The following is a 113,815-nucleotide window of genomic DNA, read 5'->3' on the forward strand; positions in this document are numbered from 1 at the left end:
CTTGAACTGCTGATTGCAGCTTATCTTTCAGCGCGCGATGGAAATACCGTATCGCTGCCATTGGAGTATTAATAATGAAATATTCCATTCACGCGAGTGCAATTGTAGATGAGGGTGCCGTCATTGGTGATGGATCCCGTGTTTGGCATTTTGCCCATGTCTGTGCTGGCGCACGGATCGGCAAGAATTGTTCACTGGGGCAGAATGTTTTTGTCGGCAACAAAGTCACAATTGGCGATAACTGCAAAATCCAGAACAATGTCTCAGTCTACGACAATGTCTACTTGGAAGACGGTGTGTTCTGTGGTCCCAGTATGGTATTTACCAATGTCTACAATCCTCGGTCACTGATTGAAAGAAAGGATGAGTACCGTGACACAGTGGTCAAAAAAGGCGCGACGCTGGGTGCAAATTGCACGATTGTGTGTGGGGTGATCATCGGATCTTATGCCTTTATTGGCGCGGGCGCAGTTGTAAACAAAGATGTTCCTGCTTATGCCTTGATGGTGGGCGTTCCTGCACGACAAGTCGGTTGGATGAGTGAATTTGGTGAACAGATTAACCTGCCCTTAGAAGGTGTTGGTGATTATACCTGTCCGCACAGTGGGCAACGCTATACTCTTAACGGCAAAAATCTGGAGCAAGTGAGCTGATGAGCATTCCTTTTATTGATCTTAAAACCCAGTATCAAGCTCTCAAGCCGCAGATACAGGAGCGCATTAATCGGGTGCTCGAGCATGGGCAGTACATCATGGGGCCAGAGGTGGCTGAACTTGAGGAAAAGCTTGCGGATTATGTGGGTGTAAAACACTGCATTGCGGTAAGCAGTGGTACGGATTCCCTGCTTATTGCCATGATGGCGCTAGGCATTGGCCGGGGCGATGAAGTGATCACCACACCGTTTACCTTTATCGCCACCGGGGAAATGATCGCATTGTTGGGAGCCACTCCAGTGTTTGTGGATATCGATCCCAGAACTTATAACATTGATCCGGAAAAAATCGAAGCAGCGATTACAACAAAGACGCGAGCGATTATGCCAGTGAGTCTGTACGGGCAATGTGCGGATATGAATGCGATCAATATCATTGCCGATAAACACGGCCTGCCGGTCATCGAAGACGGAGCTCAGTCCTTTGGTGCCACCTACAAGGGTCGTAAGTCCTGTGGCCTGAGTACGATCGGTTCGACCAGTTTCTTCCCAAGCAAACCACTCGGTGGCTATGGGGATGGCGGAGCGCTTTTTACCGATGACGATGAACTGGCCAAGGCAATGCGCGAGATACGCGTCCATGGACAGGATCGGCGATATCACCATCCACAGATAGGGATCAATGGCCGGCTTGATACATTGCAGGCGGCGATCCTGCTGGTAAAACTTGAGCGGTTTGACTGGGAGGTGGAGAGGCGACAGGTTATAGGTCAGCGATATACCGATTTGATAACTTCTCAAGCGCAATCAAAATGTGGTGAGGGGGGGGCTGGTGTATCTGAATGCAAGCAAGATATTACTGAGACCAAAATAATAACGCCATATATTGCGTCCGGTAATACCGTTGTCTTTGCCCAGTACACGATACAGGTAGATAATCGTGATGCAGTGATTCGCCAAATGAAAGAGGCGGGGATTCCCACTGCAGTGCATTATCCCGTTCCGCTTCATCTACAACCGGCATTTGGGCGTGGAGAAAATTCAAGCCGGGGACTGTGCCCAACTGCGGAGTTTGTATCAAGCCGTGTCGTCAGTCTTCCGATGCACCCTGAGCTTGACAGTAAGGTTCAGGAACAAATCACAGGGGTTCTCCTGCGAAGGCGGCCATGAAGATTTCTGAAATGACGTGTCTTGGAAAATGAAAATACTCACTATTCTTGGAGCACGACCGCAGTTTATTAAGGCCTCGGCGCTCAGTCGGATAATTGCCCAGTACAACCAGTCGAATCAGCATGAGATGATTAATGAGGTCATTGTGCATTCCGGGCAACATTTTGATTCAAATATGTCGGATGTTTTTTTTGAACAGCTCGGTATTCCAAAACCAAACCACCATCTTGGTGTGTCAGGAGTTGGTCATGGGGTTATGACGGGCCGGATGCTGGAAAAGCTAGAGTCTGTCACGCAAATGGAGATGCCCGACTGGGTCCTCGTTTATGGAGACACAAATACAACATTAGCGGGGGCGCTCGTTGCCGCAAAATTGCACATACCTCTTATTCATGTCGAGGCGGGGTTACGATCGAACAACCTGGCCATGCCTGAGGAAGTAAATCGTGTTTTAACAGATCGAATTTCGACAGTGCTGTTTTGCCCTACACAGGGAGCTATCAATAACCTGAAGGCTGAGGGTTATCCGTTTTTTTGTACCGGCAGGGAATTGCAAAACATACACAATGTTGGCGATGTGATGCTGGATGTAATTCAGCATTATTCTGATGAGGTTCATGACAAGATAGACTTGTCCAGATGGAAAGTGTCTGAGCGTGAGTATGTACTCTGTACGCTTCACCGGGCAGAGAATACCAATGATGAATCTCGTATGAGAGGCATATTGTCTGCCTTACAGCAAATAAGCAAAAAATGGCGCGTTATCATGCCCCTGCATCCACGCACAAGAAAGGTAATTGATAAAACGATAGGGGGCGATTTTCTGAAAGGCTTGAATATTGTCGATCCGGTTCCCTATCTTGAAATGCAACGCCTGGAAATGAGTGCGCACACAATTCTTACAGACTCTGGCGGCATGCAAAAGGAGGCTTTTTTTCATGATGTTCCATGCATTACCTTGAGAGACGAAACTGAATGGGTTGAGACAGTAGAGTTGGGGTGGAATGTTTTGGCTGGCGCCGATTCAGAGAGGATCCTTGCAGCCCTCGACTCAGTCAAATGTCCGGATACCAAAGCAGATTATCCATACGGTCGCGGTGATGCGGCAGAAAAAATAATTCAACAGATATTGGACCTAAAATGATTCTGGTTTTACTGCCCGCCTATAACGAAGAAGAGTCGTTACCGAGATTGATGCCAAAATTAAAGGTTGTTCTCGAAAAAATGGACGAAGATTATAAAATAATCGTGTGCAACGATGGGAGTAATGACAGTACACAGGCGCTGTTAGAGAAGTATTCACATGAAATGCCTGTTCATATTATTACTCACAAAATCAACCGTGGTCTTGGGGAATCTTCCAGGGATCTGTTTGAAATGGCATCGGAGCTTGTGCGGGGTGATGATGTAATTGTAAGGCTTGATTGTGATGACACTCATGAGCCCGAATTTATACCGTCCATTGTTGAAAAAGTTCGTAGCGGATGCGATGTCGTAATTGCTTCGCGCTTTGTGCCGGGTGGAGGCCAGTTGGGTGTGAGTCGCTATCGTAGTTTTATTAGTCGTAGCGCTAACCTGTTTATGAAAGTATTTTTCCCCATCCCGAATCTGCGGGAATATTCATGCGGATTCCGCGGTTATCGTGCCGAGACAATAAAAGAGGCCATATCCTTTTATGGGAATAATTTTATTCAGTTAAAGGGTCTGGGATTTACCTGTACGCTAGAAAAACTCGTAAAGCTTAAGCTGATAGGCGCAAAATTTGGAGAGGTTCCATTTCTGCTCCGGTATGATCAAAAGCAGAGTGCGAGCAAGATGGTGAGTAGTATTACGACATTAGGCTATATGGTAATGACGTTGCTTTATCATTGGCCTTGGGGAGGATGGCGTCAGAGTATCAGGAATAGACACCGCAGCTGGAGCGTGGCCAATGACAGACCTTGAGCAGGTACGGAGTTTCTGGAGTGAGAATCCCTTGTGGACCGGGGAGTCGGATTACGCTGCGGGCAGTAAAGAGTTTTTTGAGGAGCATCGTAACGTTTATATCCATGACTGCTTCGCGGGTGAATTTGACCTGCGTTTCCTGCCACCACCGAGATCGAATGGGCAGAATATGCGCGTTCTTGATCTAGGTTGTGGCATCGGATTCTGGACGGCGGAGTTTGCGATGCGTGGCCTTTCACATGTTGTTGCAGCCGACCTAACGCCAGCGGCGTTGGAGAATACGCAAAAACGGCTGAATACCTATGGAATCGACGCGGATTTGAGGGAGGAAAATGCCGAGAGACTATCGTTTCCGGACGCCAGTTTTGATCATGTGAACTGTCAGGGAGTTATTCATCACACACCGGATACCGAACAGGCCGTTGCCGAGATTTCACGCATACTGAAACCGGGAGGAACAGCCAGCATTTCGGTTTACTATCGAAATCCTATACTCAAACTATGGCCATATATCAGGTGGATTGGATATCCGCTGGCTGCGATTGGTGGCGGACTCAAGGGGCGAGGTCGGGAGAATATCTTCCTTGAAAAAGACGTTAACGAAATTGTTCGTCTTTATGATGGTGACAAAAACCCACTTGGAAAGTGTTATTCCCGCGGTGAATTTGCTGCGATGCTGGAAAAACATTTTGACGTTAAAGAAACCTACCTCCATTTTTTTCCGGCAAGAGCTTTACCGTTTAAAATTCCCCATTGTTTGCATAAATGGCTGGATGGCCATATTGGGTTCATGGTCTACGCGTCGGTGGTTAAGCCATGTGTGGAATAGCAGGTATATTGACCTGCGATCGTCCCCTGGATGATCGGCAGGCTGTACTTGATACGATGCTCGACAGGATTGCTCATCGCGGACCAGATGGTAAAGGTCGCCTCCATATTCAAACACAAGCTTTGTTTGGGCACCGACGACTCGCCATTATCGACATTGAGCATGGTCAACAACCAATGTGTTCACCTGACCAACGTTACACACTGGTTTTCAATGGCGAGATCTATAACTATCTTGAGTTAAGGCAATCCCTAATCCAGAGAGGGACCCACTTTGAGACTTTTTCAGATACTGAGGTTTTGCTTCAGTTGCTTATAAAGGAGGGAAGCAATGCCCTGTCGCAGTTAAATGGAATGTTTGCATTTGTATTCCATGACCGCGAGAAAAATACTTGGATAGCGGCAAGAGATCCTTTTGGAATTAAGCCGTTTTACTACTCAAGCACTGAAAGAGAATGGGTGTTCGCGTCGGAAATAAAAGCGATTCTTGCTCACCCGGGAATAAACGCGCAACGAAGCGATGAGGGCCTGCAACAATATCTGACATTCCAGTTTTGCCTGGAAGAAAAGACACTGTTTAAAGGTATTTACAAACTTAAACCGGGTTTCTTTCTTTACGGCGTTGGTAATAAGGTTCGTGAGGAAAAATGTTATTGGGATACCAACTACCATATAGATCAATACCACACGGAGGAATACTTTGTAGATCGGCTGCGATCCTTGCTTGAGGATAGCATCAGGCTCCAGTTGCGCTCAGATGTGGCGCTTGGCAGTTATCTTTCCGGTGGAATAGATTCAAGCATTGTCAGTACTCTGGCCGCTCAACACCTTGGAGAAAACGTACCCATGTTCCATGGACGTTTTGCGGAAGGGATAGAATACGATGAATCGTCCTATGCGAAACTGGTGGCGAAAGAGGTGAATGGTCAATACCATGAGGTAGTTCCCACTGCAGATGAATTCGTGTCCGACCTGCCCAGACTTATTTATGCTTTGGATGAACCCTTGGCTGGACCCGGCCTGTTTCCCCAGTACCGTGTCAGTAAACTTGCCGCGGAACACGTAAAAGTGGTGCTCGGTGGGCAGGGTGGTGATGAAATATTTGGTGGTTATGCACGCTACCTCGTGGGATATCTGGAACAGGCGCTTAAAGGGGCTATTTTTGAAACCAACGAAGAGGGTAAACACCTGGTTACCCTTGAGTCGATTATTCCGCAGCTTCCGATGTTGAAGCAATACCATCCGCTACTGTCCCAGTTTCTAAGTCGCGGGCTTTTCGAAGATATGGATGCGCGCTATTTCCACATGATCGACCGCAGTCAGGGACTACAGGGGTATCTTACCCCTGAGCTATTATCAAGTTTTGACCGTGATGAGCTTTTTGCGACATTTCAGGGGGTATTTAATCATCCCGATACACTTTCCTATATCAACAAGATGACCCACTTCGACCAGAAAACGCTGCTACCCGCGCTTCTTCAAGTGGAAGACCGGGTAAGTATGGCTGTATCTCTCGAGTCCAGGGTTCCGTTGCTGGATACCAGAATAGTCGACTTGGTCACTTCTATGCCCCCGCCCTTGAAGTTTCAGGGCGGCCGTCCCAAACACATTCTCAAGAAAGCTACCCACGCTTTGCTTTCTTCCAGAATAATGAAACGCAAGGACAAGATGGGTTTTCCGGTCCCTCTTGGGGAATGGATGAAAATGGGACCTGTCCGTGATTATTTTGGAGACATCTTACTTAGCCAGTCAAGCAAAGAGCGAGGAATCTATACCCGGGAAGCACTAGAAGGCATGTTATCTAATCAAGGCGTGGGTGGTAGGATATCGTGGGGAGCAATTTCATTAGAGTTGTGGCATCGTGAGTTTGGAGTATAGGCAACGTTCTAAAATGCAATCAGTTACCAAAAATGTCGGACGATAAGTTTGAAAGCACCATAAAGAGTGTTGCTAGGAAACTCCTGGTTATCCAGAACAGAGATCCATACAGTTCAACTTATGGATGCTTTGACAGGCGATATTGGGCATGGAAGTTGGTTGACTATCCAGAGGCAACCTACCAAAGAAATGTATATACGCTCGCATGGCTATTAAAACATGACGAAAGTCTTTCCAAACCAGTCCAGTGTACTTTGCTTGATTCGGTCTGCGCCGGTATAGATTTCGCATTAAAAATTCAACATAAAGATGGATCTTTTGATCAAGCCTTTCCGTACGAAAGAAGTTTCGGAGCTACCGCATTTCTTATTTCACCCTTATTAGAAAGTATTTCAATAGTCGGCGATTATGTTCCAAGTAACTGGAAAAATCAGAAGATAGAGAAAATCTATAAAGCCGCCAATTTTTTGGTGAACAACATTGAAGCACACGGCTTTATTTCAAACCACCTGGCCGGAGCGGCACTGTCACTCATGCTCGCGTATCGATATTTCGGAGACGTTCGGTTTCTCAAAAGATCGGAAGAAATTGTTTCTCAGGTACTTGGTAAACAATCCAGAGAAGGTTGGTTTTTGGAATACGATGGGGCAGATCCGGGATACCAATCTCTTTGTATGTATTACCTGTCACGATATCAATGCTTGAATCCCACGGAGAAGCTTGCTACCGCCCTAGACAATAGCGTTGAATTTCTTGCCTGGTTTTCACATCCTGATGGTACTCTAGGTGGTGAGTACGGCAGTCGGAGGACCAATATATTTTATCCCGGCGGGCTATCCATTCTCGGGCAGAGTAATTCGCAAGCTTCGGGAATTGTGCTGAATGCATCGAGAGGAGGAGAAAGTGGATTGGCTGTTTCTTTGTCTGATGTAGATATGGGGAATCTTGCGCCTTTGTCGGAAAATCAGATTGCGTTGTCGGAAAATCTACAGAATATGCTGCCGCCAGCACCATTGCCGTTCAGTCGAAAAAGATCATTTAGGGTGTTTTTAGAAGCGGGAATGGTAGCTGTTGGCTACAGTAAATATTACGCTATAGTCGGCTTGAGAAATGGGGGCGTTTTAAAGGTATTTAGCAAGGACATGCAAAAAGTTGTAGTGGATAACTGCGGGTATGTTGGTGTTACAGGAAGAAACAAAAAAATTACCACACAAATATCTCAAGATTATTCTATTTTAGTGAATTCAGAAAATAGAATAGTCTTTAAGATCCAATTTTATGAACTATTAGATGCTGTACCAACACCGTTTCGCATGATCCTGTTGCGAGTTCTCAATTTGACGGTAATGCGCAATGTTCGTATGGGCAACTTCATTAAGAAAATTCTTGTAAGATTATTAATTAGCAAAAAAAAGCCTTTTCCGGCTACTCTCACTAGGGATATACAGTTTTCTGAACAGGAAATTTCAATCACAGACGTTGTTGAGACAGACGCAAAGTCCAAATCAAAAGGGTTTAGAAGCCTGTTTTTTGGGCATCGTTTTGTAGGGTTGCATATGGCTTCTTCGCGGTACTACCCTGGACTTTCAGCTAAAAATACTCCAGAAGTAACCATAGATGGAAATGAGCTAGACAGATCTGTTAAAGAATTATCAACTGCTGGTGAAACCACACTAAAATGGAACGTGGATTTTAGGCATTATATAGCCAACGAAAATACCCACGATAAATAGTTGTGAATTACGTCTTATATCACTTTATCTTGTTTATTAACGATGCTCGATAATTATATCCCTCTATGAGAATGCGTAAACTTATGCCCGGTTTTGTTAGAAGGCGACTTTGGGGTGATCGTGAAAAATATGGTTTAGAAATAGATTATGATGATGCCTGCTGGAAACAATGGCAAAAAATTGCCACCAAAGCCTATAACGAAACACAAAAAAAGGGTATTGGGCGATGGATAAATGATGCTGGCTATAAAATAATGTCGGAAGCCAATCTAAATAACAGTACTGTATTGGAAATAGGGGCTGGGGATATTAATCACTCGATATACTGGGGTGATAATCCTTCATACTACTATCTGGCAGATGTGCATGAGGACATGCTGGAGAAACCCAAAAAGGTGCTCGAAAAGCTTGATATCGAATACTGCCCTATACTTATTAAAAGGCAGGAGGTTTGGCCAATAGCTGATGAAACGGTTGATGTTGTTATAAGCTTCTACTCCTTGGAACATTTATATCCACTTGATTTCTATATTGAGCAAATAAAGCGGGTTCTGAAGCCCGGCGGTGTATTGGTTGGAGCAGTTCCTACAGAGGGAGGAATATTATGGGGAGTCGGCCGCTATTTAACAACTCGGAGGTGGTTTACCAAAAATACTGAAATAAACTATGACAAAATCATTTGCTGGGAACACCCAAACTATGCCGACAAAATTATCCACCAGCTAGACCAAAGTTTGACCAGACAGTCCATTAGCTTCTGGCCACTTGGCCTTTTCAAATGGATGGATATTAACTTAATCGCTCGCTTCGTTTATAAAAAATAACCGGGATACACTTAGGGCATCTCTCGCGAATTTTAACGAACACGAGGAATGTAAGATTGCTGAGTTCCTATCTCGCGAATTCAAAAGCAGTAATTTTGAAGGTGTACGAGATTATTGGTAAAGCATTTACTGTCTTGATATCACCTTTGGTAGAATAATGTCACGCCTCATACAACTTGGCAAAGACTCACTTGTCTACGGCCTTGGCGGCATCCTGGCAAAAGGGTTGTCGTTTTTATTGCTGCCCGTCTATACGCGTATCTTCACACCTGCCGACTACGGCACCATCGAGATGCTCACTGTCCTCAGCAGTTTTTTTGCCTCTTTGCTGGTCATGGGCATGGACTCGGCGCAGTCAATGTACTTCTTTAAGGTAAAAGAGGAAGGTCGTGTGGCGCAGGCTCGCATAGTTTCGGCCATCCTGCAATGGCGCTTGATCTGGGGTGGCTGTATTACCTTGTTGTCAACTCTGATGGCCCCCTTGCTGAATGCCTGGTTCTTTGAGGGGCAGTTGAGCTGGGGATATTTCGCCATTGCCTTTGTGGGCGCGTTGTTCACCCAAGTGATGAGCCAGAGCGCTGAAGTCATGCGGCTGCTCTATCGCCCGTGGGGCTACATTGGCATCATCTTGGCACAGAGCGTACTGGCAGCTAGCTTAGTGTTAGCCTTTGTGTTGCTCCTTAATCAGGGCATTCTGGGGTTCTTTCTGGGTGCAGCGATTGCCTCATTTATCGTGGCGATCATCGGTTGGTTCCATATCCGCGCTTTTTGGAAATTTGATCAGATTCATTGGGATCTTTGGCCTCAACTGATACGCTTCGGCGTGCCGCTGGTACCAGCGGGTGTAGCTATTTACTTTATGAGCACCGCCGACCGATGGTTTGTCCAGTACTACCACGGCGCTGAGGCACTCGGTCTGTTTGCCGTCGGTGCAAAGTTTTCACTGTTACTGTTACTCGCGGTAGATACCTTCCGTAAAGCTTGGTGGCCTATCGCCATGCATGCAATGCACTCTAGTGATGGTCCAGAAACATTTCGTATGATTAGCCGGCTCTATATGGGACTTGCCTGTGCTGGAATTGTGGTACTGACATATCTATCCCCGTGGCTAGTGCAATGGTTGACTGGTCCAGATTACCATGGCGCCTGGCCCATCGTGGGAATACTCGCCTGGCAGGCGGTGTTTTATGGGTTTTTCCTGATCGCAAGCGCAGGTATCTGGAAAGTGGAAAAGACGTATCTGAATCTTCCATTGATGGCTGGTGCCGCTGTATTAGGCTTAGTATTGAATTGGTTTCTAGTACCTGACTATGGCGGTATGGGGGCGGCACTTGCGACAGCACTTACCTATCTAGTATGGGTTACTGCGGCCCTGATTATTAGTGAGAGATTATGGAATGTTGGTTTTCAATTCAGTGTGATGTCCATGCAAATCAGTTCGACAATTGGCTTTGTCATTGGATTCATTTTCTTTGGGCGTGGAGATATGAGCGGGATGACTTTTATTGTTGCGACAATATTAGTTGTTAATCTCATATTTTTCTCAGTGGCAAAAAAAGACAGAATAACTATTCGCCAAAGAATTTGGCCGATCCACAGCGCTTGATGTTGTTAAAACCAAGATGGTAATAGTTTTTTCGAGAAATAGCTGAATGAGTATGATAAAGAAGCTATACGCGAAGCAAGACAAGTTTGTGCTATTAAGAATTGTTTTGTATCCATTTATTCTCGCGGTATGGTCCCCCTACAGATTTCTAGCAACTCTTTATAACTCGAAGGTGCTAGCGAATGGACAGTGGTCAAAATTCAACCGCTATAGGACCAGAAACGGAATAAATTCGCTGTTTTATTGGACGCAGGCCAATAATATAGAACGATATGGGATGAATGGCATTTCACCGGCACTAGGGCTCGGCGGGTATCAGCTGTCAAGATTGTTTCATATAACACTTCCCAGTATGTATGCATATCGATATGCTTCAGCTATTCTGCCGCTCTCTTCGATGTTGAGTTGGTATTTAATGCATGTGATTGCAGTTGAAACGGCTTCATCGAACAGCGTTCTGACACTGCTTGCATTTACGGCAATCTTATTTAGTACGACGTTTTTTGCAGGGTCGTTCGTGTTTCTGAATTATAATGCTCTTGGATGGGCATTATTTCCACTGGGTATTTGGAGCCTTGAGCAAGAAAATTACTGGGTCGCAGCACTGTCGTGGTTAGGCGTTAGCTTTACAAGTACAACTGTTCTATTCATCTCTGGTTTATTTATAGCAGTTTATTCGATTTACCATGGAGATTTAGTGCCAGCAGTTTCGCTCCTTCCTGCAGTGCTAAAAACACTTAGCCATTTCAACTTGACATCAACAACAAAAGATGAAAAAGCATCGATTACTGGCAATATATACAACATGGCACGTGCAATAGGTATCCTTGGCTCGAGGGCAAAGTATAAAAGGGCCACATTTGCGAAAAAATTAGATATATACTTTTTTTACTTCATATTTCTATACTTGCAGTTTTTAGTGGTATGTCTCTATTTCTCAGTCGAGAATACACATATTTGGGTCATTGGAATACTCATTTTCTTAACAAATAAATTCGTCTCCAGGTTCGCAGATGAACAAAGCATCTACATGCTTATGTTTACATTGGCGACAATTCTACTTCTTCAACATGTTTCGGTAGTTATGTTAGTTTCATACTGGATTGTCGCGTCCCCGTTGCCAATAATGCTTGGTGATGGATCGATAAATGAACCAATTGGAACCTCTCCTCCGTTAGCACCTTTTAAAGTTCAAGGAATTGTGGATCGAGTCTCTGATTTTTTAAGCCAAGTGAGGCCAGGAAACCGGGTATTTGCCGCATTCGATGATCCAGACGAATCTTTTGACAAAGTGTTCAATGGTTACAGGGTGATCCATGAAGTGCCTCTTTATGTGGCAAGTGAAAGATCGTTTCATTGTCTACCAGACTGGTACGCTGTATTTGATACCAATTACGTGGGTGCTCCAAGTTTATGGGGGCGAACGCCAGAGCAAGTAATTGAGCGGGTTAAGCAATGGAAAGCTGACTATGTGCTGATTTATCAGGAGTCAGGATCAGAATTGGATATTGAATGGGAGCGAAGGGGCTTCGTTCCCGTGGGGATGCTTGATTGGGGTGAGGTGGTAGATCAGGAATTGGAAGGAGAGCGCTGCTGGAGTAAGCATTGTGCCGACCCGGTATGGTGGTTGCTTAGTGTTCCGAAATAAAAATAATGAATAAATGGTTTGATTGGCATCGGTATGCTGCACGTGGCTTTTCAATGGGCAATCGCTATTTTGGTGGCGTGGCTGAACGTTTGTTTTTCACTCAATCTGAATCTCAGCTACGCTATGCGCCAATCTTCGTGCTCGGCGCGCCTCGCTCTGGAAGTACGCTTGCTATTCAAGTAATTACCGATGCATTTGATGTTGGCTACATCAGTAATCGGCACTGTACTTGGTTCGGGGCGCCAGCTATAGTCGAGCACTGGTTGCGTCCCCTAGCTAAGAAACCTGATTCGGATTATAAATCTGAGCACGGAGAAACGCGTGGAGACTATGCGCCAGCGGAGTGTGGTGACTGGTGGTACCGGTTTTTTCGCAGTCGGCCACCCTACGTTACGCTGAAAGAAACTGATCCAAAAAGAATGCGCGAATTTCGACATTCTGTGGGGACTTTGGCTAAAGCATTTGGTAAGCCAGTGCTGTTCAAGAACCTCTATGCTTCGCTTCGTATCCAGGCCATAGCACATTATATTCCGGAGAGCCTGTTTATTATTGTGCATCGGGATGAAGTGGATAATGCGCATTCGCTTCTAGAAGCGCGAATGAAGGTGCATGGGAAATATGACACATGGTGGTCAATGGAACCACCGCAGGCTGAGAAACTAAAAGCGCTGCCTGTGCACGAACAGGTCATCGAACAGATTCGACATATCCACACTACCATTTCCCAAGATCTTAAAAACGCAAGCGTCTCCACTGAGCGAGTATTCAATCTACACTACGAGGCGTTTTGCGAAGACACCCATGCCATACTTGATGCGCTGGGCACCTTCTTCGATGCCAACAATTGCCAGGTTAATAGAATTGGAACCCCCCCTCGGCAGTTTGTGCGTCGTACAGATATTCGTATCGATCAGGAACTCTACGAAAAAATGCGGAACTATGCCGGCGACATTTGACACAGTCGAAGAGTACTGGAATTGGTCAGACATAGAAGAAGCGGCAAAACGGGCCAGTAGTGATTCCACGCAGGTATTTCGGACGTCGTTGGCGTCCTACTTAGGCGTTGATGATCATGCGGCACTTACACTTATGCCTTCCGCCCGTTCTGGATTGGAACGGTTACTGCGGCAACACCTTGGACAACGGCGATCTGTGCTTCTACCTGAGTTTAATTGCAGCGCTGTTCAGGATGCGATTGAAGCGGCCGGAGGAAAGTTACGTTTTTATGATTTTGCATCTTCTCCTGGATTATTCGACTGGTCGGCTGTGCTTCGAATGGCAGATTCAACGACAGGTGCCATTATTGTTACCCATTATTCTGGTGTGCCGGTCGACTTTCGGTCGATCATCGACTTTTGCCAAGAAAATAAAGTTCTTCTAATAGAGGACTGCGCGCATACGTTAGGCGGGTGCATTGGATCGGCCACTGCGGGGACTTTGGGAGACGCTGCGTTATTTAGTTTTAATTATGACAAGCCGATCTCCCTCGGATGGGGCGGGGCAGTGTTAGTCAATAATCCGACCTATTACCTTTCAGACTCTATAAGAGGTATTGTTATCCCGTCGATAGCTGAGGAGATAGGGTTGCTTAGAAATTTCATTCGAGCCATGGGTGAACGAAGGAAAGCTATCCCTCGGCAGGGCCGATTGTTGGAAAAATTTATTCAGCGCCTAGGGTTGCATAGGGTATACCCATTCACCAAGGCGGAGGATATTGGTATAGGCGCTGTCCAGGCCGAATTAGGTCTGCAGTGCTTGTCGAGATACGACGAGATAAAAGGCATCCGAAGCCTACGGGCTGAAAGGTTCGCTATTGAAGTTCCCGGTCGTACTTGGCCTGTGAATGGAGATATCACGCCGGCTTGGCTCAAGCAAAAGGTACATTTCTCAGACTGTGTGGCGTTGCGGCGTTGCGCGCGGAGATTGCAGAGGCAGGGGGTACGCGCTGGTAATTTTAACTGGCCAGACCTGTTATCCAGCGAGGGGGCGACACCATGCAAGAATGCGACTGAAGCGGCGACGTGTTGGATGGATGTCCCGATTCATCAAGGCCTTACCGAGTCAGTCCTAGATGCCTGTATCCGTGAGCTAAGCCGGAATCCTTGAATGCCAAACAGATAGCTGCGATTTGTGCGAACCTCAATAACCTGCCGATGAAGTCTTCTAAAGAGACATATAGGCGCCTCTGCTTGGAGGAGTCTTCAATTCCAATTTTTAGCCGTGATTGGTGGTTAGATGCCACAGCGGGTAACGACAATTGGGATGTGGCGGTGGTTGAAAAGGGAGGCGGAGTTGTCGCCACGCTGCCTTTTGTGCTCCGCCGAAATTACGGTTTTCTGTCCGTTACCCAGCCGCCATTGACACAAACGCTTGGACCTTGGATAAGACCAAGTTGTGCAAAATATGCTAAACGCCTAGCGCAGGAAAAGGATTTAATGCAGGCGCTAATTGAGCAATTACCGCCCTTTCGTCGCTATGCACAAAATTGGCATCGCGATCAAACCAACTGGCTGCCGTTTTATTGGCAGGGATTTCGGCAGACAACTCGGTATAGCTATGTCATAACCGAACTCGGTGACAGGGATGTGCTGTGGCAAAATTTACAACCTGGAATACGTACAGATATAAAAAAGGCTACTGCGAGATTTGGGCTTAGGGTTCGTGAAGCCAAATCCATAGAGGAGTTCTATAAGATCAACAAAATGACTTTTTTGAGGCAAGGGCAGGTAATTCCGTATTCATTGGATTTTGTTAAGCGCATTGACCAGGCTTGTAACCTACGGAACGCCAGACGAACCTTCTTGGCTGAAGACGGAGAGGGGCGGGTGCACGCAGCAGTGTACCTGATCTGGGACGAAAATAGCGCCTACTACCTTATGGGCGGGGGAGATCCAAAGCTCCGAAACAGCGGAGCCACCAGCCTGTGCATGTGGGAGGCCATACGTTTCGCTGGAACTGTGACAAAAAGTTTCGATTTTGAGGGATCTATGCTTGAGCCTGTCGAGCGGTTCTTTCGTTCTTTTGGTGCTAAGCAGATCCCTTATTTTTCGGTCACAAAGAATAACTCGAAGTTGATCGAGCTAAGGGATTGCGTGGCTACCCTATGGCGGAGATAAGTTCAAAGTTACATTCCAAATTGTTGAAAATACGGGTAGGACAACTTGAGTTCTGATGATGTTATTGTCAGGGAATTTGTATGGTAGCCAGATTAGGCGACACCTCAATGCCTTTGACTAAGGCATATATGCAACTGAGCGATGCGGCTTTATGCTGGCTCGAGACTATTCTGTTGGAGCGCTATGGCTATCCATTTGTACTTAAATGGGATGGCGATAGAATCAGAATGACTCTCTCTGGTGCATCTGGTGAAATTTGCTTCGATACTTTGCAGTCAGTTTTTAGCAAGCCCAACTCCGATTTTTCGTGCGGGTTTTGGGATGGAACTGCGGAAAATTGGCAGATGGCCTCAGAGGAGTTCCTGCCAACACCTGCTGTTACAGAACCGCCAGTACCGTTGATTCGAAAAATCGATGCCGGATATGTTGTTCATTACGATATTCTTGGACTGACTTACTGGATGCTTTCTCGTCAAGAAGAAGTGGGCCGAACGGATCTAGACAAGCATGGTCGTTTCCCGGCCATCGCATCTAACGCATATCGAAATGGTTATCTAGGGCGTCCTATTGTAGATGAGTGGCTGAATCTACTTGGACAAGTTATCCAGCGGCAATGGCCGGCTCTAGAGTTAAAGCGACATCGCTTTTCAATGAAAGTGTCTCACGATGTAGATGTGCCATCTCGTTACGGCTTTGATGGCACTTATCGGCTCCTGCGTGGTATGGCCGGTGATCTTCTCAAGAGGCGCGACTGGAGAAATATGTATTTTCGTGTTATGTCTCGGGTTAACACTAGATCGCGGTTGTATCCAGCAGACCCTGTGAACTCCTTCAATTGGATTATGGATATTTCTGAGCAGCACGAGCTCACTAGTGCTTTCTACTTTATTAGCGGTCGCACTAACCCGAGAATGGATGCCACGTACGAGATCGAATACCCTTCCATCCGTCGACTGATGCGCGATGTTCACGCCCGTGGGCACGAGATCGGTCTCCATCCAAGCTACAATACTTATAGAAATCCAGTGAAGATTGTTGCCGAAGCGGATCGCCTGCGTCGAGTTTGCGGAGAGGAGGGAATTCTGCAACATGAATGGGGTGGTCGCATGCACTACTTGCGCTGGAAACATCCCGTAACCTTACGTGGCTGGGAGGCGGCCGGGATGACATACGATTCTACCCTCGGCTATGCTGATCGACCCGGTTTTCGTTGTGGAACATGCTTCGAATATCCTGCATTTGATCCAGTCGAATGCAAGGCATTGAAGCTACGCATCCGCCCGTTAGTGGCTATGGAGTGTTCCATAATAGGTGAGCATTATATGAATTCGAGTCTTGGTCAGGGGGCTAGGCAAGAGTTTCTGCGACTCAAGGCTGCTTGTCGAGCGGTTGATGGTTGCTTCACTTTACTTTGGCATAACTCGCAATTGTGCAGCGCTGAAGAGAGGAAACTATATCTTGATGTGCTTTCCCAATGAAACCAAAGTTAATAGAGTCTAGCTTAAGAATTATTGGGGCATAAGCAGTTATGAATAGAGCATTATCCGATGCAGATATCTCTGCGGTACTATTTTGTTTTAACGAGGCCCGATATATCGAGAAGGCAATTAGGTCGCTACAAAATCAAAGTGTCGCGGTTGATGAAATTATAGTGGTTGATGATTATTCAACCGATGGGACGGTCGATATTGTAAGAAAAATGGCGAGTGTCGATAAGCGAATATCGTGTCTCAATAATGCATATGAAAAGGGCAAGGTTGGAGCCTATCAGACTGGCTTGGAGGCAGTTAGAACTGAATTCTTCTTTGTAATGGGGGCGGATGATGAAGCGAATCCTGACCTGGTAAATATTTCACTGAAGTACTTTGAGAACATCAAAACGCCGTTTTTTTTTCATTCCGCGGAGTTAATAGATGAAAACTCTTCTCCGCTTGGTAGGACATTTGTTTCTAGTTTTGACCTGGAGACGTGCTTCTATTACAACAAAACGGGCGGTTTGATTTTCGCTCGGCGTGAAGCTATTCGGAACTTTATTCCATTCCCAGAGCAGTTGGAGTTTGAAGATTGGTACACCGTGCTGACCCTCTATCAGCACTATGGCGTTATTGAAACATGTTCAGTCCCGCTGGTTAGATACAGAATTCACTCTGAGTCGGATAGTCAGGCATCACGATGGAATTGGCATCGACGCCTGGGGCTGTTGGAAAGAGATCTTAGATTTCTGCGATTGATGCAGCAGCGGGTAACAAACGATTCATTCAAAAGTAAACTACAACATTCCATTCTATTTAGGGAGAGACTGATTCGGGGTCTTCCGACTTTGGATAAGGGGGTCAGGATATCCATGGCTCTTTTAAAAACCTATTTCAGTTTGGCTCTTTCCAGGTTTAGAACCAGCATGGTTGATAAGCGCGTTAGACTAGAGAAGTAATGTTGTTTGGTAACTCATTTGTTTGGATATATACATTTTTTCCGTTTCTGGAAGTATTGTTTTGAGGATATTATTTGTTAACCATTTGCTAGATCCCGTTTCAGGCGGAGGGACAGCAGAACGTACATTTCAACTTGCGCGATTTATGACAAAAGAGCTGGTTGAATGCGGAATCCTCACCTTTGATATTGGCGATGTACAAGCCTACGAAAATAAGCTTTCAGGGGCTCAGGTATACAAGCTACCATGTGTTTTTACTCGGTATTTCATTCCCGGACCTTTGCGCCGAGGGGTTGCCCGACTGATATCCGAGTATGATGTTGTGCACCTGATGGGCCATTGGACGTTACTTAATGCGATAGTGGCGGTTATCTGCCTATTTCAGAACAAGCCGTATGTCGTATGTCCCGCGGGCGCACTTAAAAGTTTCGGGCGTTCGCAATGGCTGAAGCGGATATATGATTTCGTTATTGGTAAACGCATTGTCCGTTCTGCCAGTGCCTGGGTGGCAATTACCGAGGATGAGAAACCTGATTTTGTGCATTATGGCGTTACGCCCGAATCAGTTGTGGTGATCCCCAACGGAGTTGACCCTGATGATTATGAATATCAAATCTTGGGTGAATATGAAAAACAGTCCACCTTGGACAAACGATTTTCGTTGAATGGTCATCCGTATATTCTCTTCCTTGGGCGTCTGGATAAAATCAAAGGACCGGATTTGTTGCTTGAAGCATTCGCAGCTGTTACCGAGACATTTCCCAATTTGCATTTGATATTTGCCGGTCCGGATTCTGGCCTGATGGAAACCTTGAAGGCAGATGCTTTAACGATGGGTGTTGATAATCGTGTGCATTTTGCCGGCTATGTGACCGGTGATAATAAAATCAACGCCCTGCGACATGCAAAGTGCCTGGTCATCCCGTCTCGTGAGGAGGCTATGTCAATTGTTGTGCTTGAAGCGGGAATATGTGGCACCCCAGTGATTTTTTCTGATCGATGCGGGTTGGATGAATTTGCCCGGAATGGAGCGGGTATAGAGATTCAGGCAAATGCTCACTCGATCGGGCAAGCACTGATACAAGCGTTGACCTCACCTGAGCGAATGCGAGAGAGCGGAAAGGTTCTCAAGGAGATGGTGCATAAAAGCTTTTTGTGGCGTACCCAAGCCCAGCGTTATCGGGCATTACTTAAAAAAATGGCAGATTAACGGAGTGAATCTGGTTTTTCCAATGGCTGTCATGGCGAATACATTCGCCATGACAGCTTTATTGATAGCCTTGGGGGTAAGCGGCAATTCGAGTCTGGCTGCAGACATAGGTATTGTTCACGGCGCATCCTTGGCATTATTTTTCGCTTTTTCCGCTAACGCCCGCAGTCTTATCCTAAGCAAATCGTCTCCTGTATCTGCGAAGTCAATCATGCTTGCACGCTTGATTTTGCTCATGCCGCTTTCGGTTGTATCTTATTTTCTCAGTGTTGGTGCCGGCGTCGAGTCTCACCTTGCGATTGTGTTGATCTTGAGACGCGCTGTGGAGTGGCTGGGCGAGGTGCAGCTCAGTGAGATGGAACGGCTTGGGCGCAACAAAGAAGCTGAATTTTACCTTGTGGTTCAGTCTCTGCTACTTGCAGTTGGGTTTGGCTGGTTGATGTTTAACATGCCTGACCCGTACCTGGGGTTGTGGTTGTGGGCCATTTTTCCTTTACTGTTAAACTTGAGTGCTATTGTCAATGCATTTTCTGCTGTCTCAAAGTCATTGGGCGGGCTATACATTAGTCTATTTCCGCACCTGGGTTCTTCGGCGGTTATTGGCATCACTATTTACACATTTCGGCTTCTGTTGTTGTATACCGCGGGGAAAGAAACCGCAGGTGATTTATTTGCTGCCTTTGCGATAGGCGGGCTGACCGGATCTATTTTCGCCAATGCCTTAGGCGCCAGCATCACATTCCATGAACAACAGAGCGGTAAACGTCATTCTCCCTGGTTTTTGCGTACTGCCTTAAATAGCTCACTTATGGGTGGCGTAGTCATATTCATTGCCGCTGTAGTTCGGTGGCCCGTCCTTGAGATGGCTGGTAAGTCGTATTTATTCTGGCAGGCTGTGGGACTGTCCCTCATTGGCGGTGTAGTAATGGTTTACGCGCAACGAATACGGTTCAGGTTATTACAGAATGACGAAGAACATGACGTTTTTGGCCCGGATGTCATGATGAATATTCTATTGCTGGCGACTGTTCCATTTGCTTATTATCTGCTCGGCAGGGAGTCTATGGCGGGGCTATATCTATTGAGTGCAGTGCTAGCCTATATTTTCTATATAAGTTACCTGCAAGGTGAAGTGACGCGTCAACTGTCGGAGTATATGCGCAGGAGAATTAAGCTGGTCATCGCAATAGCTTTGTTATTCCCCCTGTTCTTCCAGGCTAGCCATGGAATATTTCATGATCCCTCCTATGAGTTCAATTCTGATGGAAAATTGCTTAACCTTCCCGTTCCTCTCTCTGTGTTTGCTTGCTATGCAGGTATTGTATTGTTGGGCGGGTACAGATGCGCTTACTTCTCCTTCTTGACAATATTTCTGACCTGTATACTGATGCTATTATCGACTATTTTTTCAACCATGGGAGATCCTGTGCGGCAAGAGGCGAAGTTGGTGTTACTAGTACAGTTTGTTTTACCCATGTTCGCCCTGGTATTGGGGCAGATGTATCAATCGAACAGCAAGGTGAATGTTGGCATTGGAGTCGGGAAGATGTTTCTCTGGGTGCTGGTGGTTATCGTTCCATTGCAGCTTGTCTCCAGCTGGTATCAAGGGTCACCCTATCTGGTGCCCTCCGTGGGAGGGGTATTCAGCATCTATCAACTCACAAAATATGTACCGGTGATATTTGTTAGCGGGTATCTGATTGCACTTTTTGCGCTATGGCATTTACCGACCTATCGACGTGCTGTATTGGTATTAGCGCCTTTTATGACATTTTATGTTGCAGCTTCGCTTTCCGTGTTAGCGATAGGTTTGATATTGTTCGGCTTTTTTGTACTGGCTGTATATTACTGGCGATCAAAAAAAGAGAAAATGCCTGTAGTGGTTTTTATGCTGGCGGTGATTTTGTCCTGGAGCTATTTGCAATGGGCTAACTATTCTGATGTTGCTGATGAAGAATTAAGCTTTGTGGATACTATTGCTTTGCAATCGCCAACCCAGGAAAAGCCAAGCCAAGAAGAGAATCAAATAGCAGAAAATATGCAGGCAGTTGGATCAGAAAAACCAGGGCGTGTCGTGTCGAGCATTCAACAGCGCGTTTTGTCCTGGAGCTATTTTCTAAATGGGGTGATGAGCAGCCCTGAAACGTTTATGTTCGGTCATGATAGTCGTCCAGATCGAAATAAATATCCAAGCGCACGCAATTATTATCTGGATTTTATATATAATTACGGCCTGCTTGCCTTGTTCCCCATATTGGCTTTGTTAGCTTATACCTGCGCCCTGATTTATCGACTCCAAAGGCAGATTTATCTTTTACCCTGGTTAACAGGACTATCCGTAGTTGTATTGATTTTGTTATTTGTGGATAACTCTTTGGGGGTAGGTCTACGACAGCCATATCCTGGCATTTTTACTTTTTTCTTGTGGGGGCTTTTGTTAAATCACCTGCTTAGCTTGAACGCGGAGAGAAAATCTTCATGAGTCCAAATTTGGAAGAAATTCTTAGCAGAAATATTATAAATATGCTCCTGTTAATATTCTGGGGAGCGGTTCTGATTCTATCTGTTCTGGCGTTTGCTAGCTATCCCGGTCAGGGCTACATATATATATTATTCACAATAATCTCAAACCTGCTGCTTTACTTTGGGTTCAGAAATAACGCTATATTCTTTGACACATTTATAGGCATATTCTTGTGGTTGGGTTTCTGGTTCAAGCTTTCTGTTAGAGTTGTTTTTGCTGATGGCGTTTTTCATGAGGCCGTCGGATTTTTCGGTGGCACAGGTACTGCCTTTGATCATGCATTGTTGGTGGCAAGTTGTGGCTTGTCAGGCTTTCTGTTAGCCAGCTATGTGAGAGAAAAGTTGTCTTTCAATTATTCTTCGAAGACAGAGGGCGTCACTCAGAAAGGCTTGTTTGGATTCTACAAGAACTATCGCAAGATTATTTGGATCGGGTTTGCGGCTTTGTTTCTTGTTGTTGCTGTCACCAATGCCTATCTGGGAATTTATCAGCGGGGTAGCATTACCCGAACGATATTGCCTTTCGGCCTGAATGGCGTTTACAAATGGTTATTATTGTTTGGCTTGGCTTCGGTTTCAGCCTTGATTCTCCGGTTTGAATTCGCGATCAAAAAACAAACCTATCTTCCTGCTATGATTTTGGTATTCCTGGAGAGCTTGATTTCCAATGTTTCCATGCTGAGCAGAGGCATGATCTTGAACAGCGGCGCGCTTATCTATGGGGTTTTAGCAGCATTAAAACCACATGCAATAAAATCCAGTATTCGATTCTTTTTAGTTTCAGGAGTTATTTTTGCGGCACTCTTTCTCGGATCGGTTTTTGGAGTCAACTATTTACGTTCTGGGAGTTATGTGGATGATCAGCATGCTAATCAATTACAGACAGCTAAGAAATTGCAAACAGCTCAGAATATGACCAACCCTTTATTTATTGATCGCTGGGTCGGGATGGAAGGGGTGATGGCGGTGTCCAGTTACCCTTATCTGGGATGGGATTTATGGAAGAATGCTCTTGAGGAATCCTACAATGAAAATGAAACCAGTTTTTATGATAATAACTTAATAGAATCGCCTTATATTGATACAGATAAGTCTGCGCATCATTTTATTTCGTTACCTGGGATCATCGCTTTTTTCTTTTATCCCGGATCATTCATATTTCTTTTTGTCAGCATGTTTTCGCTTGGAGCGGCAGCCGCCTTGTTTGAAGCATTTGTGTTTCGCCTAGGGGGGAGAAATCTGATCTTGTGTGCATTGATTGCGCAAGTCATTGCCTTTCGGTTTGCCAGTTTTGGTTATGTACCCAAGCAATCCTATCTGTTGTTTGGGACGATTTTACTTAATGTAATAATCATTTTTATTGGAGATAAATTCCTGTCGCGCTTTTATAAAAATACAGATACAGATCAGACTCTATAAGGGTAACGCAGAATCACTCCCCGCTTTATGAAAATCTTTGTTGTCACCCAATACTTCTGGCCGGAAACATTCATTATTAACGACCTGGTTATGCACCTTAACAATCAGGGCCACGACGTTACCGTCTTGACGGGAAAGCCAAATTATCCAGATGGTGTAGTGTTTGATGGCTACTCCGAAGAAGGCGTTCTACATGAAAAGTATGGAGGTGTAATTGATATTTTCAGAGTGCCATTGAGAACCCGGAAAACAGGCTGTTCTCGTGATCTGATTTTGAATTATTTTTCTTTTGTCTGGTCTGGGCTACGTTATTTTTCAAAGCTCGTTAAAGGGCGAGAAGCTGATGCAATTCTTGTATTCGCACCATCGCCGATTACATCTGCGATAGCAGCCGTTCCGCTAAAGTGGATGAAAAATGCACACCTCGCAATCTGGGTTCAGGATTTGTGGCCACAGAGCCTGGCTGCAACGGGACACGTAAACAACCCTTTGTTGCTCAGTATGATGGGATGCTTGGTAAGAGCGATTTACTATTTTGCGGATAGTTTGCTTGTTCAATCTCGCGCCTTTTACGAGCCAGTTGCTCGTCTGGCCAGTGACGATAAAATTGTCTACTACCCTAATTCTATTGACGACCCATCTAGAGTGGAGCGTAAAACGGGAGCGCTGCCAACAGAACTGAGCAGCCTGCTGCATAATAAATTTTGCATAGTGTTCGCGGGTAATATCGGTGCGGCACAGTCGGTCGAAACGATTGTGCAAGCGACATTGCTGTTGAAAGATCATGATGATATCAGGGTGGTTATGGTGGGCAGCGGTAGTCGACTGGGCTGGGTGCGGGAGAAAAAGGAAGCCCTGCAGCTTGATAATATATATTTGGCGGGCCGATTTCCTATGCAAGTCATGCCCGAAATTTATCAGGATGCTGCAGGTTTGATTGTAACCTTAAAGAATGAAACCATTTTTTCGCTGACGGTTCCAAGCAAGGTCCAGGCATATCTGGCTGCCGGCAAACCAATTATTGCCGCTCTGAATGGAGAGGGAGCGAAGATAATAGAGGAGTCTGGTGCAGGCCTTGTTTGTGCGGCGGAGGATGCGAAAGCTTTGGCAAACGCCATAATAACACTCTATGAAATGAATGAGGCGTCGCGGGGGCAGATGGGAAATAACGGATATGCCTATTTTCTCGAACATTTCGAAATGGGCCGCCAGGCTACCCGACTGATAAAAGTATTGGAACAGAGAATGACTTCGAAAGAGAGAGAAAGGTGATGCGGGTTTTGATTCTGGGAGCATCCGGGATGCTGGGCAATGCGGTTCTGAAGCTGTTTACAGGTAACGGATTGCATGAGACTTGGGGCACAGTTCGCAGTGATGCCTCAAGGTATTTGTTTTCTGCCGAATTGCAATCCCGGTTGATTTCCGGTGTGGATGTTCTGAATCAGGACGCATTACTGGATGTTTTCGCACAGACTCGGCCGGAAGTAGTGATCAACTGTGTCGGGCTTATCAAGCAGCTTCATAATGCCAATGATCCATTAGCTGTATTGCCAGTGAACGCTCTATTACCGCACCAGCTGGCGAAATTATGCCTGGTAACAGGTGCAAGGCTGATTCATGTTAGTACAGATTGTGTGTTTGTGGGAGACAAAGGGCTATACAAGGAAACAGATTATTCAGATGCCAGGGACCTCTACGGAAAATCCAAGTACATGGGGGAATTGCATGATCATGCTCATGCGATTACTTTGCGTACATCAATCATTGGTCACGAATTGAATTCAAACTATGCATTGCTGGACTGGTTTTTATCCCAGGAGGGTCAGGTTAAGGGATATACCAAGGCCATTTTTTCGGGTATGCCGACGGTGGAGCTGGCAAGAGTAATGCACGATTGGGTACTGCCGCAGCACGCTTTATGCGGTTTGTATCATGTTTCAGCGGAGCCAATTGCCAAATATGACCTGTTGAAATTAGTGGCGGAAGTTTACGACAAGAGCATCGTTATCCAGCCCGATGACGGGATGGTCATCGACCGATCTCTGGATTCAACCCTATTCCAGAAAGTATCGGGTTATGAGCCGCCGAACTGGCCGGAGTTGATTAGAAGCATGCAGCAGGCACGCTAAGGAGTTAAACGAATTATGTTTGACAACAAAGTTTTGATGATTACTGGCGGGACTGGATCTTTCGGGCATACGGTGCTGAATCGTTTCCTCGATACGGAGGTGCGAGAAATCCGGGTTTTCAGTCGGGATGAAAAAAAACAGGAAGACATGCGTATCGCACTCGCAAACGACAAGGTCAAATTCTATATCGGCGATGTGCGTGATTACGACAGTATTTCCCAGGCCATGGTCGGTGTGGACTATATCTTCCACGCGGCGGCTCTTAAGCAGGTACCTTCTTGTGAGTTCTACCCAATGGAGGCCGTACGTACCAATATCGTCGGTACGGAGAATGTGTTGAATGCGGCGATTGCTACCGGCGTCAAGCGGGTGGTGCTGCTAAGCACCGATAAGGCTGTGTATCCAATCAATGCCATGGGTATCTCCAAGGCGATGGCAGAAAAGCTCATGGTCGCCAAATCAAGGATGATTCCAGAGGCAGGGCCGATCATTTGTGCGACCCGCTACGGTAACGTAATGGCTTCTCGCGGCTCAGTGATTCCACTGTTTGTCAGTCAGATCAAAAATGATGAGCCGCTAACAGTCACCGATCCGAATATGACCCGGTTTCTGATGTCGCTGGAAGACTCTGTAGATCTTGTATTACATGCATTCGAACATGCGGAACAGGGCGATATTTTTGTGCAAAAAGCGCCTGCCTCTACGGTAGCTGATCTTGCTCAGGCATTAAAGGAGTTGTTTTCCCGAGAAAATCCTATCAAGGTAATTGGCACTCGACACGGTGAGAAGTTGTATGAGTCGCTTATTTCTCGCGAGGAGATGGCCAAGGCGGAAGACATGGGGCGATATTATCGTATTCCGGCGGATAACCGGGACCTAAACTACAAAAAGTTTTTCGTCGAGGGTGAGCGGCATATCTCCGAACTGGATGACTACACCTCACACAATACCGAGCGTCTGAATATTTCAGGCATCAAGGAGCTATTGCTGAAGCTGGATTACATTCAGGAGCAGCTCGATGCTTAAGGTCATGACATTGGTGGGTACCCGCCCGGAACTGATCAAGATGAGCCGGGTAATCTCGGAACTGGATCGGCAGGTGGAGCACGTGCTGGTGCACTCCGGCCAGAACTACGACTACGAGCTCAACCAAGTCTTCTTCGATGATCTGGATATTCGCAAACCGGATCATTTTCTGGGGGCTGCTGGAGAGACGGCTGCGAAGACAATAGCGGAGGTGATTTCCAAGGCTGATGAGGTGTTTGAACTGGAAAAACCCGATGCGCTCTTACTGTATGGCGACACAAACACAACCTTGGCAGTAATTGCTGCTAAACGCAGAAAAATTCCCGTTTTCCATATGGAAGCAGGGAATCGTTGTTTTGATCAGCGTGTACCGGAGGAGCTAAATCGCAAGGTCCTCGATCATTTGAGTGATATCAATATGGTGCTGACCGAGCATGCGCGCCGTTATCTGATTGCTGAGGGTATTCGCCCCGAAACCATCATCAAGACCGGTTCACACATGGAGGAAGTGCTGGATTACTACATGCCGCGTATCCAGGCCTCCGATGTGTTGCGACGGGAAGGGCTTGAGGAGGGCAGGTTCTTTATCGTCAGTACCCACCGGGAAGAGAACGTCGACACCCCCGATAACCTGCGGGATTTACTGGCAACGCTGCGGGCGCTTGCTGAGACCTATCCGTACCCGGTCATCGTGTCTACTCACCCCCGTACTCGCAGTCGTTTGGAGGCACTGGGTGAGTCGCTGGATCATCCGCGGATTCGCTTCGTCAAACCGTTTGGTTTGCTGGATTACATCAAGCTGCAGATGTCGGCGTTCTGCGTACTTTCCGATAGCGGAACGATTACGGAGGAGGCTTCGCTGCTGAACCTACCGGCGATTACGATTCGCAACGCGCATGAACGACCCGAGGGGATGGATGAAGGCACGCTGATCATGAGTGGTCTGAAAAAGGACCGTGTACTGGATGCAGTGCGAGTGGTGACAGCCCAGCATGACTCTACCCGGCGCGTGATTCCCGTGGTGAAGGACTACCAGGCGGGCCCGGTGTCGAAGCAGGTGGTCAGGGTGGTGCTCAGTTACACGGACTACATCAACCGTACTGTCTGGTCGAAAGGCTGAGTATTCACGAGGCATATAAATGCGCATTTTGTTGACCGGCGCTACCGGTTTTGTTGGCCGGGGATTGCTGGAAAAAATGGCAACCCTAGACAACCTTGAGTTGGTCGCCGCAGTGCGCAATACCACAGTGACGCTCCCTGGAAATGTAGATAGCCTGCAAGTTGCGGGGCTTGAGCCGGATGCAGACTGGAAAACTGCGCTGAAGGGGGTTGATGTCGTTATCCATAGCGCTGCACGCGCTCATGTGATGCGAGAATTGGCATCTGACCCGCTCGCCGAGTTTCGCAGGGTTAATGTGCAGGGCACATTGAACCTTGCGCAGCAGGCGGTGGTGGCAGGAGTGCGCCGCTTCATCTTTATCAGCTCGATCAAGGTCAACGGGGAGGGCACGCTGAGTGGCGTGCCTTTCCACGCAGATGCACAGCCGGTGCCTATAGATCCGTATGGCATTTCCAAGATGGAAGCCGAGCAGGGCTTGCGAGCGCTCGCCTCGGACACCGGGATGGAGGTGGTACTTATCCGTCCGACACTGGTCTATGGCCCGGGAGTGAAAGCCAACTTTCTCAGTATGATGCGTTGGCTGCACAGAGGAGTGCCCTTGCCGTTTGGCGCAATCTATAATAGACGCAGCCTGGTTGCATTGGACAATCTCGTCGATTTGATTGTGACTTGTATCGATCATCCTGCCGCGGCGAACCAGATCTTCCTGGTCAGCGATGGCGAGGATCTGTCGACTACTGAGTTATTGCACAGACTGGGTCTCGCCCTGGGTAAGCCAGCCCGTTTGTTACCGGTGCCGAGTTGGTTGTTGGAAGCAGGAGCAAAGATGCTGGGAAAAAAATCACTCTCTCAAAGATTGTGCGGTTCTCTAGAGGTCGATATCACTAAGACACGAGAGCTCTTGGGTTGGGCTCCACCGGTAAGTGTGGATGAGGCATTGCATGGGACAGCAGAGGATTTTTTAGCCAACCAAATTGGCAGCCAAGAGTGTTCTGTAATTTGATACTCAGCGTGTACGCCAATATATTCGGTAGAATGATATTTAAGAGATATGAAACGCCTGTTTGATTTGTTGATGATCTTTGTCACAACTATCTTACTGATCTTACCGATTGGGCTAATTGCCATTGCCGTTAAGATCTCTTCACCCGGTCCTGCCCTGTATTGGTCTGATCGTATCGGACGCAACAATCGTATATTCAGCATGCCCAAGTTTCGCACCATGCGGATCGAAACTCCGGCCGTAGCCACACATCTGCTATCTGATCCGGCAGCATACTTGACGCCAATTGGCTCGTTTCTGCGCAAGACCAGTCTGGATGAGCTGCCTCAGTTGTGGAGTATTCTGAAGGGTGACATGAGTTTTGTGGGGCCACGTCCGGCGCTGTTCAATCAGGATGATTTGATTGCCCTGCGGGCAGAGTATGGTGTGCATAAACTTGTTCCTGGCCTGACGGGTTGGGCGCAAGTGAATGGTCGGGATGAATTGCCTATTCCCGAAAAGGTCAAACTGGATCTGGAGTACCAAGAGCGGCAGTCGTTCTGGTTTGATATGCGGATTTTATGGCTGACCTTCTTGAAGGTTTTACGCCGCGACGGTGTGTCGCATTGAATAGCCAGTGCCACCAGGCTGCCGAACTGGATATTTCGAAAGGTTCTATCAAAAAGCCAAGTTGAATATCAAACAAGGGAATGAAGGAATATGGATATTAGCAGGGATACCGAAACATCGGTTCTGGATGCCGGTTGCGCCGTCCACCATCACGGCGCAGTCAATGGCGTAACCGGTTCGTGTCACGAGCTTCGACTGACTGATGGACGCTCCCTGCTGGTCGATTGCGGACTTTTTCAAGGGACTGAGGTCTCTGCTGAAGGCAGCCCCGCGGAGAACCCGGAAATCGAATTTCCTGTCGACGGGTTGATGGGGCTGGTGGTGACCCATGTGCATATCGATCATGTGGGGCGGATTCCTTATCTGCTGGCCGCCGGGTTTCGTGGGCCGATCTTCTGCAGTGAGGCGTCGGCGCTGCTGTTGCCGCTGGTGCTGGAGGATGCCCTCAAGGTAGGTTTTACCCGTGATGTGTCGTTGATTGCGCGGTTTCTCGAGCAGATCCAGCGTCAGGTGATTGCGTTGCCCTATAAGCGGTGGCAGCCGGTGGGGGATGGGGTGAGTATCAAACTGCATCCCGCCGGACATATTCTGGGATCGGCCTATGTGGAGGTGAAGGTTCAGGTTGGCGATGCACTAAAGCAAGGACCACAAAGGGATTGGCGGGTAGTGTTCTCTGGGGATCTGGGGGCGCCTTATACGCCGCTGTTGCCTGCACCAAAGTCGCCCTGGCGTGCCGATCTGCTGGTGTTGGAGAGTACCTATGGTGACAGGCTGCACGAAAACCGCGCCCAGCGTCAGCTACGTTTGCGGCAGGTGATTGAACATGCCCTGGCTAATCGCGGCACCGTACTGGTGCCCGCTTTCTCCATCGGTCGCACACAGGAACTGCTTTACGACCTCGAGGGCCTGATCCATCGCATGGGCAGCCGGAAAGCCGGGAGTGGCGTGCGCTGGGATGATTTGGAGATTATTGTTGATTCTCCATTGGCGGCGAAAATGACTGACAGCTATCGCCGGTTGCGCCACTTGTGGGACAAGGAGGCACTCAGACGGATACGCGCCGGGCGGCATCCGCTGGCGTTTGAGCAGCTCTATACGGTGGAGAATCATGAAGAGCATCTGCAAACGGTCGCTTATCTGGCCGGTTCCGGACGGCCGGCGGTAGTGATTGCCGCCGGTGGTATGTGCAGCGGTGGCAGGGTGGTCAATTATCTGAAAGCGATGCTGGGAGATCCACGTCACGATGTGCTGTTTGTCGGTTATCAGGCCGCTGGCACAGCGGGACGGATTATCCAGAGATATGGTCCAACTAACGGTTATGTGGATCTGGATGGCCAGCGACTCACCATTCGTGCCAAAGTGCATACCATTGGCGGCTATTCCGCCCATGCCGATCAGGCCAGTCTGTTACGCTTTGTCAGGGGTATTCGCCATCAGCCGCAGCAGATTCGCCTGGTGCATGGGGATGACGATGCCAAGCGTGCGCTTCAGCGGAAGCTGCAACAGATGTTGCCTGAATCAGATGTGGTCATAGCCGGGTGAATCTTCCTCGGCGGTAACGATGGATGGGCGCCATGGGTGCATCCACTATTGTCATCAGAATTGTCTTGCGGCTGAGGCCGCACCTGCAGGTGATTTGTAATGTTGGAAAGATTGCATAAACGTACCGCACTACCGGTGCTGGCACTGCCCCGTTATGCCAAGCGGATTATTGCCCTGGCGGTGGATGCCGCGCTCTGTGTGCTGACGGTCTGGCTGGCTTACTATCTGCGGCTGGGTGGATTTGTGCCCCTGACTGGCCCTGCAATATGGGCGGTGTTGGCATCACTGGGGCTGGCGTTGCCCGTGTTTATTGTGTCAGGGTTGTATCGGGCCATATTTCGCTATTCCGGGTGGCCTGCGTTACTCGCGGTTATGCGGGCGATTGTCATCTATGGCTTGCTGTTCTCATCTGTTTTTACCGCAATCGGGGTCGCGGGTGTACCCCGGACCGTTGGCTTGATCCAACCCCTGTTGTTACTGTTTGCTGTGGGCGGGTCGCGTGCCCTGGCCCGTTACTGGCTGGGGGGGATGTATCAGAGTCAGTTGAAAATAGCCGCACTGCCCAAGGCCCTGATCTATGGAGCAGGTATGTCCGGACGGCAACTGGCCTCCGCCATGGCTAACAGTCTGGAAGTGCGGGTGACCGGTTTTTTGGACGATGATGATCGGCTGCATGGTCAGAGCCTCAATGGCCTGCCGGTCTACGGCCTGGACGATCTGCCTGGACTGATAGAGTCAAGGGGCGTAACGGATGTATTGCTCGCGCTACCGTCTGTTCAGCGTAAACGCCGGAACGAGATCCTCGAGCGGATGCTGAATTACCATGTGGCGGTACGCACCCTGCCCAGCCTGGGCGATCTCGCCCAGGGTAAGGTCACCCTGTCCGATGTGCGGGAGTTGGACATTGATGATCTGCTCGGACGCGAACCGGTGGCGCCTAACCACATCCTGTTGGGGAAGTGCGTGACGGATAAGGTGGTACTGGTTACCGGCGCAGGGGGATCCATCGGCAGTGAGCTTTGTCGACAGCTTGTTAAACTCGCGCCTGCAACCCTGTTGCTGATTGAGCAGAGTGAGTTTGCCCTGTATGAACTCCATCAGGAATTGCTTGGCAGGCTTGCCGCGTCTTCAGAGAAAAGAATTACCCTGATACCGCTATTGTCCTCGGTGGGGGACGAGGTGCGGATGCGGGAGATTATCTCCACCTGGCAACCGCATACTGTCTATCATGCCGCTGCTTACAAACACGTGCCACTGGTTGAGCATAATCCGGCGGAGGGCGTCAGAAATAATGTCTTTGGTACCTTGACGGCGGCGAGGGTGGCGGCCGAACAGGGCGTTACCGATTTTGTGCTGATTAGCACCGACAAGGCGGTACGTCCCACCAATATCATGGGCGCAAGCAAGCGTCTTGCGGAGATTGTATTGCAGGCGTTGGCCGTTGAGTCTCCGCGGACCAAATTCTCCATGGTGCGCTTTGGTAATGTGCTGGGCTCCTCCGGGTCGGTGGTGCCGAAATTCCGTCAGCAGATCCGGGATGGTGGCCCGATCACTCTGACGCATGCGGATATTACCCGCTACTTCATGACCATTCCCGAGGCGGCCCAGTTGGTCATTCAGGCGGGTGCCATGGCCAAGGGGGGGGATGTCTTCGTGCTGGATATGGGGCAGCCGGTCAAGATCCTGGATCTCGCCCGACGCATGGTGGAACTGTCCGGCCTCACGGTACAGGATGACGCCAATCCCGACGGGGATATTGATATCCAGATCACCGGTCTGCGGCCCGGTGAGAAACTCTATGAAGAGCTTTTGATTGGTGATAATCCCGAGACCACGTCTCACCCCCGGATTATGAAAGCCCATGATGAGTTTCTGCCTTGGCCGGCGCTTAAAGAGAAGTTGGATACCTTGACCATTGCATTGAACGTGAATGATGTGGATGTTATCAAGGCCATACTGGAGCAGGTGGTCTCCGGTTACCAGCCGGATGAAAAAATCGTCGACTGGGTCTATCTGGAGCAGCAGACAGAGCTGGATGAGAGCATCTGATATTTCGGGGTCGTTCGGTGCAGTGGGTCGGATACGAACTGGCCCGTATAAGCGGCTTCAGCCGCGCTTATGCTCTTTTGAGTTGGAGCGAGATGGACGTGCCGTCAGGTAGTCTGTGTTGCACTTCAGGTCCGCGGTGGATGTTGTTACGGCTATCGCTTACTATCTCCTGCTTCACGTAGGCCATCCTCTGGAGTAGTCAGTTGTAGCTGCCGCCACCATGAGACTGCTATACACCCTCATCCTCTATATCAGCCTGCCGCTGGTGTTGTTGCGTCTCTACTGGCGCAGCCTGAAGAATCCGCAATACAGGCGGCGCATTCCGGAGCGTTTCGGCCGGTTGTCCCTACCCGCGCTCAAGGGAAGTCTGTGGCTGCACACGGTTTCGGTGGGCGAAACCCAGGCGGCTGAACCGCTGGTGCGGCGTTTGCAGGAACAATTCCCCGGTCTTCCCATTGTGCTCACCACCACCACACCTACCGGCTCTGACCGGGTGAAGCGGCTGTTTGGCGATTCGGTGATCCATGCCTATTTCCCCTACGATCTGCCGTTTGCCATCAAGGGATTTCTGAAGACCCTGCAGCCAAGGCTGCTGGTGATGATGGAAACCGAGGTCTGGCCCAATCTGCTGGCTCTGTGCGAGCAGCATTCCATACCCACTATCCTGGCCAACGCCCGTCTCTCGGAGCGCTCCGCCAGGGGCTATGCACGGCTGGGTCCGTTCACGCGGGAGACCTTCGGTCGTATCGGCCTGGTGGCTGCCCAGTCGCCGGCGGATGCGGAGCGCTTTCTTGGCCTGGGGCTGGGGTCTGACCGGGTCCGCGTCACCGGCAGTATCAAGTTCGATGTCCGCCTGCCGGCGAGCCTGAAGGAGCAGGGCGAGGCGCTACGCCGTACCTGGGAGGGGCGTCCCGTCTGGGTGGCAGCCAGCACCCGGGAAGGAGAGGATGAGCAGATCTTGGACGCTCATCGCAAGGTGCTGCGGGCACTGCCTGAAGCGCTGCTGGTGCTGGTGCCGCGTCATCCGGAGCGATTCGATAAGGTGGCCCTGCTCTGTCAGCGGGAAGGGTTTACATCGGCGCGGCGAACAACGGGTGAGTCCTGTGGCCCGGATATCCAGGTGTTGCTGGGTGATACCATGGGTGAGCTGACGCTGTTCCTGGCGGCGGCGGATGTCGCCTTCGTGGGCGGCAGCCTGGTGCCGACCGGGGGTCACAATGTGCTGGAGCCGGCGGCCCTTGGGCTACCGGTTGTCTTCGGTCCCCACATGTTCAATTTTTCCATGATCAGCCGCATGCTGTTGGTCGAGGGCGCCGCGCTTGAGGTGACTAACACCGAGGCGTTGGCAGAAGTGATTATTGAGTGGTTGTCTGATGCCAGCCTGCGCGCGCGCTTTGGCGAGAACGGACTGCGGGTGGTTGAGGCCAATCGTGGCGCGCTGGACAGGCTGTTCGATATCATTAGCGGATACCTGGAAGCGGGTTGATCTTTGCTGTGGCAATTGGCGGACTCTGAAATAAGAAAATTCCTACCCAGGCTTTCCTGAATGACGCTATAACTGAAGTCGTTAAACGACTAGGATGTCATCTCTTTTGATGGGATGTTCTTACAAGGAGTGTATAAATGAAGCGTTTTAAATTGTTAGTTGGTACCGCTTTGCTGTTGGCGTCCGCCGTCCTTTCGGCCGGCCAGGTGAATATCAATACTGCCTCAGCAGAACAGATTGCCACCGAATTGAAGGGGATCGGTGATTCCAAGGCCCAGGCTATCGTGGCCTATCGGACGCAAAACGGTGCCTTCAAAACGGCCGATGAGCTGGCCATGGTCAAGGGTATTGGCGAGAAGACCGTCGCGGCCAACCGGGACAATATCCTGATCGGCGAGCCGGGTAAGTAGTACGGTAGTAAGTAAAAAAAGGGCGCCCATACAGGTGGCGCCCTTTTTTTGTGTTGCGATCAACTTCGATTGTCGGGTTACGTCTTCGACTAACACGACCTACGTTGCTTACAAGGCCGCAGGTCGGATTAGCGCAGCGTAATCCGACAAACAAAGAAGAGTAGATACAAATTAAGTCTGATTTAATGTCCAAACTTTTTTGGATGACACGGAGTGTCATATGCAATACCGCCGATCAAGGCAGGCAGGCGGCAGCTATTTCTTCACCCTGGTGACACATAGTAGAAGAAAAATACTGACGGACAATGATGCGCTGGAGCTGTTAAGAGCCTCTTTTCGCCGGGTGAAGGCCAAACGTCCCTTCTTGGTAGATGCGATGGTAGTTCTGCCGGATCATCTTCACTGTATCTGGACATTGCCACCTGATGACCATGACTTCTCAACCCGCTGGCGTCTGATCAAATCGCGTTTCAGCAGATATTTTCGCGAGAGGAGGTCGTCGGGGCGGGTTCATGCTGTTTCTGGTATTGAGTGCCAGCCTGTTTGGCAGAATCGCTATTGGGAGCATCTATTGCGGGATGAAGAAGACTACCGCCGGCATCTCGACTATATCCACTACAATCCCGTCAAACACGGTTATACGAAATCCCCTGTTGATTGGTCGTGGTCGAGCTTTCGCCGTTATGTCTTAAAAGGCGTCTATACGGAGGACTGGGGTTCTTCAGCAATCAACTTGCCACAGGATGTGGGGCGCGAGTGACGGATCATGTCGGGTTACGCCTTCGGCTAACACGACCTACGCTGCTTTCATGGCGTAGGTCGGATTAGCGCAGCGTAATCCGACAAAAACACGGTATGCCTGGTTCAAAACTCAAACTTGCGAATCACCGGTGCATTGGTCAATGGTGTGATATCGGTTTCGAACAGCGGTTCGCTCTGCCACTCGTTCTCGCCGGTGCGGGTCACCAGGAAGGCTGTCATGACCGGACTCTGGCCTGTCACCACGAACAGACGCCCGCCGATGTTCAGGCGCTGCTTGAACGTCTCGGGCATCTCCGGCAGGGAGCCGGTTATCGCAATGGCATCGAAGCGGCCGCTCTCGATGTCGTCGCTCAGGCTGTCGGTGGTGCGCAGTTCCGCATTCTCAATCTGCAGTTCCGCCAGCCGTTGTCTGGCCTGTTCGGTGAAGGTTGGATTGATCTCCTGGCTGATTACCCGGTTCCCCATTTTGGCCAGACAGGCGGTCAGATAGCCGCTGCCGGTACCGACCTCTAAAATGTTGTCGCCGGGCTGAATGTCCAGCGCCTGCAGCAGTCGTCCCTCGACTCGGGGAAACATCATCTTCTGACCGTCGCCCAGGGGAATCTCGATATCCGCATAGGCGAGCCCTTTGTAGTTGTCTGGCACGAAATGGTCCCGCGGCATACTGCCAATCAGATTCAGTACCTGGGCGTCGAGTACTTCCCACGGGCGCACTTGTTGCTCAACCATGTTGAAACGGGCTTTTTCGTAGCTTGGGACGATCATCTGATTTACCTGGCTCTCGGGTTAAATGGTGTCGAGGGCGACAAGCCTACTCAGTTTAGCCTGATCAGGCAAGTCCAGCCTGCTAAGCCGCTGCAATTTAACTGTTTTCTGTTATTCCGCGAGCCGGGTCTGGTAGGATATGCCGGTCCGTCCCGTGGCCTTCGCGCCCGTCTGTTTTTTCACTGGTTGAGGTGCCCATGACCATGCATTGGAATCAACTGCTCTCCCGCAGCCGTCTCGGGAGTGATCAATCCCAGGGGGGGACCACGGCCCGAACCGATTTTCAGCGTGACTTCGATCGTATTGTCTTCTCCTCCGCATTTCGTCGTATGCAGGATAAGACCCAGGTGTTTCCTCTCTCGCGGGTCGACTATATCCGCACCCGTCTGACCCACAGTCTGGAGGCCTCCAGTATCGGCCGTTCCCTGGGTACCCAGGTGGGTGAGCGGGTGATCGAGCGCCGACGCCTGGCTGACTACGAGGCCTCCGATTTCGGCGATATCTGTGCCGCGGCCTGTCTGGCCCATGACATCGGCAATCCGCCCTTCGGACATTCCGGGGAAGACGCCTTCCGCAGTTGGGCCAATGATGCACCCTACGGACAGCGCCGGGTCAGCATGCTAAAGGACAGCGAGCGGGAGGATTTCACCAGTTTCGAGGGTAACGCCCAGGGGTTTCGTATCCTGACCCGGCTGCAGAATCCGGACAATCCCGGCGGCCTGCAGTTAACCTGCGCCACTCTGGCGGCCTTCACCAAGTATCCCCGGGAGTCCTGTCTGGGAGGCGGTCGTTATCCCGGGGTCAGCGCCAAAAAGCAGGGTTTTTTTGTCGAGGATCGTGAATCTTTCGAGTCGGTCGCTGAGCAGGTCGGACTGATCCGGCGGGATGGCTCCCGTGCCGTGTGGTGTCGCCACCCACTGGCGTTCCTGGTGGAGGCCGCGGATGATATCAGTTACCGGGTAATCGATATCGAGGATGGCTTCCGGCTCGGCTATTTCACTTTTGACGAGGTGATGGCGCTCTATCTGGATATCCTGCAGGAGCCGGAGAAGCAACGGCTGCGCATGCAGAGTATCCGGGACAGCAAGGGCCGGGTGGAGTTTCTGCGCGCCAAGGTAATCAATGAGGCGATCAGCCAGGCCATGGACTGTTTTCTGGATAATGAGGAGGCGATCCTGGCCGGCCGGTTTGATGAGCCACTGTTGAATCAATTCCCCCGACGTGCCGCGATGGACCGGCTGATCGAGGTGGCCGAGGCACGTATCTACCAGGCCACCGAGGTGGTGGAGATCCAGGCCGCCGGCTTCCAGGTGATCGGTGATCTGCTGGAGCGCTTCATCCAGGTGCTGGACGATCTGGCCGAGCAGGGCGAACAGGCCTCCGCGAAAAGCCGCATGATCTCCCGGCTGATCCCGGAGCAGTTTATCGGGTCGGGCCGCATCCCCTCGTCGAGCGTCTATACCCGTCTGCTGCGGCTGACCGATTTTGTCGCCGGCATGACCGACTCCTACGCGGTCTCGCTGTATAAAAAACTCACCGGCATTTCGTTGCCCAACGCCTGAGTGGTCCAACTTGTCGGGTTACGCCTGCGGCTAACACTACTTACGATATCCACGGCCGTAGGTCGGATTAGCGCAGCGTAATCCGACGAAGACGTAACGGGGATGTGGGGCGGTAGTGCACCCCGGTTGTCGGGTTACGCCTGCAGCTAACCCGACCTACATTCATTCGCGGTGGATTTTTGTGGACCCGGTCTGATTTCTGTACCTGTTCCGCTGGTGCGGGGTAAAGAACGGGCTGCCGCTGTCGCTACATCTCGCCATAATCACCTAATGCCGTTCCGGCTCCAGATTGTCCAGTGAAATCCATTTTTTTGGTTTTCTGACCGGACTAGGGGCCGGGGTGGTTTGGTGCGCGACCTGGAATACTGCAGAGTGACGGATGGCTGAAACGAACCTGGATGACGATCTTTCCCTGGCACCCCTGGTGCTGGATCACTGCAGCGTCGGGCTGTTCGTACTGGGAGCAGATGGTCGTATCGTCAACTGGAATCGCTGGATGGTGTCGGCCACCGGTATTGGCGTTGCACCCGCTGTGGATAGTCTCTTGTCGGATCTGCTGCCGGAAGTTTCCGGCTCCGCACTTGAACGGGCAATCGATGCTGCATTGCTGAGAGGCGAGTCGGCGGTGTTGAACGCCTCCCCCGGCGTCCCCCTGTTGCCGCTATACCGGAGGTCCGGCCTGGATCTGAACCAGATGATCGTCGTCAAACCACTGCCGGATCAGTCCGGGCCTGTGCTGGTTCAGGTATTTGATCAGAGTGATCCGGCGGACGAAACTGCCTGGTCACCATCCCCGATGCGGGTGCATCAGGGATTGGATTTGGCTACAGGCTCCATTCTCTCCGCTATTACGGATGCCGTGATCATCGCGGACAGGGTGCGTCATATTACCTACATGAACCTGGTGGCCGAAAAGTTGACCGGCTGGCGCCTTAAGACCGCCAGGGGGTTGCCATTGGAACAGGTATTTCAGGCGATGGATGAAGGTGCCGCACGCCTGAAAAACAGTATTGAAAGCTGTCTGGAAAACCGGCCACGGGCGGGTGGACGGCATCAGGAGCTGATTCTGCTGCACCGGGATGGTATCGGCATTGCCGTTGAGCAGTCGATGGCCCCGATCCGCGACGAGCAGGCGCATGTTCACGGTGTTGTTCTGGTATTTCGTGATGTCAGTCAGACCCGGAGCCTGGCGGCGCAGGTCAGTTGGCAGGCATCGCACGATACGCTGACCGGCCTGGTCAACCGGGGCAGTTTCGACAGCAGGTTGGATAACCTGTTGCGGGATGCCATGGAGACGGGGCGAGTACATGGCATGCTGTATCTCGATCTTGATCAGTTCAAGATTGTTAACGATACCTGCGGGCACGTCGCGGGAGATGAACTGCTGCGGCAGATAGCTACCCGGCTTTCACAGCATATCCGCGCCGGCGATACGCTTGCCCGCCTCGGTGGCGATGAATTCGGCGTGTTGTTGGTTGATTGCGCTGAATCCGCTGCGCTGGAAATCGCCAACAAGATGCGCCAGTCGATCATGGATTTGCGCTTTGCCTGGGATGACAAGTCATACGCGATTGGTGTCAGTATCGGTGTTGTCTCGATTACCACGGAGAGCGAACGGGCCGAGCAGGTTTTGAGCGCGGCGGATACCGCCTGTTATGCGGCCAAGGAAGGCGGGCGGAATCAGGTACATGTGTACCGGTCCAATGTCGGTGAGGCGGCAGAGCGCCAGGGTGAGATGCATTGGGTGGCGCGTATACACAGCGCCCTGGAAGAGGGTCGATTCTGTCTTTATGCACAACCCATCGTGCCCATCGACGGGCATTCGACCCACAGTGGTCATTATGAGGTGTTGATTCGCATGCGGGATGAGGCCGGCGCATTGGTGCCGCCGAACAAGTTCATTCCGGCGGCTGAGCGGTTTGGCCTGATGCCACGGATTGATCGCTGGGTGGTCAATCAGGTGTTCAACCTGATCGGGCGTGAGTATGAAACCCTGGTGCCGGGTGGTTACTGCTTCGCCATCAACCTTTCCGGGGGCTCGGTGAATGATGCGGATACCCTGGCCTATATTGGTGAAAAACTGGAGGAATTCAGAATTCCGGCTGGAATGATCAGCTTCGAGATCACGGAGACCGCCGCCATCGCCAATCTTGCTTCGGCCGGTCATTTTATTCGTACTTTGAAGCAAGCCGGCTGCCGGTTTTCCCTGGATGATTTCGGAAGTGGTCTCTCATCATTCGCCTATCTGAAAAACCTCCCGGTCGATTATCTGAAAATTGATGGAGCCTTTGTCCGGGACCTGGCCAGCGACCCGATCGATCGCGCGATGGTCCAGGCGATTAACCAGATCGGCCAGGTGATGGGGCTGATGACCATTGCAGAGTTTGTGGAGAACGACCAGGTGCTGGGACTGCTACGGGAGATCGGAGTGGACTTTGCCCAGGGCTATGGCATCGCCCGGCCGATGCCGCTGGCCGATAAAGACGGCAAGCTGCTGCTGGACTAGAGTCCGATCAGCAACCGAATGCAGATATCGGCCGGCTGCGCTGTGGCCGTGAGTCCCGACTGTCGGGTTACGCCTTTTGGCTAGCGCGACCTACACCATTTCATGACTCATCGCTGTAGGGCGGATTAGCGCAGCGTAATCCGACGAATATTTTGGCCGGCTGCGCTGTGGTCATGAGTCCCGGCTGTCGGGTTACGCCTTTCGGTTAATGCGATCTGCACTACTTCATGTTTCATCGCCGTAGGGCGGATTAGCGCAGCGTAATCCGCCGAATATTTTGGCCGGCTGCGCCGTGGTCATGAGTCCCGACTGTCGGGTTACGCCTTTCGGCTAACGCGACCTACTGCTGCTTTCCCTGCCGGGTTAGAGTCCGATCAGCAACCGAATGCTGTCCAGCCGCACACGCGATGAATCCAGATGGCTGTTCAATTCATCCTGATGGTTGGCGAGTAGATCAATATCTGCCTGCCGGACATAGGGATTCACCTTGTGAAGGGCTTTGAGGCGATCGATCTCTTCTGCGTAGTAGTGGTTCATTGCCGTCTTTGCTTGCTGTAGTCGTGGCCTGGCTTGGTTGGCAATGTCCTGTTCGCCCTGTGAAATCATCGCCAGGATATGCTTACGCAACGGTGTGACGATTTTATGTATGACCGGCTTTGGCAGCGGGTGGGGCGTCGCCTCCAGAATGGCCTGTTCGATGACATCGCCACGCTCGGTGAGTCGCTGATCAATGACTGCTCGAAGCAGTGTCGGTGGCAGAAAGCGCGCGGCCTGCAATACCCCGGGGGCGGGACATTCGAGGACAAATAACATCTCCAGTGCCAGTGTCCCGGACGGGATGGCGGGGTGGCGAATGCCCATGGCGCTGCAGTTGCCGTGCCCGCTTTCCAGAATCATATCCATGGCGTCCAGTACCATGGGGTGTTCCCAGGTCAAGAACAGCCGGTCTTCATGGGCCAGGGCGGTATCCCTGTCATAAGTCAGGGTTGCCCCTTCTTCCGGCAGATGGGGGAACTGTTCGGTCAGCATCTGCTGGCCTGGGCGGATTACCAGGCTCTGGCTGGAGTGGGGCTCGGCCTCCACGCCATAGGCCGCGAAGAGCTGCTCCATGTAACCGGCCAGTCCGGATGTCCGGTCGATCATGCTCAACCGTTCCACCAGCCGGATAGCCTCCTGTTCCCGGCATGAGTTCAGTTCCAGCAGATGGTCGCGGCCATTTTTCAGCGTGGCGCTGATCTCCTCGTGCATCTGCCTGGTCCGCTCCAGCAGCCGATGCAGATCAGCCGGGTTGTCCGGGTAGGTCGTGCAGGCCTGGTGCAGCGCAGGGCTCAACTGTTCCAGAATCTGCTGTCCAGCCTGGCAGGTGTGTACAAAGGCATTGAGCCCCTCGTGATACCAGCGCAGCAGTACCTCCTGGGCGCTGTGCCTGAAATAGGGGGCGTGCAGTTCAATCTGTCGCTTCTGGCCGATCCGGTCCAGCCGGCCAATCCTTTGTTCCAGCAGGTCCGGGCTTTCGGGCAGGTCAAATAGAACCAGGTGATGGGCGAATTGAAAGTTACGGCCTTCGCTGCCGATTTCTGAACAGATCAGGATCTGGCAACCCTGTTCCCGGTCCGCAAACCAGGCTGCCGCGCGGTCGCGTTCGATGATGCTCATCCTCTCATGAAACAGGGCGGCATGCATGCCTTCCCGGATTCTCAACGCCTGCTCCAGGCCGATGGCGGTCGAGGCGTGGGCGCAGATCAGGAGCAGTTTCTCCCGCCGGTATTGCTTCAGCAGGTCGATCAGCCACTCCACCCGCGGATCGCTGCGCCACCACTCGTTGCCGGGCGCTTGTTTCAGTCCGCGCTCCGGCTGCAGCTGCCGGGACGCCGCTAACGCGGTGCGTTCGCTGGACTGGTAGATTTCGGGCAGCGTAAGTGGATAGCTGTGAAACAGCCGTGGTGCAAAACCCTTGATCCGGTCGCGGGTATTGCGGAACATACCGCGCCCGGTACCATGCCGGTCAAGTAACAGCTCGATTAACCGGGTTCTGGCCTGTTGCTGCTGTGCTGCAGATGCTTGGGCATCCCGGATGTCGGTGAGCAGGGGGGTTGATGGTGCTTCCCCTAATGTGTCCGCCAGCAGTTCAGCTTCCGGTTCGGATACGGGCCTGTCCGAGACCAGGCAGTCGACGGCATCGGCAATGGACTGGTAGCGGGTCTGCTCCTGTTGAAATTGCGCCAGGCTGGGATATCGGTCCGGGTCGAGCAGTCGCAATCGGGCAAAGTGTCCGTCGCGGCCGAGTTGTTCAGGGGTCGCGGTCAGCAGCAATACCCCCGGGATCCTGCCGGCCAGTGACTCGATGGCCTGATAGGCCGGGCTGGGGTTTTGTTCATGCCACTCCAGGTGATGCGCCTCATCCACGATCAGCATATCCCACTCGCCAGCGAGGGCCTGGTCCAGTCTGTCCGGAGAGTGGGTAAGCAGATCAAGCCCGCAAAGTACCAGTTGTTCGGAGAGGAAAGGGTTGTCGTCTTCGTTTGAGGATTCAATTTCCTGGCAGCGCTCTTCGTCAAACAGACTGAACCTGAGATTGAAGCGGCGCAGCAGTTCCACCAACCATTGGTGTAGCAAGGGGGGTGGCACAATAATCAGCGCCCGGTGCGCCCGTTCGGTCAGCAGTTGGGCATGCAGGATCAGGCACGCCTCAATGGTCTTGCCCAGTCCCACTTCATCCGCAAGCAGTACCCGGGGGGCAAGCCGGCGGCTTGCTTCATGGGCGATATAGATCTGATGGGGCAGCAGTTCGGTGCGGGCACCACCCAGTCCGATCAGATCGGATTGCTTCAGAACCTGTTGTCGGGTCAGGGTGGCCTTGCGCAACTCAAACCAGATGTTGCCATCCAGTTGGCCGGCAAACAGCCGAGCCTGGGGGCGGTTAAACTGCATGAAAGCGCTGATAGACTGTTCATCAAGCGTGCCTGCTACAGCGTTTGCTCGAGTGCCGGCGTAGGTCAGCAGGCCGTCGCCGGATTGATGGACCGAGTCTATTGTCAGATACCAGCCCTGGTCGGATTCAATAGTGTCACCGACCTGAAACAGCACCCGGGTCAACGGGGCGTTGTCGATCGCGTAGGTCCTGATTTCCGCCGCGGCGCTGAACCGCAGGGTCAGGGTGCGGCCTGACTTTTCTGTCACAATACCCAGACCCAGTTCAGGCTCGGTATCGCTGATCCAGCGCTGTCCCGGGATGAAGTTATGCTTTGTCATGATCCGCTGTCGTCCCATTTTTTCGAGGGCGGAAGGATACGCCCATCGAGGGCTATTTTCTAATGCCGCTCATATTTTTAGTGTGCGGACCAGGACTTCGGGTAACGGATAAGGCCGGGTGTCCGGTCCATGACGGGAAGCCGGCTGATTTCAACCATGAAAATGTTATGGATTGACAGTCGGGGAGGAATGATAGTATAGATCCCTATTTTTCAACGCGGCTCTTTGATTCGTGGTTATGATGACGGGGCGGTTATATTCAACTGAAGAAAGGTAATATACAGATGAAAACCATTGCTATGTTCGCAGGCGCTGCCCTGCTCTCACTGGGTCTCGCCGGTAACGCTGCTGCCGCTGATGGTGCCGCGCTCTATGCTTCCAAGGGCTGTGCTGCCTGTCATGGTGCGGATGGCAAGACTCCGATCATGCCGGTCTACCCGAAGCTGGCGGGCCAGAATGCGCAGTATGCGCTGAACCAGATGAAGGACATCAAAAGCGGTGCCCGTAGCAATGGTCAGACCGCTGCCATGAAAGGTATTGTCATGTCGGTGAGTGAAGAAGAGCTGCAGGCGATCGCTGAGTGGTTGGCCGCGCAGTGATCTAAGCTCCACTATTGCAATTGAATAAGAAACGCCGGAGACTGTCCGGCGTTTTTTTATTATGTTTTGGCACTAAAAATTTTATTGGGCAGTACGGTAGATTTGGTAGCTGAGTATTTTTCTGATATAAATCACCCCGTCAAAAACAAATGTGTTATTTGCCGCAATTATTTTGGTATTTGCCTTGATTGATTGATCGAAATCAATGATTTCGTTCGAGCCTCAGCGCACCATGCCACTGCAATTCTAACAATAGCGTTTATAGCGCAAGAATAAAGTCCTTAAACGGAGACGTGTCTCATGAAAGTGAACAAAAAGCGAGCATTGTCGCTGATGCTGGGCCTGGCAATGGGTCTGGGCGCAACGTCAAGTGCATATTCCCAGGCGTCGCTCGAAGATGTCATGAAAGCGCGCGGCCTGACGCAGAAAGATCTGCTGGCTGCGGCCAAGACCTACACCCCTACTGGCGGTCGTGACGAGTACCTCGTTTTCGCTTCCGGCGGACAGAGTGGTCAGGTGATCGTGTACGGTATTCCGTCCATGCGTATCCTGAAGTACATCGGTGTATTCACCCCGGAACCCTGGCAGGGCTATGGCTTTGACGATGAGTCCAAAGAGGTTCTCAAGCAGGGGCGTATTCAGGGCAAGGATATCACCTGGGGTGATACCCACCATCCCGCATTCACTGAGACTGAGGGCGAGTACAACGGCAAGTACCTGGTTATCAACGACAAGGCCAATCCCCGTCTCGCGGTGATTGATCTGCACGACTTCGAAACCAAGCAGATCGTGGTTAACCCCTTCTTCAAGTCCTCGCACGGCGGTGCTTTCTTTACACCCAACAGCGAGTATGTGATGGAGGCTGCGCAGTACGCAGCACCCTTCAGCACCGACTTTGTGCCGCTGTCGGAATTTAATGACAAGTATCGTGGTGGTGTGACCTACTGGAAGTTCGATGACAAGAAAGGGCGTATTGATCCTGCCCAGTCATTCACTTTTGAATTGCCTCCCTACAGTCAGGATTTGTCGGATGCCGGTAAGAATGCGTCCTATGGCTGGGGTTTTACCAACTCATTCTGTTCTGAGCGTTATGTGGGTGGTATCGAAAAGGGTCGTCCGCCTTTCGAGGCTGGTTGTTCCCAGAAGGATACCGACTTCCTGCATATCACCAACTGGAAGAAGGCTGCCGAACTGGTCGCTGCAGGCAAGGTTGAAAAAGTTAACGGTTCCTACATGATCCCGATGGCTCAGGCGATCAAGGAAGAGCTGGTCTATCTGGTGCCAGAGCCCAAGAGCCCGCACGGCGTCGACGTCAACCCTGACGGTACCCATATCATCGTATCCGGTAAACTGGATAGTCATGCGTGGGTTTACAGTTGGGAAAAGATCCAGAAAGCGATGGCGGCCAAGAAGTTTGAAGGGAAAGATCCCTACGGCATACCCATTATCGCCCTGAAGGATGCCCTGCATACCCAGGTTGCCGTGGGTCTCGGACCGCTGCACACCCAGTATGATTCCAAGAAATGTACCGTTTACACCTCAATCTACGTAGACTCCATGGTCACCAAGTGGGACTACTGTGAAGGCAAGGTGCTGGATCAACTGCATATTCACTACAACATCGGTCACTTGATGGCGATGGAGGGTGATTCCGTGACTCCGGATGGCAAGTATCTGGTTTCATTGAATAAGTTGGCTATTGATCGGTTCAATCCGGTGGGTCCGCTGCATCCGCAGAACCATCAGTTGATCGATATCAGCGGCGACAAGATGCAGCTGCTCTATGATATGCCGCTGCCGTTGGGCGAACCCCACTATGCGGTTGCCATCAAGGCCGACAAGCTGAAACCGGCTGTACGTTATAAATCCGGCTGGAACAGTCGTACCGATGAGCGCTCTCCCTTCCGGACCCGTGCCGGTCGTGAGAAAATCGAAAAAGCAGACGGCGTAACCCATGTTTACGGTACGGTGATTCGTTCGCACATCACACCCGAGATCATCGAAGTGGAAGAGGGTGATAAGGTCTCTATCCATCTCACCAATCTTGAGCGTGCTGAGGACGAGGTGCATGGTTTCGCACTCTATGGTCAGAGCGTCAACCTGTCGATCGAGCCGGGTAAGACAGCTTCTTACACCTTTACTGCTGATAAGGCCGGTGTCTATCCGTACTACTGCACCGAGTTCTGCTCCGCACTCCATCTGGAGATGCAGGGTTACCTGCTGGTTAAGCCAAAAGGTTACCAGGCCAAGGAAGGGGCAATGGTGGAAGGTGAGCAGTACACCAAGGCTGACTATGAGAAGCAGGTTAAAACCAACGTAGAGACTCAAGCGGTTATTGATTCAGTGGTCGCCTTCATCACCAGCCACAACTTCAAGGACTTCCCGTCGGTTGTTGCACTGGTTGAGGATGCCACCGAGCAGCTTGGCTTTGCGGATGAGGCCAAGAAAAAGGCCGAAGGCTTTGCCGCCAAAGGTGACTACCAGAATGCAACACTCTGGGCAGGTCAGTGGTGGCAGTATCAGGTGAAGACTGCCGATATGGGCCTGCGTGCCAAGACCCACCTTGAGCAAAATGGTGCGGTTAAGGTCGAAGCCAAGTAGTTTACTTAATACCATAAGGTAATTGACCTGAAAGGGGAGAGGGGCTCTTGCTGGAGCCCCTCTCCTTTTGTATTCTCTCAAACCTTTATAGTTGTGAGGTATTCGTTATGAACAAAATTAAACTCTTGGCCGTGTCTTTGATCGCGGTGACTTCATTGATGGTGGGTGCTACCGCAGTGGCGGCAGATGGTGCGGCACTTTATAAGGCCAAGACCTGCTGGTCCTGTCACGGCAAGGACGCGAAAACCCCGTTGATGCCTTTTTATCCCTCTCTGGCTGGCCAGAATGCGGACTACATGTTCAACCAGATGAAGGATATCAAGTCCGGTGCACGCTCCAATGGCCAGACGGCGGCCATGAAGGGAGTGATGGGCCTGGTCAATGAGGAAGAGATGCGAGTTTTGGCTGATTGGCTGGCTACACAACAGTGATATTCGTCGGAAATTGCCCTCTATTGATAGTTCTCAATGCAGGAACCCTGGCTGATATGAGAGACTTTCAACCAGTGCTCCAGACTGGTTAGAGGGTGGTTTCCCGGAAAATCGCATGACAGGTGTGGTTGATCTGTATCAATGAAATCTTATATTCATTGTGGCAACCTCGCCGGCGTCCTTATCGGACGTCACCATTTGTCGATTTGCAATCCAGTCGATCAGATTAAGAGTCCGCGGATAGCGGGCACAAAACTAGTGCTGTAATTGTCCGTAGTTAGATAGGGCAATCAGGAGAAATGTGATGAGTGTAAAACCTGTACTTAACGGCTTGGCCGCTGCGGTGGCGATCAGTCTCAGCTTTGGCGTCAATGCTGCCGACACCTCCAGTTGGAGCGAGGGCACCACGAGTGGTGAAACAGATCAAGCCATGCACCTTGAGCCGGACCTGGAAAACGGCCGGGATGTCTATGAAGTCTGTTCCGCCTGTCATATGCCGGAAGGTTGGGGCTTTACGGATGGTACTTTTCCGCAGTTGGCGGGTCAGCATCGCCCGGTTTTGATCAAGCAGCTGGCGGATATTCGTGCCTTGAATCGTGATAATCCGACCATGTATCCGTTCGCGTTGCCCGAGTCGATTGGTGACGAGCAGGCCCTGGCCGATGTGACCGCCTATATCGAAAAGCTGCCGATGAACCCGGAAAACGGCAAGGGCGAGTGGGCGGAAGGTACGCCTGAATTCGAGCAGGGCAAGAAACTCTATGCCGACAACTGTGTGCGCTGTCATGGTGAACATGGTGAAGGCGATAAGGAGAAATTCTATCCCCGTATCGAGGGTCAGCACTACGCCTACATGCTGCGCCAGTTCGAGTGGATTCGTGACGGCAAACGCCGCAACGCCAATCCCGACATGGTGGAGCAGATCAAGAACTTCACTGACAAGGATATGAAGATGGTTATTAACTACATCTCCCGCTATCCGGTGAAAAAAGAGGATCTGGCTCCTTCAGCCGACTGGAAAAATCCGGATTTCGATTGATCCAGTAATATTACCCGGTCGTGTGGTGTCGTATTTACGGAATCATGCGACCGGGTGACCGCCTGCCTCTTCTTCAACACCTGAAACGTCTCTTGCCATGAATGCAGTAAACAGCAAAAAACAGACAATCATTGTAGCCGTCCTGGGTTTTATCGCATTGGGATTGATGGCTGTGATCTTCTACTCTCCGATCTGGTGGGTTTCGTTGACGGCGCCCAATTATCCGGAAGAGGCTTTTCCGGATGGGGTGCGCATCCATTTCCACATGAACGGTGTGTTCAACGGTTGTCAAAAGGTCAATAAGGCGGAAATTCAGGAAGATATCGCCCTCGATTGTGTACACGAGATGGATACCATCAATCACTACGTCGGCATGTATCCGATCGCTGCGGGTGGCCCGGTGGAGAGAGGTTTCGGGCAGTTTCTGATGACCTTTATGGGCATCATGCTGGTGGGTTTTATCTGCGTCAGGCCGAAATTGCGCATGGCCATCATGGGCGTTGCTTTTGCCGGTCTGCTGGTGTGGATGTACCTCACGATCTATGGTGAGGATGGGTTTCATCTCCAGAGCGCGGGTTATGTGGAAGCAATGGTTACATCGATGGATCAGGAAGCCGGTGATGAGCAGGAAGAGCCGGAGATAGTCATCGGTGGTATTGTCGGAGTTCTGAAAAAATCCCTTGAGGATTCGGGGGTGGTGGTTGATCTGCCTTCCGATAAAGATGTGCCTGCTCAGGTAGAGACTGTTTCCGATAAAGAGCGCATGATCCAGCATCTCAAGCTTACCTATGAGAGAGATCTGGAGCATGGGCGTGTCGATGAGCCCTGGAATGGCAGCAGTTTCCAGGTCATGACGTGGCATTACGGAAAAAGCCTGGGCCGCTATTTTAATAACCAGGAAGAGATCGTGCCCATGGTGGCCAATCTCAAGATTGCCCTGCATGCGGCATTCATCGGTCTCGCGGGCGCGATGGTGCTGCTGGTCTTTGGGGCGCGCAAGAACGGCGGGATTCTTTACTGGCTGCTGGTGTTGGTCCCGATGGCTCTGCCGGTATTTTTTGTCATCGACTATGCCGCCTGGCTCTGGTGGTATGGCCATACGCTGAACGCAATGGGGGCCTTTGCGGTCAAACCCTTTATGCCGACAGTGTTTGGTGATGGTAAGGTGGCGCAGTTTGCAACCCACTCCTATCCCTATATTGGCTTCTTTATTATGCTGGCGCTCTCTCCCATCCTGGCTGTTGCAGCGCTGATACGAAAGAAGCAGTTCAAGGATGTTTAGTCTATAGCCCACACACCTCCGTGTAATCTCTCCTGAGCACACGGGGGTCTGTCGATTCCAAGGTTGAACGGGCGCGAATTTGATGAGTCTGAAAGGACTGTGCCTGGGCACTACCAAACGGGAATCTATGCGTACGTTGCGTTTTTCTATCGCTTTACTGCTGTCCCTGCTTCCTGCTTTGCTTTCGGCGGAAGAGTATCCATCGTTTCAGGCGCTGGTTGATGCCGCAAATGAAAATGATATCTTGATACCACCGCCGGGAACCTATGCCGGTCCGGTCAGTATCGAAAAGTCTCTGGTCATCGATGGCCAGGGTAAGGTGGTGATTGATGCCGGAGGCAAGGGTTCAGTCATTTATCTGGACTCAGATGGCGTTACCCTTAAAGGGCTGCGACTGACCAATTCGGGCGACTCTCACAACGACATTGATTCCGGCATTCAGGTGCGTGGTAACTTCAATGTCATCAAAGACAATGTGATCGATAACAGTCTGTTTGGAATCGACCTTGGGCAGGCGGAGAGTAATATTATTCGCCGAAACCGGATCTCCTCCAAGCCGGTTGAGATTGGTGTTCGCGGTGACGCCATCCGCCTCTGGTACAGTTTCAACAACAAGATTACCGATAACATTATTCGTGACTCGCGCGATATGGTGGTCTGGTACTCGAAAGATAATCTGATTGCGCGCAATGATGCCCGGGGCGGCCGTTATTCGCTGCACTTCATGTACGCCCAGCACAACGAAGTGCTGGAGAACCACTATGAAGACAATCAGGTGGGTATTTTTCTGATGTACAGTGACGGCGTCGTTATTCGCAACAACTACATCGCCCATGCCATCGGTCCTACCGGCATGGGAATTGGTTTCAAGGAGACATCGGATGTGGATGTGCATGACAATCGCATCCTCTACTGCGCTACCGGTATTTATCTGGATATATCGCCTTATGATCCAGAGGCTACCAACCGATTGACCGGCAATCTGATTGCCTTCAGCGGTATCGGAATACAGTTTCTGAATGACTGGAAAGGCAATATTTTCGAGCGAAACCGGTTCAAAGGGAATATTACCCAGATTGCCGTGGGCGGTGGCAAAACCGCTAAAAGGAATGACTGGAGTGGTAACTATTGGGATGACTACGAGGGCTTTGACCAGGATCTCGACGGCGTGGGTGATCGGCCTTACGAACTGTACGGGTATGCCGACCGAATCTGGATGGATGTTCCCTATGCGCAGTTTTTCAAAGGTTCTCCGGTATTGGAGGTGCTCGATTTTCTTGAGCGCCTCGCTCCCTTTACCGATCCGGATATGATTTTACGTGATGAAAAGCCGCTGATGTCTGCGGAGGCAGTGCAATAATGAGCAAGCAGAGCAAACCAAACAGACCCGCCAAGCGAAAGCTGAGCGCCAAACATGTTGAACAAAACCGGCGTGAGTTTCTGCGAACCTCCGCCCTGGCCGTAGGTGTAATGGGATTCTCCCTGGTCGGGTTGCTGCCGGTTGTCCAGGGAAAAAGTCTGGCGTTGCGGCCGCCCGGCGCGCTCAAAACACCCTCGGATGAACGGGATTTTCTCTCTTCCTGTATCAAGTGCGGCCAATGTGTGCAGGTCTGTCCGGTCAATGCGATCAAGCTTGCCGAACTGGATAAGGGCGTAGGCATTGGTGTGCCCTATATCGACGCCCGTGAACAGGCGTGTGACTTCTCCTGCGACGGCCTGCAGTGTGTGCTCGCCTGTCCCACGGGAGCCCTGACCCATGATCTGGATTACCCCGCGGATTCCCGCATGGGTTTTGCAAAGGTGGCAGAGCCGAGAAAATGCCTTGCCATTCAGGGCAAGGGATTCAAGGGGCTGGCGCGAGGTCCCGACTATACCGGATTGTTGCGGTATGACGAGATTGACCGGTGGAATCCCATTCCGGTCGCGGATTATCCCTATGATCTGGAGTTGTGCGATCTCTGTGTGCGCCAGTGTCCGATTGAAATACGTATTGCCCAGTGCGCCGCAGCGGAAGCAGAAGGTGAGCAGAACAAGGACCGGGTTGCCCAGCGGCAGGGTAATGAGTGTCCGCCAAAGCATGCAATAGCGTTTGAACCTTTCGGCGGTGATGACGGCATCAAGCGGATGAAACCGGTGATTCTTGATGGCTGTGTCGGTTGTGGCGTTTGTGAAATGATCTGTCCCCCGGAACCGCCGGCAATCGTTATTGACATCATGCAGGATGCGGACAACATGCGGGGTGCCTCATGAGCTACATTATAGAATCCTTTCGGCAACTGTTCGGTAGCGAACCCAGGCGCCCTGAAAAATCGGAAATTTCCCCCGAGGCGCTGGCGGTCCATGTCTATAAAAAGCAGAATCCTTTCGATAAAGAGGCTTTTGATGTGGCGCGTCAGGCGCATGCCCGGGATGCGAAAAAATGGCGCAACCGGCGCTGGGCCACGTTGCTTGTGATCAACTTGTTGTTTGTGGTCTCCTACTATTTCGATGTCCAATTGCTGGAAGGGGCGCTGACGGCATCAAGATTCATGGGTTTCCACATGGCGGATCTGAACTCCGCCTTGCAAGTGACCCTGGCGTTTAAGCATATGGTCTTGAACCTGGTGATTGGTACCGCAACGATTTTTGTCCTATGGGTTTTACTGGGTGGGCGTACTTTCTGTTCCTGGGTTTGTCCCTATCACCTGCTGTCGGAGTGGGCGGAGAGCGTCCACCTCTATCTTGCCGGCAAAGGGTGGGTGAAGGATCATTCGTTTAATCGCAAGGTGCGTTCACTCTTCTATCTGATCTTTGCGCTGCTGGCCCTGATCACCGGCTATACAATTTTTGAAACCATATCTGTCACCGGTATCGTAAGCAGGGCACTGATCTATGGTCCCGGTGTGGCCCTGATCTGGGTCGGTCTGGTGCTGTTGTTCGAGGTGTTCTACTCCCGGCGTGCCTGGTGTCGCTATGTCTGTCCTATTGGTATCACCTATGGCGTGGTTGGGGCACTCTCTCCGCTGCGGGTGAAATTTGTACTGAAGGATTGTCATCATGAGGGTGAATGCCGCAAGGTGTGTCTGGTTCCCCACGTGCTTGACATGACGGTGAAGGGCAAGGCGGTGCACACTGAGGTGGATGTAAGTGCGGACTGCACGCGCTGTGGTATGTGCGTCGATGTCTGCCCCACCAATTCACTCCGATTCGAAATAAAAGGTCTCGGAAAGCATCTGTAAAATGCGATAAGCTAGGGGCGCCCCAAGGCGGGTTTGATCTGTATCATGGTCCCCTGGCGGTAAAAATTTAAACTACGACGGGCGCCGAAGTGGCGGACGAAGGTGAAGACCGACGTCCGTCCGGCGTTTTCGTTATGCCGAGATGGCATCAGATTCAGATTTCGGGTCCGTGAATGATCGAGTTTCAGAGCGTCGTTAAAAAATTCCGCCGTCATGAGGTGCTGAAGGGCGTTGACCTGACCATTGAGCGTGGTCACCGTGTGGCACTGGTGGGCTCCAATGGCGCCGGCAAGACCACGCTGATTCGTTGCCTGCTGGGTGAGTATACCTGCGAAGGATCGGTGACCGTGGATTCCCTGGTTCCACGGGAGAACCGGCGCACCGTACTTTCCAAGGTCGGGTTTGTCCCGCAATTGCCGCCTCCACTGAAAATGCCAGTTGGGCAACTGATCCGTTTTGCGGCGAGTGTGTGTGATTCCAATCCGCAACGGATGGCTGAAGTGGCAGCCCGTCTGGGCCTGGATACGGAACGATTCAGACACCAGCCCTTTGTCAAGCTCTCTGGCGGCCAGAAGCAGAAGCTATTGATCGCCATCGCGCTGGGGCGTGACAGTGAATTACTGGTGATGGACGAACCGGCCGCGAACCTGGACCCCGAGGCACGTCACATCTTTTTCGGCCTGCTGGCAGAGAAAAAGCATGAAGCGGCCATGATTATCTCCAGTCACCGGCTGGACGAGGTTGCTTCCCTGGTGAACCGGGTAATCGAGATGGATCAGGGGCAGGTGGTACTGGATGACCGGGTTGCTGATCTGGTGGAGCTCTCCAGTCGTCTTAGCTGCAGGATCAGCTTGATTCGCCCTGAGGCGCCCTTTGCCAAGGCCATACAGGAGTGGGGGTTCAAGGGGTCCAGTGACGGCAGGGAGTGGAGTGGCCTTGTGGCGGGGCCGGACCGGTTGCGCTTCCTTGGCGTGCTGTCACGTTACGCGGCCCTGCTATCCGGCATCGATATGCGCGAGGCCGAAGCCACCAGGGATTGTGAGGCGGCGGTGAATGACTGACCGTTTTATCCTGCTGCTGTCAGGAGTATTGCTGCTACTGTTAACCGCCTGCGGCGGTGACCCGGGCAGCGGTCCGGTCGATGTCAAGTGGGACCGGGATGCCTGCGAACGTTGCCGGATGGTGCTCAGTGATCGCAATCACGCCGCACAGGTCCGTTATTTTCCTGCCGATAAAAAGCGCTCCAGGCTGCTGAAGTTTGATGACATCGGCTGCGCGCTCATCTGGCTTGAGGACAAACCCTGGAAAGATGACCCGAAGACCCAGATCTGGGTAACGGACCGGAACGGCAGTGGCTGGATCGATGCCAGGAATGCGACCTATATCAAGGGTGATGTCACTCCCATGGAGTACGGCCTGGGGGCTCAGGATGCACCCGCTGACGGCGGGCTCGATTTTGCCCAGGCCAAGGCGCATATTTTTGCCGTCGAGGAGCGCTTCAATCTCCATGGTGTGGATCTGTTGAGACGCCTCGAGGAGCGTCAGGACCAGCGCCAGCCGGATAGTCCCGATTCCCATAATCACAATGCGGGTGAGACCCATCAATGAAAAATTGGCAGGATAGACAATTTTCACGGCCGCAGGCCGCTCGACAGAGTGCGGCACGAAGAGGTGTTGCATGAAACATCTCTGGTTAACTGCTTACGCCGACATCGTCGAGTCACTGCGGGCGCGCTGGTTCATGGTCTATACCCTGGTCTTTGGTGGCCTGGTTGTGGTGCTGTTCGCCTATGGCCTGGCTGAGTCCCGCATCATGGGTTTCACCGGACTCTCCAGGCTGTTGCTTACCTATATTCAGATATCCATGGCGATTCTTCCGGTGTTTGTATTGATCACAACGGTTCGGTCGGTCGCCGGGGATCGAGAAGCGGGCGTGTTTGAGTATCTTTTGTCCCTGCCGATCAGCCTGGCTGCCTGGTTCTGGGGCAAGATTTTCGGACGTTTCCTGGTGGTGTTCTTGCCGGTGTTGCTGGCCATGGTTGGCGCGGTCATCTGGGGTACTATCAAGGGCGTCAATGTTCCGTGGGACCTGTTTATCTATTACACCGGCCTGCTGATGGCGTTGGCCTGGTGCTTTCTCGGTATCGGCATGCTGATCTCCACGCTGGCGCGCAGTTCGGATGTGGCTCAAGGTGCCGCCTTCGTGGTCTGGCTGACGTTGTTACTGTTTCTTGACCTGATCCTGCTCGGCATCCTGATTCAGGAGCATCTGCCGGCTGAAACAGCCGTCGCCATTGCGCTGGTTAACCCGATGCAGGTGTTTCGTACGGCGACCATGATGCTATTCGATCCGCAGCTGGTTCTGTTGGGACCTTCTGCGTATGTGATTCTGGATGTTTTCGGTCAGGTTGGATATATCGCCTACGCATTGCTTTATCCTGTTCTGGTGGGTACGGCTTGTGCGGCGTTGGGATTTCTTCACTTCAGACGCAGTGATCTGCCCTGATTCAGACAACCCCTGCTTATGGCTGTCCCGTACGTACCACCAAGAACTATTTCCGGCATATTGCGCAGCATTGAGTGATATGCCGCAAACAGTATGTGCAAAAATGCGGGGCAATCCTTCTGCTCGGATTCCATTGATGGCCATCAATTTCCGCGTAGTCCAACCGCTCTAGCATAGCGCCCTGTTTATATTTGAGGTGCAATCGTGGCTAAATCGACAACCATGCTCTGGGGTATTGCCGGGGTGCTATTCGTGGCGCTTGCCGGTGTGGCGGCATACAAGGCGCTGCCGATCCTGAATCCGGAGGTGGGAGGCGTGGCTGCTCTGGATAGCGGCTGTGACCTGCGTGCCGGGCCTTGCCATTCAGAGTTACCGGGAGGTGGCAGTGTCAGTTTTGCCATAAAAACACCCGGGATTCCGCTGGTGAAGCCGCTGGACCTGGAAGTGCGATTGACAGGAATAGAGGCGAGCAAGGTCGAGGTCGATTTTATCGGCATCGACATGAATATGGGTTTTAATCGTCCCCGGCTGAGTGCGAAAGGGGGGGGGGTGTATGGTGGTACGGGCATGTTGCCGGTCTGTGTGCGGGTAGCCATGGAGTGGGAGGCCCGGGTGCTGATCACCAGTCCGCGCGGACTGTTGGCGGCGCCGTTTCGCTTTATCACCGTCAAGGAAGGGGTTGCGTTGCCGGGAGGTGGCCAGTGAAAAAAGGCTTGTTGAGTGGACTGGTCGTGGTGCTGGCAGGATTGCTGACTTGGCTGCTGTTGTTCTGGCAGCCACAGAACGGGCATCAGGTGCCGGCTACCTCCTCTCTCGGAATAGCCGAGGCGCCAAAGGGTGGGGATTTTATCTTGGACTCCTATCGGGGGCAGATTGATACCCGCTCTCTTCGTGGCCAGGTGCTGATACTCTATTTTGGCTATACCTGGTGCCCGGATGTCTGTCCGACCAGTCTCGGTTTCCTCAGCGCGGCGTTGGACCAGCTGAGCCCGGAGGAGTTGCAACAGGTTCAGGCGCTGTTCATCAGTGTCGACCCGGAACGTGATTCCCTGGATCACCTGAGGAGTTATGGGGAGTATTTTCATCCCAACCTGCTCGGGATTACCGGTACCCACGAGCAGTTGGAGAGAGTCGCGGCCATGTATGGTGCCGCATATCGCCATGTTAAGCAGGAGTCGGCAACCGATTACGTTGTCGATCACTCGGCCGATCTCTATCTGGTGGACCGGCAGGGGCAGCTGCGCACAACTATTCGCCATGGCACGCAGCCGGGTGAGATACTTGCCGCAATCAGGGCAGCACTCAATAACAATTAATCTTTGTACGAGGAGATATTCAATGCGTAAAACCGCCAACTCAGTCATTCTATTGTCAGCCCTGTTCAGTTTTTCCAGTCCGCTGTTTGCCGGTGCCGCCGATCAGGTATCAGTCGCTGATGCCTATGTGCGTGCCGTGCCTCCCGGGCAGCCAAACAGCGCCAGTTTCATGACCCTGACCAATGCCTCGGCCAGTGATATCGTGCTGAAAGGCGCGGAAAGCCCCGCTGCCAAGGTGGTTGAGTTGCACACCCATACCATGTCGGAAGGAATGATGCGGATGCGTCAGGTGGAGAAGATCGACCTGCCGGCCGGCCAGAGTGTGAAACTGCAACCAGGTGGGCTGCATGTCATGATGATCGGCCTGCAGCAGGAGCTGGTGCCGGGCGAACAGATCGATATGGCGCTGGTGTTCGAGGATGGCAGTAAATTACAGCTCAAGGTGCCAGTGGTGAAGCTGCAGATGACGATGCAGGATGCCGGCATGAAGCACAAGATGCATTGATCTTTATCGCGGCTGGTGCTGCTCCTGTGGCCGGCACAGTAGGATGGGCAAGCAAGCTTTGCCCATCCTGCGAGCTAACCCGACCTACCACAGATTTTTGGGTAGGCCGGATTATCGCAGCGTAATCCGACAGACAGATCAGGGAGAAGTGCTACATTAATGGGTCGCAGCTTGTCGGGTTAGCCGAAGGCATAACCCGACCTACGACGGACTTTCGGGTAGGTCGGATTAGCGTGGCGTAATCCGACAGACAGACTAACCGCGAAAGAGTCCGGAATGGATTGTTCAGGCGATCTTTTTAAAGGCTGCCGCCGCCGCCCTGACGGTGGCTTCGACATCTGCGCCGGTATGGGCCGCCGAGACAAACCCCGCTTCAAAAGCCGAGGGCGCAAGATAGACGCCCTGTTCCAGCATGGCGTGGAAGAATCCCTTGAACTGCTCCTGGTGGCAGGCCATCGATTGGGCGAAATTGGTCACCTTGTCCGCTTCGGTGAAGAACAGGCCGAACATCCCGCCTACCTGATTGGTGGTTAGCGCAATGCCGGCAGCATCGGCTTCAGCCTGGATGCCGACCAGCAACTCGGTAGTGCGCTCGGTGAGTCGATCGAAGAAACCGGGAGCCGAGATCAACTCCAGAGTTTTCAAGCCGGCGGTCATGGCGACCGGGTTGCCGGACAGGGTGCCGGCCTGATAGACCGGGCCCAGAGGAGATATCTTCTCCATGATCTCCCGCTTGCCGCCAAAGGCACCGACCGGCATGCCACCGCCGATTACCTTGCCCAGGGTAGTCAGGTCCGGTGTGATGCCGTAGAGCCCCTGGACACCGCCCAGGGCGACCCGGAAGCCGGTCATCACCTCGTCAAAAATCAGCACGGTGCCGGATTGGTCACACACTTCCCGCAGGCACTCCAGGAAACCGGGAACCGGCGGTATACAGTTCATGTTACCGGCCACCGGTTCGACGATAATGCAGGCAATCTGTCCGCCAATCTCGGCAAAGGTGGCTCGCACCTGGTCGATGTCGTTGTAGTTCAGGGTAATGGTGTGCTCTGCCAGGGAGGCCGGTACGCCCGGCGAGCTGGGCTCTCCCAGGGTCAGCATGCCGGAGCCCGCCTTGACCAGCAGTGAGTCGGAGTGTCCGTGGTAACAGCCCTCGAACTTGACGATCTTGTCACGGCCGGTATAACCGCGCGCCAGGCGGATGGCGCTCATGGTGGCCTCGGTGCCTGAGCTGACCATGCGCACCAGATCCATGGAGGGCACCAGTTCGCACACCCGGTCGGCCATCACGGTTTCTATCTGGGTCGGGGCGCCGAAAGAGAGCCCCTTGCGGATGACCGCGGCAACCGCATCCAGCACTTCCGGGTGGGCATGTCCGAGAATCATCGGTCCCCAGGAGCCGACGTAGTCAATGTACTGTTTGCCGTCGGGATCGTAGATATAGGGGCCGCTGGCATGATCGACAAATACCGGGTCGCCGCCCACCCCCTTGAATGCCCGCACCGGAGAGTTCACTCCACCTGGAATATGCTGCTGGGCCTGAATGAATCGATCGTGTGAAGCGGTCATGAGGGTGGTCTCTCCGAACTGTCGAATAACTGTTTGAAACGGCGGCAGCGGGCGGCGATGTCCGGTGCACCAAAGATTCCGTTGATGACGGCCAACATATCCGCACCTGCCTGGATAAGCGTGGCGCCATTTTCCGGGGTTATGCCGCCGATGGCAACCACCGGAATCCGCAGGTTCCGTTTGGCCTCGCCCAATAATTCGATGTCGGCCTGCACCGCATCGGGTTTGGTGAGCGAGGGGAAAAAACGTCCGAAGGCGACATAATCCGCCCCGGCGTTTTGGGCGGCTGCAGCCAGCGCCAGCCGGTTATAGCAGGAGATACCGATCACAGCATCACTGCCCACGGTGGCGCGAACGGAGGCGATGTCGCCATCCTGTTTCCCGACATGGACGCCATCGGCGCCAATAGCCCTGGCCAGGTCGGCGTCGTCGTTAATAATCAGCAGGGCATCGTGTTCATGGCAAAGCGCCAGCAGCGCCGCGCCTTCCGATTTTCGTCGAACGCCCCCCGGCTGTTTGTCCCGGTATTGAACAATACGTGTGCCACCGATGAGGGCGCCCGCCACCTGCTTTAGCAGGGCATCAAATCCCTCCGGATGGGGCCGGGTGATGGCGTAGAGCCCTTTCAGCTGTTCCTGTTTGTGCAAAAGTAATTACTCACTTGGTCTGCGATAGAAGCGATCCGGTATATGCTGGCCCTTACCCGGCCGCCAGCCGGCGACGAGGCTTTCCCAGGTATAGCGTTGCGCCTCACTGACCGCTTCAACCAGGGGAGATTTTCTGGCCAGTCCAGCGGCAATCGCCGCAGCGATGGTGCAGCCGGAACCGTGGTAGGAGCCGTCAAGTCTCGGCCACCGCTCGCTGTGATGCGGGACGCCTTTTCGGTAAAGGGTATTGGTGACGTCTTTCGCGGCTTCATGGGTGCCGGTGATCAGTACAGCTTCACAGCCAATTGCCAGCAGTTCATGAGCGCACATCTCCAGTTGCTGTCGTTGGGTCAGGCGTCGCGCCTCCTGGGAGTTTGGAGTGACCAGGCTGGTGTGAGGGATAATCTGCCCAAGAATCGCTTCGACCAGGGACTCTCCGGCGAGCTCGGTTCCCCCGCCTGCTGCCAGTATGGGGTCCAGCACCACCGGTATTTCCGGATGGCGCACCAGTAGCTCTCCAATGGCAAAGGCCGCCTCGGCACTGCCGATGAGGCCGATCTTGATCGCGCCAATGGGATAATCCTGAACCAGGGTCTCGACCTGTCGGGTGATCAGCTCGGCGGACAGTGGAATCAGTTCATGCACATTGCCACTGTCCTGGATGGTCAGGCAGGTAATGGCCGTTGCGGCGTGACAGCCGAATGCCGCCAGGGTCTCTATATCGGCCTGGATGCCGGCTCCTCCTGATGGGTCGTGTCCGGCAATGCTGAGGACGATGGGTTTGGGAATTGTCTGCTTCACATTCTGTCACTGTTTGCCTGCAGGCCGGGCGGTGGGATTAATCTGTAAAAACTGCCGATTCGTCGGCTACAATTAAACCAGCATTCACTCAATACCTCTAGTCCGGGGCAGAAGTGGTTCCTGGGGAATAAGGGACGAATGTCAGCAGTTGAGGTTAGCTCTGCAGCTGAGTCGTCCCTATTGGTGAAGATATGGATAAACAAATGAATGAACTCTCCCGTTTGGCCAAGGATTATTGTGCCCTGATCGAGTCCGCCGACGAAACCGATATCAGTTGGCTGCGACAGCTCTCTTCCCTGCTGCCGCAGCTCCATGCTGCAGTCACCGCGCTGGGGGCTCCTCCGCGCAGTGCAGACTACTTCACCCCAGATCTGGATGAGCGTTTTGAGCGGTTTGCCCAGCTTCGCCGGTTGCTCGGACACCGTGATGCCTACTGGCTGGAGTTTGATGTGGCGCCGGATGAACAGGGTATGTCAGGCAGCCTGGCCGACGATCTGACGGACATCTATTGTGAACTGAAGCATGGGCTGCATCTGCTGGAGGAGCAGCGAGAGCCGGAGCGCGCCTTCGATGATTGGTGCTGCGGTTATCAGGATCATTGGGGCCAGCATCTGCTGGATGCGGAGCGTCACCTCTATGAGCTTGCCTCGCGTAACCAGCTTTAAATGCCTTGATCGGGTTCAAGGGCTAAATTCACTAAAAAATCAATGGTTCATGAAATACCATGTTTGATATAGTATCGCGCGATACTACTGATTTTGTCTGGAGAAAAAACCAATGAGTGAAGCAACCACTAACCTGCTGAGGGATGAAGAACTCAGCCTGACCGAAACGGCCCAAGGCAAGATGGCGGAGCTGGTAGGGCAGGTTGAAGAGGAAGTGAAGGGGATTCGCGTCTATGCCACTCCGGGTGGTTGCAGCGGCATCAGCTTCGGCATGACCTTTACCGACCAGATCAATGAGAACGACTATATTCTCAATTCCACCGGATTCGATGTGATCGTGGATGGCGAGACCATGCGTCATCTCGCTGGTGTGCAGATTGATTTCGTGGATCACGGACAAGGGAATGCCAGCTTTGTGTTCAACAATCTCAAGCCTGCCGAGAGCAGCGGCTGTGGCGGTTGCAGCTCCAGTGCTGCCCAGGGCGGCGGCTGCTCCTGATCCGTCAACGAACAGAAAAATAAAAAAGCCCACGAATACGCTATTCGTGGGCTTTTTTATTGCGCACCCGGCAGGGCGCATGGATGGGCGCCGGTGTTGTTAAACTTGGCGGTCGCTGCCTGCGGTCGTTAACGGGATGGCTAAAACGGCTTCAGCACCGCCAGCAATACCACGGCAAACAGGATTACCACCGGTACCTCATTGAACCAGCGGTACCAGACGTGACTGTGGCTGTTTCTGTCCTCGGCGAACTCTCTGACCAGCTTCCCGCAGTAGAGGTGGTAGGCCACGAGAACGCCAATCAGCAGCAGTTTGATATGCAGCCAGAGCATTTTGCCGAATGCCGCCCAAGCGTAGTCATAGAGCATCCAGAAGCCGAATAACAAGGTGAGGATCATCCAGGGCGTGGTGAAGTAGTAGAGCTTTCTTTCCATTACCTTGAATCGTTCATTACCCGCTTCATCATCGGTCATAGCGTGGTAAACGAAGAGTCGTGGAAGATAAAAAACCCCGGCAAACCAGGTCACCATAAATACTAAATGCCAGGCCTTTAGCCACATCGCAAATTACCTATTGTGGAAGTGATTAATTATTCAGTTTTTTCGTTTCACTGGCGTCATGGTAGAGCGCGCGGAGGATGTCCTGACGCTTTGTCGCCGGCCGGTCAGGATCAGCTTGGTCGGTATTATTTTTCCGGCCGCCAAAGAATTCCCCGATGGCGCGGAATACCCGCTTCAGGGCCCGCCACAGCTTCGGTAGCAGCCAGATTATCAACAGCAGGGTCAACACCAGGCCGGCAATAAAAAGCCAGGGATAGTGGAGCGATGCCCAGAGACCCCCAATCACCACCAGATCTTCGGTGATGGAGGCGGTCCAGTTGCTGAACGGCTCCGGTGAGGTGTTGATCAATACCCGGGTGCCGGTTTTCGTGAAGTGCGTGGTAGCAGCAAGACCGCCACCGATCAGGAGGGCGGCGAATTCGGCGGCCTGACTCACCTCAAGTCCTTGGGCCATCCCGGCGGCCAGCACGGCACCGGCAGGGATACGGATAAAGGTATGCAGCACATCCCAGCCGGTATCAACACCCGGGGTCTTGTCGGCAAAGAACTCCACCATGTACATGAAGCCGGCGGCAGCCATCACCAATGGATCACTCAGCAGTTCCAATCCTGGCGGTAATGTGACGTCTCCTGTCATGCCTAGATAACCCAGTACCAGCACGGCGGCATAGAGATTGATACCGGAGGCCCAGGCCACGCCCAGTGTCAGAGAGATAAGTTCAATGGTTTCCATTGATTAATTCCTTAATGGCCGTGGTTTGTCCATTGGATAGAAGTGAAGGCATATCGGTTCCCGCCTTGTTGCCATTGGCCAGTCTCGCCGGTGTACGGAGTCGGCGACTGTTGTATTGAAGTTTGAGGAAGGGATGGGGTTGGAGTCAAGCCGGTTAAAATCAGAATTAACGGCGTGAATAGCTGTGGTGCAAAAAGCCATCCCCTGGATTCTGCCGGATATGACTATCCAGTGCTGGCAGTTGTGGCAAGCTGTTCCCTATCAGTATGAATTTTAAGTCAATAATTGACCTTTAAAAAATGTGTATATATAGTGTGCGCATTCCTTGTTCGTGACAACTGCGGAGATATATCCGGGGTAGAAGGAATTAAAAGAATCGTCACGCAGTGCTTAAGCGGCCCACGGGCCGCTTTTTTATTGTTTCCGCCAAGCTGGTATCGGTTTGGATCTTTAGATTTTTCCTGTGGCACCGTATGATTAACGACGTTTTCTGATCCGGATGCGACATGTCTCGCCCCCTCTCGCGTGGCTGCCCTCCTGTGGGTCAACCGTTAGTCACTCTTCAGTGTGGAATCGATAAAATGGTGAAAGTAGGTATTGTTGGTGGTACGGGCTATACGGGGGTTGAACTGCTCCGGTTGCTGGCGGGACATCCCGAGGTGGAGGTCGCGGTCATCACCTCCAGGGCCGAGGCCGGGCGTCTGGTTTCCGATATCTACCCTAATCTGCGAGGCCATTTCGATATCCCGTTTACCGAGCCCGACCTGACAACATTGAGCGATTGTGATCTGGTGTTTTTTGCAACACCCAATGGCACGGCCATGAAACTGGTCCCGGAGTTGCTCGAAAAGGGCTGCAGGGTAGTTGATCTGGCAGCCGATTTCCGCATCCGGGACATCGCGCTCTGGGAGCAGTGGTATGGTATGACCCATAGCTGTCCCGAACTGGTCGCCGAGGCTGTCTACGGACTGCCCGAAATCAACCGTGAAGCGATCCGTACGGCGAGTCTGGTAGCCAATCCTGGCTGCTATCCCACCGCCACCACGTTGGGTTTTTTGCCGCTGATCGAGTCCGGGCTTGTGCGTCTTACCGGATTGGTGGCGGACTGCAAATCGGGAGTCAGTGGTGCGGGTCGGGGCGCCAGTGTCGGTATGCTGATGGGAGAAGTAGGTGAGAGTTTCAAGGCTTATGGGGTGCCTGGACACCGCCACATGCCGGAAATCCGGCAAAATCTCTCAGCCGTTGCAAACAGCAATGTCGAGCTCACTTTTGTTGCGCACCTGTTGCCGATGATCCGTGGCATCCACTCCACGCTTTATGCCACTCTGACAGACGAGGTCGACCTGCAGGCGCTGTATGAGTCGCGCTTCCGTGAAGAGCCTTTTGTCGATGTGCTGCCGGCGGGTTCGCATCCGGAGACGCGCAGCGTCAGGGGGATCAATCACTGTCGGATAGCCGTCCACCGGCCGCAAGGCGGGGATACCGTAGTGGTACTCTCGGTTATCGACAATCTGGTGAAAGGTGCAGCCGGCCAGGCAATTCAGAACATGAACATCATGCTGGGCCTGGAAGAGACGCTGGGTCTGCAGGCGGTAGCCCTGTTGCCATAACTGAATGATCTGGTGTGTACACATTATGCAGTGGCGCATAAGGCATTGATTCTGTCTGGACCGGGAATCTGGGAATGAAAATCAGAACGCCCCGAATTGTCCAGGCCCGCAGTCGCTGGGTTTTTCTCTGGGCAATACTGCCGATACTGTTGGCTGCTGTGTTGTTGGCGGGCTGGCGGGAGTATATCCAGTTCAGGCAACCGGAGGCGGATCAGCTTCACCGGCTCAAGCTTGAGTTGACTGGACAGCGCCATCAGGTCAAGTTACTGGAAGCAGAGCGCAACCGTTTGCGCGAGCAGGTGGCTGCGTTGGAGCGGACCAGCCAGATCGATCAGGAGTCGATACGTCAGGTGCGGGAGGCGCTCAGAGAAAGGCAGTCCGGGTATCTGGAGATGGAGCAGGAACTCAAGATACTGCGTGGTATTGTCGATACCGGGGTCAAGTCGGAGGGGCTCTATATCCAGCGCTTTAGGCTGGACAAAAGTGATGTGCCTGACAGCTACCGCTTCCGCTTCACTGTCAGTCAGGCGTTGAAGAACGCCGGTACGGCAGTGGGATGGATACTGCTTACCCTGGAAGGGGAACAGGAAGGCGAAATTGTTGAACTCACGCTGAAAGAGTTGACCAAAGAGAAAGATGAAAAACTGAAAATGCGCTTCAGGCATTTTCAGGATGTTGATGGATTAATCCAGCTGCCGGCGGGCTTCAGTCCGCAACGGGTTATTGTGGAGATCAATCCAACGAATAACAGGTTGCCAAAAGTGAAAGAGGGTTTTGACTGGCTGGTGGCCGATTGAGAGGATGACAGATGGCGCGTTTTAAAAAGTTCAGGGCCCCAAAGATTGCCACCGTGATCGGTAGCGGAACCACTATCCACGGCGATGTCAATTTCACCGGTGGTCTGCATGTCGACGGATTGGTCTGTGGCAACGTGATGGTGGAGCAGGGTGGGGAGTCGGCGCTGACTCTGAGTGAGCAGGGGCGGGTTGAAGGTGATATCCAGGTCCCCAATGTAATACTTAACGGTACAGTGGTGGGGGATGTTTACGCATCCGAACGGGTTGAGCTGGCGCCCAAGGCCAAGGTTACCGGCACGGTCTATTACAATCTGCTGGAGATGGCGATGGGGGCGGAGGTCAACGGGCAACTGATCCATACCAAGGATGCCCAGCCGCAGATGCTGGGCTATGACGGCCAGGATATCAAGTCGGAGGATCCAGACGATGGAGCGCAGCCCCGGGTGGTTGCATTTGATAGTGCCGATGAGGAATCGGAGCGGGCGCCCCGGGGGCGTTGACGGCAGGAAGATCGTAATACTTGACTAAATTGATCAGAAAAGCATAATGTTTTAATAATCGCTCGGCGAGAGCATTTTTATTACAGATTTTGGAGTTGGCTATGAGTGGTATGCAAGCTGAAACCGGGAACCCGCTGGTATTTACCAATGCAGCGGCGACCAAGGTGTCTACCCTGATCAAAGAGGAGGGTAATCCCAACCTGATGTTGCGAGTCTTCATTCAGGGCGGCGGTTGCTCAGGCTTCCAGTATGGATTCAGCTTTGACGAAGAGATGAAAGATGGCGATACCCGGGTGGATACCGATGGCGTCACCATGCTGGTTGACCCGATGAGCCTGCAGTATCTGATGGGCGCCGAGGTTGATTACACCGAGAGCCTGCAGGGATCGCAGTTTGTGATTCGCAATCCTAACGCTACCACTACCTGTGGTTGTGGTTCCTCATTCTCGGTCTGATAAGAACAAACAGCACAAATCATAAAAAACCCTGCATCTTCGAAGATGCAGGGTTTTTTTGTCCAGGCGTGGATTTGTTCCGCGAGACACTGGGAAGTGCGGTGGCGGATTTGTCCGGGTAACTGGATCAGTTTGCGGGAGCTGCCGGGGCAGCCGGTGCGGCGGGATAGCCATAAGGTGCGGGGGCATAGCCATAGGGAGCGCCATAACCACCATAGGGAGCGCCGTAACCGCCATAGGGTGCGCCGTAACCACCGTAGGGGTAGCCACCATAACCATAGGGATAACCGTAACCACGACCATAGGCATTGCCGTAACCGCTGCCACGGCCGCTGAAGTTCATGTTGAAATCGCCCGTGCCGTCACCCCATCCATCTCCTAAACCGTTCCATGGGCCGCCACCCCAGGGGCCGCCGCCCCATGGACCACCCCACCAGGCGGATGCGGAGGCAGAGGCAACAAGCAAGGCCGCAACGGCGGCAGCTTTCATGATGCTTTTCATAATTTCTTCTCCCTGATTCGTAATTTTGGGTATGAAGGCCACTACTCGGTAGTGGCCTCTCTAATGAAAGTATTAGTGGTTTCTAAATATGTCAACCTGGATTACGGTTATTCTTGATCTGGGTTAACTGCCGTCTTGGCGGTTATTTTTTAAACAACAGGGGGGCGACATCATCAAAACTGCAGGCGAAATGGACTTTAATGCCTTTTCGAATATGTTCGGGTACCTCTTCGTACTCGCCCCGGTTCTCCTCCGGCAGGATCAGTTCCCGGATGCGGGCGCGACGCGCCGCAATCATCTTTTCCCGCACCCCGCCAATCGGGAAGACGTGGCCAGTCAGGGTCAGCTCGCCGGTCATGGCGATATTTCTGACTGGCTGGTTGCGTGCCAGTGACAGCAGGGCGGACGCTATGGTGATACCGGCGCTGGGTCCGTCCTTCGGAGTGGCGCCGGCAGGGACATGCAGATGGATGAAGCTGTTTTCAAAGAAATCCGCATCGGCCCCCAGTCGTTCGGCATTGGCGACGATATAGCCATAGGCGATTTCGGCGGATTCCCGCATCACCTCTCCTAGCTGGCCAGTCAGTTTAAAGCCCCGGGTGTAACTGTGGGTTCGAACGGCCTCGACACTCAAGGTGGCCCCGCCCATGGCCGTCCAGGCCAGTCCGGTGACCACGCCAGGCCCGGTCAGATTGCGTTCATCGCGGAAAATCGGACTGCCCAGGTACTCCTTCAGGTCCGATTCCTCAACCACTATCGGCATCGGTTCCTTGTCCAGGATTCGTACCACCGCCTTGCGCACGATCTTGCCGATCTGTTTTTCCAGCCGCCGAACGCCGGCATCCCGGGCATAACCCTCTATGATCGCCTTCAGGGCCTCCGTATTGAGTTTCAGCTGGTTGCGTTTCAGGCCGGCCCGCTTCAGTTGCCGCGGCAGCAGGTACTTGCGGGCGATCTGCAACTTCTCCTGCGCGATATAGCCGGAGAGCGGGATGATTTCCATGCGATCACGCAACGGCGCAGGAATGGTGTCCAGTTGGTTCGCGGTACAGACAAACAGCACCTTGGAGAGGTCGAATCTCAGGTCCAGGTAGTGATCTAGAAAATCGCTGTTCTGCTCCGGGTCCAGCGCCTCCAGCAGGGCTGAGGCCGGATCGCCGTGAAAGGAGGCGCCGATCTTGTCGATCTCGTCCAGCATGATGACCGGGTTGGCGGTCTCCACCTCCTTCATTGCCTGGATAAATTTACCCGGCATGGCGCCGATGTAGGTGCGTCGGTGGCCCTTGATTTCCGCCTCGTCGCGCATGCCGCCGACCGAGAAGCGATAGAAGGCGCGTCCCAGGGCGTCGGCAATCGATTTGCCGATGGAGGTCTTGCCGACACCGGGTGGACCCACCAGCAGAATAATCGAGCCGCTGACTTCACCTTTCATCATGCCGACCGCAAGAAACTCAAGAATGCGCTTCTTGACATCATCCAGCCCATAATGATCCTTATCCAGCGCCTTGCGCGCCTGGGCCAGATCGAGTTTGTCCTGACTGTGCTTGCCCCATGGCAGCAGGGTGATCCAGTCGATATAGTTGCGGGTCAGGGCATACTCCGGTGAGCCGGTCTCCAGGATCGACAGCTTCTGCATCTCTTCATCCAGCCGCTTGCTGACCGCCTCCGGCAGCACCAGTGCTTCAAGCCGTTCCTTGAACTTGTCCAGTTCGGCGGTGCGATCGTCCTTTTCCAGCCCCAGCTCCTGCTGAATTGCCTTGAGCTGTTCACGCAGGAAAAACTCCCGTTGATGGGTGTTGATCTTGTCCTCAACCGTCTTGCGTATTTCGTTTTGTGCCTTGGCCAGTTCCAGCTCTTTGTTGAGCAACAGCAGGACCTTTTCCATGCGTGGCAACAACTCGATCTCCTGCAGTATCTCCTGGAGCTGGAAACGGTCTGCCGTGGTCAGGCTGGCGGCAAAGTCGGCCAGGTGGGAGGGATCATCCGGTCCCAGCCGGTCAAGAAATATGCGCAACTCCTCGCCGTACAGCGGGTTCAGCGGTACCAGTTCCTTGATGGTGTTGATAACCGCCATGGCATACGCCTTGATTTCATCACTGGGCGTCGAAGACTCTTCCTTGAAGTAGCTGACCTGGGCCCGAAACGGGGCGCGCCTTGCGACAAAACTCTCAATCTTGAAACGCTGCAGGCACTCAACCAGCACCTGCAGGCGTCCCTCCACTTTCTGCACACGATGGATTTTGCAGGCGGTACCGATGCGGCGGAAGTCACTCGGTACCGCCTCTTCCGAGGTAGAGGCGTCGGTCATGACGATACCCAGTATGGCCTGTCCGGATTCATAAGCGGCAGAGACGGTCTGTTCCCAATGTTCATCGTTCATCAACAATGGAACCGCCTGTCCGGGGAAGAAGGGGCGGGTTGTGACCGGCAACAGGTGAATCACGCCGGGCAGTACATCGCCCTGACGGGCCAGTACATTTTCGGAAATGATGTCAAGGGCTTCGGCGTCAATCGCGTCGTCATTCATTTTTTTTCTGCTCTTTGATATTGTCCTGCCGCTGTGTATGGGTCGCGACAGGTTGTGGGTTCCCGGGTTATTACATTCTCATCCAATTAAGTTATATCAGGCTGACGGCGCGGTTTTGCAAGCCAGATTGGAAAGCCGCACGAAATCGGCCAGGGAGAGCCGCTCCGCCCTGAGTGACGGGTCGATCCCGGCGGCAGTTATCTGGTCGGCGTGCATCAGTTTGCCGAGACTGTTACGCAGGGTTTTGCGGCGCTGGGCAAAGGCGCTGGTGACCAGTCGCGAGAAATACACCGTATCATCGATGGTGTGGGGTGGTTCGGTGTATGGGATCAGACGTACGATAGCCGAATCCACCTTGGGTGCAGGTTTAAACGCACCGGGCCCTATCTCGAATAACGCTTCGATTTGACACCACGCCTGCATCATCACCGACAGTCGGCCATAGGTTTTACTGCCCGGCCCGGCGGCCATCCGGTCGACGACCTCCTTTTGCAGCATGAAGTGCATGTCGCGGATGACATCGGCGTACTGCAGCAGGTGGAACAGGATCGGCGTCGAGATGTTGTAGGGCAGGTTGCCCACCAGGCGCAACGGACGACCATCCAGGGCGAGTTGGGAGAAATCGAACTTGAGTGCGTCACTGTTGTAGATGTTCAGCTCGCCCAGGTCAGCACAGCTGACGGCCAGGGGATGAATCAGGTCCCGGTCCAGTTCCACCGTGTCCAGCCGGCCGGTACATTTCAGCAGCTCCCGGGTGATCGCGCCCTGTCCGGGGCCTATCTCCACCAGATGTTCGTCACTCTTTGGATGGATGCAGGCGATAATCCGCTGGATCACCCCCGGATCGTGCAGAAAATTCTGACCGAATCTTTTCTTGGCCTTATGATTCGAGTGGGTACTCATGGTTATCATTCATCTTATCTGCTTATTATGAAGCTATAGGTAAATCCAGCGAATAAACGAACCCGGTTGCAAATCTGCCTGGAGCGGCTTCAAGTCCGGATCAGAAAATCAGGAAGTCTGTCGATGAGGCTTGGATCATAACACCTGATCTGGCCATTTTCTTCGTATCTGTTTTATTCATTGCGAGTTATCAATGACGTCGGCAGACAGATTCTTACTATATCACTCAAGAATTATTTGTTTGAATAAACAGGAAGGCCGTCCCTCTGTTCAGGAATCAATGATGGCAACCGAAATCAAGGTGGCTCCATTGATGTCGCGTATCAACGAGCTTGCGTCGGTGTTTGAAGCGCGCACTGCCCATGGTGTCGGGAAACTTATTGTTGAGTGATGCGGCCTCTGACCGCAGGAGCCCCAAACGTATAAAATATCGGAACCCGGTCCATGGACAGATTTACCAGAAACTACTCAATTACCCTCGGCCTGATTCTGATCGTTTTTCTCGGTTGGGCGCTGTATGAGGATCCGCTGGTTGCGGACTTGAACGCACTCCTCGAACAGGATAGTGACGTGGCCGCCTATCCATACCGGTTTCAGGTACTGGCGCTGCATGATGGTGTGGCGATGATGAGCAGTCCGCGCTCCAGTGATTTTCCGGTCTACCGGGCACTGGGGATATTGTTTCCTCCATTGGCAAATCGGGCGCAGGATAATCCGGATCTTATGCAGGCTCAGCAGGATTTGGCCCGGGTGCAGAAACGGGCTATGGCCATTGTCCTGGAGTCAGGTAAGGCGAAGCGCGTGCGCTGGGAGTTGGACCGGGACTGGCTGAGTCGACACGGGGTTCAGGTCGGGCTCTAGTTCCTGCAAAGAGCTCCTTCCCCGGTGGTTATTATCAATGCCATCTGTGCGAATGCCCGCCGCGCAAAGCGGTGGACGTTGACTGGAGCAATTCGCTAAGGCTGTTAAATCATGATGGCAGTAAAACTGCGAACGGCTTAATCAATGGTTAGCGGCTACGAAACAGGTAGAGTGCAAACAGATCCTGTTCACCCAGCCAGAACTGTTGCAGATCGAGCCCGACGTTCGCGGTCAGGGCAATAAACTCTTCCGGTGTGTATTTGTATGAGTTCTCAGTATGCACGGTTTCGCCTTCGCCAAATTCGAAGCGGTAGCCGTTCAGGCGCAGCGTCTGCCGGCAGCGGCTGACCAGATGCATCTCCACACGCCCCTGATCGCCGTTGTAGAAGGCCCGGTGTTCAAAGTTCTGCGGGTTGCACTCGATCCCGGTCTCGTTGCGTATCCGGTGCAGCAGGTTGAGATTGAAGGCGGCGGTGACGCCGGCGGCATCGTTATAGGCCGCGTCCAGGATACGGGGATCTTTTTTCGTATCGACCCCAATCAGCAGCATGCCGTCCCGGCCGATCTTGTCGTGCACCATGGCGAGGAACTGACAGGCGGTTTCGGGGGTGAAATTACCGATACTTGAACCGGGAAAGAAGGCGAGCCGGGGGCCCGTGGGGACCGTTTCCGGTATTGGCAGCGAGTGAGTAAAGTCAACACAGGTGGCATGCACCGGCAGCCAGGGAAACTCGTCGACCAGCGCGCATGCAGCCTCCTTGAGGAATTCACAGGAGATATCCATCGGTACATAGGCGGTCGGTTTCAGGGCGTCCAGCAGCAGCCGGATCTTGGCGGCAGAGCCGGCACCGGGTTCGACTATGACGCGCCCGGTGCCGGTCAGTTCGGCGATCTCTTCGGCCAGTCGGCCGAGCATCGCCTGTTCGATATCCGGTGGGTAGTATTCCGGCTGTTCACAGATGGCGGCGAACAGGGCCGAGCCCCGTTCGTCATAAAAAAACTTCGGTGGGATCGATTTGGGCTTGCCCAAGAAGCCCTGAATCACCGCCTCCTGCAGGCTCAGAGCCTTAGGCTTGTGGTCGTGGAAAGTGATTCTTTTGGCCATCAGGCATCCTCTGCCAACCGCAGGCCGGAGAACATCCAGCGTTCATGGGGATAGAAAAAGTTACGGTAGCCAGGACGCATATGTCTGGCGGAGGTGGCGCAACTGCCGCCGCGCAATACCATCTGGCTGGACATGAATTTGCCGTTATATTCGCCCATGGAGCCGGCAAGTGGCCTGAAGCCGGGATAGGGGCTGTAAGGTGAGGCGGTCCAGGCCCAGAGATCACCATACCATTGACCCGCGTTATCGGCCGGAGCCGGATGCAGCAGGCCGCTGTCGACAAAATTGCCCGCAACTGGCAGCTCAGCCAGTATCAGCTCCAACTCCTCCTCCCGGGGCAGTCGTTTGCCGGCCCAGCGGGCGTAGGCATCGGCTTCGTAAAAACTGACATGACAGACCGGTTCATGGGGGTTAAGCCGGCGCTCCCCGGCTAGGGTGAATTGGGTCCATCTGTCATCCCCTGATTGCCAGTACAGCGGCTGCCGCCATCCCTCCTGCTGCAGCCTGGCCCAGCCGTCGGAGAGCCAGAGCGCGGGGTTGCAATAACCCCCGTCCTCTATGAACTCCAGGTACTCCGCGTTGGTCACCAGGCGATCGGCCAACCGGTGGTCATAGATCAGTACGGAGTGGCGGGGTGTTTCATTGTCGTAGGCAAAGCCGTTACCACCGTGGCCGATGGAGTGCAGTCCGCCCTCCTGTTCCAGCCAATGGACCGCTGGGGCTTCCCCTTGTGGTGGCTGAAGATCGTCCCGATAGGCGGGCTTGAGCGGATTCACCGAGAAGTTGTGCTTGATATCCATCAGCAGTAGTTCCTGGTGCTGTTGTTCGTGGTGCAATCCCAGAGTAATACGGAAGGTGAGGGCTTCCATGTCGGTGTCGCTGCTATTGCCGATCAGCTTCTCCACCTGCGTATCAACGTGATGGCGATATTCCAGTACCTGTTCCAGGGTGGGGCGTGACAGCAGGCCGCGCCGGGGGCGCGGGTGCATGGCACCAATGGTGTAGTAATAGCTGTTGAACAGGTAGTGAAAGTCAGGGTTGAACGGGACATGATCCGGCTTGAAATGGTTCAGGACAAAGGTTTCAAAAAACCAGCTGACATGGGCCAAATGCCACTTGGGTGGGCTGGTCTCGGTAATGGATTGGATCTGGTAATCGTCAATGGCCAGTGGCTGGCACAGCTGTTCGCTGAAACCCCTGGTACGACGGTACTCTTGCAGGAGCGTCTCCCTGCCCATATAGAATAACCTGCAGTCTTCGGTCTTTCAGGTAACCATAGACTAAATTGCCGGTGATGGAGGAATACCCTGGGGACGCAGTAGCGGGGGGCGAATTCTGTTCAGGCGGACTTGCGTTTATTGTGGCGGTTCACCAGGGATTCGATCTGGCCGGTTGGGATCGGCGGACTGTAGAGGTAACCCTGACCCATTTCGCACCCCAGTTCCCGGAGGAAGTTTTCCTGGAAAACGGTTTCCACGCCTTCGGCGATGATCGCCAGTTGGAGGCTTTTACCCAGGCTGATAATGGCCTTGACGATGGCAGCGTCATCGTTGTCCTCGGCCAGGTCACGGACAAAGGAGCGGTCAATTTTGAGTCGGTTGATGGGCAGTTTTTTCAGATAGCTGAGGGATGAGTAGCCGGTGCCGAAGTCATCGATCGCCAGTTGAATACCCATGTCGCGCAGCCCGCGCAGGGCATCGATCGAGGCGTGAGTTTCACTCATAATGAAACCTTCGGTCACTTCCAGTTCCAGCCATTCGGGTCGGCAGCCGGTTTCTTCAAGTATTCTGGCGATATTCACCACCAGATCATCCCGGCGGATCTGTTTGCCCGCCAGGTTGACTGAAATGGTGTCGATGGGCAGTCCGTTGCGTTGCCAGGTCACCATCTGGCGGCAGGCGTTTCGCAATACCCAGTTGCCGAGGGGAACAATCAGCCCGGAGGCCTCCGCAACCGGCAGAAAGCGAGCCGGCGGAAGAACGCCCAATTCCGGGTGGTTCCAGCGCACCAGCGCCTCCAGTCCCACATAGCGTCCATTCGTGAGAGACTTTTGCGGCTGGTAATAGACGGCCAGCTCGTCTTTTTCGATGGCGCGTCCGAGACTCCCCACCAGCGTGATCCGGTCATAGGCGGAGGCGGTCATCTCCTCGGCATAGAAGTTGTAACTGTTACGCCCTTCGTCCTTGGTGCGGTACATGGCGGCATCGGCATTTCTCAGCAGTGTTTCGCCTCTGTCCCCATCCTGCGGGTAGAGGCTGATGCCGATACTGCAACCGATAAAGATCGACTGGCCGTTGATCTCGAAACGCTCATTGATCTTGTCCAGGATCTTCTGGGCGAGACAGATGACATCGGTGGTGTCCCTGATCTCCTCCATCAGGAGGACAAACTCATCGCCGCCAAGCCGGGCTATGGTGTCGTCTTCCCGGGTGATCGAGAGCAGGCGCCGGGTGACATGCTGCAATACCCGGTCACCCGTCGCGTGGCCCAGGCTGTCGTTGATATGCTTGAAATTGTCCAGATCCAGAAACAGCACGGCCAGTTGGCCTTGATTGCGCCGGGCATGCTTGATGGCGTGCTCCATCCGGGCGTCCAGCAGCAGCCGGTTGGGAAGATTGGTCAGGGTGTCGTGATGGGCCAGGTGTTTCAGGCTTTTCTCCACCTGTTTGCGGATGCTGATCTGCTTCTCCAGATTCTCGTTGGTCCAGGTCAACTCCCGGGTGCGCTGGTCGACCTGATCCTCCAGTAGTGACTGGTGCCTTTCCAATGCACCCTGAGCCGCCCGGCGCTGGGATACTTCACTGCTCAGATGATCAATCAATGACTGGTTGTGGCTCTCCAGATCGATGGATCGGCGGATCTGCCAGTTCATGTTGCGTCCGGTGGCGGCGAGCAGTGCGGTGTAGATCAGGGTGGCAACGCTCAGCAGCAGACTCCAGTGGGTACTCTGGATCAGTAGCACTGCCACCAGAATCAATGATTGCGGCAATACATAGGCAAAGAAAGCGGGCAGCCTCGCGGCGAGCACCGGGACGGCGACCGAAATGGCGCCGAAGATGACCAGGAAGATCACGAAGTGGACGAACGGGTCATCGGAGGTGAGCATCAGCGGGGCCAGGCTTCCCCAGGCGATCCCCACCAGCAGTGTTTGGAACACATATCGGCGCCCCCAAATTGCTGGGGGGTGGCGTTTTGGTGTCTGTGCGTGACGTACCAGCAGATAGGTGCGCAGGCCGACGAAAAAGAGAATGGCGCAGTTCCAGGTGATCAGCAGTTGCTGGTCCAGTTTGTCCCAGAGACTGATGGAAAGCAGGATGGAGATGGTGGCCACGGTCAGATTGGCTGGCATGGCATTGGCGTACAGCAGCTGGATCTGCTGGTTCAGTGCATGCTCTGTAAGGGGGGCGTTGTAACGCATATTCCATGCCTGTCAGCGGTACGTTGATTCAGAGGGTCCCTCTGCTGAATAACCCAAAACTACCGGGCCGTAGGGGTAAGCTTAGGCATTAATCTCTGCTTTTGTAACGGCTGAGTTGGCCCAACCTTGAGCGGATACCCCAATTATCTGGAAAAAAGCTAGTATAGAAGGTAAGCTACCGCGCCTTTGGCGCCCTATATTTTAACGAACCGAATGCCCGGCAAACTCTATATCAAGACTTTTGGCTGTCAGATGAACGAGTACGACTCCGACAAGATGTCGGACCTGCTCAGGGAGTCTCACGGCTATACCCTGACCGACCGCCCCGAAGAGGCTGATCTGCTGCTGCTCAACACCTGCTCGATACGTGAAAAGGCGCAGGAGAAGGTGTTCTCCCAACTGGGACGCTGGCGTCCCTGGAAGGAGCAGCGCCCCGACCTGGTGATCGGTGTCGGCGGCTGTGTCGCCAGTCAGGAAGGGGATGCGATCCGTGAGCGTGCCCCCTATGTAGACCTGGTGTTCGGCCCCCAGACTCTGCACCGCCTGCCGGAGATGCTGGATACCGCCCGGCGCGAGCGGGCGCCGGTGGTGGATATCTCGTTCCCGGAAATCGAAAAGTTCGACCGGCTGCCGGAACCCCGTTCCGACGGCCCCAGCGCCTTTGTCTCCATCATGGAGGGGTGTTCCAAGTACTGCACCTTCTGTGTGGTGCCCTATACCCGGGGTGAGGAGATCAGCCGGCCGTTTGACGATGTGCTGGCCGAGGTCGCCGCACTGGCCGCCCAAGGGGTGCGCGAAGTCAATCTGCTGGGGCAGAATGTCAACGCCTACCGGGGTGTGATGGATGACGGTTCGATCGCCGACCTGGCACTGCTGATCCAGTATGTGGCAGCCATCAACGGTATCGACCGCATCCGTTTCACCACCTCCCATCCGCTGGAGTTTTCCGACAGCCTGATCGCCGTCTATGGCGAGGTCCCGGAGCTGGTGAGTCATCTGCATCTGCCGGTGCAGAGTGGTTCCGACCGGGTGCTGGCAATGATGAAGCGCGGCCACACCGCCTTCGACTACAAGGCCAAGATCCGCCGGCTGCGGGAACTGCGGCCCGACCTCAGTCTTTCGTCCGATTTCATTATCGGTTTCCCCGGTGAGACCGAGCAGGATTTTGAGCACACCATGAACCTGATCGAGCAGATCGGCTTTGACCACTCTTTCAGCTTCATCTACAGCGCCCGGCCCGGCACGCCGGCCGCCGAACTGCCGGATGATGTGCCGCTGGCGGTCAAACAGGCGCGGCTGGAGCGGTTGCAGCAGCGGATCACGGAGATGGCCCAGCAGATCAGCCGTCGCATGGTGGGCAGCGTACAGCGGGTGCTGGTGGAACGGCATGCCAAGAAGGACCGGCAGCAGTTGGCTGGCCGCACCGAGAACAATCGGGTGGTCAATTTCGACGGTCCCGAGGGGCTGATCGGCCAGTTTGTGGATATCCGCATCACCGAGGCCCTGCCCAACTCCCTGCGGGGAGAACTCATTGACGAGGGGTTGGCCCGATCCGCATGACCAAGGCTGCCTCCAGGACTGAATCCGTGTCCGCCCACCCCAAAGCCCTCGAACTGTCGTTGACTCCGGAAGATAATCAGCTGCTGGCCAACCTCTGTGGTCAGCTGGATGAGCATCTGCGCCAGATCGAGCGCCGGCTTGGTATCGAGATCAACTATCGTGGCAATCATTTCAAGCTGCTGGGCGAACCGGAGGCGATCGCCGCCGCCGGTGAAGTGCTGCAGGCGCTCTATCAGCAGGCTCGGCAGGAAGTACTGACCCCCGAGTCCATACATCTCTATCTGCAGGAGTCGGGGATCGATGCCCTGCTCAGTGAGCTGGCCAAGAGCACGGTCCCCGAGGTGGTGATCAAGACCCGCCGTGGCCTGATCCGGCCGCGTGGTGTCAATCAGCAGGAGTACCTGCATAAGGCGGTCACCCACGACCTTAATTTCGGCATCGGCCCGGCCGGCACCGGCAAGACCTATCTGGCCGTGGCCTGCGCGGTGGATGCCCTGGAGCGGGACCAGGTGCGGCGGATTCTGCTGGTGCGACCGGCGGTGGAGGCGGGCGAGCGGCTCGGTTTCCTGCCGGGGGATCTGGCGCAGAAGATCGATCCCTATTTGCGCCCCCTGTATGACGCGCTGTATGAGATGCTCGGTTTCGAGCGGGTGGCCAAGCTGATTGAACGCAATGTGATCGAAGTGGCCCCGCTGGCCTACATGCGCGGGCGCACCCTGAACGATGCCTTCATCATCCTCGACGAGGCACAGAACACCACCCCCGAGCAGATGAAGATGTTCCTTACCCGTATCGGTTTCGGTTCGACCGCCATGATTACCGGCGACGTGACCCAGGTGGACCTGCCCCGGGGCCATGTGTCGGGACTGCGTCAGGCGATCGAGGTGCTGAAGGATGTGGAAGGGATCAGCTTCACCTTCTTCAATGCCCGCGATGTGGTGCGCCATCCCCTGGTACAGAAGGTGGTGGGCGCCTACGACAATTTCGACAAAAACCAGGATAAGCTGTGAACCTGCAACTGGAGGTCCAGCGTGTCGTGGAAGATGACGGTATCCCGGGAGCTATGCAGTTTCAGTCCTGGGCCGAGGCGGCGCTGAACGGGCGGCTGGACCAGGCGGAGCTGGTGGTGCGGATTGTCGACCGGGAGGAGAGCCGCCAGTTGAACCGGGAGTATCGCGGCAAGGACAAGCCGACCAACGTGCTCTCCTTCCCGTTCGAGGCGCCTGCGGTGGTGGAGAGCGATCTGCTGGGCGATCTGGTTATCTGCGCCCCGGTGGTAACTGAAGAGGCGCTCGCCCAGGACAAGCTGCCGCAAGCACACTGGGCGCACCTGCTGGTGCACGGGGTGTTGCATCTGCTCGGATTTGATCATATTAATGAACAGGAGGCCGAAGTGATGGAGGGCCTCGAAGTGGAGATCCTGGAATCCCTGGGATTCCCCGATCCATACCAATCTGAAAGGGAACTATGAGTAGCGACGGCACTACCAACGGTTCGATGCCCAGGTCCTGGCTGAAAAAGATGTTACAGGCCTTCGGCAGCGAACCGGAAAACAGAGAACAACTGATTCAACTGCTCAGGGACGCCAAACGCCGCGCCCTTCTGGATACCGAGGCGCTCTCCATGATGGAGGGGGTGCTGCAGGTTTCCGAGCTGCGGGTGCGGGATATCATGATCCCCCGCGCCCACATGGTGGTGATCGAGCGGGATGCCCCGCTGGAAGCCATCCTGCCTATCGTCATCGACTCTGCACACTCCCGTTTCCCGGTCATCGGCGACGACAAGGGCGAGGTGGAGGGGATTCTACTGGCCAAGGATCTGCTGACTTACTTCGGTGAGCAGAAACGCCGTTTCGATATCCGCGATGTGCTGCGGGCGGCGGTCTTCGTGCCGGCCAGCAAGCGGCTTAACGTGCTGCTCAACGAGTTCCGCGCCAGCCGCAGCCACATGGCCATCGTGGTGGACGAGTACGGGGCCGCCGACGGCCTGGTCACTATCGAGGATGTACTGGAACAGATTGTCGGCGAGATCGAGGATGAGCACGATTTCGATGAAGGGACCACTATTCTGAAGCGCAGTGAAACCGAGTTCACCGCCAAGGCGGGCACCTCCATCGACGAGTTCAACGACTACTTCGAAAGCGATTTTCCGGACGAGGAGTTCGACACCATCGCCGGCCTGGTCACCCAGTCCCTGGGGCATCTGCCCAAGCGCGGCGAGGTGGCGGAGATCGACCGCTTCCGCTTTGAGGTGCTGCGGGCCGACAGCCGGCGCATCCATCTGCTGAATATCCGGCTGTTGCCGCGCCAACTGGATAGTGCCCTTTAGTCTGGTTCAGTGGTTTAAGCCCAAGTCACCGTGGCGGTTAACGGCCGCCTTTGCGGCGGGCGCCCTGTCGGTGCTCGCCTTCGCCCCCTTTTCCCTCTATCCGCTGGCCCTGGCCGGACCGTTGCTGTTGCTGTGGCTATGGCGTGACGCCACCCCCCGGTTCGGCTTTCAGAGCGGTTGGGCCTACGGGCTCGGGCTGCTCGGTTTCGGGGTGTTCTGGCTGCATATCAGTATCGATCAGTTCGGCAATATGGGGACCGCCGCCGCCATGGCCATCACCCTGCTGTTTGTGCTGGCCATTGCGCTCTATTACGGACTGGTGGGTTGGTTGACTGCACGGTTGTGGCAGGCCGGGATGGGTGGCTGGTGGCTGTTCGGGTTGGTTCCCTCACTCTGGGTGCTGGGGGAGTGGCTGCGCGGCTGGATTCTCACCGGCTTCCCCTGGCTGCTGCTCGGTTACTCCCAGATCGATTCACCCCTGGCTGGTTATGCCGCGCTGTTCGGCGTCTACGGTGTCAGCTGGCTGCTGCTGTTGAGTGCGGTGCTGCTGTTCCGCCTGCTGAGTCCGGCGGTCACCGGCTGTCTCTGGCTGGCCGGCGGCCTGGCGCTGCTGTGGGGTGGAGGCCTGTTGCTGAGCCTGGTGACCTGGACCGAGCCGGCGGGGCCGCCGCTCAAGGTGAGCATGATTCAGGGCAATATCGCGCAGGAGGCGAAGTGGCGGCGGGACTCGCTGCGCCCGACCCTGGACCTCTATACCGGTCTGACTCGTGCAAACTGGCAGAGCAACCTGATCATCTGGCCGGAGACGGCGGTGCCGGCATTCGCCCATCAGGTGGAGGAGCTGTTGCTGCGGCCCCTCACAGAAGAGGCGCTGGCCAACCAGAGCGCCCTGTTGATCGGCATACCGATGTGGGACGTTGAGAGTGGCGCCTACTACAACAGCATGATCAGCCTGGGACAGGAGCGGGGCAGCTATGCCAAGCGTCACCTGGTGCCGTTTGGCGAGTTCATGCCGCTGAAGGCGTGGCTGCGCCCGCTGATCGACTGGCTGCAGATACCCATGTCCGATTTCACCGCCGGTGATTCGACTCGCCCACTGCTGCGAGTGGCCGGCTACTGGGCCGGTATCTCAATTTGCTATGAGGATGCCTTTGGTGAAGAGGTGATCGAGGCCCTGCCGCAGGCGGCGTTCCTGGTCAATGCCAGCAATGACGCCTGGTTTGGTGACTCGCTGGCACCTTCCCAGCATCTGGAGATTGCCCGCATGCGCGCCCTGGAGAGCGGGCGCTACCTGCTGCGCTCTACCAATACCGGTATCTCCGCGCTGATCGATCCGAAAGGCAAGGTGCGGGATTTTTCCCCGGCTTTTCAGCAGCATGTGCTGAGCGGCGAGATCATCCCCATGCAGGGGGCGACCCCCTATGTGCGGATCGGTAACTGGGGAGTGGTGCTGTTTTCATGCCTGGTGGTCGGTGGCGCCCTGTTTAGGTTTAGAAGACGCCGTCGGTTATAGAATGAGGCGGTCTCTTCCCTAATGCCGAGGGGCCGGAGTCAAACCGCTCAGCGTAACGAGGTTATTGGTTGTGCCACCGGTGGCTTGATTCTGATCCCGCCTGCTAATCCGCCCTGCTGTTCAATTGCTCCCGCCGCAACCGCTCTTCCTCCTCCAGGTAACGGATCACCTCGCGGGTCTGGTGCAGCACTTCCTGCCGGGTGTCGAGCTCGCGCTCCAGCGGGTCGACTGGCGCTGTGCTGGGTTGCTCTGAACAGGCGGTAACCGACAGGGCGGTCAGGGTGAATAGCCGGAGGGGCGGTTTGAGTCTTTGGATCATCGCAGCGCTCAGGCGTCCGGACTCCGTTCGGACAATATCACCTGACCATCGTCCAGCTCCGGCCAGTATTTTCCGTCCAGCACCTGCAGCAGCCGGTTGCCTGCAATCACCCGGCGCCAGCCGTGCAGGATCTCCAGTTCCCGCTCGCCACTGACCAGGGCCTCGATCTCCTTGCGTCCGGCCAGGGCGGCCGGGGTGATGTTGTTCTGCTCTGCCAGCAGCCGCAGGCAACCGTACAGCATATCGGTCAGGGCCTCCTGGTTGGGCGTGAGCCGGATGGCTCGGCGCTTGTCCCTGGGCCACTGCTCCCTGGGCAGCGCCTTGGCGTCGGCGATCAGTTTCAGCAGCAGTTCGCCGCGTCGCTTGATGGCGCCGGGTTCGAGGCCGCGGATCTTCTCCAGTTGATCCAGCGCCTTTGGCTGGCGCCGGGCCAGGTCCGCCAGCACTTCATCCTTGAGAATCCAGCGCTTCGGCCGGTTGGCCTGTTGCGCCTCCTGCTCGCGCCAGGCCGCCAGTGCCTGTAGCACTGCCAGTTGCACGCCTTTGAGTTGTTGCCGCCCCTTGATCCGCTTCCACGCCTCCTGTGGCGGGTTGCTGTAGGTGTCGGGATTGGCCAGCTGGTCAAAATCATCCTGCAGCCAGCCCTCGCGGCCCTGTTCCCTCAGCATCCGGGTCAGCTTGAGGTAGATCTCGCCCAGGTAGATCACATCATCCAGGGCGTAGCGCAGCTGTGCTTCATCCAGTGGCCGGCGCGACCAGTCGGTGCGCGAGTGACCCTTCTCCAGGGTGTGGCTGAGCAGCAGCTCCACCAGGTTGCCGTAGCCGACCTGATCCCCCAGGCCGAGTAGCGAGGCGGCCAACTGGGTATCGAACAGCGGGGTGGGGAGTCTGCCCCACAGGTTGTGAAAAATTTCCAGGTCCTGGCGGCCGGCGTGAAACACCTTGACGATGCGCTCGTCATAGAGCAGATCCAGCAGTGGCTGCAGCTCCTTGATCTGAATCGGATCGACACTGGCGGCGATGTCGCCGTTGCTGATCTGCAGCAGGCAGAACTGCGGGTAGTAGGTCTTCTCACGGACGAACTCGGTATCCAGGGCGAGCCAGGGGCTTTGCGCCAGCTGCTCGCACAGCTCGCTCAGTTGTTGTTCGTTTTGTATATGGCGTTCCAGCATAAGGACCATTCATGGATGCGAAGTGTGGGAGGGCAAGCATAACAAATCCTCGTCATCTGTTTGTCTGTTTTCGGCCAAAAGGTATGATGGGACTGATTTTGTCCTGAGCCGGGCGGGCGCAGGACCTGGCCGCAACAATCGGAAGGCAGGGCGTTAGTGAAAAGGTTAATCAATCTGTTTGTGGATATCTGTCTGCTGCGAGCGGCGCCTCAGGATCTGCCGGTCGCCTCGTTTCTGGTGACCTTTACCCTGTTGCTGAACCTGTTGACCGGTACCATCGTGATTGTCGGCCACTTCAATAGCGTCGTGCCGGCGCTGCTGGCCCAATTGATGGATCTGGCGCTGCTGGCGCTGCTGGTGCGGTTGGCGTTGAACTATCAGCGGCACGCCGGACGATTCACCCAGGCGATCAGCGCGCTGTTCGGTTGTGGGGTACTGATCAATCTGGTGGCCATGCCGCTACAGCTGATGATCGGCGATGACCCCCGGGTGTCGCCGCTGGGTGGGCTGGGGGTGCTGTTCTACGTGATGCTGGTGATCTGGGGCATGGTCGTGGTGGCGCACATACTGCGCCACACCTTTGAGATCCGCTTCGGCAACGGCATGCTGCTTTCCATCGGGTATTTCATGCTGATCAACTGGTTGGTGGAACTGATTTTTCCAAGGAGTAGTTGAGATGCATATCCATATACTCGGCATCTGCGGCACCTTTATGGGTGGCGTTGCCCTGTTGGCCCGGGCGCTCGGTCATGAGGTGAGTGGGTCCGATGCCAACGTCTATCCGCCCATGAGTACCCAGCTGGAGGCGGCGGGCATTCAGTTGCGCGAGGGCTACGACCCCGCTCACCTGATGCCGGCCCCGGATTGCGTGGTGGTGGGCAACGCCCTGTCCCGCGGCAACCCGGCGGTAGAGTATATGCTGGACGCGGGCCTGACCTATACCTCCGGTCCCCAGTGGCTGGCCGAACAGGTGCTGCAGGAGAAGTGGGTGCTGGCGGTGGCCGGGACCCACGGCAAGACCAGTACCGCCAGTCTGCTGGCCTGGATTCTGGAGTACGCCGGCATGGATCCGGGCTTTCTGATCGGTGGCGTGCCGCTCAACTTCGGCCTCTCGGCGCGCATCGGCGGAACGCCGTTTTTCGTGGTGGAGGCGGATGAGTACGATACCGCCTTTTTCGACAAGCGTTCCAAGTTTGTCCACTATCACCCCCGTACCCTGGTAATGAACAACCTGGAGTTTGATCACGCCGACATCTTCGATGATCTGGCCATGATCCAGCGCCAGTTTCATCACCTGGTACGCACCGTGCCGGGCAGCGGCCTGATCATCGCCCCCGAGGGGGAGCAAGCCATGGACGAGGTGCTGGAGATGGGTTGCTGGACTCCGCTGGAGCGGTTCTCCGCCGATACCCCGGCTTACTGGAGTGCCCGCCCGATCACGCCGGATGGTAGCCGTTTTACCCTGTTGTGCGAGGGTCAACCTGTAGGTGATGTGGCCTGGGAGTTGACCGGCCGGCACAGTATCAGCAATGCCCTGGCCGCCATTGCGGCAGCCCGGCATGTGGGGGTGACACCGGCCGTGTCGATCAAGGCGCTGGCGGAATTTCGCAATGTGAAACGGCGTATGGAGCTGCGCGGAGAAGTGGATGGCGTGCAGGTGTATGATGATTTTGCCCATCACCCGACGGCCATCGAAACCACGCTTGGCGGCCTGCGTGCCCAGGTTGGCGAGGCGCGTATCTTTGCCGTGCTGGAGCCGCGTTCCAACACCATGCGCATGGGCGTGCATGCCGGGCAACTGCCTGCGTCACTGGCAGCGGCTGACCGGGTGCTGGTCTATTCGCCGGAATCGCTGGATTGGAATGCGGCGGCGGTATTCGCGCCCTTGGGCGATCAGGCGCGGGTGTTCGGGGGTGTGGAAGAGATCATCCAGACCCTGGTCGCTGAAGTGGCCCCGGGTGACCGGGTGTTGATCATGAGCAACGGCGGCTTTGAGCAGATTCACCAGCGTCTGCTGGATGCCCTGTCCAGCAGGAACTAATCTTTAGCCATGACGCATCAATCCACCAAACCCATCGCCCTGGCTATCACCGGCGCCTCCGGCGCGCCCTATGCCTTGCGCCTGCTGGAGTCTCTGGTGCAGGCGGACCGGCAGGTCTATCTGATGGTTTCCAAGGCGGCGCAGGTGGTAATGCCCATGGAGACTGCGCTCAGTTTTCCTTCGCGACCTGCGGAGGCGGAGGCGATGCTGCGGGAATACCTGGGTGCGGCGGAGGGGCAGGTGCGGGTATTCGGGCGTGAGCAGTGGACCGCGCCGGTGGCCAGTGGCTCCAATCCGCCCGAGGCGATGGTGATCTGTCCCTGCAGCACCGGCACCCTTTCCGCTATCGCCAGTGGTGCCAGCAACAACCTGATCGAGCGCGCTGCTGATGTGGTGCTGAAGGAGCAACGCAAGTTGATCCTGATGGTGCGGGAGACGCCATTCTCACCCATCCACCTGGAGAATATGCTGAAACTCTCTCGCCTCGGCGTGGTGATCATGCCGGCCAGCCCGGGCTTCTATAACCGGCCGCAGACGGTCGCTGATCTGGTGGATTTCATGGTGGCACGGGTGTTGAGTCATCTCGGAATCGACAACCCGCTGAATCGCCCCTGGGGGGACTAGATTGTGTCGTTTTGTAGGTTGGGGTGAGGAACGAACCCCAACATCCTGATGCGTGTCCCAATAACTCCGTTGGGGTTCGCAGGCTCACCCCAACCTAGGGGCTGAATCGCCCCAGGGGGCAATAGCCGCTTCCCTATAATGACTCTGGAGCGGTCTGGCGGATCTTCAGCATTATCCCTTTGTCCTGAATTTTACCGCTGCCGAGAGGCAGAAGATCCTTCCGTAACAGATTTAGCGCCTGATCAAAATTGGGTGCCGTCTGGGCATAGGTGATGAAGCCGATCAGCTTGACCTGTCGCTGTTCGCTGATATTACCGACCCAGAGCGGTGTTTCACTTCCCCGCAGACGGTAATCGGTGGCCCAGAGCCTCAGTACCAGTCGCCGGTCATTCGGTAGCGGCTTCTCCAGCATCAGCACTTCATGGCGCCCATCATGCACTTGTGGCAGCACCGGCAATGCCTGTAGCGGTTGCGCGGGAGAGAGCAGGCGCAGCCAGTCAGTCCCGTTGAGGCGGTTAGCCGCCGTCCATCCAGTGGCGGTGAGTTGCCGGGCAAACCACTCCAGAGAACCGGCAAATTGCAGGTTCAGCGGATGCTCCTCGCGGTTTCTGAGATCGGCGCGAAATGTCGGCAGCGAGGTGTCGGCCCCCACCCACCAGTTGCCTGCGTCGATCTGCTGGATTGTTCGGGCCGGCTCATAGCGGGCCATATTGCGTTCATGGTGCAGCACGGTCTCTATGCCGAAGCCAGCGGTCGTCACCAGCAGTGAGACCAGTACCAGCCGGGGCCAGTGGGTCTCTTTGGCGGCATGGCGGTGATAGGCAAGCCCCAGCAGGGCCACCCAGGCGAGTCCCAGGGTGATGCTGCCGGCCACATCGGAGAGCCAGTGCACCCCAAGATAGAGCCGGGATGTGGCCACCGCCAGAATCAGCAGTCCGGCCAGGCTATACGGGAGCCAGCGCCAGCGATCCGGCAGCGGGCGGGCGATCAGGACCGAGAGAAAACCGTACAGCACCACCGAGTAGAGGGTATGGCCGCTGGGAAATGAAAAGGAGCCAGGACGCTGTGCGATAACATCCGGACGTGAAATCTGCATGCCCAGCTTCAGCAGATAGGCGGAGAGGCTGCTGAACAGTACGGCGGCCAGCCAGTAGCCGGCGGTGCGGCGATGCCCGCTTAAAAACAGGAACAGCAACACGCCAACGGACAGGGCGATCATGACGCCGGTATCTGCCAGCCGGGTGGAATAGACCATCAGCTCATCGGCCCAGGGGGAGCGCAGGCTCTGCAACGTCTGCAGCACCGTGAGGTCGATAGTGGTGTGTACGCCACCCTCGGGAAGCAGTCCGACCAGCAGCGCAAACAGGATGGAGGTGACCACCAGCAGGCTGGCAAGGATTGATAGTCCGCGAGTCTCCGGATGGTTGGGATCGGCCAGGGCGCCGGCGATCTCGCCCATCACCGGATGGGCCTGCCCCCACGCCAGCAGCCACTGTACCCAGCGGGTGGTGTGGGGGTGCAGCCGCCGGAACAGCCAGCGGATCAGGTTGTACACCAGCCAAGTGAAAAACAGCAGCAACAGGGCCAGGATCACCAGCCGCATCGCCACCTCGGAGGCCAGCTCCAGGGAAGCGCCGAAGACGATGCCCGGCAGCAGGTAGAGTGGTGCCCAGGCCAGGGCCGAGAGCACATTGGCCACCACAAAGCGCAGTGGTGTCATGCCCATCATGCCCGCAATCAGCGGGATGACGGCGCGGATCGGGCCAAAGAAGCGGCCCAGGGCGACGCTCTTGCCGCCATATTTCTGGAAGAAGTCGACGCCGCGCTGCAGTGACTCCGGGTGGCGGCTGAACGGCCAGATTGAGGTCAGCCGCTCCTGGTAATGGTGTCCCAGCCAGAAGCTCAGGCTATCGCCCGCCACCGCTCCGGCCACCGCCCAACCCATAGCCGGCCAGAAGGCGATAGCGCCACTGGCGATCAGTGCACCGATGCCGAACATGACCGCCACGCCGGGCACAATCAGCCCGACAATGGCCAGTGACTCAGCCATGGCGGTGAGAAAAATTACGCTGTAGGACCAGCCGGGATGGAGTGTCACCCACTCCAGAATCTGTTGAAAAAACTCGGTCATCAGCCAGTCAGTAATGTCCATGTGACAGCGGCTAGTCTAGCCTGTTTTGCAGTAATGATCTGCATCGTCTGCTTCCCCCCGCTTCACGTCATTCCGAATGAATTCGCACGTTGACAGCTGCGCCAATCCGCAACGCGGCGGAGCGAAACGAAGACTACCGGCATGTGGCTTCCGTTGTCCATGGTGTTGTGGGGTGAATGTCGTCATCTGAACCAGAATAGACAGCCGCCGTGAAGTGCGGTTGAATCAGCTATTGTGAATCGCCCGGAAGAGGCCCACTTAATCTGTAGACACTCTGCAGAAAGGAAGTACAACATGACTCAAGAAGTAACCCCGACAACCAATCATATCTGGATACGCGGCCTCTACATGCTGCTGTTTTTGCTTATCATGGGGCTGGCCAAGGGCATTGTCTTTGCCGTCGCCGTGGTTCAGTTTATTCTTGTCGCCGTGAACGACACCACCAATGAACCCCTGCGTAAATTTGGCCAGGGACTCAGCACCTACCTCTACGACATCAACCAGTTCCTGGTCTTCAACACCGAACACAAACCGTTCCCGTTTGACGACTGGCGCAATACGCCGCCAGAGGAAGAGCCACTGGAGCTGGATCAGGATATGGAGTATCAAGACGGGCAGTAGATTGAATACAGGAGTCCAAGGCAAGGGTTTATTGGCGGGGAAGGGCTCATCAAAAAACACCTTGATTACTATTTCAATCACTGAGACTATTTGAATTAGTAAAGCCAGCTAATTCAACCAATGAAATAGTGCGATGGAAAGGTCTCTTCAGGGAAAATACATCACCACCTCCACTGTCGGCGAGACAGTGGAGGCATTTCTTCCGGCCTCCCTGCCGCCCGTGCCGGATATTCAATGGGGCAGTGAACTTCGCCAACAGTTTGAACGTGCCTACCTGGCACTGGGACGGCTGGACAGTATCTCCGGCCTGTTGCCCGATACCGGGCTATTCCTCTACATGTATGTGCGCAAAGAGGCGGTCCTCTCCTCGATGATTGAGGGTACACAGTCGTCGCTTTCGGATCTACTGATGTACGAGCTGGACCAGCCTTCGGGTGTTCCCCTGGACGATGTTCACGAGGTCAGCAACTATGTGGCCGCACTGAATCACGGTATACAGCGGTTGGAAGAGGGGTTCCCTATCTCGGTTCGTCTGCTGAAGGAGCTTCACCAAGTCCTATTGACGAGCGGTCGGGGCAGCAGCAAACAGCCAGGAAGATTACGCCGGAGCCAGAACTGGATCGGGGGCAGCCGTCCGGGGGATGCGATGTTTGTGCCACCACCGGCAAAAGAGCTTCCCGATGCGCTCTCTGATCTGGAACGGTTTATTCATGATGAGAAGCAGGTGACGCCGGCGGTACTGAAGGCTGCCCTGACGCATCTCCAGTTTGAAACCCTGCATCCCTTTCTGGATGGCAACGGTCGTTTGGGGAGATTGCTGATTACATTGATACTGGTTGATCAGAAAATTCTGCAACAGCCGCTGCTCTATCTGAGCCTCTACTTCAAGTCACATCGGCAAGAGTACTATAAGTTGCTCAACCAGGTACGGCTAAACGGTGACTGGGAGAGTTGGCTGGCATTTTTTGCCACGGCAGTCGAGGAGACGGCCAATGCAGCGGTTACGACGGCGCGGGCATTAATGCAACTATCGGAGGCGGATGCAGAAACGCTGCATACACAGCAACGCCAGTCGGCTACCTTGAACAAGATGCATCAGGCGCTGCTGAAACGCCCCATCGTCACCGCCGCCTGGCTGCAAGAACAGACCGGCATGGCCCCCGCAACCATACAGTCCGGGCTGCAGAAACTGGAACAACTGGGGATAGTTCAGGAACTCACAGGGAAGCAGCGGGATCGGGTTTATGCCTATAAAAACTACATTGCCATCCTTGATCAAGGCAATGAGTTGCCCTGAGCATCCGATGATGTTGTCGAGAGCGGCAAAGGATAACCGCACAGCGGAAGGTGCTCAATGAGCGATAAAGATAAAAAGGACTCTCGGAAACCGACATCCGCAGCAAGTACATAACCCCGGCCATTACCCGCGCCGGTTGGGATCTGCAGACCCAGATCCGGGAGGAGGTGGCCATCACCCGGGGCAAGATTCTGGTGCGCGGCCGCAAATAAAAGCGCGGTAAACCCCGCTATGCGGACGACGTCATCCAGTAGATAGCCGCAGCCTAGATCTATATGAATGCCGATTACCAGGAAGCAGAATAGTGGCAATTTATGAAATATCCCAGGATCGTTTTGAGCGGATTCCAGAGACCGATTTTCTCAGCGAAGGGATCAAGGAGAGAAACGATCTGCAGCGACTTCTGCGTGATCAGGTCGATGTCTTGTCACCCAACACCCTTGTTATCTCAGAGGAGTTTGGCGAGTGGGAAGACAGCCGGCGACGCATCGACCTTTTGGGGTTGGACAAACAGGCCAACCTGGTCGTTATAGAGCTCAAGCGGACCGAGGATGGGGGTCACATGGAACTGCAGGCTGTTCGCTACGCGGCCATGGTGTCCACCCTCACCTTTGATAAAGTGGTTGAGATATTCGGTCGCTTTCTCGACAAGATGGGAAGGGATGACGATCCAGAAGCGTTAATCCTGGACTTTCTGGAGTGGGATCAGCCCACCGAGGATGAATTTGCCCAGGATGTAAAAATTATTCTGGCCTCCAAGGAGTTTTCCAAGGAATTGACCACCGCCGTGATTTGGCTCAACACCAGAGGGTTGGATATTCGCTGCATACGCATGAAGCCGTATAAGGATCAGGGCAAGATACTGGTCGATATTCAGACGGTTATTCCCCTTCCTGAGGCGGAGGATTACCAGGTGCGGATTCGTGAAAAGCAGCAAAAGGAGCGGATTGCTCGTACCAGCTCCAGGGATTTGACCAAGTATGTGGTCACCATTGATGGGGAAGAGTCTATCCCCCTCGCCAAACGGCGTGCCATTCTTTCCATGGTCAGTTACCTCTGCGCGAACGGCACCACACCGACCGAGATTCACAAGGTGCTTTCATGGCGCGGTAACGGCCTGTGGCGAGTCGTTGAGGGAAAAGTCGACTCGCAAACTTTCAGGCAGCGGGCGGCGGAAGCGGCAGAGTCGGGTGGCCCGGCTTTCGAAGAGCGCCGCTGGTTCCTTAATGATGACGAATTAATCCATGCCGAGGGCAAGACCTATGCCCTGACCAAGATGTGGGGGGTTCGCACGGAAGAGGCCATGCATGAGTTGCTTGACCGGTTTAGTGGCAATGACATTACTTTCTCCCCATTCAATGAGTAATGGTATAGATCAGCCAGATACACTTTGGCAACAGTAGGTTAGGTTAGCGAAGCGTAACCCAACAATGATCAAATTGAATGGGGCTGGAGTCACTGTTTCTAACATCTGTCCGATGATCAAATTACGTAAGGGAACAGAAAAAAATGGAAGATAAAAAATACCTCTCCACCACCAAGCTCTCGAAAAAACTGGCCATCCCATCCAAACATTTATTTGGCCAGCTACAAGATAAGGGCTATATCAATCGCAAGGATGATGTCTGGGTGTTGGAACAGGCAGGGATAGATGCCGGAGGTAAGTATCAAGTCAGCGAAAAGCTCGGCAAGTACATTGTCTGGCCAGAGACGTTTCAGCTTGAGAAGGCAACACCTGTCGGGATGCTGACCGCTACCACCCTGGGTCAGAAGTTCGAACTTTCCGCGCGACGCATTAACCAGATCCTCTCCGAGCATGGCTGGATCAAACGGCATGTGAAAGGCTGGTTGGTGACCCCGATGGGGCAGCGGGTAGGTGGTGAGCAGCGGGAGGATAACAAGTCGGGGATACCTTTCGTGTTGTGGCCTCCCGCCGTTGCCACTAATCCATCGCTGAAAAACACCATCGAAGAACTGAAAGGGGATACCAAGGAAGCGAAGGAGTTCCCGGTCAATGCGCCGTCAGCGGATAAATCTTCCGGCTTCCGTGACAAGATGAAACCGAAACTGCGCACGGCGGATGGTCATTTTGTCCGCTCCCGTGCAGAGATGCTGATCGACAACTGGCTGTACACGGCCGAGATTGTCCACGCCTATGAGCGCCGCCTGCCGATCGAGGAGGAAGTGTACTGCGACTTTTATCTCCCGGCCGGCAAGGTGTATATCGAATTCTGGGGCATGGAGAGCGATCCGAAATACTGTGAAAGAAAAAAACAGAAGATTGGGATATATGAGCAATACAGCTTCAGTCTGATTGAGCTGAATGATCAGGATATCAGTAGCCTGGATGATGTGCTGCCGCGCATGCTACTCAAGCATGGTATAACCACATACTGAACCGGATAGGGGGCGGAGTTAACTGTGCTGACTCCGGCCCTGCTGATCAAATGGTAAAGGAAAACAGAAAATGGATTTTTCACAGCTGTTAAAGCCCGCTCTCGACGTGCTCTGGTATCTGGTTCCCCTGTTGCTGTTTACGGCACTGCTGAAGTCGCCCTGGTTCAAGGGCATGCTGGGCGAGTTCGTCGTCAACCTGTCGGCCAGATGGTTCCTGGACAAGGAGACTTATCATCTGATCAGGAATGTCACTTTGCCCACACCCGATGGCACCACACAGATTGATCATGTGATTGTTTCCCGCTTTGGTCTGTTCGTGGTTGAGACCAAGAACATGAAGGGGTGGATTTTCGGTTCTCCCCAGCAGAAACGATGGACGCAGAAGATCTATAAACACACCCAGCAGTTTCAGAACCCCTTGCATCAAAATTACAAGCATCTGAGGGCGCTACAGGGGCTACTGGATTTAACCGATGAACAGATCCATTCGGTGGTTGTATTCGTTGGCAGCAGTGAATTCAAAACCCCCATGCCGGACAATGTGACCCAGGGAGGCGGCTATATCCGTTTCATCAAATCAAAGAGAGAGCCGGTTTTAACCGATGAGCAGGTGCAGAAGATGATCAGGCGTATTCAGTCGGGACGCCTGGCGCCTTCCGTCAGGACCCATCAGGACCATGTGCGAAATGTTCGGCAAATTGTGAGTAACAGGGAGTCCGAAAGGCGCTGTCCCAAATGCGGCAGCCTCATGGTGGAGCGAGAGGCAAAACGGGGTGCGCAGAAGGGTAGGCGTTTCCGGGGCTGTTCCAACTATCCAAAATGCTGGACTGTTTTAGACCTTGATTGACAGGAAGCAAGCTTCACCCCTCGTTCCCACGCTCCGCGTGGGAATGCATCCGGTTGATCGGATCACAGTGCGATTCATAAATGTCTTCGATCTCAATCAGAAACAACCAACACGGAGGTGGTTGTGGGAAGGAGTCGCTACAAGATCATCGGTCCAACGCATGCGCATTTTGTAACCTGCACGGTGCTCCACTGGATACCCGTCTTCACGCGCCCTGTAACCGTGGAAATAATTCTGGAATCGCTTCGATTCTTGAAGAATGAGGGGTTGCGAGTGTATGTCTACGTAATTCTTGAGAACCATCTGCATATGGTCGTGCAGAGCAGTGATCTGAATCGCGATATGGCACGGTTCAAGTCGTACACTTCAAGGCAGTTATTGTCCTATTTTGCCGAGCACAATGTCAGGCAGATTCTGGATCAATTGGCGTTTTACAAGAAGGCGCACAAGGGTGATCGGGTGTATCAGTTCTGGCAGGAGGGGTGTCACCCTGAGTGGATACAGAATGATGTGATGATGCGGCAGAAGGTGGATTACATTCATCAGAATCCGGTGAAACGCGGGTATGTGGATCAACCGGAACATTGGCGTTATTCCAGTGCACGGGATTTTGCCGGGTTAACCGGGTTGTTGGAGGTGGAGAAGGTTTGGTGAGGTTTGGGTATGCGTTCCCACGCGGAGCGTGGGAACGAGAGTGAACAGGGGTCGGAGTCGGTGAGACTGACTACCACCCTTTGTGGTTAAATGCACCTGTAGGAGGCCCGCCTTCGGGCCGAACATCGCTGCGGGGGTGCCGCCCCTGCGGTGGTACTATTTGTAAATTCGTCAGATGGGTGGCGCCGGTACGGCGTAACCTATCCCACGTACGCTACTTGCTGGATACTTGTGTGCTGAAAGCGATTTTTCTCGATCTGGATGAAACCCTCTGCGATACCCGAAAGGCCACTGATCTGGCCAAGGCGCAGTTGGCCAGGACGGTGCGGGCGCAGTTTGCTGTGGATGGCGTACTGTTTGCCGATCGCTATGAGACGGGTTTCTATCGCCGCTGGAGCGATACCCAGCGCGCGCGTTATCTGCCGATTATCAAACAGCGGGGCGAGGATGCGTTTCGCGTGCAGTTGATGATCGACCTGTTGGCGGAACTGGGTTCGGGCGAGGTGAGTCAAGCGACCGCGCAGGAACTGCAGCATCAGTTCGATCGTGATCGCTTGGCTGCCTTCGATTTCTTTCCGGGCATCGAGGCGTTTCTGGCCGAGGCCCGCCAGTTGTTCACCACCGTGGTGATTACCAATGGCCCGGTGTTTTCCCAGATACCGAAGATCGAGGCGGTCAATCTGACGGCCCATGTGGATCACATTATTATCGGTGGCCAGGAACCGGAGGAGAAGCCGGCGCGCTCCATCTTTGAGAAGGCCCTCAAGCTGGCCGATTGCGAGGCCCATGAGGCGATCCATGTGGGTGACAGTCTGGCGGCAGACATCGCCGGCGCCCACGGCAGTTGCATTACCTCGGTCTGGGTCCGGCATCAGCAGCCGCTGGATGCGGAGCTGGGGATCACGCCCCACCACACGGTGATGCACCCGAGTGAGATACCGGCCCTGATTCGTGAATTGCACCAGGATTAATTCGGTTACCACGCGTTAACGTGGTACCTTGCCCGTCTTTCATTCCGCCCCGGAACCCTGTGCAATCGTAGAGAAGGATAAGAGATGGCCCTGAAGCCAACCATTTACAAATTCAACATCAGCCTGTCGGATATTAACCGCAACTATTACGACACCCTGAACCTGACGGTGGCGCAACACCCTTCGGAAAATCCTGAGCGGATGATGGCGCGGGTGCTGGCGTTCTGTCTGAATGCCCAGGAGTCACTGGTTTTTACCAAGGGGCTTTCGGAGCCCGATGTGCCGGACATCTGGGTGCGCACGCTGGATGATCAGATCGCCCTGTGGATTGATGTGGGCGAACCGGCCGTGGAGCGGATCAAGAAGGCGACCCGGCTGGCGAAAAGCGTCAAGGTCTATAGCTTCAATGCCAAGTCGGATGTCTGGTGGGAGCAGTCCAAGGCAAAGTTTGCCGCGTTACCTGTTGCGGTTTTTCGTTTTGACGCCAAGGGTATCAGCAGGCTGGCCGGGCTGGTACAGAGGACCACGGCGTTGTCCGTCACCATCACCGGGGATTCCGCCTTTGTGGCGACCGAAGCGGGGGAGTGTGAAGTGGAGTGGTCACCCCTGCAGGACCGATAGCGGCCACTACTTGCGTAGCGAGCCGCCACCGGAAGCTGATCCGTTAATGAGTGATCAGCGCGGCGGATCAATCTGCTGATTAATGGAACCGTTAACCCGGAACCAGCCGGCCACGCTGTAGCGGTCCCGGTCGGCGGCCAGCACTTCATGGGGAAACTCCTCGCTGAGGAAGACCGCCAGTTCCCCTGCCTGGGCCAATTGTTTGTAAATCACTGAACCAGACGAGACGTTCAGTTGTTCAATGTTCTATTTAAGGTTATTCTTTATTCGCGAATCACAAATAAAGAATAACCGATGAATTTAAAACCGCAAGATGTATTGGTATTGCTGAAGCTGGTTGCCATTGGCCATCAGACTTGGACTTATAATCGCCTGGCACTTGAGTTGTGCATGAGTCCGTCTGAGGTCCATTCGGCAATAAAGCGGGCACTGGCCGCCAATCTCGCTTATCAGGAGAGGGGTAGCATTGTGCCAAATACCAGAAACCTTGAGGAGTTTCTGGTGCATGGGCTTCGTTATGTGTTTGTCCCGGAGCGCGGTCAGATGTGCCGTGGTATGTTGACGGTCCATGCGGGGCCGCCGCTGGCCAGGCATTTTGTTCCAGATGGGGAGCCACCACCGGTGTGGCCATACGCCCAAGGTGAGGATAGGGGGATGGCGTTCTCCCCGCTCTATAAGTCTGCACCCGAGGCAGCCGGTAGGGACGCGTTGCTGTATGAATGGCTGGTGCTGGTAGATGCGATTCGCGGCGGCAGGGCCAGGGAGCGTGACTGGGCAATCCGGGAGATCAATAAGAGGATGGAGTGCTATGACAAGAGTCCAGAACCCTAACCTGGAGATTCTCGAAATCGCAGTTGATCGGCTGGGGGCGCTGGTAGAGCAGATGGTCTTTCTGGGTGGTTGTGCCACCGGACTGTTGATCACTGATGTGGCTGCCCCGCCAATACGTGCGACACGTGATGTCGACACCATCGTACAGGTAGCGTCTCTGGCAGAGTATATTCACCTCTCCGATAGATTGCGTGAACGTGGATTCCGAGAGGACGCCAGTGATGGTGCACCAGTATGCCGTTGGGTTACAGAAGGGGTGATTCTGGATGTGATGCCAACTGAAAGCTCGATTCTGGGTTTCAGTAACCGCTGGTATGCCTCTGCAATTAAGCATGCGGTGAGAGTTGATCTGCCTTCTGAAAAATCGATTCGGATGGTGTCTGCGCCCTATTTTCTCATCACAAAACTGGAAGCCTTCGATGGGCGTGGGCAGGGCGACTATCTGATGAGTCATGACATTGAGGATATAGTCGCTGTATTGGATGGACGACCTGAGCTAATGGCTGAAGTAGATGGGGCAGGGCCTGCATTGGTCAGAGAGCTGGCTGAACGATTCAAAGGTTTGCTGCGAGATCGTCGTTTTGTGGCGTCCATTTCTGGGCATATGCCAAACGATTCGGTGGGTCAGGCACGTGTTACACTGATAATGGACAGACTCAAGAAGCTTGCGAAAATGGAATGATCCTACTGGTAATTGATATAACGATGAAGCAGTGATTTAGGACTCAATCCATGCAACCCAGGGAGTGGCTTTTTTACTCATCGAGGCGGATCAATCTGCTGATTAATGGAACCGTTAACCCGGAACCAGCCGGCCACGCTGTAGCGGTCCCGGTCGGCGGCCAGCACTTCATGGGGAAACTCCTCGCTGAGGAAGATCACCAGCGTGCCAAAGGTGGGCACGACCCTGGTGATCTCCGCTCCTTCATCCGGGGCGTAGAGTACCAGCTCACCACCCTGGCCCGGTTCCCAGCCTCTGTTCAGGTAGGTGACCAGGGTCAGCACCCGGTTGGATTCACCGCGAAAGGCGTCCAGGTGTTTTTTGTAGAAGTCGCCCGAATGGTAGCGCGCAAAGTGACTCTCGAATGAGAACAGGCCGAGGAACAGCCGCCGGTTCAGATAGGTTTTTAGCCGGGCGGTCCAGTTGAACCAAGTGCAGGCCTCTGGATGAAGGCTGTCCATCCAGACGATCTTGTCACGGCGGATGAACTGGTTGCGGGTCTGTTCGATACCGCGACCGATCCGTGCCTGATGAAAGCGCTCTTCCTCCAGCAGGCTCAGGTATTGCAACAGGCTGTCGCCGACCGGGCCGGGTAGCGCGGTGGGCAGAATGACATAGCCCTGGGATTCGACACCGCAGGCGATACGCTCAAACAGGCTGTCATCTTCTGATGGTGTGTCAGCGCTGAAGTCGGCAATTTTTTGTATCAATCGAGTATCTTCCCAGAAACCCGATCAGGTGTGGGGCGTCGGGTGCGGCGCTATTCTATGACTGCAATCTGTCGGTCGCCAATCAATTTTTACGATGGGACGGAGCGGGCGAAAAGCGGGGTTTTCTCTGGAGTCTGGACGAGGGGGGCTGGACGGATCTTGCCGTGGAAAGCGGAACCGGGGGGAGGCGGTCGCCATCCCCCCGAATCATCACTGGTCAGGAGCAGGAGCCGCAGCAGACGCCAGGGCGATCTGCTTCTTTCTTCTCTTCCGTGGTCTCGGCCTTAATCTCGACATTCACGGAAGTGGTTTGTTTGTCCTGTGCTTCACTGCCGTTGGCTTCGCTGGAAGTCTGCTTGGTTTCTTCGCTCATGTGACTATATATCCTTTGTTCGGGTGGAATTTCGGCGATCAGCATAGAGGGCCGCAGCCAGCGGCGCCTTGTTTTAGCTCAATTCTGAAGTGATAGAGTGGGGGCCAATAGGCGTTAAACGTCTTGCCGGGATGTGCTGGTGACTGTGTCGATCGGGATTTTCGGTTGGCGGCGCGCGGTAAAGGTGGGCGCTGATTTCGGGATTGACCAACGGCGGTCAGCACCGCATTTATGCCTCTTCTGGCGGAGGTTCTCAGCACTATTGTTGATCTAACCGGTCGATTTCTGGTCCCTCTTCAACCACTCCCTTGGAGACCGCCCCACATGTGCCCTGAAGCTGCGCGACAGGGCGCTGGCGCTGGCGTATCCCACCACATCGGCCACATACTGTACCGGTTTGCCCTGGCGCAGCAGGGATTGGGCGACAGTGAGTCGCCACTCACCCAGATAGGCCCCCGGTGTGGTGCCGACCACCTCCCGGAACCGGTTGGCAAAGCGGGCACGGGACATGTTGGCGGTTTCCGCCAGCGCTTCCAGTGACCACTCCCGGGCCGGTTCCGCGTGCATGGCGGTGATCGCCCTGGCCAGCCGGTCATCCGCCAGGCCGGCCAGCAGACCGAACTGCAGTCGGTGCTGGTCCATCAGGTCTCGCAATACCAGCACGATAATCACCTCCATCATGCGGTCCAGGATCGCCTGTTGGCCGCAATGGTGATCCCCCGCTTCGATGAACAGCAGCGCCAGCGCACGCTCCAGCGCCGGGATATCGGCCAGGCGGATCACCACTACATCCGGTAAAGCACGGGCGAGGGGATTGTTCAGGCCGGCACCGAATTCAAACGAGGCACAGACCATCTCCACGTCCGGACCCTGCGGGGTCAGGTGATGGGTGGTGGGGTTCATGTAGAGAAACAGGACCGGTTCATCGAACTGCAGGGCGGCGTGGGCCTGGGACCGTACCTGGAGACGGCCGGTTTGCAGGACATGGATATAGCCAACCCCTGCCACCTGGTCAAAGCTGGCCGAGTGGCATAGCGGGCCGGTCTGGAACACCCGGGCCTTGAGTGAGAAGCACTTCAGCAGTTCGACCAGTCGATCACTCATGTTGATACTTAAAGTATAAAAATAGATATTAATTGATACCTATAGTAGCCGCTTCCCTGCCAATATCAAGCCGTGCCCCAAGGGGGCTGTTTGATTATCTTCACCGACTACAGAGAGGATTCATCATGTCACGCATCGCACCGATCCAACTGGAAAATACCACTGCCACCACCGCCGCCACGCTGCAGGCGGTGCAATCGAAGCTGGGTGTCCTGCCCAATATGTTCACCACCTTTGCCCATGCACCGGCGGCGCTGAACGGCTATCTGCAGCTCTCTGAAGCCCTGGCGTCCGGTCGCCTGGACGCACAACAGCGCGAGATGGTGGCGATAGCGGTGGCTCAGGAGAACAGTTGTGAATATTGCCTGAGCGCCCATGCCGCGCTGGGTAAGGGGGCCGGCCTGAAAGATCAGGCGATCCTCCAGGCCCAGCAGGGCCGGGCCGACAACCCGCTCGATGCGGCCATCCTGACGCTGGCGCTGGAGATTACCCGCAACCGGGGCGGGATCAGTGATGGCCAGCTTGCCGCTGCCCGCAAGGCCGGCCTGGATGATGGCCAGATCGTCGAGGTGGTGAGCCATGTTGCGCTGAATGTCCTGACCAACTACCTCAATCGGCTGGCCGGAACGGAGGTGGATTTTCCCCGTATCACCCTGTCGGCGGCGGCATGAGCCGATGGCTCGATTGTCGTCCCATCGAGGAAAAATCAGGCTCTGTTCCGGTTAGCTGCTGTATGTGGGGCGGTGCTTTTGTAGGAGCGGATTTATCCGCGAATTTCGCGGCTGAAGCCACTCCTAGCGCTACGCCTGGCCGCCGGAGAGGGGTTTGACCTGTAGGAGGCCCGCCCCGGGCCGAATTCGCGGCGAGGCGCCGCTCCTACCGGGCGAATCGCCAGGCTAAGCCAAAACAAGGCCAACACATAACTGGGACAAAAAATTAACAGGAGAATTACAATGCATTCGATCTATAAAACAGTAATCAGTACCGCCGCCCTTTGCGCCGGCCTCTTTGCCGTCCCGCTGGCAGTTGCCGAAGAGGCAACGGGCATTGGTGCCGCGGTATTCGATATCAAGGGCGATCTGCTACGCCCGGAAGGTTTTCGCCAGTGGGTGTTTATCGGCGCGCCGCTCACCCCCAATGCACTGAACAAGGGTGGTGCCGCGTTTCCGGAGTTTCACTATGTCTATGTCAATCCCGATGCCTTCGCGGTGTATCAGCGTACCGGTACCTTTCCCGACGGTACCGTGGTCGCCAAGGAGCTGGTGCTGCTTAAACCGGGCGAGCATCCGGACGGCTCTTCCAATGCGCCCTCCGGTCGTGGCTATTTCGCCGATAAATACAACGGCATGGATGTGATGGTGAAGGACAGTAAACGTTTCAGCGCCACCAGTGGCTGGGGGTTCTTCAACTTCGGGCATCATGCGCCGCCCTACAGCGAGACCTCAACGGCGGCGCCGGCGGCCAGTTGTGCCGCCTGTCATCAGGCCAATGCGCAGAAGGATATGCTGTTTACCCAGTTCTATCCGATACTGCAGTAGTCATTTTTGATTCAATTGTGGGCGTTGGTGGCGTTAACCCGATCTGCGGCATCACGGCAGGTCGGGTTCGCCAAAGGCGTAACCCGACAAGGTTTCGAATACGGGGAACATGAATTGAATGTCGGATTACGCTGTCGCTAATTCGACCTACGCAACTTGAACCCTTTACCTTGCCCCTTGAACCTTAAAACTTGCTCCCTTGCAAATTGGGAGGAGTCCATATACGGCTTCGCCAACAGCGTAACCCGACGAATGATTTACCGCTGTTCAATCAGGTGCGAATAACGAAACGCCTGCCGGTTCTCGTGCAGCAGCGCCCGGGCATGTTTTTGCAGCGGGATGTCCATGTTTTTTCCCAGCGCCTCCGCCGCCTGCATAAACTGCTTGGAATGCAATCGCGGGATGCCACCATCAAAGGCGAAGGCGATGCAGTTGCCATCCGGTATGCTGAGGGTCACTACCTGTTGATCAAACACGGTCTGTAACGCCTCGTTCAGTGCATGGCTGGTCAGGCTGCTCTTCAGCCAGTAGTTGCAGATCAATATGCCGTTCGGTTTCAATGCGCCGCGGCAGGCGGCCAGGAAGTGTTGCCGCGCCTGCAGCTCGTTCATCCCTCCACCGAGGTAAAGATCGGTCAGTATCAGGTCGGTCGGGACAGGGTTGTGGTTCAGGTACTCCCAGGCATCCTTCGGGTGCAGGCGCAGCCGCTTGTCATCGGGCAGTGCAAACCAGGTTTGCGCCAGCTCCACTACCTTGGGCCGCATCTCGACTGCGTCGATTTTACAGCCGCTGTGGTGCGCCAGCACGGCCTGCGCCAGCGCGCCGGCACCCAGTCCCAGCAGGGTGCAGTGTCGGACTGTCGGGGCCAGCAGGAAACCGAGCATCATCACCTGGGTGTAATGGTGGCAGAGCCGGGCGGGCTGATGGATGTCGATGCAACTCTGCTCAACCGTGTTGCCGAAACAGAGCATGCGCCGGCCGGCGTCCTGGTGGACCGAGAGGTCTCCCCATTCGTCCCGGCAGTGGTGAAGCAGTTGTCCGCTCTGGGGCATGGATGGTCACGGTGGTGGAAGGTGGGGGAATAGTAACAGCAGTATCAACAGGCTGGAATCAATGATGCGCTGTGATAACCTGCTGGATACATTTCAAAAGAGTAACTACTCGCCCCAGTCCGCATACAGAGAGCACAGAGATATGCTCGGCAAAAAGCAGGTAACCGCCAAGAACGCGAAGCACACAAGGGAAAATCGAGGCTTTTTCTTGGCGTTCTTGGCGTTCTTGGCGGTTACAATGCAATTTATGGGAGCTATGAGTGATGCGGGTAAGCAGTTACTCAAAAGATAAAAATTGAAAAAGTCATTTCTGAAAATAACATGGATATCTGGGACAAAAGTCTGCTGTTGATTCTGTTGCGCCGGCATCTGGAGAGCGAGCGTACGGTCGACTGGCAGACCCTGCACAAGCGGGATCGCAGTTGGGCGCTGGCGCAGCCGGAGCAGTCAGCCTGGCGGCTGTTGCACGGCTGGTTGCAGCAGTGGGGAGGGTCGCCGGTCGGCAGCAGCACCCTGCTTGTCTATGGGGGCTATGTGGCCGCCCTGGTATTCGGCTTTGCGCTGATGGCCGGACTGCTTGCGTTTCAGCCGTTTCAGCGGATCAATCTGCTCTGGTTCCTGTCGCTCGCCGTGCTATTGCCCTTTGCCTGGTGGCTGCTGGCACTCTTTTTTACCACCGCCCAGGTGCCGTTTCCCCTGCGCACCCTGTATGAACATCGTCTGCCACCGGGGAGTTTTCCGGCTGCCCTGCGGTCGCTGCTGAAGCAGACCGTGATCGCCCTGGGTCAGCAGCTGTCACTGCTGTTTTCCATCGGCATGCTGATCGCCTTTCTGCTCTATCTGCTGATGACCGATCTCGCCTTCGGCTGGTCTTCGACCCTGGACCTGGGCGGCGGCGTGATTCATCAAGTCACCAGCACGCTGGCCTGGCCCTGGCGGACACTCTGGCCGGCGGCGGTGCCGTCCCTTGAGTTGATCGAACAGACCCACTATTTCCGCGCCGCGCCGCTGGCCGCTGAGCAGCCTGCCCTGTTCGGTCAGTGGTGGCGATTCCTGCTGATGTGTCTGCTGGTTTATGTGTTGCTGCCGCGGCTGTTCACGACCGCCCTGGCCCGTTTTCGCCTGATCAGAATGCACGACCGGGTGCGCGACAATGACGCGCTGATCAGCGGGCTGTGGCAACGCCTGACGACCGGATTGATCGACCAGGAGATGGAAGCGGTCGATCAGCGTGAAGCCGTCGATGCAGTCAGCGAGACGGAATCATTGACCCGTCGCTATGGGCAGATTGTCTGCTGGGGTCTCTGGCCGGATGAGCTGATCGGGCCACTGCGCGAACAGCTGGCGGGAGAAGGGTCGGATGCGGTGTGGATCGAACTGGATAGCGGAACATCGGCTGATGAGGTGCAGACATCGTTCGCGGAGCTGCCCGATGAGCCGCTGCTGCTGCTCTGCAAAGGGTGGGAACCACCCACCGGCGAGCTGGCCGATCTCTGCCAACTGCTGGGGCAACAGCGCAGCCGCCTGTTCCTCTGGCCGGTCCCGCTGAGCGGTATGGATGAGGCACGCCAAAGCAAGCTGATCCAATCCTGGCAACCCTTTATGCGGCAGATCCCGGACCGATTTCATCTGGTCAGTGGCCGGGTGCCGGACGGGGTGGTGCATGCCTGATTACCCGGTCATGGCGGTGGTGGGGCATCCCAACAAGGGCAAGTCGTCGGTGGTGGCTGCCCTGACCCAGAATGATCAGGTGCAGATATCGCCCCTCTCCGGTACCACCCGGGTGGCGCAGCACTTCACCCTGAAACTGGACAACCGCACCGTGTTTGAATTGGTGGATACGCCGGGTTTTCAGCGCGCCGGTAAATGCCTGGCCTGGCTGAATGCACAAGAGCTGGCGGCGGATCAGCGACCGGCTCGGGTGGCGGAATTTGTCGAAGCGTTCAGCGGAAGCGGGCAGTTTGTCGACGAGGTGGAACTGCTGACGCCGATCATCAGGGGCGCCGGGATTATCTATGTGGTGGATGGTTCACTGCCCTACAGTCCGGAGTACGAGACCGAGATGGAGATCCTGCGCTGGACCGGTCGACCGCGGCTGGCGCTGATCAATCCGATCGGTGGTGATACCTACGTGGCACAGTGGCAGCAGGCGCTGAACCAGTATTTCAGCCTGGTTCGGCTGTTTGATCCGCTGCATGCCAGCTTCGACCAGCACCTGCAACTGTTGCGCACCTTTGGCGAGCTGGATGCGCACCAGGGACAAGGGTTTGCCCAGGCGATTGAACAACTGGAACGCTATCGCCAACTGAAGTTGCAACAGGCGGCGCGCATCCTGGTGGAAAACCTCTATCGTCTGCTCACCTATCAACAGTCAAGCAACCGGTTGGAGCAGGCGGCCCAGGCGCAATTGCCCGGGCTGTTGTCGGATGAAATCACCCGCTTCAATCAACACCTGAACCGCATGGAGCGGGAAGGGCAGCAGCAGTTGGAGGCGCTGTTCCTGTACCACCGGCTGGAGTCGGATATCGGCCGGCTGGAGGTGCATCAAAGTGAATTGATGGATGAATCCCAGTGGACCCTCTGGGGGCTGGAGAAAAATCAGCTGGTGCTGGTCAGCGCCGGTGCGGGCGCGGCGATAGGGCTGCTGGCGGATGTCGGACTCGGTGGTGCCTCGCTGCTCACCGGGGCGATCAGCGGCGGTGTGCTGGGCGGCCTGTCCGGCTGGTTCGGGCTGGACTGGCTGAAACAGCAGTTGCCACCCTGGCTGCAGTTCAGCGCCGAAAAGCATCTGCTGGGTCCGGTGAAAGATCCCAACTTTGCCTTCGTGATTCTGGGCCGCGCCCTGAGTCATGCACGGGCGATGCTCTCACGCAGCCATGCCGACCGGGAACGGCTGACGATCCGCGAGGATGGGCTGAACCGCATGCAGTCGCTGGAGCTGAAGACACAGGTGCGGCTGCTGAAACAGTGCCGGCAACTGGTGAAGCAGGGTCCGCAGGGCCAGGCGGCGGAACGGTTGCGTGACTGGCTCTACCTGCAGTTGGCGGGCTAGTTTCAGCGGCGTCCGGGTTAGCGGTGATAGGAGGCCATTTCGACCGGTTTATGGCGTTGAATGATCTCCAGCACTTCGTTCTCTATATCGTCCGGGATCATGACCTTCAGTTCGGTATGCTCGCTGTCGGCAAACATCTTTTCCCGGTCAATGCCGTTGGCGAGGAGATCTTCCATGGTATTGCGGATGGTATCCATTGAGGTGAATGCACCGGTAATTGTCGTCGTCATGGTTAGCTCCTGCTCTGGGTGAGAGGGGCTACATCATCGTGTTACATCGAAAGGTGATGCGCTCCTGATGTCTGATTGTTAGGGATTATTAATATAAGCCTAGATCACACCCGACCGGCCTACAAGATCGTCCTGTAAATACTATCCGTGTTACCGGGAAGTAAACGGCGCCGCGCTGCCGGTGCTTTCAGCTTGATTTCATCTGGCCGGCTTATCCTGTGAATCAACAGGGTTGGGCGGGTCTGCCGCAGGCAAAAACCACCCGGCGAAGATTGTCTTGAGCCTGCGCGGGGTGCAGGATAGAGGGTGACATGATGAAACGTCTTTTAATTATTGTTGCGCTGCTGCTGCCATTGTTGGTGATTGCGGCAAGTGACCACGAACGGGCCAAGGCGCTGCTTGAGTCAGGCGAAATCCTGCCTCTTGAGCAGATACTGAATAATATTCGTGATGAGTATCCGGGGCGCCTGCTGGAGATCAAGTTGGAGCAGAAAAAGAACAGGGTGATCTATGAGGTCGAACTCCTGGACACTGAAGGCAAGGTGTGGGAGCTGAAGCTGGATGCGGCGACCGGTGAACTGCTGAAACGCGAGCTGGATGATTGAGATGCGACTGCTGCTGGTGGAGGATGACGCCGAACTGGTCGCCCGGTTGAAACCGGCCCTGAAGCGGGCCGGTTTTGCTGTCGATGTGGCTGATAACGGCATCGATGGTGAATTCATGGGTGATGAGGAGCCCTACGACGTGGTGGTGCTGGACCTGGGTCTGCCACAGCGGCCCGGGCTTGAGGTACTGGCCAACTGGCGATCGCATGAAAATCCATTTCCGGTACTGGTGCTCACCGCACGGGATGCCTGGCATGAGCGGGTGGATGGCTTTAAGGCAGGGGCGGATGACTACCTGGGCAAGCCGTTCCATGTGGAGGAGCTGGTGGCCCGTCTGCTGGCGCTGGTACGGCGTAGCGCGGGTCAGCCTGCCCATGAGCTGAAGCAGGGTGGCTTGCAGCTGGATGAAGCGCACCAGCAGGTGGTACTACCGGATGGGCGTGCCATTGACCTGACCGGTACCGAATTTCGGCTACTGCGTTATTTCATGCTGCACCCCGGCCAGATACTCTCCAAGACCCGGCTGACCGAGCATGTCTACGAGCAGGATTTCGATCGTGACAGCAATCTGATCGAGGTCTATATCCGCCGGCTGCGCGAACGCATCGGCAAGGAGCGCATCGAGACCCGGCGGGGACAGGGTTATCTGTTTCGGGGTGATGCCGGATGAGGTCCCTCGGTTTACAACTGAGGTTGGAGCTGGCACTGGGACTGGTGCTGCTGTTCGGGGTGATGTGGTGGGGTGGTGTCCAGGCGATACACAGCCTGACCGACCATTTCGTCGCCTCCCGGCTGGAGCACGATGCCGAGGCTGTACTGGCGGCGATGCGGCTGGATGGCTCCGAGCGGCCCCTGGTGCGCTGGCGCCGCATTGATGCCATCTACGACCAGCCCCTCTCCGGTCACTATTACCAGGTCAGCTTTCCGGATGGCAAAAAAGTCAGCTCCCGCTCTTTATGGGACGAGCAACTGGATATTCCGCAGTTTGCCCCCGGCAGCCAGGGGCAGTGGCGCATGCCGGGTCCGGCGGACCAGGAACTGCTGGTCTGGGCTGCCGGTTATAACAAGCAGGGGCAGATCTTCTCGGTTGCGGTGGCTGAGGACATGACGCCGCTGAATCAGCGTGTGGTGCAGTTTGAGTGGTTGTTTGTGGCGTTAACGCTGATTATTACCCTGCTGTTGTTTATCGGCCAGCAGTGGATCGTGCGCAGTGCCATGGGACGACTGGAGCGGGTCAGGGAGGATATGGCCCGGCTGGAACGGGGGGAGGTCGACACTCTCTCCACCGACGTGCCGGCAGAGGTGGGTCCGCTGGTCGATCAGTTCAATCATCTGCTGGAGCTGTTTCAACAGCGGCTGGAGCACTCGCGCAAGGGGCTCGGAAACCTCTCCCACGCCTTCAAGGGCCCCATTAATCTGTTGCAACAACAACTGGACAGTGACGAGATGGCGCCCCACCCTGAACTGAAATCCGCCATGAAGCTTCAGTTGTCCCGGGTCCGGCAATTGATGGAGCGGGAGATGAAGCGGGCTCGTCTGGCCGGTTCGGGGATCTCCGGTGGACGCTTCAATGCCGCCCTGGAGATGCCCCAACTGGTGCGCGTACTGCGACAGATTCATCATGAGAAAGAGTTGCATATTGATTGCCAGGTTCCCGAGTCGGGGCCGCTTTCGGTCGACCGGGAAGATATGCTGGAACTGCTGGGCAATCTGCTGGATAACGCCTGTAAATGGGCCGAGGGAAAGGTGCGCTGTGTGATTGAGCAGCGGGATGCGATTATTATCGAGGTGGAAGATGATGGTCCCGGCGTGTCGCCCGAGGCGCTGGCCCAACTGACCGAGCGTGGCGTGCGCATTGACGAGTCGGTAGACGGGCATGGTCTGGGATTGGCGATCGCCAAGGATATGGTCAAGCTCTATGGGGGTGAGATCGGATTTATGCTGTCGCCGGAATTGGGTGGTCTGAAGGTGCGGGTCAGGTTGCTGCTGTAGTCCTGTTCAACTGCTCGCCTCGCGCGGGGCGCCTTCGCGAAATACCACCCGGTAGCCGCGCTTCAACTGCATGTCGCGCCGTTTGATCAGGGTGCGCTCCGCCGCCTCCCGCTCGTCAAAATGCTCCTTGGTCACCTGGCCCCGCGTGCCCTGGATGCCCGATTCCCGCACCAGGCTCCAGCCGCCCAGCAGATCGGGCTGCAGGTGCAGGTGGTAATAGCGGAGCGGTTGCTCGGGCGAGAGCAGGGTCTGCATGTAGATGCGCATGGCGGTTGAGTTCAGCTGGCTGTTGGTTGACGAGTTGTGTGAGCCTGTTGTAGAGCATTTAGCCGAAAGTTTACAGTTTTTTCAATATCCGCGTTATTTTAAGCCTGGTTTCAGCTGCCGGGCCTAAGCTATTAATCAGCAAGAGAAGTCGATTAAAGGAGCAAGGCAATGAAAACCAACAGACGCGTATTTACACTGGCAGTAGCAATCACCACCCTATTGGGTGCCGGGGCGCTGATGGCGGCCCCGCCTATGCCCGCACCGGGGCCAATTCCTTTTACCGCCTACGACAGCAATGGTGATGGCAGGATAAGCGCCGATGAGTTTTATGCCGCGCGCAATGCCCGGATTGGCGAACGGGCCAAGCAGGGCGGCATGATGAGAAACCTGGGTAATGCACCGACCTTTGAGAAGTTTGATGCGGATGCCGATGGTTACCTGAGTGAAAATGAGTTGCTGAAAGGTCAGCTGTCGCAGATGCAGGAAAATCGCATGAACAGGCCGATGGGGCCCATGGGCGGGGCAGGCCGTGGCGCCGGGGGAATGGCGAGCTTCGCCGACTTTGATAGCAACGGCGACGGGGTGGTGACGGCAGAGGAGTTTGATCAGACCCGCGCTGCACGCCAGGCGGATAAGGCCGCACAGGGCTATCCCATGCGCAATGCCGGATCATCCCCCAGTTTTGAATCTTTTGACGCTAATGGCGATGGCCGCCTGACGCCGGACGAGTTTGTGCCGGGGAACCCCAATCGCATGCGCCAGTAATTCAAGATGCAGCCGCTATAAAGACCGAGCCCGGCTGACGCCGGGCTCTCTGTTTCAGTGAGAACGGCTTTTATCAATCATCCATGACCGAGAGGTAAGCGAAGATATCCGTCAGATCCTGGTCACTGAACTCATTCAGCAACTCTTCGTTGGGCGAATCCTCGTCATGGATGCGCTGTTTGGTGCGTAGCTGTTTTACCTGGCGCCAGAGATAGTTGGTGTACTGGCCGGCCAGCATGGGGCCGGCATTCCTGTGGTTGCCCCAGCCCTCCTTGCCATGACAGGAGTCGCACTCCTTGTTGTAAATTTTCTCCCCCCGTTCGATATCACCTTCGGCCTTGGGGATCTGCATGGTCATCTTCGATTCCAGCAGGCGGGCGTAAGCGTCGAAATCGGGGGCATTCTCGTCCACCGGCGCGAGCTGGGTCTTCAGGGTGATTTCGGAGAGATAGCGGGATATGTCATAGATGTCGCTCTCGGGCAACTGGCGATCATCGATATACTCCACCATGGCGAAGTTTTTCCGCTTGCGATCGCGGAACAGCCTCAGCTGGTTGGCGATAAACTCAATCGGCTGTGAGGCAATCCGGGGATACTCCCCATCCTTGCCGCCCTGGCCGAACTCGCCGTGGCAGCCGGAACAGAGTTCATTGATCTCTTCGCCATTGTCTGGATCATAGTCGTAGGTTTGTGCCTGCAGCGGGGTGATAAGGCATAGCATTAACACAGCTGAAAACGGAATCAGAGCTTTTGGATGAAACATGGATATCGATTTCTCAAAAACAGTCGGAGAACAATTGGGCTGCTGTAACCGGAAGTAAAACCGTATGATACGCAATCTAAAATTCGGCCGTATTGGAACAGAAAACAGGTTGCTGTTATTTTGATCTTGATCAAAATAACGCATTTTACCCTATTTTTATCATCATCGAGTCATCCGGACTCCCACCCCAAAGGTAGTAATAGTGACCCCTCTTCTATCACCAGGTAACTGGCTGAGAACCAGAAGCGAACAAACCTCCCGGACTTCGGCATTATTATCTGGTGGCAGGGAGCTCGACTATGGTCAGCTGGCCGGTGAGGCGGCCGCGCTGGCGAGGCATCTGGAGGAGCGGGGCGTCTGCCGTGGTCAGGTCGTCGCCGCTCAACTAGCTTCGGCACAGCAGCTGGCCCGGTTGCTCTACGCTGCCCTGCATCTGGGTGTGACCCTGTTACCGCTGGATCCCGGGCTGGCGGTTCGGCGACGTGACCGTCTGCTGACCGCTGTCCGGGCGCAGTACCTGGTCTCCCCGCAGGCGCCGGCCGATGCCGGGGTTTGCCGGCTTTTGCCGGAGGCGCTGTTTGCTGACCGGCGCACGGGTGACACTGTGCCGAGCTCTCCCCCGCAGCCGCTGGAAGGGGATCAGGTACAGCTGATCATCGCCACCAGCGGCACCACCGGGGAGCCGAAAGGCGTAATGCTGAGCGCGGCCAATCTGGCTGCCAGCGCAGCAGCCTCGGAGCAACGTTTGGGGCTGCAGGCGGGTGACTGCTGGTTGGCCTGTCTGCCGCTGTTTCATATCGGTGGGCTGTCGATTCTGCTGCGCTGCCTCGCCGCCGGTGCCCGGGTGCAGTTGGAGGAGGGGTTCGATGCGGCACGGGTCTGGCAGCGGATTGAGGCCGGTGCCGTGACCCATCTCTCGCTGGTACCGGCCATGCTGGAGCGGCTGCTGTCGCAGTCGGCGGGGCGAATGTCGCCGGCAACGCTGCGGGTGGTGTTGATTGGCGGCGGACCGCTCTCCCGCGCACTGGCGCAGCGGGCCCATGCCGCCGGTTGGCCGCTCTGTGTCAGTTATGGCATGAGTGAGACCGCCTCCCAGTTTGCCACCGACTGCTCGCCGCAGGCCGGACTGGTACCGGGTCGGGTCGGTCTGCCACTGGCTGGTTATGACGTGACTATCGGCGAAGCGGGTCGTATCCGCGTGCGTGGCCCGGCAGTGATGCAGGGTTATGCCAATCCCCGGAGGATGGCGGGTCTGGGGCTGAAACAGGGCTGGTTCGAGACCGGCGATCTGGGCAGTCTGGATGAGCAGGGCAGGCTGACGGTGATTGGCCGGGCCGATGACCTGCTGGTCAGTGGCGGCAAGAGTATTCATCCGGCCGAGGTGGAGGAGCGGCTGCTGCAGTGTCCGGGCGTGGGCGCGGTGGGGGTGACCGGGCGGTCGGACCCGGTATGGGGTGTCACCCTGGTGGCGTTGTTCACGGGAGAAGTGACGGCCGGGGAGCTGCAGCAATGGGTGCGGCAGCACCTGCCCGGCCATCTGCGTCCCCGGGAATTTATGCGAATCAAAGCCTTGCCGCTTAACCGGATGGGAAAACTTTCCCGCCAGGCGTTGCGGGAGTTGCTGCCGCAGTCAGGATCTGCATCTGAACACCCATCCGACTGAACTGTTTTCAGGTTGGATGGACAGGCCGGTATCTGCCGGATCAATCGGGCTGCAGGGTCAGGATCAGCATGCCTTCGCTGATGGCATCACCAATGTCGATATGCAGGGCGGTGACCCGACCTGCGCAGGGTGTGGGGATATCCAGGGTGGTCTTGTCGGTCTCCAGGGTGATCACCGGGTCGTCACGCTCTATCCGCTCGCCGGGCCTGACCAGAATTTCGCTCACCAACACCGCTGCATCACTACAATTGCCGCAACTGTCCCAGCACTCCGGCATGGCCGGCAAGCGTACTTCGATCGGTTCGCTCATGCGCGCGGCTTGTGTTGACTGGCCGGACGGCCGTTGATGCCCCAGTTCTGTTTGGGCGGTTCATGGATCAGGATCATCACGTCCCCGGGGGCGATGTCTGCCGCCTGCTGCAGATTGGTGGTGATCTGCTGGAACAGTGCGGCCTTCTGTTCGGGTGGTCGACCGGGGAATGAGGCGATTTCGACCGTGAGGAAGTCTTCCGAGCGTCCTTGCGGGTAGAACAGGTATTCGGGGGCGATTTCCACCAGTCGCTGGTTGCGGCTGGTCTCGGGCACATCGAAGGCATTGACCGTTGCGTTATGCACCGCATCCATGATCGCGCGGATCTCGCTGGCGGGGCGGCCGGCCCGCAGGGTAATGGTGACAATCGGCATGGATCACTCCTGTGGGTTGAGTAGTGAGGCGGCATAGGGGGACGGGGCGGGCGCCCCGCCGGTGATCAGTGTTTCGCAACCCTCGGCAATGGCGGTCACGGCCAGATACTTCAGTTTGCGGGTCTTGTTGGCGCCCGGGGCCAGGTCGCTCTGATCATCCCGTTTCATCAGCATACGCGGTCCACCGAGTTGCCGGCTGAGCCGCTGCAGGTTCAACAGCGGCGTGGGGCAAAAACCGAGGGATGCCTTGGGGCGCTGATCCAGTAATGCGTGCATCTGTGCGGTCTCCTCTGCAGCGTCGATTATGCCTTCAGTATAAAACCGGTGCCAGGTTCCGATCCAAGCGTCACCCGGCCGTTGGCGATAACAGGCGGGGTGCCCAGATTGTGGGAAAACCAGTGGCCGGTGGCCAGGCCGTGGACAGCCGGGGTGGTGAGTGCATCTGCCGTGGCGGCCAGGTGACAAAGGGGCCAGAGGCCGGCGCTGCTCTCCAGGGAGCTGGTGATCACGCAGGCGACAGCGGACTGGTGGGCCTGCCCGACCAATGTCAGTGCAGGGACGAGGCCGCCCAGGCAGGCAGGCTTGACGACGATGCGCTTGACCGGGAGCGGCTGCAGTTGCTGCGCCCGGATATAGCGGGGCAGGGATTCGTCCAGGGCCAGGTCGAAGCGGGCCAGGGATTGCAGGGCTTTGAGCCCTTGTGGGGTTGGTTCATGCAGTGGCTCTTCCAGGCACTCGATGGGCAGGTGATTCAGCTTTTCGATCAGGTTGGTGGCCTCATCCAGTTGCCAGGCCCGGTTAGCATCCAGGCGCAGCCTTACTTCCCCGGGCAGTTGACTGCAGAGTCGTTGCAACAGCGATAACTCGGTCTTGATTGGCGAGCAACCGAGCTTCAGCTTGAGGATTGAATAGCCGGCTGCAACGGCAGCAACCGCCCGTCCGCCGGCCTGTTGGTCCAGGGCGCCGATAGCCGCGTTGATCCGGACTGGATGCATATCCCGACCGCCCAGCAGCCGGTAGAGCGGTAACGCCTGCTGTTTTGAATGCAGATCCAGCAGCGCCGTCTCCAGGCCACAGCGGGCGGCAGGGCAGCCGGTTGGCAACTGGCGACAGGCTGACTCGGGCATCGCCCCTATCAGGGTAGTGAGTTGCGCGTCGAGCCAGGGTTTGGCCTCGGAGAGCGTCTCGGTACCGGATGCCGGCAAGGGGGCGGCATCTCCGTAGCCGCAGCGTCCCGACTGGTCAGTGATACGGATCAACCATCCCCGACGCTCATGCCAGAGGCCGGCGGCGCTTCTCCAGGGTGTGGCAAAGGGGAGTCGATAGGGCGTCAGGACGGCATCGACAATCCGCATCAGAGCAGCAGTCCGAGGCTCAACAGTCCGCCGTACAGCAGTTGCAGCTTGGCCGTATTGGCCAGGATGGTGTTAAACCCCCTGCCCAGGGGCTCCCGCGAGAAACGGTGCAGCAGCCAGAGGGCGAACGGCAGGCACAGCACCACCAGCCAGCTGCCGTCGAAGCGGTGATTGAACACAATCGGCAGGGCGAAGGGCAGAATCAGCAGCAGGACATAAAGTTGGCGTGCCCGCTCCCGGCCCAGGTAGTGGACCAGGGTCAGCTTGGCGGCCCGCTCATCGGTCTCCAGGTCGCGATAATTGTTTACCAGCAGCACAGCCGCGGCGAGCAGGCCGATGGCGGCGGCGCAAAACAGGGTTTCGGTAGAGAGCGTGCCTGTCTGCAGGTAGTAGCTGCCGCTCACCGCCAGCAGTCCGAAAAAGATAAAGACGAACAGCTCGCCGCTGGCACTGTAGGCGATCGGCCGGGGGCCACCGGTATAGGCGTAGCCGGCCAGCAGGGAGAGCAATCCGATGACCACGATTGGCCAGCCACCAATCCAGGCGAGGTAGATGCCGATGGCAAAGGCGCCGCCAAAGCTGATCAGGGCCGCCAATTTTACCTGGCGGGCGCTGAACCAGCCCTGGGCGGTGGCGCGCTCCGGGCCGAGTCGCTCGGGCGTGTCGGCGCCGCGCTCGAAATCCGCCGCGTCGTTATACAGGTTGGTGCCGATCTGGATCAGCATTGCCGCCAGCAGGGCCGCCAGGGCCGGCAGCCATGCCATCCGCTCAAGTTCGGCCCAGGCGAGGGCGCTGCCCACCAGCACCGGCACCACTGAGATACCGAGGGTTTTGGGGCGGATGGCGAGCAGCCACTGTTGTATCTGCATGGTGTTAACAGGCCCTGGATAGCGCCGGGATCAGGGGCGGCGGGGGAATTTATTGAAATCGGCCGGGCGCTTCTCCACAAAGGCGTCACGCCCCTCTTGCGCCTCGGGCGTCAGATAGAACAGTCCGGTGGCGTTGCCGGCCAGCTCCTGGATGCCGGCCAGACCATCGGTCTCGGCATTGAAGGAGGCCTTGAGCATGCGCAGGGCGGTGGGGGACAGCTGCAGCATTTCGCGGCACCACTGCACGGTTTCGTTTTCCAGTTGGTCCAGCGGCACCACGGTGTTGACCAGCCCCATCTCCAGCGCCTGTTGGGCATCGTACTGGCGACACAGGAACCAGATCTCCTTGGCTTTTTTCATGCCGACGGTACGGGCCAGCAGGCCGGCACCCAGGCCGCCGTCAAAGCTGCCCACCCGGGGGCCGGTCTGGCCGAAGCGGGCGTTGTCGGCGGCAATGCTCAGATCGCAGATCAGATGCAGTACGTGACCACCGCCGATAGCGTAGCCCGCCACCATGGCCACCACCGGCTTCGGCAGGGTGCGGATCTGGCGCTGCAGCTCCAGCACGTTCAGGTGCTCGACGCCGCTGCTGTCACGGTAGCCGCCGTCGCCGCGGATGGACTGGTCGCCGCCGGAGCAGAAGGCGCGCTCACCCGCACCGGTGAGGATGATGGCACCAATCTTGGGATCCAGATGAGCATGCCGGAAGGCCTGGATCAGCTCCATCACGGTTTCCGGGCGGAAGGCGTTATGTACCTGGGGGCGGTTGATGGTGATCTTGGCGATGCCCTCGGCCTGGTGATAGAGAATGTCGCTGAATTGAGTCCCCTCGGGGACCTGCCATTCGATGCTGCTGCCCATGACTACTCCAATGGTCTGATCACTGAAAGCGGGCATTTTAAACAAAACACCGCGGGTGGGTATAAAAAATGCCGATTAGGATTGTTCATCCGGTTGGCCGGACGTGTAATCCGACCAGCAACTTTGCCGGAAGGCATGGATACCCGGTAAATAGTTGTAGGTCCTGTTAGCCGAAGGCGTAACCTGGCAAGCGGTTTTGGCGTACTTTAATGGAGACCCAATATATTGTCAGATAGATTGCCGCTCTCCTGCACGCATATCAGGTTTTACTATCATCCGCTTCGCCGGCCAGGGCCTCGGCCACGGCACTGCGGTAGTGACGGTGGCGTTCAATGCTGAACGTTCGCTCGATCATCACTTCAATCAGCTGTGGCCCACCGGCCTGCAGCGCCTGCTCGAGGGCCGGGCGAA

112 protein-coding genes (2 of these 112 only partly in view) are annotated in these 113,815 nt (G+C 54.8%); 81 read left to right on the forward strand and 31 right to left on the reverse strand.

What is annotated here, in order from left to right:
• The 30 genes from ACHZBF_RS18990 to ACHZBF_RS19135 form a co-directional block, all read left to right on the forward strand.
• Positions 1-72, forward strand: the 3' portion of a protein-coding gene (locus tag ACHZBF_RS18990; protein ID WP_273439537.1) for a Gfo/Idh/MocA family protein. It extends 978 nt beyond the left edge of the window; 72 of the gene's 1,050 nt are visible here — the last part of the coding sequence; its start codon lies beyond the left edge, outside the window; the stop codon is at positions 70-72.
• Positions 73-74: 2 nt separating this feature from the next.
• Entirely contained in the window at positions 75-653 is a 579-nt protein-coding gene (locus tag ACHZBF_RS18995) for an acyltransferase (protein ID WP_321529287.1), read from the forward strand.
• Positions 653-1,822: a DegT/DnrJ/EryC1/StrS family aminotransferase gene (locus tag ACHZBF_RS19000; protein ID WP_321529288.1), complete on the forward strand. Its 1,170-nt coding sequence runs from the start codon at positions 653-655 to the stop codon at positions 1,820-1,822. The genes ACHZBF_RS18995 and ACHZBF_RS19000 overlap by 1 nt, the downstream gene beginning before the upstream one ends.
• Positions 1,823-1,850: 28 nt before the next feature.
• Positions 1,851-2,966: a non-hydrolyzing UDP-N-acetylglucosamine 2-epimerase gene (wecB, locus tag ACHZBF_RS19005; protein ID WP_321529289.1), complete on the forward strand. Its 1,116-nt coding sequence runs from the start codon at positions 1,851-1,853 to the stop codon at positions 2,964-2,966.
• The gene (locus tag ACHZBF_RS19010) at positions 2,963-3,766 is read left to right on the forward strand and encodes a glycosyltransferase family 2 protein (protein ID WP_273439533.1); all 804 of its coding nucleotides are present in this window, start codon (positions 2,963-2,965) and stop codon (positions 3,764-3,766) included. The genes wecB (ACHZBF_RS19005) and ACHZBF_RS19010 overlap by 4 nt, the downstream gene beginning before the upstream one ends.
• Positions 3,753-4,595 (forward strand): class I SAM-dependent methyltransferase, encoded by an 843-nt coding sequence (locus tag ACHZBF_RS19015; protein ID WP_321529290.1) that lies wholly within the window; start codon positions 3,753-3,755, stop codon positions 4,593-4,595. Before ACHZBF_RS19010 ends, ACHZBF_RS19015 begins: the two co-directional genes overlap by 14 nt.
• Positions 4,583-6,472 (forward strand): asparagine synthase (glutamine-hydrolyzing), encoded by a 1,890-nt coding sequence (asnB, locus tag ACHZBF_RS19020; RefSeq protein ID WP_321529291.1) that lies wholly within the window; start codon positions 4,583-4,585, stop codon positions 6,470-6,472. The genes ACHZBF_RS19015 and asnB overlap by 13 nt, the downstream gene beginning before the upstream one ends.
• A 32-nt stretch (positions 6,473-6,504) precedes the next feature.
• Complete coding sequence (locus tag ACHZBF_RS19025) at positions 6,505-8,205, forward strand: prenyltransferase/squalene oxidase repeat-containing protein (protein WP_321529292.1); 1,701 nt, start codon at positions 6,505-6,507, stop codon at positions 8,203-8,205.
• Between the two features lie 71 nt (positions 8,206-8,276).
• A complete protein-coding gene (locus ACHZBF_RS19030) occupies positions 8,277-9,029 on the forward strand; it encodes a class I SAM-dependent methyltransferase (RefSeq protein WP_321529293.1) in 753 nt (250 codons plus the stop codon).
• Between the two features lie 157 nt (positions 9,030-9,186).
• Positions 9,187-10,635 carry a lipopolysaccharide biosynthesis protein gene (locus ACHZBF_RS19035; RefSeq protein WP_321529294.1) on the forward strand — a complete coding sequence of 483 codons (1,449 nt, stop codon included), beginning with the start codon at positions 9,187-9,189 and terminating at the stop codon, positions 10,633-10,635.
• Positions 10,636-10,912: 277 nt separating this feature from the next.
• Complete coding sequence (locus ACHZBF_RS19040) at positions 10,913-12,283, forward strand: hypothetical protein (protein ID WP_321529295.1); 1,371 nt, start codon at positions 10,913-10,915, stop codon at positions 12,281-12,283.
• Positions 12,284-12,288: 5 nt separating this feature from the next.
• The gene (locus tag ACHZBF_RS19045) at positions 12,289-13,239 is read left to right on the forward strand and encodes a sulfotransferase (protein WP_321529296.1); all 951 of its coding nucleotides are present in this window, start codon (positions 12,289-12,291) and stop codon (positions 13,237-13,239) included.
• Positions 13,223-14,389 carry a DegT/DnrJ/EryC1/StrS family aminotransferase gene (locus tag ACHZBF_RS19050; RefSeq protein WP_321529297.1) on the forward strand — a complete coding sequence of 389 codons (1,167 nt, stop codon included), beginning with the start codon at positions 13,223-13,225 and terminating at the stop codon, positions 14,387-14,389. Before ACHZBF_RS19045 ends, ACHZBF_RS19050 begins: the two co-directional genes overlap by 17 nt.
• Complete coding sequence (locus tag ACHZBF_RS19055) at positions 14,386-15,399, forward strand: GNAT family N-acetyltransferase (protein ID WP_321529298.1); 1,014 nt, start codon at positions 14,386-14,388, stop codon at positions 15,397-15,399. Before ACHZBF_RS19050 ends, ACHZBF_RS19055 begins: the two co-directional genes overlap by 4 nt.
• Positions 15,400-15,506: 107 nt before the next feature.
• Positions 15,507-16,877, forward strand: coding sequence for a polysaccharide deacetylase family protein (locus ACHZBF_RS19060; RefSeq protein ID WP_321529299.1), 1,371 nt, complete (start codon positions 15,507-15,509; stop codon positions 16,875-16,877).
• Between the two features lie 50 nt (positions 16,878-16,927).
• Positions 16,928-17,830, forward strand: coding sequence for a glycosyltransferase family 2 protein (locus tag ACHZBF_RS19065; RefSeq protein WP_321529300.1), 903 nt, complete (start codon positions 16,928-16,930; stop codon positions 17,828-17,830).
• Between the two features lie 22 nt (positions 17,831-17,852).
• Positions 17,853-19,040: a glycosyltransferase gene (locus tag ACHZBF_RS19070; RefSeq protein ID WP_321529301.1), complete on the forward strand. Its 1,188-nt coding sequence runs from the start codon at positions 17,853-17,855 to the stop codon at positions 19,038-19,040.
• 4 nt (positions 19,041-19,044) lie between these two features.
• On the forward strand, positions 19,045-21,522 hold the full coding sequence (locus ACHZBF_RS19075; RefSeq protein ID WP_321529302.1) for a hypothetical protein: 2,478 nt from the start codon (positions 19,045-19,047) through the stop codon (positions 21,520-21,522).
• Positions 21,519-22,982: a hypothetical protein gene (locus ACHZBF_RS19080; protein WP_321529303.1), complete on the forward strand. Its 1,464-nt coding sequence runs from the start codon at positions 21,519-21,521 to the stop codon at positions 22,980-22,982. Before ACHZBF_RS19075 ends, ACHZBF_RS19080 begins: the two co-directional genes overlap by 4 nt.
• Positions 22,983-23,009: 27 nt before the next feature.
• A complete protein-coding gene (locus tag ACHZBF_RS19085) occupies positions 23,010-24,254 on the forward strand; it encodes a glycosyltransferase family 4 protein (RefSeq protein WP_321529304.1) in 1,245 nt (414 codons plus the stop codon).
• Positions 24,254-25,111 (forward strand): dTDP-4-dehydrorhamnose reductase family protein, encoded by an 858-nt coding sequence (locus tag ACHZBF_RS19090; RefSeq protein ID WP_321529305.1) that lies wholly within the window; start codon positions 24,254-24,256, stop codon positions 25,109-25,111. The genes ACHZBF_RS19085 and ACHZBF_RS19090 overlap by 1 nt, the downstream gene beginning before the upstream one ends.
• A gap of 15 nt (positions 25,112-25,126) precedes the next feature.
• Entirely contained in the window at positions 25,127-26,137 is a 1,011-nt protein-coding gene (locus ACHZBF_RS19095) for a polysaccharide biosynthesis protein (RefSeq protein ID WP_321529306.1), read from the forward strand.
• Positions 26,130-27,257 carry a non-hydrolyzing UDP-N-acetylglucosamine 2-epimerase gene (gene wecB / locus ACHZBF_RS19100; RefSeq protein ID WP_321529307.1) on the forward strand — a complete coding sequence of 376 codons (1,128 nt, stop codon included), beginning with the start codon at positions 26,130-26,132 and terminating at the stop codon, positions 27,255-27,257. Before ACHZBF_RS19095 ends, wecB (ACHZBF_RS19100) begins: the two co-directional genes overlap by 8 nt.
• A 19-nt stretch (positions 27,258-27,276) precedes the next feature.
• Positions 27,277-28,260 carry a UDP-glucose 4-epimerase family protein gene (locus ACHZBF_RS19105; RefSeq protein WP_321529308.1) on the forward strand — a complete coding sequence of 328 codons (984 nt, stop codon included), beginning with the start codon at positions 27,277-27,279 and terminating at the stop codon, positions 28,258-28,260.
• Between the two features lie 48 nt (positions 28,261-28,308).
• Entirely contained in the window at positions 28,309-28,869 is a 561-nt protein-coding gene (locus ACHZBF_RS19110) for a sugar transferase (protein WP_273439492.1), read from the forward strand.
• Between the two features lie 90 nt (positions 28,870-28,959).
• Complete coding sequence (locus ACHZBF_RS19115) at positions 28,960-30,411, forward strand: MBL fold metallo-hydrolase (protein WP_321529309.1); 1,452 nt, start codon at positions 28,960-28,962, stop codon at positions 30,409-30,411.
• Between the two features lie 99 nt (positions 30,412-30,510).
• Complete coding sequence (locus ACHZBF_RS19120; RefSeq protein WP_321529310.1) at positions 30,511-32,460, forward strand: polysaccharide biosynthesis protein; 1,950 nt, start codon at positions 30,511-30,513, stop codon at positions 32,458-32,460.
• A gap of 220 nt (positions 32,461-32,680) precedes the next feature.
• Positions 32,681-33,946, forward strand: coding sequence for a lipid IV(A) 3-deoxy-D-manno-octulosonic acid transferase (gene waaA / locus ACHZBF_RS19125; RefSeq protein ID WP_321529311.1), 1,266 nt, complete (start codon positions 32,681-32,683; stop codon positions 33,944-33,946).
• A gap of 137 nt (positions 33,947-34,083) precedes the next feature.
• Complete coding sequence (locus ACHZBF_RS19130) at positions 34,084-34,356, forward strand: ComEA family DNA-binding protein (protein WP_321529312.1); 273 nt, start codon at positions 34,084-34,086, stop codon at positions 34,354-34,356.
• A 220-nt stretch (positions 34,357-34,576) separates the two neighbouring features.
• Positions 34,577-35,116, forward strand: a complete 540-nt coding sequence (locus ACHZBF_RS19135; RefSeq protein WP_321529313.1) for an REP-associated tyrosine transposase — start codon at positions 34,577-34,579, stop codon at positions 35,114-35,116.
• A 104-nt stretch (positions 35,117-35,220) separates the two neighbouring features.
• On the opposite strand, the gene ACHZBF_RS19140 is transcribed toward ACHZBF_RS19135, so the two are convergent.
• A complete protein-coding gene (locus tag ACHZBF_RS19140; protein WP_321529314.1) occupies positions 35,221-35,883 on the reverse strand; it encodes a protein-L-isoaspartate O-methyltransferase family protein in 663 nt (220 codons plus the stop codon).
• Positions 35,884-36,086: 203 nt separating this feature from the next.
• Between ACHZBF_RS19140 and ACHZBF_RS19145 the strand changes: the two genes are divergently transcribed.
• Both ACHZBF_RS19145 and ACHZBF_RS19150 read left to right on the forward strand, forming a co-directional pair.
• Positions 36,087-37,445, forward strand: a complete 1,359-nt coding sequence (locus tag ACHZBF_RS19145; RefSeq protein WP_321529315.1) for a deoxyguanosinetriphosphate triphosphohydrolase — start codon at positions 36,087-36,089, stop codon at positions 37,443-37,445.
• A 379-nt stretch (positions 37,446-37,824) separates the two neighbouring features.
• Positions 37,825-39,951 (forward strand): EAL domain-containing protein, encoded by a 2,127-nt coding sequence (locus tag ACHZBF_RS19150; protein WP_321529316.1) that lies wholly within the window; start codon positions 37,825-37,827, stop codon positions 39,949-39,951.
• Between the two features lie 363 nt (positions 39,952-40,314).
• Here the strand turns inward: ACHZBF_RS19150 and rapA are convergent, their stop codons facing one another.
• Entirely contained in the window at positions 40,315-43,203 is a 2,889-nt protein-coding gene (rapA, locus tag ACHZBF_RS19155) for an RNA polymerase-associated protein RapA (protein WP_321529317.1), read from the reverse strand.
• Between the two features lie 284 nt (positions 43,204-43,487).
• Between rapA and ACHZBF_RS19160 the strand changes: the two genes are divergently transcribed.
• From ACHZBF_RS19160 to ACHZBF_RS19225, 14 genes are all read left to right on the forward strand, one after another.
• Entirely contained in the window at positions 43,488-43,802 is a 315-nt protein-coding gene (locus tag ACHZBF_RS19160) for a c-type cytochrome (protein WP_321529318.1), read from the forward strand.
• 300 nt (positions 43,803-44,102) lie between these two features.
• Positions 44,103-46,403 (forward strand): Sec-dependent nitrous-oxide reductase, encoded by a 2,301-nt coding sequence (nosZ, locus tag ACHZBF_RS19165; RefSeq protein ID WP_321529319.1) that lies wholly within the window; start codon positions 44,103-44,105, stop codon positions 46,401-46,403.
• Positions 46,404-46,510: 107 nt separating this feature from the next.
• The gene (locus ACHZBF_RS19170) at positions 46,511-46,834 is read left to right on the forward strand and encodes a c-type cytochrome (protein ID WP_273439479.1); all 324 of its coding nucleotides are present in this window, start codon (positions 46,511-46,513) and stop codon (positions 46,832-46,834) included.
• A gap of 304 nt (positions 46,835-47,138) precedes the next feature.
• Complete coding sequence (locus tag ACHZBF_RS19175) at positions 47,139-47,873, forward strand: c-type cytochrome (protein ID WP_321529320.1); 735 nt, start codon at positions 47,139-47,141, stop codon at positions 47,871-47,873.
• Positions 47,874-47,970: 97 nt separating this feature from the next.
• Complete coding sequence (locus ACHZBF_RS19180) at positions 47,971-49,155, forward strand: hypothetical protein (RefSeq protein ID WP_321529321.1); 1,185 nt, start codon at positions 47,971-47,973, stop codon at positions 49,153-49,155.
• Between the two features lie 82 nt (positions 49,156-49,237).
• The gene (gene nosD, locus ACHZBF_RS19185) at positions 49,238-50,515 is read left to right on the forward strand and encodes a nitrous oxide reductase family maturation protein NosD (protein ID WP_273439472.1); all 1,278 of its coding nucleotides are present in this window, start codon (positions 49,238-49,240) and stop codon (positions 50,513-50,515) included.
• Positions 50,515-51,405 (forward strand): 4Fe-4S binding protein, encoded by an 891-nt coding sequence (locus tag ACHZBF_RS19190; protein ID WP_273439471.1) that lies wholly within the window; start codon positions 50,515-50,517, stop codon positions 51,403-51,405. The genes nosD and ACHZBF_RS19190 overlap by 1 nt, the downstream gene beginning before the upstream one ends.
• Entirely contained in the window at positions 51,402-52,373 is a 972-nt protein-coding gene (locus ACHZBF_RS19195) for a NapH/MauN family ferredoxin-type protein (protein ID WP_321529322.1), read from the forward strand. Before ACHZBF_RS19190 ends, ACHZBF_RS19195 begins: the two co-directional genes overlap by 4 nt.
• A 173-nt stretch (positions 52,374-52,546) precedes the next feature.
• The gene (locus tag ACHZBF_RS19200; protein ID WP_273439469.1) at positions 52,547-53,434 is read left to right on the forward strand and encodes an ABC transporter ATP-binding protein; all 888 of its coding nucleotides are present in this window, start codon (positions 52,547-52,549) and stop codon (positions 53,432-53,434) included.
• On the forward strand, positions 53,427-53,981 hold the full coding sequence (locus tag ACHZBF_RS19205; protein WP_273439467.1) for a hypothetical protein: 555 nt from the start codon (positions 53,427-53,429) through the stop codon (positions 53,979-53,981). The genes ACHZBF_RS19200 and ACHZBF_RS19205 overlap by 8 nt, the downstream gene beginning before the upstream one ends.
• A 70-nt stretch (positions 53,982-54,051) precedes the next feature.
• The gene (locus tag ACHZBF_RS19210) at positions 54,052-54,879 is read left to right on the forward strand and encodes an ABC transporter permease (protein ID WP_273439464.1); all 828 of its coding nucleotides are present in this window, start codon (positions 54,052-54,054) and stop codon (positions 54,877-54,879) included.
• Positions 54,880-55,083: 204 nt separating this feature from the next.
• On the forward strand, positions 55,084-55,584 hold the full coding sequence (locus ACHZBF_RS19215; RefSeq protein WP_273439462.1) for a hypothetical protein: 501 nt from the start codon (positions 55,084-55,086) through the stop codon (positions 55,582-55,584).
• Complete coding sequence (locus ACHZBF_RS19220; protein ID WP_273439461.1) at positions 55,581-56,195, forward strand: SCO family protein; 615 nt, start codon at positions 55,581-55,583, stop codon at positions 56,193-56,195. Before ACHZBF_RS19215 ends, ACHZBF_RS19220 begins: the two co-directional genes overlap by 4 nt.
• Before the next feature lie 22 nt (positions 56,196-56,217).
• Complete coding sequence (locus tag ACHZBF_RS19225; protein ID WP_321529323.1) at positions 56,218-56,700, forward strand: copper chaperone PCu(A)C; 483 nt, start codon at positions 56,218-56,220, stop codon at positions 56,698-56,700.
• Between the two features lie 285 nt (positions 56,701-56,985).
• Here ACHZBF_RS19225 and hemL read toward each other — a convergent pair whose 3' ends face one another.
• Genes hemL through thiD form a run of 3 tightly spaced genes read right to left on the reverse strand, consistent with a single transcriptional unit; the run spans position 56,986 to position 59,717 of the window.
• Positions 56,986-58,269, reverse strand: a complete 1,284-nt coding sequence (hemL, locus tag ACHZBF_RS19230) for a glutamate-1-semialdehyde 2,1-aminomutase (RefSeq protein WP_321529324.1) — start codon at positions 58,267-58,269, stop codon at positions 56,986-56,988.
• Complete coding sequence (gene thiE / locus ACHZBF_RS19235; RefSeq protein WP_321529325.1) at positions 58,266-58,916, reverse strand: thiamine phosphate synthase; 651 nt, start codon at positions 58,914-58,916, stop codon at positions 58,266-58,268. Before thiE ends, hemL begins: the two co-directional genes overlap by 4 nt.
• Before the next feature lie 6 nt (positions 58,917-58,922).
• The gene (gene thiD / locus ACHZBF_RS19240; RefSeq protein WP_273439454.1) at positions 58,923-59,717 is read right to left on the reverse strand and encodes a bifunctional hydroxymethylpyrimidine kinase/phosphomethylpyrimidine kinase; all 795 of its coding nucleotides are present in this window, start codon (positions 59,715-59,717) and stop codon (positions 58,923-58,925) included.
• Positions 59,718-59,908: 191 nt separating this feature from the next.
• Here thiD and ACHZBF_RS19245 point away from each other — a divergent pair, with 191 nt between their 5' ends.
• Complete coding sequence (locus tag ACHZBF_RS19245) at positions 59,909-60,382, forward strand: DUF5063 domain-containing protein (protein ID WP_029133241.1); 474 nt, start codon at positions 59,909-59,911, stop codon at positions 60,380-60,382.
• A gap of 112 nt (positions 60,383-60,494) precedes the next feature.
• The gene (locus ACHZBF_RS19250; RefSeq protein ID WP_029133240.1) at positions 60,495-60,881 is read left to right on the forward strand and encodes a HesB/IscA family protein; all 387 of its coding nucleotides are present in this window, start codon (positions 60,495-60,497) and stop codon (positions 60,879-60,881) included.
• Positions 60,882-61,021: 140 nt separating this feature from the next.
• On the opposite strand, the gene ACHZBF_RS19255 is transcribed toward ACHZBF_RS19250, so the two are convergent.
• Both ACHZBF_RS19255 and ACHZBF_RS19260 read right to left on the reverse strand, forming a co-directional pair.
• Complete coding sequence (locus tag ACHZBF_RS19255) at positions 61,022-61,441, reverse strand: CopD family protein (RefSeq protein ID WP_029133239.1); 420 nt, start codon at positions 61,439-61,441, stop codon at positions 61,022-61,024.
• 25 nt (positions 61,442-61,466) lie between these two features.
• On the reverse strand, positions 61,467-62,174 hold the full coding sequence (locus ACHZBF_RS19260) for a DUF4126 domain-containing protein (RefSeq protein WP_321529326.1): 708 nt from the start codon (positions 62,172-62,174) through the stop codon (positions 61,467-61,469).
• 581 nt (positions 62,175-62,755) lie between these two features.
• Here ACHZBF_RS19260 and argC point away from each other — a divergent pair.
• The 4 genes from argC to erpA all read left to right on the forward strand — a co-directional run bounded on the left by argC (position 62,756) and on the right by erpA (position 65,536).
• A complete protein-coding gene (gene argC, locus ACHZBF_RS19265) occupies positions 62,756-63,784 on the forward strand; it encodes an N-acetyl-gamma-glutamyl-phosphate reductase (RefSeq protein WP_321529327.1) in 1,029 nt (342 codons plus the stop codon).
• 74 nt (positions 63,785-63,858) lie between these two features.
• Positions 63,859-64,581, forward strand: coding sequence for a DUF6776 family protein (locus tag ACHZBF_RS19270; RefSeq protein WP_321529328.1), 723 nt, complete (start codon positions 63,859-63,861; stop codon positions 64,579-64,581).
• Positions 64,582-64,592: 11 nt separating this feature from the next.
• Entirely contained in the window at positions 64,593-65,081 is a 489-nt protein-coding gene (locus tag ACHZBF_RS19275) for a bactofilin family protein (protein WP_051302095.1), read from the forward strand.
• Between the two features lie 101 nt (positions 65,082-65,182).
• A complete protein-coding gene (gene erpA, locus ACHZBF_RS19280) occupies positions 65,183-65,536 on the forward strand; it encodes an iron-sulfur cluster insertion protein ErpA (protein ID WP_029133235.1) in 354 nt (117 codons plus the stop codon).
• 127 nt (positions 65,537-65,663) lie between these two features.
• On the opposite strand, the gene ACHZBF_RS19285 is transcribed toward erpA, so the two are convergent.
• From ACHZBF_RS19285 to rsmA, 3 genes are all read right to left on the reverse strand, one after another.
• Positions 65,664-66,038, reverse strand: a complete 375-nt coding sequence (locus ACHZBF_RS19285; RefSeq protein ID WP_029133234.1) for a sulfur globule family protein — start codon at positions 66,036-66,038, stop codon at positions 65,664-65,666.
• 142 nt (positions 66,039-66,180) lie between these two features.
• Complete coding sequence (lon, locus tag ACHZBF_RS19290; protein ID WP_321529329.1) at positions 66,181-68,565, reverse strand: endopeptidase La; 2,385 nt, start codon at positions 68,563-68,565, stop codon at positions 66,181-66,183.
• A 96-nt stretch (positions 68,566-68,661) separates the two neighbouring features.
• Positions 68,662-69,468 (reverse strand): 16S rRNA (adenine(1518)-N(6)/adenine(1519)-N(6))-dimethyltransferase RsmA, encoded by an 807-nt coding sequence (gene rsmA, locus ACHZBF_RS19295; protein WP_321529330.1) that lies wholly within the window; start codon positions 69,466-69,468, stop codon positions 68,662-68,664.
• Between the two features lie 241 nt (positions 69,469-69,709).
• Here rsmA and ACHZBF_RS19300 point away from each other — a divergent pair, with 241 nt between their 5' ends.
• A complete protein-coding gene (locus tag ACHZBF_RS19300) occupies positions 69,710-69,859 on the forward strand; it encodes a hypothetical protein (protein WP_273439444.1) in 150 nt (49 codons plus the stop codon).
• A 53-nt stretch (positions 69,860-69,912) separates the two neighbouring features.
• Positions 69,913-70,329, forward strand: a complete 417-nt coding sequence (locus tag ACHZBF_RS19305; RefSeq protein WP_321529331.1) for a hypothetical protein — start codon at positions 69,913-69,915, stop codon at positions 70,327-70,329.
• 148 nt (positions 70,330-70,477) lie between these two features.
• Here ACHZBF_RS19305 and egtD read toward each other — a convergent pair whose 3' ends face one another.
• The 3 genes from egtD to ACHZBF_RS19320 all read right to left on the reverse strand — a co-directional run bounded on the left by egtD (position 70,478) and on the right by ACHZBF_RS19320 (position 74,852).
• The gene (gene egtD / locus ACHZBF_RS19310) at positions 70,478-71,434 is read right to left on the reverse strand and encodes an L-histidine N(alpha)-methyltransferase (RefSeq protein WP_321529332.1); all 957 of its coding nucleotides are present in this window, start codon (positions 71,432-71,434) and stop codon (positions 70,478-70,480) included.
• Complete coding sequence (gene egtB / locus ACHZBF_RS19315) at positions 71,434-72,672, reverse strand: ergothioneine biosynthesis protein EgtB (protein WP_321529333.1); 1,239 nt, start codon at positions 72,670-72,672, stop codon at positions 71,434-71,436. Before egtB ends, egtD begins: the two co-directional genes overlap by 1 nt.
• A 101-nt stretch (positions 72,673-72,773) precedes the next feature.
• A complete protein-coding gene (locus ACHZBF_RS19320) occupies positions 72,774-74,852 on the reverse strand; it encodes a putative bifunctional diguanylate cyclase/phosphodiesterase (protein WP_321529334.1) in 2,079 nt (692 codons plus the stop codon).
• Between the two features lie 213 nt (positions 74,853-75,065).
• On the opposite strand from ACHZBF_RS19320, the gene miaB reads away from it, so the two are divergent.
• The 5 genes from miaB to lnt are packed head-to-tail and all read left to right on the forward strand — an operon-like array spanning position 75,066 to position 80,253.
• Entirely contained in the window at positions 75,066-76,412 is a 1,347-nt protein-coding gene (miaB, locus tag ACHZBF_RS19325; RefSeq protein WP_321529335.1) for a tRNA (N6-isopentenyl adenosine(37)-C2)-methylthiotransferase MiaB, read from the forward strand.
• Positions 76,409-77,422, forward strand: coding sequence for a PhoH family protein (locus ACHZBF_RS19330; protein ID WP_245621705.1), 1,014 nt, complete (start codon positions 76,409-76,411; stop codon positions 77,420-77,422). The genes miaB and ACHZBF_RS19330 overlap by 4 nt, the downstream gene beginning before the upstream one ends.
• Positions 77,419-77,883, forward strand: coding sequence for an rRNA maturation RNase YbeY (ybeY, locus tag ACHZBF_RS19335; protein WP_394707589.1), 465 nt, complete (start codon positions 77,419-77,421; stop codon positions 77,881-77,883). Before ACHZBF_RS19330 ends, ybeY begins: the two co-directional genes overlap by 4 nt.
• Entirely contained in the window at positions 77,880-78,740 is an 861-nt protein-coding gene (locus tag ACHZBF_RS19340; RefSeq protein ID WP_273438073.1) for an HlyC/CorC family transporter, read from the forward strand. The genes ybeY and ACHZBF_RS19340 overlap by 4 nt, the downstream gene beginning before the upstream one ends.
• Positions 78,730-80,253, forward strand: a complete 1,524-nt coding sequence (gene lnt / locus ACHZBF_RS19345; protein WP_321529336.1) for an apolipoprotein N-acyltransferase — start codon at positions 78,730-78,732, stop codon at positions 80,251-80,253. Before ACHZBF_RS19340 ends, lnt begins: the two co-directional genes overlap by 11 nt.
• 103 nt (positions 80,254-80,356) lie before the next feature.
• Here the strand turns inward: lnt and ACHZBF_RS19350 are convergent, their stop codons facing one another.
• Both ACHZBF_RS19350 and rnd read right to left on the reverse strand, forming a co-directional pair.
• Positions 80,357-80,572 (reverse strand): hypothetical protein, encoded by a 216-nt coding sequence (locus ACHZBF_RS19350; RefSeq protein WP_321529337.1) that lies wholly within the window; start codon positions 80,570-80,572, stop codon positions 80,357-80,359.
• Positions 80,573-80,580: 8 nt separating this feature from the next.
• On the reverse strand, positions 80,581-81,744 hold the full coding sequence (gene rnd, locus ACHZBF_RS19355) for a ribonuclease D (protein WP_321529338.1): 1,164 nt from the start codon (positions 81,742-81,744) through the stop codon (positions 80,581-80,583).
• Positions 81,745-81,900: 156 nt separating this feature from the next.
• Between rnd and ACHZBF_RS19360 the strand changes: the two genes are divergently transcribed.
• Genes ACHZBF_RS19360 through ACHZBF_RS19370 form a run of 3 tightly spaced genes read left to right on the forward strand, consistent with a single transcriptional unit; the run spans position 81,901 to position 84,409 of the window.
• The gene (locus ACHZBF_RS19360; RefSeq protein WP_288104287.1) at positions 81,901-82,419 is read left to right on the forward strand and encodes a hypothetical protein; all 519 of its coding nucleotides are present in this window, start codon (positions 81,901-81,903) and stop codon (positions 82,417-82,419) included.
• Position 82,420: 1 nt separating this feature from the next.
• Positions 82,421-83,785 (forward strand): UDP-N-acetylmuramate:L-alanyl-gamma-D-glutamyl-meso-diaminopimelate ligase, encoded by a 1,365-nt coding sequence (mpl, locus tag ACHZBF_RS19365; protein WP_321529339.1) that lies wholly within the window; start codon positions 82,421-82,423, stop codon positions 83,783-83,785.
• A gap of 9 nt (positions 83,786-83,794) precedes the next feature.
• A complete protein-coding gene (locus ACHZBF_RS19370; protein ID WP_321529340.1) occupies positions 83,795-84,409 on the forward strand; it encodes a flavin prenyltransferase UbiX in 615 nt (204 codons plus the stop codon).
• 133 nt (positions 84,410-84,542) lie between these two features.
• Here the strand turns inward: ACHZBF_RS19370 and ACHZBF_RS19375 are convergent, their stop codons facing one another.
• Entirely contained in the window at positions 84,543-86,561 is a 2,019-nt protein-coding gene (locus tag ACHZBF_RS19375) for a bifunctional DedA family/phosphatase PAP2 family protein (RefSeq protein ID WP_321529341.1), read from the reverse strand.
• Between the two features lie 294 nt (positions 86,562-86,855).
• Between ACHZBF_RS19375 and ACHZBF_RS19380 the strand changes: the two genes are divergently transcribed.
• The 8 genes from ACHZBF_RS19380 to ACHZBF_RS19415 all read left to right on the forward strand — a co-directional run bounded on the left by ACHZBF_RS19380 (position 86,856) and on the right by ACHZBF_RS19415 (position 93,969).
• Entirely contained in the window at positions 86,856-87,182 is a 327-nt protein-coding gene (locus ACHZBF_RS19380; protein WP_321529342.1) for a DUF4389 domain-containing protein, read from the forward strand.
• Positions 87,183-87,315: 133 nt separating this feature from the next.
• Entirely contained in the window at positions 87,316-88,479 is a 1,164-nt protein-coding gene (locus ACHZBF_RS19385) for a Fic family protein (RefSeq protein ID WP_321529343.1), read from the forward strand.
• A gap of 304 nt (positions 88,480-88,783) precedes the next feature.
• Positions 88,784-89,845, forward strand: coding sequence for a hypothetical protein (locus tag ACHZBF_RS19390; RefSeq protein ID WP_321529344.1), 1,062 nt, complete (start codon positions 88,784-88,786; stop codon positions 89,843-89,845).
• A gap of 143 nt (positions 89,846-89,988) precedes the next feature.
• Entirely contained in the window at positions 89,989-90,876 is an 888-nt protein-coding gene (locus ACHZBF_RS19395) for a glycerol kinase (protein ID WP_321529345.1), read from the forward strand.
• A 70-nt stretch (positions 90,877-90,946) separates the two neighbouring features.
• Entirely contained in the window at positions 90,947-91,723 is a 777-nt protein-coding gene (locus ACHZBF_RS19400) for a nuclease-related domain-containing protein (protein WP_321529346.1), read from the forward strand.
• Between the two features lie 123 nt (positions 91,724-91,846).
• Positions 91,847-92,377 (forward strand): REP-associated tyrosine transposase, encoded by a 531-nt coding sequence (locus ACHZBF_RS19405; protein WP_321529347.1) that lies wholly within the window; start codon positions 91,847-91,849, stop codon positions 92,375-92,377.
• Between the two features lie 233 nt (positions 92,378-92,610).
• Positions 92,611-93,348, forward strand: a complete 738-nt coding sequence (locus ACHZBF_RS19410) for an HAD family hydrolase (RefSeq protein WP_273438057.1) — start codon at positions 92,611-92,613, stop codon at positions 93,346-93,348.
• 84 nt (positions 93,349-93,432) lie between these two features.
• A complete protein-coding gene (locus ACHZBF_RS19415; RefSeq protein WP_321529348.1) occupies positions 93,433-93,969 on the forward strand; it encodes a YaeQ family protein in 537 nt (178 codons plus the stop codon).
• A 54-nt stretch (positions 93,970-94,023) separates the two neighbouring features.
• Here the strand turns inward: ACHZBF_RS19415 and ACHZBF_RS19420 are convergent, their stop codons facing one another.
• On the reverse strand, positions 94,024-94,182 hold the full coding sequence (locus ACHZBF_RS19420) for a 2OG-Fe(II) oxygenase (protein WP_335340025.1): 159 nt from the start codon (positions 94,180-94,182) through the stop codon (positions 94,024-94,026).
• An 81-nt stretch (positions 94,183-94,263) separates the two neighbouring features.
• Between ACHZBF_RS19420 and ACHZBF_RS19425 the strand changes: the two genes are divergently transcribed.
• Together ACHZBF_RS19425 and ACHZBF_RS19430 are read left to right on the forward strand one after the other, a co-directional pair.
• Complete coding sequence (locus ACHZBF_RS19425; RefSeq protein WP_029133213.1) at positions 94,264-94,800, forward strand: hypothetical protein; 537 nt, start codon at positions 94,264-94,266, stop codon at positions 94,798-94,800.
• On the forward strand, positions 94,778-95,482 hold the full coding sequence (locus ACHZBF_RS19430; protein ID WP_321529349.1) for a hypothetical protein: 705 nt from the start codon (positions 94,778-94,780) through the stop codon (positions 95,480-95,482). Before ACHZBF_RS19425 ends, ACHZBF_RS19430 begins: the two co-directional genes overlap by 23 nt.
• A 77-nt stretch (positions 95,483-95,559) precedes the next feature.
• Here ACHZBF_RS19430 and ACHZBF_RS19435 read toward each other — a convergent pair whose 3' ends face one another.
• From ACHZBF_RS19435 to ACHZBF_RS19445, 3 genes are all read right to left on the reverse strand, one after another.
• The gene (locus ACHZBF_RS19435; protein WP_321529350.1) at positions 95,560-96,231 is read right to left on the reverse strand and encodes a 2OG-Fe(II) oxygenase; all 672 of its coding nucleotides are present in this window, start codon (positions 96,229-96,231) and stop codon (positions 95,560-95,562) included.
• Positions 96,232-96,448: 217 nt separating this feature from the next.
• Positions 96,449-96,604, reverse strand: a complete 156-nt coding sequence (locus tag ACHZBF_RS19440) for a CCGSCS motif protein (protein WP_273438052.1) — start codon at positions 96,602-96,604, stop codon at positions 96,449-96,451.
• A gap of 270 nt (positions 96,605-96,874) precedes the next feature.
• Positions 96,875-97,708 carry an AraC family transcriptional regulator gene (locus ACHZBF_RS19445; protein WP_321529351.1) on the reverse strand — a complete coding sequence of 278 codons (834 nt, stop codon included), beginning with the start codon at positions 97,706-97,708 and terminating at the stop codon, positions 96,875-96,877.
• 125 nt (positions 97,709-97,833) lie between these two features.
• Between ACHZBF_RS19445 and ACHZBF_RS19450 the strand changes: the two genes are divergently transcribed.
• On the forward strand, positions 97,834-98,379 hold the full coding sequence (locus tag ACHZBF_RS19450) for a carboxymuconolactone decarboxylase family protein (protein ID WP_321529352.1): 546 nt from the start codon (positions 97,834-97,836) through the stop codon (positions 98,377-98,379).
• A 282-nt stretch (positions 98,380-98,661) separates the two neighbouring features.
• Positions 98,662-99,246 carry a cytochrome P460 family protein gene (locus ACHZBF_RS19455; protein ID WP_321529353.1) on the forward strand — a complete coding sequence of 195 codons (585 nt, stop codon included), beginning with the start codon at positions 98,662-98,664 and terminating at the stop codon, positions 99,244-99,246.
• Between the two features lie 257 nt (positions 99,247-99,503).
• On the opposite strand, the gene ACHZBF_RS19460 is transcribed toward ACHZBF_RS19455, so the two are convergent.
• The gene (locus ACHZBF_RS19460; protein WP_321529354.1) at positions 99,504-100,298 is read right to left on the reverse strand and encodes a spermidine synthase; all 795 of its coding nucleotides are present in this window, start codon (positions 100,296-100,298) and stop codon (positions 99,504-99,506) included.
• Between the two features lie 321 nt (positions 100,299-100,619).
• Here ACHZBF_RS19460 and ACHZBF_RS19465 point away from each other — a divergent pair, with 321 nt between their 5' ends.
• Together ACHZBF_RS19465 and ACHZBF_RS19470 are read left to right on the forward strand one after the other, a co-directional pair.
• Positions 100,620-101,969: a DUF2868 domain-containing protein gene (locus ACHZBF_RS19465; protein ID WP_321529355.1), complete on the forward strand. Its 1,350-nt coding sequence runs from the start codon at positions 100,620-100,622 to the stop codon at positions 101,967-101,969.
• Complete coding sequence (locus tag ACHZBF_RS19470) at positions 101,962-103,350, forward strand: GTPase/DUF3482 domain-containing protein (RefSeq protein ID WP_321529356.1); 1,389 nt, start codon at positions 101,962-101,964, stop codon at positions 103,348-103,350. Before ACHZBF_RS19465 ends, ACHZBF_RS19470 begins: the two co-directional genes overlap by 8 nt.
• A 17-nt stretch (positions 103,351-103,367) precedes the next feature.
• On the opposite strand, the gene ACHZBF_RS19475 is transcribed toward ACHZBF_RS19470, so the two are convergent.
• Positions 103,368-103,580 (reverse strand): hypothetical protein, encoded by a 213-nt coding sequence (locus tag ACHZBF_RS19475; protein ID WP_273438045.1) that lies wholly within the window; start codon positions 103,578-103,580, stop codon positions 103,368-103,370.
• Between the two features lie 311 nt (positions 103,581-103,891).
• Here ACHZBF_RS19475 and ACHZBF_RS19480 point away from each other — a divergent pair, with 311 nt between their 5' ends.
• From ACHZBF_RS19480 to ACHZBF_RS19490, 3 genes are read left to right on the forward strand one after another with little or no spacing between them, the layout of a single operon-like run.
• Positions 103,892-104,185: a PepSY domain-containing protein gene (locus tag ACHZBF_RS19480; protein WP_037375033.1), complete on the forward strand. Its 294-nt coding sequence runs from the start codon at positions 103,892-103,894 to the stop codon at positions 104,183-104,185.
• Position 104,186: 1 nt separating this feature from the next.
• The gene (locus ACHZBF_RS19485) at positions 104,187-104,855 is read left to right on the forward strand and encodes a response regulator transcription factor (RefSeq protein WP_321529408.1); all 669 of its coding nucleotides are present in this window, start codon (positions 104,187-104,189) and stop codon (positions 104,853-104,855) included.
• Complete coding sequence (locus ACHZBF_RS19490; protein WP_321529357.1) at positions 104,852-106,177, forward strand: sensor histidine kinase; 1,326 nt, start codon at positions 104,852-104,854, stop codon at positions 106,175-106,177. The genes ACHZBF_RS19485 and ACHZBF_RS19490 overlap by 4 nt, the downstream gene beginning before the upstream one ends.
• Positions 106,178-106,183: 6 nt before the next feature.
• Here ACHZBF_RS19490 and ACHZBF_RS19495 read toward each other — a convergent pair whose 3' ends face one another.
• The gene (locus ACHZBF_RS19495) at positions 106,184-106,444 is read right to left on the reverse strand and encodes a WGR domain-containing protein (protein WP_029133197.1); all 261 of its coding nucleotides are present in this window, start codon (positions 106,442-106,444) and stop codon (positions 106,184-106,186) included.
• Positions 106,445-106,612: 168 nt separating this feature from the next.
• Between ACHZBF_RS19495 and ACHZBF_RS19500 the strand changes: the two genes are divergently transcribed.
• Positions 106,613-107,209 (forward strand): EF-hand domain-containing protein, encoded by a 597-nt coding sequence (locus ACHZBF_RS19500; RefSeq protein WP_273438042.1) that lies wholly within the window; start codon positions 106,613-106,615, stop codon positions 107,207-107,209.
• 73 nt (positions 107,210-107,282) lie between these two features.
• Here the strand turns inward: ACHZBF_RS19500 and ACHZBF_RS19505 are convergent, their stop codons facing one another.
• Positions 107,283-107,930 carry a c-type cytochrome gene (locus ACHZBF_RS19505; RefSeq protein ID WP_321529358.1) on the reverse strand — a complete coding sequence of 216 codons (648 nt, stop codon included), beginning with the start codon at positions 107,928-107,930 and terminating at the stop codon, positions 107,283-107,285.
• Positions 107,931-108,174: 244 nt separating this feature from the next.
• On the opposite strand from ACHZBF_RS19505, the gene menE reads away from it, so the two are divergent.
• Positions 108,175-109,635, forward strand: coding sequence for an o-succinylbenzoate--CoA ligase (gene menE, locus ACHZBF_RS19510; protein ID WP_321529359.1), 1,461 nt, complete (start codon positions 108,175-108,177; stop codon positions 109,633-109,635).
• A 40-nt stretch (positions 109,636-109,675) separates the two neighbouring features.
• On the opposite strand, the gene ACHZBF_RS19515 is transcribed toward menE, so the two are convergent.
• From ACHZBF_RS19515 to menD, 7 genes are all read right to left on the reverse strand, one after another.
• Positions 109,676-109,945 carry a lipoyl domain-containing protein gene (locus tag ACHZBF_RS19515; RefSeq protein WP_321529360.1) on the reverse strand — a complete coding sequence of 90 codons (270 nt, stop codon included), beginning with the start codon at positions 109,943-109,945 and terminating at the stop codon, positions 109,676-109,678.
• Positions 109,942-110,319, reverse strand: coding sequence for a tautomerase family protein (locus ACHZBF_RS19520; RefSeq protein WP_273438038.1), 378 nt, complete (start codon positions 110,317-110,319; stop codon positions 109,942-109,944). The genes ACHZBF_RS19515 and ACHZBF_RS19520 overlap by 4 nt, the downstream gene beginning before the upstream one ends.
• 3 nt (positions 110,320-110,322) lie before the next feature.
• Positions 110,323-110,595, reverse strand: coding sequence for a PALP domain-containing protein (locus ACHZBF_RS19525; RefSeq protein WP_321529361.1), 273 nt, complete (start codon positions 110,593-110,595; stop codon positions 110,323-110,325).
• Between the two features lie 26 nt (positions 110,596-110,621).
• A complete protein-coding gene (gene menC / locus ACHZBF_RS19530) occupies positions 110,622-111,674 on the reverse strand; it encodes an o-succinylbenzoate synthase (protein ID WP_321529362.1) in 1,053 nt (350 codons plus the stop codon).
• Positions 111,674-112,543 (reverse strand): 1,4-dihydroxy-2-naphthoate polyprenyltransferase, encoded by an 870-nt coding sequence (locus ACHZBF_RS19535; protein WP_273438035.1) that lies wholly within the window; start codon positions 112,541-112,543, stop codon positions 111,674-111,676. Before ACHZBF_RS19535 ends, menC begins: the two co-directional genes overlap by 1 nt.
• A gap of 30 nt (positions 112,544-112,573) precedes the next feature.
• Positions 112,574-113,404, reverse strand: coding sequence for a 1,4-dihydroxy-2-naphthoyl-CoA synthase (menB, locus tag ACHZBF_RS19540; protein ID WP_029133189.1), 831 nt, complete (start codon positions 113,402-113,404; stop codon positions 112,574-112,576).
• 259 nt (positions 113,405-113,663) lie between these two features.
• On the reverse strand, positions 113,664-113,815 hold the final stretch of the coding sequence (menD, locus tag ACHZBF_RS19545) for a 2-succinyl-5-enolpyruvyl-6-hydroxy-3-cyclohexene-1-carboxylic-acid synthase (protein ID WP_321529363.1). 1,582 nt of this gene lie beyond the right edge of the window; the window shows 152 of its 1,734 coding nt (coding positions 1,583-1,734); the start codon falls outside the window, past its right edge; it ends in the stop codon at positions 113,664-113,666.

This window comes from Sedimenticola selenatireducens, from assembly GCF_963675335.2.
Lineage (GTDB): Bacteria > Pseudomonadota > Gammaproteobacteria > Chromatiales > Chromatiaceae > Sedimenticola > Sedimenticola selenatireducens.

What these genes read in the sequence shown, in the direction of transcription:
- ACHZBF_RS18995 (WP_321529287.1), top strand. Translation starts at nt 75, where the DNA reads ATGAAATATTCCATTCACGCGAGTGCAATTGTAGATGAGGGTGCCGTC.
- ACHZBF_RS19000 (WP_321529288.1), top strand. Translation starts at nt 653, where the DNA reads ATGAGCATTCCTTTTATTGATCTTAAAACCCAGTATCAAGCTCTCAAG.
- wecB (WP_321529289.1), top strand. Translation starts at nt 1,851, where the DNA reads ATGAAAATACTCACTATTCTTGGAGCACGACCGCAGTTTATTAAGGCC.
- ACHZBF_RS19010 (WP_273439533.1), top strand. Translation starts at nt 2,963, where the DNA reads ATGATTCTGGTTTTACTGCCCGCCTATAACGAAGAAGAGTCGTTACCG.
- ACHZBF_RS19015 (WP_321529290.1), top strand. Translation starts at nt 3,753, where the DNA reads ATGACAGACCTTGAGCAGGTACGGAGTTTCTGGAGTGAGAATCCCTTG.
- asnB (WP_321529291.1), top strand. Translation starts at nt 4,583, where the DNA reads ATGTGTGGAATAGCAGGTATATTGACCTGCGATCGTCCCCTGGATGAT.
- ACHZBF_RS19025 (WP_321529292.1), top strand. Translation starts at nt 6,505, where the DNA reads ATGTCGGACGATAAGTTTGAAAGCACCATAAAGAGTGTTGCTAGGAAA.
- ACHZBF_RS19030 (WP_321529293.1), top strand. Translation starts at nt 8,277, where the DNA reads ATGCGTAAACTTATGCCCGGTTTTGTTAGAAGGCGACTTTGGGGTGAT.
- ACHZBF_RS19035 (WP_321529294.1), top strand. Translation starts at nt 9,187, where the DNA reads ATGTCACGCCTCATACAACTTGGCAAAGACTCACTTGTCTACGGCCTT.
- ACHZBF_RS19040 (WP_321529295.1), top strand. Translation starts at nt 10,913, where the DNA reads ATGAATGGCATTTCACCGGCACTAGGGCTCGGCGGGTATCAGCTGTCA.
- ACHZBF_RS19045 (WP_321529296.1), top strand. Translation starts at nt 12,289, where the DNA reads ATGAATAAATGGTTTGATTGGCATCGGTATGCTGCACGTGGCTTTTCA.
- ACHZBF_RS19050 (WP_321529297.1), top strand. Translation starts at nt 13,223, where the DNA reads ATGCCGGCGACATTTGACACAGTCGAAGAGTACTGGAATTGGTCAGAC.
- ACHZBF_RS19060 (WP_321529299.1), top strand. Translation starts at nt 15,507, where the DNA reads ATGCCTTTGACTAAGGCATATATGCAACTGAGCGATGCGGCTTTATGC.
- ACHZBF_RS19065 (WP_321529300.1), top strand. Translation starts at nt 16,928, where the DNA reads ATGAATAGAGCATTATCCGATGCAGATATCTCTGCGGTACTATTTTGT.
- ACHZBF_RS19080 (WP_321529303.1), top strand. Translation starts at nt 21,519, where the DNA reads ATGAGTCCAAATTTGGAAGAAATTCTTAGCAGAAATATTATAAATATG.
- ACHZBF_RS19085 (WP_321529304.1), top strand. Translation starts at nt 23,010, where the DNA reads ATGAAAATCTTTGTTGTCACCCAATACTTCTGGCCGGAAACATTCATT.
- ACHZBF_RS19090 (WP_321529305.1), top strand. Translation starts at nt 24,254, where the DNA reads ATGCGGGTTTTGATTCTGGGAGCATCCGGGATGCTGGGCAATGCGGTT.
- ACHZBF_RS19095 (WP_321529306.1), top strand. Translation starts at nt 25,127, where the DNA reads ATGTTTGACAACAAAGTTTTGATGATTACTGGCGGGACTGGATCTTTC.
- wecB (WP_321529307.1), top strand. Translation starts at nt 26,130, where the DNA reads ATGCTTAAGGTCATGACATTGGTGGGTACCCGCCCGGAACTGATCAAG.
- ACHZBF_RS19105 (WP_321529308.1), top strand. Translation starts at nt 27,277, where the DNA reads ATGCGCATTTTGTTGACCGGCGCTACCGGTTTTGTTGGCCGGGGATTG.
- ACHZBF_RS19110 (WP_273439492.1), top strand. Translation starts at nt 28,309, where the DNA reads ATGAAACGCCTGTTTGATTTGTTGATGATCTTTGTCACAACTATCTTA.
- ACHZBF_RS19115 (WP_321529309.1), top strand. Translation starts at nt 28,960, where the DNA reads ATGGATATTAGCAGGGATACCGAAACATCGGTTCTGGATGCCGGTTGC.
- ACHZBF_RS19120 (WP_321529310.1), top strand. Translation starts at nt 30,511, where the DNA reads ATGTTGGAAAGATTGCATAAACGTACCGCACTACCGGTGCTGGCACTG.
- waaA (WP_321529311.1), top strand. Translation starts at nt 32,681, where the DNA reads ATGAGACTGCTATACACCCTCATCCTCTATATCAGCCTGCCGCTGGTG.
- ACHZBF_RS19130 (WP_321529312.1), top strand. Translation starts at nt 34,084, where the DNA reads ATGAAGCGTTTTAAATTGTTAGTTGGTACCGCTTTGCTGTTGGCGTCC.
- ACHZBF_RS19135 (WP_321529313.1), top strand. Translation starts at nt 34,577, where the DNA reads ATGCAATACCGCCGATCAAGGCAGGCAGGCGGCAGCTATTTCTTCACC.
- ACHZBF_RS19140 (WP_321529314.1), bottom strand. Translation starts at nt 35,883, where the DNA reads ATGATCGTCCCAAGCTACGAAAAAGCCCGTTTCAACATGGTTGAGCAA.
- ACHZBF_RS19145 (WP_321529315.1), top strand. Translation starts at nt 36,087, where the DNA reads ATGCATTGGAATCAACTGCTCTCCCGCAGCCGTCTCGGGAGTGATCAA.
- ACHZBF_RS19150 (WP_321529316.1), top strand. Translation starts at nt 37,825, where the DNA reads ATGGCTGAAACGAACCTGGATGACGATCTTTCCCTGGCACCCCTGGTG.
- rapA (WP_321529317.1), bottom strand. Translation starts at nt 43,203, where the DNA reads ATGACAAAGCATAACTTCATCCCGGGACAGCGCTGGATCAGCGATACC.
- ACHZBF_RS19160 (WP_321529318.1), top strand. Translation starts at nt 43,488, where the DNA reads ATGAAAACCATTGCTATGTTCGCAGGCGCTGCCCTGCTCTCACTGGGT.
- nosZ (WP_321529319.1), top strand. Translation starts at nt 44,103, where the DNA reads ATGAAAGTGAACAAAAAGCGAGCATTGTCGCTGATGCTGGGCCTGGCA.
- ACHZBF_RS19170 (WP_273439479.1), top strand. Translation starts at nt 46,511, where the DNA reads ATGAACAAAATTAAACTCTTGGCCGTGTCTTTGATCGCGGTGACTTCA.
- ACHZBF_RS19175 (WP_321529320.1), top strand. Translation starts at nt 47,139, where the DNA reads ATGAGTGTAAAACCTGTACTTAACGGCTTGGCCGCTGCGGTGGCGATC.
- ACHZBF_RS19180 (WP_321529321.1), top strand. Translation starts at nt 47,971, where the DNA reads ATGAATGCAGTAAACAGCAAAAAACAGACAATCATTGTAGCCGTCCTG.
- nosD (WP_273439472.1), top strand. Translation starts at nt 49,238, where the DNA reads ATGAGTCTGAAAGGACTGTGCCTGGGCACTACCAAACGGGAATCTATG.
- ACHZBF_RS19190 (WP_273439471.1), top strand. Translation starts at nt 50,515, where the DNA reads ATGAGCAAGCAGAGCAAACCAAACAGACCCGCCAAGCGAAAGCTGAGC.
- ACHZBF_RS19195 (WP_321529322.1), top strand. Translation starts at nt 51,402, where the DNA reads ATGAGCTACATTATAGAATCCTTTCGGCAACTGTTCGGTAGCGAACCC.
- ACHZBF_RS19200 (WP_273439469.1), top strand. Translation starts at nt 52,547, where the DNA reads ATGATCGAGTTTCAGAGCGTCGTTAAAAAATTCCGCCGTCATGAGGTG.
- ACHZBF_RS19205 (WP_273439467.1), top strand. Translation starts at nt 53,427, where the DNA reads ATGACTGACCGTTTTATCCTGCTGCTGTCAGGAGTATTGCTGCTACTG.
- ACHZBF_RS19210 (WP_273439464.1), top strand. Translation starts at nt 54,052, where the DNA reads ATGAAACATCTCTGGTTAACTGCTTACGCCGACATCGTCGAGTCACTG.
- ACHZBF_RS19225 (WP_321529323.1), top strand. Translation starts at nt 56,218, where the DNA reads ATGCGTAAAACCGCCAACTCAGTCATTCTATTGTCAGCCCTGTTCAGT.
- hemL (WP_321529324.1), bottom strand. Translation starts at nt 58,269, where the DNA reads ATGACCGCTTCACACGATCGATTCATTCAGGCCCAGCAGCATATTCCA.
- ACHZBF_RS19245 (WP_029133241.1), top strand. Translation starts at nt 59,909, where the DNA reads ATGGATAAACAAATGAATGAACTCTCCCGTTTGGCCAAGGATTATTGT.
- ACHZBF_RS19250 (WP_029133240.1), top strand. Translation starts at nt 60,495, where the DNA reads ATGAGTGAAGCAACCACTAACCTGCTGAGGGATGAAGAACTCAGCCTG.
- ACHZBF_RS19255 (WP_029133239.1), bottom strand. Translation starts at nt 61,441, where the DNA reads ATGTGGCTAAAGGCCTGGCATTTAGTATTTATGGTGACCTGGTTTGCC.
- ACHZBF_RS19260 (WP_321529326.1), bottom strand. Translation starts at nt 62,174, where the DNA reads ATGGAAACCATTGAACTTATCTCTCTGACACTGGGCGTGGCCTGGGCC.
- argC (WP_321529327.1), top strand. Translation starts at nt 62,756, where the DNA reads ATGGTGAAAGTAGGTATTGTTGGTGGTACGGGCTATACGGGGGTTGAA.
- ACHZBF_RS19270 (WP_321529328.1), top strand. Translation starts at nt 63,859, where the DNA reads ATGAAAATCAGAACGCCCCGAATTGTCCAGGCCCGCAGTCGCTGGGTT.
- ACHZBF_RS19275 (WP_051302095.1), top strand. Translation starts at nt 64,593, where the DNA reads ATGGCGCGTTTTAAAAAGTTCAGGGCCCCAAAGATTGCCACCGTGATC.
- erpA (WP_029133235.1), top strand. Translation starts at nt 65,183, where the DNA reads ATGAGTGGTATGCAAGCTGAAACCGGGAACCCGCTGGTATTTACCAAT.
- ACHZBF_RS19285 (WP_029133234.1), bottom strand. Translation starts at nt 66,038, where the DNA reads ATGAAAAGCATCATGAAAGCTGCCGCCGTTGCGGCCTTGCTTGTTGCC.
- lon (WP_321529329.1), bottom strand. Translation starts at nt 68,565, where the DNA reads ATGAATGACGACGCGATTGACGCCGAAGCCCTTGACATCATTTCCGAA.
- rsmA (WP_321529330.1), bottom strand. Translation starts at nt 69,468, where the DNA reads ATGAGTACCCACTCGAATCATAAGGCCAAGAAAAGATTCGGTCAGAAT.
- ACHZBF_RS19305 (WP_321529331.1), top strand. Translation starts at nt 69,913, where the DNA reads ATGGACAGATTTACCAGAAACTACTCAATTACCCTCGGCCTGATTCTG.
- egtD (WP_321529332.1), bottom strand. Translation starts at nt 71,434, where the DNA reads ATGGCCAAAAGAATCACTTTCCACGACCACAAGCCTAAGGCTCTGAGC.
- egtB (WP_321529333.1), bottom strand. Translation starts at nt 72,672, where the DNA reads ATGGGCAGGGAGACGCTCCTGCAAGAGTACCGTCGTACCAGGGGTTTC.
- ACHZBF_RS19320 (WP_321529334.1), bottom strand. Translation starts at nt 74,852, where the DNA reads ATGCGTTACAACGCCCCCCTTACAGAGCATGCACTGAACCAGCAGATC.
- miaB (WP_321529335.1), top strand. Translation starts at nt 75,066, where the DNA reads ATGCCCGGCAAACTCTATATCAAGACTTTTGGCTGTCAGATGAACGAG.
- ACHZBF_RS19330 (WP_245621705.1), top strand. Translation starts at nt 76,409, where the DNA reads ATGACCAAGGCTGCCTCCAGGACTGAATCCGTGTCCGCCCACCCCAAA.
- ACHZBF_RS19340 (WP_273438073.1), top strand. Translation starts at nt 77,880, where the DNA reads ATGAGTAGCGACGGCACTACCAACGGTTCGATGCCCAGGTCCTGGCTG.
- ACHZBF_RS19350 (WP_321529337.1), bottom strand. Translation starts at nt 80,572, where the DNA reads ATGATCCAAAGACTCAAACCGCCCCTCCGGCTATTCACCCTGACCGCC.
- rnd (WP_321529338.1), bottom strand. Translation starts at nt 81,744, where the DNA reads ATGCTGGAACGCCATATACAAAACGAACAACAACTGAGCGAGCTGTGC.
- mpl (WP_321529339.1), top strand. Translation starts at nt 82,421, where the DNA reads ATGCATATCCATATACTCGGCATCTGCGGCACCTTTATGGGTGGCGTT.
- ACHZBF_RS19370 (WP_321529340.1), top strand. Translation starts at nt 83,795, where the DNA reads ATGACGCATCAATCCACCAAACCCATCGCCCTGGCTATCACCGGCGCC.
- ACHZBF_RS19375 (WP_321529341.1), bottom strand. Translation starts at nt 86,561, where the DNA reads ATGGACATTACTGACTGGCTGATGACCGAGTTTTTTCAACAGATTCTG.
- ACHZBF_RS19380 (WP_321529342.1), top strand. Translation starts at nt 86,856, where the DNA reads ATGACTCAAGAAGTAACCCCGACAACCAATCATATCTGGATACGCGGC.
- ACHZBF_RS19385 (WP_321529343.1), top strand. Translation starts at nt 87,316, where the DNA reads ATGGAAAGGTCTCTTCAGGGAAAATACATCACCACCTCCACTGTCGGC.
- ACHZBF_RS19395 (WP_321529345.1), top strand. Translation starts at nt 89,989, where the DNA reads ATGGAAGATAAAAAATACCTCTCCACCACCAAGCTCTCGAAAAAACTG.
- ACHZBF_RS19400 (WP_321529346.1), top strand. Translation starts at nt 90,947, where the DNA reads ATGGATTTTTCACAGCTGTTAAAGCCCGCTCTCGACGTGCTCTGGTAT.
- ACHZBF_RS19415 (WP_321529348.1), top strand. Translation starts at nt 93,433, where the DNA reads ATGGCCCTGAAGCCAACCATTTACAAATTCAACATCAGCCTGTCGGAT.
- ACHZBF_RS19425 (WP_029133213.1), top strand. Translation starts at nt 94,264, where the DNA reads ATGAATTTAAAACCGCAAGATGTATTGGTATTGCTGAAGCTGGTTGCC.
- ACHZBF_RS19430 (WP_321529349.1), top strand. Translation starts at nt 94,778, where the DNA reads ATGACAAGAGTCCAGAACCCTAACCTGGAGATTCTCGAAATCGCAGTT.
- ACHZBF_RS19440 (WP_273438052.1), bottom strand. Translation starts at nt 96,604, where the DNA reads ATGAGCGAAGAAACCAAGCAGACTTCCAGCGAAGCCAACGGCAGTGAA.
- ACHZBF_RS19445 (WP_321529351.1), bottom strand. Translation starts at nt 97,708, where the DNA reads ATGAGTGATCGACTGGTCGAACTGCTGAAGTGCTTCTCACTCAAGGCC.
- ACHZBF_RS19450 (WP_321529352.1), top strand. Translation starts at nt 97,834, where the DNA reads ATGTCACGCATCGCACCGATCCAACTGGAAAATACCACTGCCACCACC.
- ACHZBF_RS19455 (WP_321529353.1), top strand. Translation starts at nt 98,662, where the DNA reads ATGCATTCGATCTATAAAACAGTAATCAGTACCGCCGCCCTTTGCGCC.
- ACHZBF_RS19460 (WP_321529354.1), bottom strand. Translation starts at nt 100,298, where the DNA reads ATGCCCCAGAGCGGACAACTGCTTCACCACTGCCGGGACGAATGGGGA.
- ACHZBF_RS19465 (WP_321529355.1), top strand. Translation starts at nt 100,620, where the DNA reads ATGGATATCTGGGACAAAAGTCTGCTGTTGATTCTGTTGCGCCGGCAT.
- ACHZBF_RS19470 (WP_321529356.1), top strand. Translation starts at nt 101,962, where the DNA reads ATGCCTGATTACCCGGTCATGGCGGTGGTGGGGCATCCCAACAAGGGC.
- ACHZBF_RS19475 (WP_273438045.1), bottom strand. Translation starts at nt 103,580, where the DNA reads ATGACGACGACAATTACCGGTGCATTCACCTCAATGGATACCATCCGC.
- ACHZBF_RS19480 (WP_037375033.1), top strand. Translation starts at nt 103,892, where the DNA reads ATGATGAAACGTCTTTTAATTATTGTTGCGCTGCTGCTGCCATTGTTG.
- ACHZBF_RS19485 (WP_321529408.1), top strand. Translation starts at nt 104,187, where the DNA reads ATGCGACTGCTGCTGGTGGAGGATGACGCCGAACTGGTCGCCCGGTTG.
- ACHZBF_RS19490 (WP_321529357.1), top strand. Translation starts at nt 104,852, where the DNA reads ATGAGGTCCCTCGGTTTACAACTGAGGTTGGAGCTGGCACTGGGACTG.
- ACHZBF_RS19495 (WP_029133197.1), bottom strand. Translation starts at nt 106,444, where the DNA reads ATGCGCATCTACATGCAGACCCTGCTCTCGCCCGAGCAACCGCTCCGC.
- ACHZBF_RS19500 (WP_273438042.1), top strand. Translation starts at nt 106,613, where the DNA reads ATGAAAACCAACAGACGCGTATTTACACTGGCAGTAGCAATCACCACC.
- ACHZBF_RS19505 (WP_321529358.1), bottom strand. Translation starts at nt 107,930, where the DNA reads ATGCTATGCCTTATCACCCCGCTGCAGGCACAAACCTACGACTATGAT.
- ACHZBF_RS19515 (WP_321529360.1), bottom strand. Translation starts at nt 109,945, where the DNA reads ATGAGCGAACCGATCGAAGTACGCTTGCCGGCCATGCCGGAGTGCTGG.
- ACHZBF_RS19520 (WP_273438038.1), bottom strand. Translation starts at nt 110,319, where the DNA reads ATGCCGATTGTCACCATTACCCTGCGGGCCGGCCGCCCCGCCAGCGAG.
- ACHZBF_RS19525 (WP_321529361.1), bottom strand. Translation starts at nt 110,595, where the DNA reads ATGCACGCATTACTGGATCAGCGCCCCAAGGCATCCCTCGGTTTTTGC.
- menC (WP_321529362.1), bottom strand. Translation starts at nt 111,674, where the DNA reads ATGCGGATTGTCGATGCCGTCCTGACGCCCTATCGACTCCCCTTTGCC.
- ACHZBF_RS19535 (WP_273438035.1), bottom strand. Translation starts at nt 112,543, where the DNA reads ATGCAGATACAACAGTGGCTGCTCGCCATCCGCCCCAAAACCCTCGGT.
- menB (WP_029133189.1), bottom strand. Translation starts at nt 113,404, where the DNA reads ATGGGCAGCAGCATCGAATGGCAGGTCCCCGAGGGGACTCAATTCAGC.